The organism is Paraburkholderia sp. SOS3, from assembly GCF_001922345.1.
Lineage (GTDB): Bacteria > Pseudomonadota > Gammaproteobacteria > Burkholderiales > Burkholderiaceae > Paraburkholderia.
On the sequence record NZ_CP018811.1, the window covers coordinates 1,315,216 to 1,427,675 of the forward strand.

The 112,460-nt window shown below is 62.9% G+C and carries 109 protein-coding genes and 3 pseudogenes (2 of these 112 only partly in view); 63 read left to right on the top strand and 49 right to left on the bottom strand.

Going from position 1 to position 112,460, the window contains the following annotated elements; all coding sequences use genetic code 11:
* A protein-coding gene (locus tag BTO02_RS06040) for a LysR family transcriptional regulator (RefSeq protein WP_075158635.1) crosses the window boundary here: on the top strand, positions 1-626 show its 3' portion. 289 nt of this gene lie to the left of the window's left edge; only the last 626 of its 915 coding nucleotides appear in the window; the start codon falls outside the window, past its left edge; the stop codon is at positions 624-626.
* Positions 627-668: 42 nt separating this feature from the next.
* Here the strand turns inward: BTO02_RS06040 and BTO02_RS06045 are convergent, their stop codons facing one another.
* Positions 669-1,841, bottom strand: coding sequence for an alcohol dehydrogenase (locus tag BTO02_RS06045; protein ID WP_332262259.1), 1,173 nt, complete (start codon positions 1,839-1,841; stop codon positions 669-671).
* Positions 1,842-2,001: 160 nt separating this feature from the next.
* Between BTO02_RS06045 and BTO02_RS34145 the strand changes: the two genes are divergently transcribed.
* The gene (locus BTO02_RS34145) at positions 2,002-2,196 is read left to right on the top strand and encodes a hypothetical protein (RefSeq protein ID WP_156883758.1); all 195 of its coding nucleotides are present in this window, start codon (positions 2,002-2,004) and stop codon (positions 2,194-2,196) included.
* Positions 2,197-2,316: 120 nt separating this feature from the next.
* Here BTO02_RS34145 and BTO02_RS06050 read toward each other — a convergent pair whose 3' ends face one another.
* Positions 2,317-3,090 (bottom strand): SDR family NAD(P)-dependent oxidoreductase, encoded by a 774-nt coding sequence (locus BTO02_RS06050; protein ID WP_075156272.1) that lies wholly within the window; start codon positions 3,088-3,090, stop codon positions 2,317-2,319.
* Between the two features lie 45 nt (positions 3,091-3,135).
* Positions 3,136-4,389, bottom strand: a complete 1,254-nt coding sequence (locus BTO02_RS06055; RefSeq protein WP_075156273.1) for an ATP-grasp domain-containing protein — start codon at positions 4,387-4,389, stop codon at positions 3,136-3,138.
* A gap of 440 nt (positions 4,390-4,829) precedes the next feature.
* Between BTO02_RS06055 and BTO02_RS06065 the strand changes: the two genes are divergently transcribed.
* Entirely contained in the window at positions 4,830-6,023 is a 1,194-nt protein-coding gene (locus BTO02_RS06065) for an acyl-CoA dehydrogenase family protein (protein ID WP_075156275.1), read from the top strand.
* Here the strand turns inward: BTO02_RS06065 and BTO02_RS06070 are convergent.
* The 3 genes from BTO02_RS06070 to BTO02_RS06080 are packed head-to-tail and all read right to left on the bottom strand — an operon-like array spanning position 5,955 to position 10,257.
* Positions 5,955-7,520 (bottom strand): efflux transporter outer membrane subunit, encoded by a 1,566-nt coding sequence (locus tag BTO02_RS06070; protein WP_083615008.1) that lies wholly within the window; start codon positions 7,518-7,520, stop codon positions 5,955-5,957. The genes BTO02_RS06065 and BTO02_RS06070 overlap by 69 nt on opposite strands.
* 5 nt (positions 7,521-7,525) lie before the next feature.
* Positions 7,526-9,124: a DHA2 family efflux MFS transporter permease subunit gene (locus BTO02_RS06075; RefSeq protein ID WP_075156276.1), complete on the bottom strand. Its 1,599-nt coding sequence runs from the start codon at positions 9,122-9,124 to the stop codon at positions 7,526-7,528.
* Complete coding sequence (locus tag BTO02_RS06080; protein WP_156883759.1) at positions 9,121-10,257, bottom strand: HlyD family secretion protein; 1,137 nt, start codon at positions 10,255-10,257, stop codon at positions 9,121-9,123. Before BTO02_RS06080 ends, BTO02_RS06075 begins: the two co-directional genes overlap by 4 nt.
* Here BTO02_RS06080 and BTO02_RS06085 point away from each other — a divergent pair.
* Complete coding sequence (locus tag BTO02_RS06085; protein ID WP_198039265.1) at positions 10,202-10,447, top strand: hypothetical protein; 246 nt, start codon at positions 10,202-10,204, stop codon at positions 10,445-10,447. The genes BTO02_RS06080 and BTO02_RS06085 overlap by 56 nt on opposite strands.
* A 129-nt stretch (positions 10,448-10,576) precedes the next feature.
* Entirely contained in the window at positions 10,577-11,752 is a 1,176-nt protein-coding gene (locus BTO02_RS06090) for a GGDEF domain-containing protein (RefSeq protein WP_075156279.1), read from the top strand.
* Positions 11,753-11,768: 16 nt separating this feature from the next.
* Here the strand turns inward: BTO02_RS06090 and BTO02_RS35030 are convergent.
* Positions 11,769-12,579 (bottom strand): annotated as a pseudogene (locus BTO02_RS35030) (hypothetical protein).
* Between BTO02_RS35030 and BTO02_RS06100 the strand changes: the two are divergent.
* The 10 genes from BTO02_RS06100 (at position 12,515) to BTO02_RS06140 (ending at position 21,471) form a co-directional block, all read left to right on the top strand.
* Positions 12,515-13,015, top strand: coding sequence for an aldehyde dehydrogenase family protein (locus BTO02_RS06100; protein ID WP_269667999.1), 501 nt, complete (start codon positions 12,515-12,517; stop codon positions 13,013-13,015). The pseudogene BTO02_RS35030 and the gene BTO02_RS06100 overlap by 65 nt on opposite strands.
* Complete coding sequence (locus BTO02_RS35380; protein WP_269668000.1) at positions 12,958-13,104, top strand: aldehyde dehydrogenase family protein; 147 nt, start codon at positions 12,958-12,960, stop codon at positions 13,102-13,104. Before BTO02_RS06100 ends, BTO02_RS35380 begins: the two co-directional genes overlap by 58 nt.
* A gap of 169 nt (positions 13,105-13,273) precedes the next feature.
* Entirely contained in the window at positions 13,274-13,627 is a 354-nt protein-coding gene (locus BTO02_RS06105) for a DOPA 4,5-dioxygenase family protein (protein ID WP_075156280.1), read from the top strand.
* A gap of 304 nt (positions 13,628-13,931) precedes the next feature.
* The gene (locus BTO02_RS06110; RefSeq protein ID WP_075156281.1) at positions 13,932-14,525 is read left to right on the top strand and encodes a DUF1007 family protein; all 594 of its coding nucleotides are present in this window, start codon (positions 13,932-13,934) and stop codon (positions 14,523-14,525) included.
* A complete protein-coding gene (locus BTO02_RS06115; protein ID WP_075156282.1) occupies positions 14,519-15,679 on the top strand; it encodes a nickel/cobalt transporter in 1,161 nt (386 codons plus the stop codon). Before BTO02_RS06110 ends, BTO02_RS06115 begins: the two co-directional genes overlap by 7 nt.
* A 136-nt stretch (positions 15,680-15,815) precedes the next feature.
* Complete coding sequence (locus BTO02_RS06120; RefSeq protein WP_075156283.1) at positions 15,816-17,147, top strand: epoxide hydrolase family protein; 1,332 nt, start codon at positions 15,816-15,818, stop codon at positions 17,145-17,147.
* Between the two features lie 352 nt (positions 17,148-17,499).
* Entirely contained in the window at positions 17,500-18,255 is a 756-nt protein-coding gene (locus tag BTO02_RS06125; RefSeq protein ID WP_075156284.1) for an SDR family oxidoreductase, read from the top strand.
* A gap of 167 nt (positions 18,256-18,422) precedes the next feature.
* The gene (locus BTO02_RS06130) at positions 18,423-19,001 is read left to right on the top strand and encodes a YbhB/YbcL family Raf kinase inhibitor-like protein (RefSeq protein WP_075156285.1); all 579 of its coding nucleotides are present in this window, start codon (positions 18,423-18,425) and stop codon (positions 18,999-19,001) included.
* Between the two features lie 86 nt (positions 19,002-19,087).
* Positions 19,088-20,251: an N-methyl-L-tryptophan oxidase gene (gene solA, locus BTO02_RS06135; RefSeq protein ID WP_075156286.1), complete on the top strand. Its 1,164-nt coding sequence runs from the start codon at positions 19,088-19,090 to the stop codon at positions 20,249-20,251.
* Positions 20,252-20,463: 212 nt separating this feature from the next.
* Positions 20,464-21,471 carry a Gfo/Idh/MocA family protein gene (locus tag BTO02_RS06140; RefSeq protein ID WP_075156287.1) on the top strand — a complete coding sequence of 336 codons (1,008 nt, stop codon included), beginning with the start codon at positions 20,464-20,466 and terminating at the stop codon, positions 21,469-21,471.
* Positions 21,472-21,477: 6 nt separating this feature from the next.
* Here the strand turns inward: BTO02_RS06140 and BTO02_RS06145 are convergent, their stop codons facing one another.
* Positions 21,478-22,008, bottom strand: a complete 531-nt coding sequence (locus BTO02_RS06145) for a hypothetical protein (protein ID WP_075156288.1) — start codon at positions 22,006-22,008, stop codon at positions 21,478-21,480.
* 223 nt (positions 22,009-22,231) lie between these two features.
* Between BTO02_RS06145 and BTO02_RS06150 the strand changes: the two genes are divergently transcribed.
* A complete protein-coding gene (locus tag BTO02_RS06150; protein WP_075156289.1) occupies positions 22,232-22,999 on the top strand; it encodes a tetratricopeptide repeat protein in 768 nt (255 codons plus the stop codon).
* A gap of 38 nt (positions 23,000-23,037) precedes the next feature.
* On the opposite strand, the gene BTO02_RS06155 is transcribed toward BTO02_RS06150, so the two are convergent.
* The 3 genes from BTO02_RS06155 to BTO02_RS06165 form a co-directional block, all read right to left on the bottom strand.
* The gene (locus tag BTO02_RS06155) at positions 23,038-24,180 is read right to left on the bottom strand and encodes a PepSY-associated TM helix domain-containing protein (protein WP_075156290.1); all 1,143 of its coding nucleotides are present in this window, start codon (positions 24,178-24,180) and stop codon (positions 23,038-23,040) included.
* A 60-nt stretch (positions 24,181-24,240) separates the two neighbouring features.
* On the bottom strand, positions 24,241-26,376 hold the full coding sequence (locus BTO02_RS06160; protein ID WP_075156291.1) for a TonB-dependent receptor family protein: 2,136 nt from the start codon (positions 26,374-26,376) through the stop codon (positions 24,241-24,243).
* Between the two features lie 375 nt (positions 26,377-26,751).
* The gene (locus BTO02_RS06165) at positions 26,752-29,490 is read right to left on the bottom strand and encodes an MGH1-like glycoside hydrolase domain-containing protein (protein WP_075156292.1); all 2,739 of its coding nucleotides are present in this window, start codon (positions 29,488-29,490) and stop codon (positions 26,752-26,754) included.
* A 53-nt stretch (positions 29,491-29,543) separates the two neighbouring features.
* Between BTO02_RS06165 and BTO02_RS06170 the strand changes: the two genes are divergently transcribed.
* The 7 genes from BTO02_RS06170 to BTO02_RS06195 all read left to right on the top strand — a co-directional run bounded on the left by BTO02_RS06170 (position 29,544) and on the right by BTO02_RS06195 (position 34,433).
* On the top strand, positions 29,544-30,065 hold the full coding sequence (locus BTO02_RS06170; protein WP_156883761.1) for a hypothetical protein: 522 nt from the start codon (positions 29,544-29,546) through the stop codon (positions 30,063-30,065).
* A 26-nt stretch (positions 30,066-30,091) separates the two neighbouring features.
* Positions 30,092-30,478 carry an ester cyclase gene (locus tag BTO02_RS06175; protein WP_075156294.1) on the top strand — a complete coding sequence of 129 codons (387 nt, stop codon included), beginning with the start codon at positions 30,092-30,094 and terminating at the stop codon, positions 30,476-30,478.
* 123 nt (positions 30,479-30,601) lie between these two features.
* Positions 30,602-31,180, top strand: coding sequence for an NnrU family protein (locus tag BTO02_RS06180; protein ID WP_075156295.1), 579 nt, complete (start codon positions 30,602-30,604; stop codon positions 31,178-31,180).
* A gap of 15 nt (positions 31,181-31,195) precedes the next feature.
* Positions 31,196-32,173 (top strand): BMP family ABC transporter substrate-binding protein, encoded by a 978-nt coding sequence (locus BTO02_RS06185; protein ID WP_075156296.1) that lies wholly within the window; start codon positions 31,196-31,198, stop codon positions 32,171-32,173.
* Between the two features lie 30 nt (positions 32,174-32,203).
* Entirely contained in the window at positions 32,204-33,544 is a 1,341-nt protein-coding gene (locus BTO02_RS06190; protein WP_075156297.1) for a sensor histidine kinase, read from the top strand.
* Positions 33,545-33,740: 196 nt separating this feature from the next.
* The gene (locus BTO02_RS34720; protein ID WP_198039202.1) at positions 33,741-33,914 is read left to right on the top strand and encodes a hypothetical protein; all 174 of its coding nucleotides are present in this window, start codon (positions 33,741-33,743) and stop codon (positions 33,912-33,914) included.
* Positions 33,915-34,100: 186 nt separating this feature from the next.
* Positions 34,101-34,433 carry an H-NS family nucleoid-associated regulatory protein gene (locus tag BTO02_RS06195; protein ID WP_075156298.1) on the top strand — a complete coding sequence of 111 codons (333 nt, stop codon included), beginning with the start codon at positions 34,101-34,103 and terminating at the stop codon, positions 34,431-34,433.
* Positions 34,434-34,455: 22 nt separating this feature from the next.
* Here the strand turns inward: BTO02_RS06195 and BTO02_RS06200 are convergent, their stop codons facing one another.
* Positions 34,456-35,121 (bottom strand): chalcone isomerase family protein, encoded by a 666-nt coding sequence (locus BTO02_RS06200; protein WP_232243466.1) that lies wholly within the window; start codon positions 35,119-35,121, stop codon positions 34,456-34,458.
* A gap of 829 nt (positions 35,122-35,950) precedes the next feature.
* Here BTO02_RS06200 and BTO02_RS06205 point away from each other — a divergent pair.
* Positions 35,951-37,096 (top strand): porin, encoded by a 1,146-nt coding sequence (locus tag BTO02_RS06205; RefSeq protein ID WP_075156300.1) that lies wholly within the window; start codon positions 35,951-35,953, stop codon positions 37,094-37,096.
* A 62-nt stretch (positions 37,097-37,158) separates the two neighbouring features.
* On the opposite strand, the gene BTO02_RS06210 is transcribed toward BTO02_RS06205, so the two are convergent.
* Positions 37,159-38,949, bottom strand: coding sequence for an MOSC and FAD-binding oxidoreductase domain-containing protein (locus BTO02_RS06210; RefSeq protein ID WP_232243467.1), 1,791 nt, complete (start codon positions 38,947-38,949; stop codon positions 37,159-37,161).
* 34 nt (positions 38,950-38,983) lie between these two features.
* Positions 38,984-39,859, bottom strand: coding sequence for a DUF427 domain-containing protein (locus BTO02_RS06215; protein WP_075156301.1), 876 nt, complete (start codon positions 39,857-39,859; stop codon positions 38,984-38,986).
* A 298-nt stretch (positions 39,860-40,157) separates the two neighbouring features.
* Here BTO02_RS06215 and BTO02_RS06220 point away from each other — a divergent pair, with 298 nt between their 5' ends.
* From BTO02_RS06220 to BTO02_RS06240, 5 genes are all read left to right on the top strand, one after another.
* Complete coding sequence (locus BTO02_RS06220; RefSeq protein ID WP_075158637.1) at positions 40,158-40,805, top strand: DsbA family oxidoreductase; 648 nt, start codon at positions 40,158-40,160, stop codon at positions 40,803-40,805.
* 325 nt (positions 40,806-41,130) lie between these two features.
* Positions 41,131-42,213 (top strand): sugar ABC transporter substrate-binding protein, encoded by a 1,083-nt coding sequence (locus BTO02_RS06225; protein ID WP_075156302.1) that lies wholly within the window; start codon positions 41,131-41,133, stop codon positions 42,211-42,213.
* Positions 42,213-43,211: an ABC transporter permease gene (locus BTO02_RS06230; RefSeq protein WP_075156303.1), complete on the top strand. Its 999-nt coding sequence runs from the start codon at positions 42,213-42,215 to the stop codon at positions 43,209-43,211. Before BTO02_RS06225 ends, BTO02_RS06230 begins: the two co-directional genes overlap by 1 nt.
* A gap of 26 nt (positions 43,212-43,237) precedes the next feature.
* Complete coding sequence (locus tag BTO02_RS06235) at positions 43,238-44,023, top strand: ATP-binding cassette domain-containing protein (protein ID WP_156883883.1); 786 nt, start codon at positions 43,238-43,240, stop codon at positions 44,021-44,023.
* Between the two features lie 179 nt (positions 44,024-44,202).
* Positions 44,203-45,039: a hypothetical protein gene (locus BTO02_RS06240; RefSeq protein ID WP_075156304.1), complete on the top strand. Its 837-nt coding sequence runs from the start codon at positions 44,203-44,205 to the stop codon at positions 45,037-45,039.
* 38 nt (positions 45,040-45,077) lie between these two features.
* Here BTO02_RS06240 and BTO02_RS06245 read toward each other — a convergent pair whose 3' ends face one another.
* From BTO02_RS06245 to BTO02_RS06255, 3 genes are all read right to left on the bottom strand, one after another.
* A complete protein-coding gene (locus BTO02_RS06245; protein WP_075156305.1) occupies positions 45,078-46,226 on the bottom strand; it encodes a peptidyl-alpha-hydroxyglycine alpha-amidating lyase family protein in 1,149 nt (382 codons plus the stop codon).
* Between the two features lie 163 nt (positions 46,227-46,389).
* Positions 46,390-47,811, bottom strand: coding sequence for a sugar porter family MFS transporter (locus tag BTO02_RS06250; RefSeq protein ID WP_075156306.1), 1,422 nt, complete (start codon positions 47,809-47,811; stop codon positions 46,390-46,392).
* Between the two features lie 206 nt (positions 47,812-48,017).
* A complete protein-coding gene (locus BTO02_RS06255; RefSeq protein ID WP_075158639.1) occupies positions 48,018-49,505 on the bottom strand; it encodes a carbohydrate porin in 1,488 nt (495 codons plus the stop codon).
* A 986-nt stretch (positions 49,506-50,491) separates the two neighbouring features.
* Between BTO02_RS06255 and BTO02_RS34150 the strand changes: the two genes are divergently transcribed.
* The 4 genes from BTO02_RS34150 to BTO02_RS06270 all read left to right on the top strand — a co-directional run bounded on the left by BTO02_RS34150 (position 50,492) and on the right by BTO02_RS06270 (position 55,045).
* Positions 50,492-50,632, top strand: a complete 141-nt coding sequence (locus BTO02_RS34150) for a hypothetical protein (RefSeq protein ID WP_156883762.1) — start codon at positions 50,492-50,494, stop codon at positions 50,630-50,632.
* A gap of 185 nt (positions 50,633-50,817) precedes the next feature.
* Positions 50,818-52,578: an ABC transporter permease gene (locus tag BTO02_RS06260; protein WP_075156307.1), complete on the top strand. Its 1,761-nt coding sequence runs from the start codon at positions 50,818-50,820 to the stop codon at positions 52,576-52,578.
* Positions 52,579-52,590: 12 nt separating this feature from the next.
* A complete protein-coding gene (locus BTO02_RS06265) occupies positions 52,591-53,922 on the top strand; it encodes an ABC transporter ATP-binding protein (protein WP_156883763.1) in 1,332 nt (443 codons plus the stop codon).
* Positions 53,923-54,157: 235 nt separating this feature from the next.
* Positions 54,158-55,045, top strand: a complete 888-nt coding sequence (locus BTO02_RS06270) for a DMT family transporter (protein ID WP_075156308.1) — start codon at positions 54,158-54,160, stop codon at positions 55,043-55,045.
* Between the two features lie 43 nt (positions 55,046-55,088).
* Here BTO02_RS06270 and BTO02_RS06275 read toward each other — a convergent pair whose 3' ends face one another.
* Genes BTO02_RS06275 through BTO02_RS06285 form a run of 3 tightly spaced genes read right to left on the bottom strand, consistent with a single transcriptional unit; the run spans position 55,089 to position 57,300 of the window.
* The gene (locus tag BTO02_RS06275) at positions 55,089-55,790 is read right to left on the bottom strand and encodes a hypothetical protein (protein ID WP_075156309.1); all 702 of its coding nucleotides are present in this window, start codon (positions 55,788-55,790) and stop codon (positions 55,089-55,091) included.
* Positions 55,787-56,050 (bottom strand): hypothetical protein, encoded by a 264-nt coding sequence (locus tag BTO02_RS06280; protein ID WP_232243469.1) that lies wholly within the window; start codon positions 56,048-56,050, stop codon positions 55,787-55,789. The genes BTO02_RS06275 and BTO02_RS06280 overlap by 4 nt, the downstream gene beginning before the upstream one ends.
* Positions 56,047-57,300 carry an alkaline phosphatase family protein gene (locus BTO02_RS06285; RefSeq protein ID WP_075156310.1) on the bottom strand — a complete coding sequence of 418 codons (1,254 nt, stop codon included), beginning with the start codon at positions 57,298-57,300 and terminating at the stop codon, positions 56,047-56,049. Before BTO02_RS06285 ends, BTO02_RS06280 begins: the two co-directional genes overlap by 4 nt.
* Positions 57,301-57,463: 163 nt before the next feature.
* On the opposite strand from BTO02_RS06285, the gene cobF reads away from it, so the two are divergent.
* Entirely contained in the window at positions 57,464-58,243 is a 780-nt protein-coding gene (cobF, locus tag BTO02_RS06290; protein ID WP_075156311.1) for a precorrin-6A synthase (deacetylating), read from the top strand.
* Positions 58,244-58,336: 93 nt separating this feature from the next.
* Here the strand turns inward: cobF and eutA are convergent, their stop codons facing one another.
* The 5 genes from eutA to ehuA form a co-directional block, all read right to left on the bottom strand.
* Positions 58,337-59,107, bottom strand: a complete 771-nt coding sequence (gene eutA, locus BTO02_RS06295; RefSeq protein ID WP_075156312.1) for an ectoine utilization protein EutA — start codon at positions 59,105-59,107, stop codon at positions 58,337-58,339.
* Between the two features lie 4 nt (positions 59,108-59,111).
* Complete coding sequence (ehuD, locus tag BTO02_RS06300; RefSeq protein WP_075156313.1) at positions 59,112-59,771, bottom strand: ectoine/hydroxyectoine ABC transporter permease subunit EhuD; 660 nt, start codon at positions 59,769-59,771, stop codon at positions 59,112-59,114.
* Positions 59,772-59,774: 3 nt separating this feature from the next.
* Positions 59,775-60,434: an ectoine/hydroxyectoine ABC transporter permease subunit EhuC gene (gene ehuC, locus BTO02_RS06305; protein ID WP_075156314.1), complete on the bottom strand. Its 660-nt coding sequence runs from the start codon at positions 60,432-60,434 to the stop codon at positions 59,775-59,777.
* Positions 60,435-60,538: 104 nt separating this feature from the next.
* A complete protein-coding gene (ehuB, locus tag BTO02_RS06310; protein WP_075156315.1) occupies positions 60,539-61,396 on the bottom strand; it encodes an ectoine/hydroxyectoine ABC transporter substrate-binding protein EhuB in 858 nt (285 codons plus the stop codon).
* A gap of 50 nt (positions 61,397-61,446) precedes the next feature.
* Positions 61,447-62,268 carry an ectoine/hydroxyectoine ABC transporter ATP-binding protein EhuA gene (ehuA, locus tag BTO02_RS06315; RefSeq protein WP_075158642.1) on the bottom strand — a complete coding sequence of 274 codons (822 nt, stop codon included), beginning with the start codon at positions 62,266-62,268 and terminating at the stop codon, positions 61,447-61,449.
* 472 nt (positions 62,269-62,740) lie between these two features.
* Between ehuA and doeA the strand changes: the two genes are divergently transcribed.
* Both doeA and BTO02_RS06325 read left to right on the top strand, forming a co-directional pair.
* Entirely contained in the window at positions 62,741-63,970 is a 1,230-nt protein-coding gene (gene doeA / locus BTO02_RS06320) for an ectoine hydrolase DoeA (protein WP_075156316.1), read from the top strand.
* A 17-nt stretch (positions 63,971-63,987) separates the two neighbouring features.
* Complete coding sequence (locus BTO02_RS06325) at positions 63,988-65,079, top strand: alcohol dehydrogenase family protein (RefSeq protein ID WP_075156317.1); 1,092 nt, start codon at positions 63,988-63,990, stop codon at positions 65,077-65,079.
* 26 nt (positions 65,080-65,105) lie between these two features.
* Here the strand turns inward: BTO02_RS06325 and BTO02_RS06330 are convergent, their stop codons facing one another.
* On the bottom strand, positions 65,106-66,107 hold the full coding sequence (locus BTO02_RS06330; protein WP_075156318.1) for a hydroxyquinol 1,2-dioxygenase: 1,002 nt from the start codon (positions 66,105-66,107) through the stop codon (positions 65,106-65,108).
* A 135-nt stretch (positions 66,108-66,242) separates the two neighbouring features.
* The gene (locus tag BTO02_RS06335; RefSeq protein ID WP_075158643.1) at positions 66,243-66,737 is read right to left on the bottom strand and encodes a hydroxyquinol 1,2-dioxygenase; all 495 of its coding nucleotides are present in this window, start codon (positions 66,735-66,737) and stop codon (positions 66,243-66,245) included.
* A 26-nt stretch (positions 66,738-66,763) separates the two neighbouring features.
* On the opposite strand from BTO02_RS06335, the gene BTO02_RS34155 reads away from it, so the two are divergent.
* On the top strand, positions 66,764-66,979 hold the full coding sequence (locus tag BTO02_RS34155) for a hypothetical protein (RefSeq protein ID WP_156883764.1): 216 nt from the start codon (positions 66,764-66,766) through the stop codon (positions 66,977-66,979).
* A gap of 382 nt (positions 66,980-67,361) precedes the next feature.
* Positions 67,362-68,471 carry a porin gene (locus tag BTO02_RS06340; protein ID WP_075156319.1) on the top strand — a complete coding sequence of 370 codons (1,110 nt, stop codon included), beginning with the start codon at positions 67,362-67,364 and terminating at the stop codon, positions 68,469-68,471.
* A gap of 88 nt (positions 68,472-68,559) precedes the next feature.
* Here BTO02_RS06340 and BTO02_RS06345 read toward each other — a convergent pair.
* Positions 68,560-69,198 (bottom strand): annotated as a pseudogene (locus tag BTO02_RS06345) (NAD-dependent epimerase/dehydratase family protein); the annotation flags it as partial.
* A gap of 252 nt (positions 69,199-69,450) precedes the next feature.
* Between BTO02_RS06345 and BTO02_RS06350 the strand changes: the two are divergent.
* Together BTO02_RS06350 and BTO02_RS06355 are read left to right on the top strand one after the other, a co-directional pair.
* Positions 69,451-70,755, top strand: coding sequence for an MFS transporter (locus BTO02_RS06350; RefSeq protein WP_075156321.1), 1,305 nt, complete (start codon positions 69,451-69,453; stop codon positions 70,753-70,755).
* Positions 70,756-70,858: 103 nt separating this feature from the next.
* A complete protein-coding gene (locus BTO02_RS06355; protein ID WP_075156322.1) occupies positions 70,859-71,971 on the top strand; it encodes a malate/lactate/ureidoglycolate dehydrogenase in 1,113 nt (370 codons plus the stop codon).
* Here BTO02_RS06355 and BTO02_RS06360 read toward each other — a convergent pair.
* Positions 71,907-72,860: a LysR family transcriptional regulator gene (locus tag BTO02_RS06360; protein WP_083615009.1), complete on the bottom strand. Its 954-nt coding sequence runs from the start codon at positions 72,858-72,860 to the stop codon at positions 71,907-71,909. The two genes, BTO02_RS06355 and BTO02_RS06360, sit on opposite strands and share 65 nt — an antisense overlap.
* 89 nt (positions 72,861-72,949) lie before the next feature.
* Between BTO02_RS06360 and BTO02_RS06365 the strand changes: the two genes are divergently transcribed.
* From BTO02_RS06365 to BTO02_RS06375, 3 genes are all read left to right on the top strand, one after another.
* The gene (locus BTO02_RS06365; RefSeq protein WP_075156323.1) at positions 72,950-73,951 is read left to right on the top strand and encodes a nitrilase-related carbon-nitrogen hydrolase; all 1,002 of its coding nucleotides are present in this window, start codon (positions 72,950-72,952) and stop codon (positions 73,949-73,951) included.
* A gap of 127 nt (positions 73,952-74,078) precedes the next feature.
* The gene (locus BTO02_RS06370) at positions 74,079-74,354 is read left to right on the top strand and encodes a hypothetical protein (RefSeq protein WP_075156324.1); all 276 of its coding nucleotides are present in this window, start codon (positions 74,079-74,081) and stop codon (positions 74,352-74,354) included.
* Positions 74,355-74,396: 42 nt separating this feature from the next.
* On the top strand, positions 74,397-74,714 hold the full coding sequence (locus BTO02_RS06375) for a MarR family winged helix-turn-helix transcriptional regulator (RefSeq protein ID WP_332262263.1): 318 nt from the start codon (positions 74,397-74,399) through the stop codon (positions 74,712-74,714).
* A gap of 243 nt (positions 74,715-74,957) precedes the next feature.
* On the opposite strand, the gene BTO02_RS06380 is transcribed toward BTO02_RS06375, so the two are convergent.
* Positions 74,958-75,554 (bottom strand): DUF4865 family protein, encoded by a 597-nt coding sequence (locus BTO02_RS06380; protein WP_075156326.1) that lies wholly within the window; start codon positions 75,552-75,554, stop codon positions 74,958-74,960.
* 27 nt (positions 75,555-75,581) lie between these two features.
* Positions 75,582-75,971 carry a tautomerase family protein gene (locus tag BTO02_RS06385; RefSeq protein ID WP_075156327.1) on the bottom strand — a complete coding sequence of 130 codons (390 nt, stop codon included), beginning with the start codon at positions 75,969-75,971 and terminating at the stop codon, positions 75,582-75,584.
* Between the two features lie 235 nt (positions 75,972-76,206).
* Between BTO02_RS06385 and BTO02_RS06390 the strand changes: the two genes are divergently transcribed.
* Positions 76,207-77,109, top strand: a complete 903-nt coding sequence (locus BTO02_RS06390; protein WP_075156328.1) for a LysR substrate-binding domain-containing protein — start codon at positions 76,207-76,209, stop codon at positions 77,107-77,109.
* Positions 77,110-77,117: 8 nt separating this feature from the next.
* Here the strand turns inward: BTO02_RS06390 and BTO02_RS06395 are convergent, their stop codons facing one another.
* The gene (locus BTO02_RS06395) at positions 77,118-77,972 is read right to left on the bottom strand and encodes an NAD(P)H-dependent oxidoreductase (protein WP_075156329.1); all 855 of its coding nucleotides are present in this window, start codon (positions 77,970-77,972) and stop codon (positions 77,118-77,120) included.
* 104 nt (positions 77,973-78,076) lie between these two features.
* Here BTO02_RS06395 and BTO02_RS06400 point away from each other — a divergent pair, with 104 nt between their 5' ends.
* Positions 78,077-78,973 carry a LysR family transcriptional regulator gene (locus BTO02_RS06400; RefSeq protein WP_075156330.1) on the top strand — a complete coding sequence of 299 codons (897 nt, stop codon included), beginning with the start codon at positions 78,077-78,079 and terminating at the stop codon, positions 78,971-78,973.
* A 1-nt stretch (position 78,974) separates the two neighbouring features.
* Here the strand turns inward: BTO02_RS06400 and BTO02_RS06405 are convergent, their stop codons facing one another.
* From BTO02_RS06405 to BTO02_RS06420, 4 genes are all read right to left on the bottom strand, one after another.
* Complete coding sequence (locus BTO02_RS06405; protein WP_075156331.1) at positions 78,975-79,727, bottom strand: SDR family NAD(P)-dependent oxidoreductase; 753 nt, start codon at positions 79,725-79,727, stop codon at positions 78,975-78,977.
* A gap of 128 nt (positions 79,728-79,855) precedes the next feature.
* Positions 79,856-80,809: a histone deacetylase family protein gene (locus tag BTO02_RS06410; protein ID WP_075158644.1), complete on the bottom strand. Its 954-nt coding sequence runs from the start codon at positions 80,807-80,809 to the stop codon at positions 79,856-79,858.
* Positions 80,810-81,027: 218 nt separating this feature from the next.
* Positions 81,028-83,154: a protein-disulfide reductase DsbD family protein gene (locus BTO02_RS06415; protein WP_075156332.1), complete on the bottom strand. Its 2,127-nt coding sequence runs from the start codon at positions 83,152-83,154 to the stop codon at positions 81,028-81,030.
* Positions 83,155-83,191: 37 nt separating this feature from the next.
* Positions 83,192-83,896: a DUF1223 domain-containing protein gene (locus BTO02_RS06420; RefSeq protein WP_075156333.1), complete on the bottom strand. Its 705-nt coding sequence runs from the start codon at positions 83,894-83,896 to the stop codon at positions 83,192-83,194.
* A gap of 187 nt (positions 83,897-84,083) precedes the next feature.
* On the opposite strand from BTO02_RS06420, the gene BTO02_RS06425 reads away from it, so the two are divergent.
* On the top strand, positions 84,084-84,989 hold the full coding sequence (locus BTO02_RS06425) for a TauD/TfdA dioxygenase family protein (RefSeq protein WP_075156334.1): 906 nt from the start codon (positions 84,084-84,086) through the stop codon (positions 84,987-84,989).
* Between the two features lie 31 nt (positions 84,990-85,020).
* On the opposite strand, the gene BTO02_RS06430 is transcribed toward BTO02_RS06425, so the two are convergent.
* The 3 genes from BTO02_RS06430 to BTO02_RS06440 all read right to left on the bottom strand — a co-directional run bounded on the left by BTO02_RS06430 (position 85,021) and on the right by BTO02_RS06440 (position 88,629).
* Positions 85,021-85,656 (bottom strand): Vgb family protein, encoded by a 636-nt coding sequence (locus BTO02_RS06430; RefSeq protein ID WP_075158645.1) that lies wholly within the window; start codon positions 85,654-85,656, stop codon positions 85,021-85,023.
* Positions 85,657-85,811: 155 nt separating this feature from the next.
* The gene (locus BTO02_RS06435; RefSeq protein ID WP_083615011.1) at positions 85,812-87,074 is read right to left on the bottom strand and encodes an MFS transporter; all 1,263 of its coding nucleotides are present in this window, start codon (positions 87,072-87,074) and stop codon (positions 85,812-85,814) included.
* A 337-nt stretch (positions 87,075-87,411) separates the two neighbouring features.
* Positions 87,412-88,629, bottom strand: coding sequence for a helix-turn-helix domain-containing protein (locus tag BTO02_RS06440; protein ID WP_075156336.1), 1,218 nt, complete (start codon positions 88,627-88,629; stop codon positions 87,412-87,414).
* Positions 88,630-88,770: 141 nt separating this feature from the next.
* On the opposite strand from BTO02_RS06440, the gene BTO02_RS06445 reads away from it, so the two are divergent.
* Both BTO02_RS06445 and BTO02_RS06450 read left to right on the top strand, forming a co-directional pair.
* Positions 88,771-89,577, top strand: a complete 807-nt coding sequence (locus BTO02_RS06445; RefSeq protein WP_075156337.1) for a DUF899 domain-containing protein — start codon at positions 88,771-88,773, stop codon at positions 89,575-89,577.
* 3 nt (positions 89,578-89,580) lie between these two features.
* Positions 89,581-90,459, top strand: coding sequence for a DUF2182 domain-containing protein (locus BTO02_RS06450; protein WP_232243471.1), 879 nt, complete (start codon positions 89,581-89,583; stop codon positions 90,457-90,459).
* A gap of 94 nt (positions 90,460-90,553) precedes the next feature.
* Here the strand turns inward: BTO02_RS06450 and BTO02_RS06455 are convergent, their stop codons facing one another.
* Positions 90,554-90,955: a hypothetical protein gene (locus BTO02_RS06455; RefSeq protein ID WP_075156339.1), complete on the bottom strand. Its 402-nt coding sequence runs from the start codon at positions 90,953-90,955 to the stop codon at positions 90,554-90,556.
* 363 nt (positions 90,956-91,318) lie between these two features.
* Between BTO02_RS06455 and BTO02_RS06460 the strand changes: the two genes are divergently transcribed.
* Together BTO02_RS06460 and BTO02_RS35620 are read left to right on the top strand one after the other, a co-directional pair.
* The gene (locus tag BTO02_RS06460; RefSeq protein WP_075156340.1) at positions 91,319-91,936 is read left to right on the top strand and encodes a histidine phosphatase family protein; all 618 of its coding nucleotides are present in this window, start codon (positions 91,319-91,321) and stop codon (positions 91,934-91,936) included.
* Positions 91,937-92,546: 610 nt separating this feature from the next.
* Positions 92,547-92,957 (top strand): annotated as a pseudogene (locus BTO02_RS35620) (sterol desaturase family protein); the annotation flags it as partial.
* A gap of 288 nt (positions 92,958-93,245) precedes the next feature.
* On the opposite strand, the gene BTO02_RS06470 reads toward BTO02_RS35620, so the two are convergent.
* The 4 genes from BTO02_RS06470 to BTO02_RS06485 form a co-directional block, all read right to left on the bottom strand.
* A complete protein-coding gene (locus BTO02_RS06470) occupies positions 93,246-93,734 on the bottom strand; it encodes a cytochrome b (RefSeq protein ID WP_075158646.1) in 489 nt (162 codons plus the stop codon).
* Positions 93,735-93,847: 113 nt separating this feature from the next.
* Entirely contained in the window at positions 93,848-94,951 is a 1,104-nt protein-coding gene (locus BTO02_RS06475; protein ID WP_075156342.1) for a catalase family peroxidase, read from the bottom strand.
* 229 nt (positions 94,952-95,180) lie between these two features.
* Positions 95,181-95,399 (bottom strand): tautomerase family protein, encoded by a 219-nt coding sequence (locus BTO02_RS06480; protein WP_075156343.1) that lies wholly within the window; start codon positions 95,397-95,399, stop codon positions 95,181-95,183.
* Between the two features lie 71 nt (positions 95,400-95,470).
* Entirely contained in the window at positions 95,471-96,211 is a 741-nt protein-coding gene (locus tag BTO02_RS06485; protein ID WP_075156344.1) for an SDR family oxidoreductase, read from the bottom strand.
* A 206-nt stretch (positions 96,212-96,417) separates the two neighbouring features.
* On the opposite strand from BTO02_RS06485, the gene BTO02_RS06490 reads away from it, so the two are divergent.
* The 6 genes from BTO02_RS06490 to BTO02_RS06515 all read left to right on the top strand — a co-directional run bounded on the left by BTO02_RS06490 (position 96,418) and on the right by BTO02_RS06515 (position 101,575).
* Positions 96,418-97,323 carry a LysR family transcriptional regulator gene (locus BTO02_RS06490; RefSeq protein ID WP_075156345.1) on the top strand — a complete coding sequence of 302 codons (906 nt, stop codon included), beginning with the start codon at positions 96,418-96,420 and terminating at the stop codon, positions 97,321-97,323.
* Positions 97,324-97,449: 126 nt separating this feature from the next.
* Positions 97,450-98,403 (top strand): DMT family transporter, encoded by a 954-nt coding sequence (locus BTO02_RS06495; RefSeq protein ID WP_075156346.1) that lies wholly within the window; start codon positions 97,450-97,452, stop codon positions 98,401-98,403.
* Positions 98,404-98,513: 110 nt separating this feature from the next.
* On the top strand, positions 98,514-99,041 hold the full coding sequence (locus tag BTO02_RS06500; RefSeq protein ID WP_075156347.1) for a 2,4'-dihydroxyacetophenone dioxygenase family protein: 528 nt from the start codon (positions 98,514-98,516) through the stop codon (positions 99,039-99,041).
* A gap of 95 nt (positions 99,042-99,136) precedes the next feature.
* Positions 99,137-100,450 carry an MFS transporter gene (locus tag BTO02_RS06505; protein ID WP_075156348.1) on the top strand — a complete coding sequence of 438 codons (1,314 nt, stop codon included), beginning with the start codon at positions 99,137-99,139 and terminating at the stop codon, positions 100,448-100,450.
* Between the two features lie 10 nt (positions 100,451-100,460).
* Positions 100,461-101,210 carry an SDR family NAD(P)-dependent oxidoreductase gene (locus tag BTO02_RS06510; protein ID WP_075158647.1) on the top strand — a complete coding sequence of 250 codons (750 nt, stop codon included), beginning with the start codon at positions 100,461-100,463 and terminating at the stop codon, positions 101,208-101,210.
* 146 nt (positions 101,211-101,356) lie between these two features.
* Positions 101,357-101,575 (top strand): hypothetical protein, encoded by a 219-nt coding sequence (locus BTO02_RS06515; protein WP_075156349.1) that lies wholly within the window; start codon positions 101,357-101,359, stop codon positions 101,573-101,575.
* Between the two features lie 204 nt (positions 101,576-101,779).
* Here BTO02_RS06515 and BTO02_RS06520 read toward each other — a convergent pair whose 3' ends face one another.
* Together BTO02_RS06520 and BTO02_RS35385 are read right to left on the bottom strand one after the other, a co-directional pair.
* Positions 101,780-102,394, bottom strand: a complete 615-nt coding sequence (locus tag BTO02_RS06520) for an NIPSNAP family protein (RefSeq protein WP_075156350.1) — start codon at positions 102,392-102,394, stop codon at positions 101,780-101,782.
* A 25-nt stretch (positions 102,395-102,419) separates the two neighbouring features.
* Positions 102,420-102,542: a hypothetical protein gene (locus BTO02_RS35385; RefSeq protein WP_269668031.1), complete on the bottom strand. Its 123-nt coding sequence runs from the start codon at positions 102,540-102,542 to the stop codon at positions 102,420-102,422.
* A 239-nt stretch (positions 102,543-102,781) separates the two neighbouring features.
* Here BTO02_RS35385 and BTO02_RS06525 point away from each other — a divergent pair, with 239 nt between their 5' ends.
* The gene (locus BTO02_RS06525; protein WP_156883765.1) at positions 102,782-102,979 is read left to right on the top strand and encodes a hypothetical protein; all 198 of its coding nucleotides are present in this window, start codon (positions 102,782-102,784) and stop codon (positions 102,977-102,979) included.
* Positions 102,980-103,077: 98 nt separating this feature from the next.
* Here BTO02_RS06525 and BTO02_RS34160 read toward each other — a convergent pair whose 3' ends face one another.
* The 3 genes from BTO02_RS34160 to BTO02_RS06535 all read right to left on the bottom strand — a co-directional run bounded on the left by BTO02_RS34160 (position 103,078) and on the right by BTO02_RS06535 (position 104,496).
* The gene (locus BTO02_RS34160) at positions 103,078-103,224 is read right to left on the bottom strand and encodes a hypothetical protein (RefSeq protein WP_156883766.1); all 147 of its coding nucleotides are present in this window, start codon (positions 103,222-103,224) and stop codon (positions 103,078-103,080) included.
* Between the two features lie 69 nt (positions 103,225-103,293).
* Positions 103,294-103,719, bottom strand: a complete 426-nt coding sequence (locus BTO02_RS06530; protein ID WP_075156352.1) for an organic hydroperoxide resistance protein — start codon at positions 103,717-103,719, stop codon at positions 103,294-103,296.
* A 210-nt stretch (positions 103,720-103,929) separates the two neighbouring features.
* Positions 103,930-104,496 carry a TetR/AcrR family transcriptional regulator gene (locus BTO02_RS06535; RefSeq protein WP_075156353.1) on the bottom strand — a complete coding sequence of 189 codons (567 nt, stop codon included), beginning with the start codon at positions 104,494-104,496 and terminating at the stop codon, positions 103,930-103,932.
* Positions 104,497-105,044: 548 nt separating this feature from the next.
* On the opposite strand from BTO02_RS06535, the gene BTO02_RS06540 reads away from it, so the two are divergent.
* The 6 genes from BTO02_RS06540 to BTO02_RS06565 form a co-directional block, all read left to right on the top strand.
* Entirely contained in the window at positions 105,045-105,623 is a 579-nt protein-coding gene (locus BTO02_RS06540; protein WP_232243513.1) for a superoxide dismutase, read from the top strand.
* Between the two features lie 738 nt (positions 105,624-106,361).
* Positions 106,362-108,038 carry a methyl-accepting chemotaxis protein gene (locus BTO02_RS06545; protein ID WP_075156355.1) on the top strand — a complete coding sequence of 559 codons (1,677 nt, stop codon included), beginning with the start codon at positions 106,362-106,364 and terminating at the stop codon, positions 108,036-108,038.
* Between the two features lie 118 nt (positions 108,039-108,156).
* Positions 108,157-108,660 carry a chemotaxis protein CheW gene (locus BTO02_RS06550; protein ID WP_075156356.1) on the top strand — a complete coding sequence of 168 codons (504 nt, stop codon included), beginning with the start codon at positions 108,157-108,159 and terminating at the stop codon, positions 108,658-108,660.
* The gene (locus BTO02_RS06555; RefSeq protein ID WP_075156357.1) at positions 108,657-110,084 is read left to right on the top strand and encodes a CheR family methyltransferase; all 1,428 of its coding nucleotides are present in this window, start codon (positions 108,657-108,659) and stop codon (positions 110,082-110,084) included. Before BTO02_RS06550 ends, BTO02_RS06555 begins: the two co-directional genes overlap by 4 nt.
* Entirely contained in the window at positions 110,077-110,880 is an 804-nt protein-coding gene (locus BTO02_RS06560; protein ID WP_075156358.1) for a chemotaxis protein CheW, read from the top strand. Before BTO02_RS06555 ends, BTO02_RS06560 begins: the two co-directional genes overlap by 8 nt.
* On the top strand, positions 110,877-112,460 hold the 5' portion of the coding sequence (locus BTO02_RS06565; RefSeq protein ID WP_075156359.1) for a hybrid sensor histidine kinase/response regulator. 834 nt of this gene lie beyond the right edge of the window; 1,584 of the gene's 2,418 nt are visible here — the first part of the coding sequence; its start codon is at positions 110,877-110,879; the stop codon falls past the right edge of the window. Before BTO02_RS06560 ends, BTO02_RS06565 begins: the two co-directional genes overlap by 4 nt.

The window sequence follows — 112,460 nt, forward strand, 5'->3', positions numbered from 1 at the left end:
AGGGTCTCGTGCGAATCAGCGCCACTCCCGGTATCGTGCAAGGTTTCCTTGCCGCGCGGCTCTCCGAGCTTTCCGCACATTACCCGGGAGTCGATATCGAGCTCGCATCCGATGTCCGCATCGTGAGTCTCGAGCGTCGCGAGGCCGACATCGCATTGCGTCTTATCCGCCCGTCCGACGGAGATGTCATTGCCCGGCCGCTCGCCACGTTGGACTACGGCTTTTACGCGTCGGCACATTGGCGCCGGCTGCTCGAAGACGGACACGCCCCGGTGTTTGTCACCTTCGACGAAGCCAATTCCTATATTCCCGACGCGGCGTGGCTCGCACAAAACTTTCCCCGCGTGCGCCGTGCGTTTCGGGCAGACAGCCAGTCGATCCAGGCTGAGGCCGCAATCGCGGGGGCCGGCATTGCGATGCTGCCGCATTTCATCGGGCGTGCGCATGAACGGCTTTTCGCCGTCTCGCTCGGCCACATGCCCCCTTCGCGCGAGTTGTGGATGATCACACGTCAGCGGGACAACAAGAGCCGCCTGATCAGAACAGTGACCGAGTTTCTCACTAACCTGTTTCAGCAGGAACGCGAACTGTTCGCCCATCGCGTCGATCAGTTCGGCACGACCTGAACGCTCGGGCCGCCGCGGTTGCGCAACCCTGCGCAACCCTGCTTATCGCCCGGTGACCAGCACGATGCGAAAGCGCGCTTCATTGCGCATCATGCGCTGGTAAGCCTCGCTGGCACGTTCGAGCGGAAAGATCTCGCTCATCGCCTGTACGCCCTGCAGCGCACTGAAGCCGAGTGTGTCTTCACTGTCGATCGGATCTCCCGTCAACGAGCCGGTAATAGCGCGGCTGCCGCGAACGAGCGGCAGGGCGTGGACCTCGATCGGCGCACTTCCGCCAAGGCCTGCAATAATCATTTCTCCACGCGGCGCAAGGCCGTTGATCAGTGCCGACATCGCGCGATTATCGACGGCGGTTGCCAGGATGCCCATCGCGCCCCCCAGGTCTTGCAATGCGGCAGCCACGTCTTCAGAGGTGCTGTCGATGTAGTGATGCGCGCCGAGCTTGATTGCGATGTCGCGCTTGTCTATGCCGCGCGAAACGACGGCGACCCGGAAGCCCATGTGCGCAGCGTATTGAACCGCGAGATGCCCGAGACCGCCCACGCCCTCAATCGCGACCAGTTCGCCGGCGCGCGCCTTTGCATTGCGCAACGCGTTGAACGTCGTCAACCCGGCACATAGCAATGGCGCCGCGTCGGCCGACGACAGTTCATCGGGAATGGACACAAGCGCATTGGCTTTGGCGATCATCATTTCGGCATATCCGCCATCGACACTGATGCCGGTGATGTTTCGCGTCTCACAGCTGATCGTGTCGCCGCGGCGGCAATGCTGACATATTCCGCAGTGGCCGCCGAGGAAACCGACGCCCACGCGTTGTCCCGGCACCCACGGTTCGGCCTGCTCGCCGATCGCATCGATGGTGCCGACGACTTCGTGACCAGGCACACGCGGATACGCGATCCCCGGCAGATAGTTTCCTTCGACGGTCCACGAGTCGCTATGGCAAACGCCGCACGCTTCGACGCGGATGCGCACATGACCAGGCGGCGGTTCGATCAACGGTAGTTCGACCAGTTCGAGTTTGCCTGGGGACGTTGCCTGCACGGCACGGTACGTAGTTTTCATCTCGCGATCTCTCCTCGACGACACGCGACACGCGGCGGCCATGTCCGGCGTAGTCAGCCGTGATGGTGTAAGGGCGGCATTATCGGTCTGCCGATCGGGATGGCGAAACTCGCTAAAAGCGAACATCGGGTGTTCATGTATGCACATCGGGACCTGTCATTGCAGAGGAATAGATGGCGCGTGAAGCGCGTTTTATGAATATGAGCTCCACGAAGTCAGGATGAACCCGGTTCAGTCGACAGTCGTGATTGACTGAAATGCACGCACTTTTAATGCGTGAACATGGAGGATGGTTATGGAAGCTGTCATGAACCAATTCGACCTGTGGCCCGTTGCTTCGACCGGAGAACGGATCGACAAACCGCGCCATTTGCCTGAGCGCGGTGGCACGCATCAGCTTGTCGATGGTCTTCCGGCAAGACCGCGCGCACGGTGGGTGAAGGAAGCCGGACAGCTCAAGATGGTATGGACGGCGGACCAGGTTAGCCACCCGGATAGGTGACTTCCAAAGCGTAGGATCGCTGATGATCGCTTGCAGGCGATCGCGCCGCACGTGGGCAGGCCGCGCCTCGTAGTGCGCCGTCAACGCATACGAGGCGGGTGCCCGAAGCGGTATCCCTGATCAGGTCCGGTAAGCTGCGGCGCCGAAAGTTGCGCCCGACACGCCGCCGTCCACGGCCAGTTCCGCGCCATGCATGTAAGACGCGTCATCGGAAGCGAGAAACAATGCAGCGCGTGCGATCTCATCGGGGTGCGCCATCCGTCCCACCGGAATCATCCGATTCAGCGCCTTCGTTCTGGCCTCTATCGCCGCCTCGTCAAGTCCCTCCGTGGCAAACCCGGTTGCTGTGTAGCCAGGCGCCAGCACGTTGATGCGAATGTTCTGCGGAGCGAGTTCCGCTGACATGCTGCGCACCATCGCAAGTACCGCATGCTTGCTGGCCGGATAGGCGCCGCCGCCGGGCAGGAAGCCGGCCTTGCCCGCAATCGAGCCGTTCACCACGATGGCCGCTCCGGCGCTCATTAACGGCAGAGACGCCTGAATTGTCAGAAACACAGCGGTCACGTTGGTCAGCAGGATTTCGTCCAGGTCGCGCTTCGTCGTGTCGGCAATAGCTTTCCCGCGTGCAGTCCCCGCGTTGGCAAAGAGGATGTCGAGTTTGCCGTACGTGTCGGATAACTTGCCGAACAGCGCCTCCCGCTCCTCGCTCACATTAAGGTCCGCACGCACCGCGAGGGCGGAGTGGTTCAGTTCCACGACGGCGCGATCGAGCTTCTCCTGATTCCGGCCGGTGATGACCACTCTTGCTCCTTCCGCCAGAAACAGCTTCGCAGCAGCAAGGCCAATCCCTCCGTTTCCACCTGTTATCAGTGCAATTCTGTCCTTCAGCTTCATCGATCGTTCTCCTGGATAGTGGCGCTTCAAGTCGAGCCGTTCGCGTCAGTCAGTCATGTGATCAATGCTCCCGGCGCGATGGGCCGCGCAGAGCAGCATTTCATCGAACGCGCGAAAGATCCGTTGCATCTGCGCGTGCTTGTAGGGGAAGACTTCGCGGGAGTCCATGTCGTGCACGAGCATCGCTGTCGAGATTTCGAAAATGAGCAGCCGGCCGTCTGCTGACTCCGCGCAGTCGAGCCCGACGTACTCGAGTCCCGTGAGGCGGGCCACGCTCGAGAGCGCTGCGCGGTGCCGGGCGGCGAAGCCGTGCTCGAATGTCTCGATGAAACGTGCTTCTTCCTCGCGAAGTCGGCCATCGTTCGTCATCTCTTCGTATGGGTAATGCACCATCCAGTCTTTCGAGATGCCCATATGGCACGCGTAGGGAACGCCGTTCAGCAGCACGATCCGGTATTTCCTGTACAGCCCGTCAGAACTGCGATAGTCGATAAACGACGCGAGGTAAAAGGCTTTGTCGCCAACTTCGGCGAGATAGCTGCGCAATGCTTCGCGATCGCCGACGCGAGCCAGACTTCTGCCGGCGTGCGAATCCACGGGCCGTACGATGAGCGGAAAGTCTATTCCGGCAAGCGACCTGAAGTCGTCTTTCGACGCGAGCGCATCGATCAGCGACGCCTGATCGAGTCGAACGACCTCTGCCATGCAGACACCGGGTTCGCGGGCGAGCAGCCGTGTGGCTGCTTCGCGCATGGTCAGCCATACGTGGGCTGGCCGGTTCAGCACCGGGCGCGACGACGACGCGACGAGGCTGGCAATTTTCGCGAGCGCACCGCGATTGCTATCGAGAGCGCCGGCGGCTACCAGCACCATATCGTGTTCGGGAAGGCGATCTTCAGGCGTCCAGTCATCGACATAAAGCATGTCGACGTGCAGTGTCGAATCCTTGACGAGAAATTCGAACGGCGTGTTGGCAACGAGCCTGCCAGGCGCCTTCAACACGAGCACGCGTGCGCCCGATGCATGGCGAGCTTGTGTACGGAGTCGATAGAGTCGCTGAGAGAGAAGCGCAAGGCGCTGCACCGACAGCGCGGCATCGGGCTGGTCTTTCGATTCCAGCACGAGAGCAAGATCCAGTAGCGCGCGCGGATCGTCATGTACACGCGTGTATTCGATCAGCCACTGTCCAAGCTCAGTCAGGTCTACTCCGGTAAAGGCCTTCTCGAGCATGACGGCAACGCCAGCCATTTCGTATCCAGCCGTCGGCTCGACGGATGCCTCGTCTGGAGCGTCATACATGGCCGATCCCCTCGTCATGCAGCAGATAGAACCGGTGGACGAGCGACATACCGTCTGCTGCGCTTTGTACGGTCAGGTTTCTCATGTTCCTCTTTGGCGAACCAATGCAACGCAGAAAGCCCGCTGAATCAAACCTGCTTTGATCGATGAATTTCGACATCAGGACCTGCAGATCTTGCAATGCGCATCGTTTAAAGAAAACGATTGTTTCCTGCGGGTCGCTGTGCGAATTTGCCGATCTTGAGGCTCATTGAAATCCGAGGATATTTGTTCGTGATCCGGCCATTGATATTTTTGCGTCGGACAGTTTTGCGACCTCAATTTCGATCAGCGGATGCGCGGAAATATTCGATGTTTCGTTGCTTCGACGGTTTGATAATGACTGGTCGTTAAGGCGGTGACGGGCATTCGATGCCGCGTCCATAGCGGGACGTAATGCGATGACATATTCGATTGCGCAATTGCTTCACGATGAATCCGCTGTGGAGGCATTCATCGCTTCAGTCACATCCATCGAGCCGTTGATCCACGCGCACGCAAGCGATCTGCGGCACGGCCCTGATCTTCCCGGCCCGATTGCAAATGCGCTTGGCGAAGCGGGTCTGACATCGCTGTGGGTTCCCAAGTCGCTTGGCGGGCCCGAACTGTCGCCGGCCGGGCTGATTCGCGTGGTGGAGGCGCTCGCGCGTCTCGATGGATCGGTGGCATGGTGCGCCGGCGTGGCGGCGGCCGGCTCGAGGATTGCGGGACTCGTTCCGCGTCACGTATCGCGCAGCATTTTTTCGGCACATGGCTCGGTTGCCGGCAGCCTGATGCCTGGCGGCACGGCGCTGCGCGAAAGCGGAGGGTGGCGTGTCAGCGGGCGATGGCAGTGGGGCAGCTTCGTGCGCCATAGTCGAGCCGTTGTCGTGGCCTGTCGTGAACGGCACGAAGGCGCCGATATCTCGGAGAATGGTCCGACTGTGCTGAGGCTCGCCATCGTCCCCACATCGGATATCGCCATTCTCGACAACTGGCGTGCAGCCGGCCTGCGTGCGACCGGCAGTCACGACTACACGATCGACCGTGTGTTCGTGCCTGACGACTGGACGATCTCGTTGTCCGACTATTCAGCCGCGCCGCACGAGTCCGGCGCATTGTACGGACTACCTTTCGTGACCGTGCTCGGACTAGGCATCGCGGCGGTGCCGCTGGGCCTCGCTCGCGCGGCCATCGACTCGCTGTGCGAACTCGCGAAAGCAAAGATGGGCAATGGATCGCCGGGCCTGCTCGAAGACGAAGCCCATGTCCAGTCGGATATCGCGCGCGCCGAAGCCATGTTGCGCAGCGCACGCGCCTTTCTGCTCGATTCGGTCGACGACATGTGGAAAACCGCTGGGCGAAAAGGCGGCAATACGCTCCACGACCGCGCCTTGGTGAGGATGGCCTGCTGGCATACCGCCCAAACCGCGCGCGAGGTGGTGCAAGCAATGCATCTATTGGCCGGGGGCACCGCGGTGAGCGACAATTCCGCGTTTGCAGCTCAACTGCGGGACGTGCATACGGCATCGCAGCATATTTACTTCTCAATGCGCAATCTGGAAGCCGCGGGCCGTGTAATGCTCGGCATGAACGTCGGCACCGAACGTTTCTGACGGCAACATGGCGCGAGCGCCATGTTGCCGTGGCTGCGCTCGACCGCGGAAAACATCAGTCGGGCCGGACGCCGAAGCACTGGGCGACACATCGGCGGACATATCCCAACCGCCGCCTAACGATCGATACAACGCGACCGCGGCTCGCGCATGCATGCGTTTCGCCTCGTTCAGCGCTTCGGCGTCGACAAGATAGGCCTGCTGCGCATCGAGCACGTCGAGGAAACTCGATGCACCGGCTTTGTACAGTTGCGTCGACAGCTTCAATGCCTTGTCCGATGTGGTCAGTGCGCCGCCGAGCTGTTCTGCCTGCGCCGCGCCGCTGAAGAGGTCGCTGCGCGTGTCTTCGATTTCCTTTAGCGCGTCGAGCATCGTCTGGTTCAGCGCCAGCTGCGATTCACGCATGCGGCTCTCGCTCGCGTCGATATTCGCGGCGATGCGCCCGGCGTTGAAGATCGGGCTCGTCGCGCTCAGCGCGGCGCTAAACAGGTTATCGGTCAGCGTCGGTGTGTTGACCCACGACGCGGAAAGAAATCCGTCGCTCAGGTCGAATCGGAATTTCGGGTAGCGCTCGGAGCGTGCGAGCCCGACCTCTGCCGCACGCTGCTCGACTCTGGCGTAGGCGGTGCGCACGTCCGGGCGGCGCAGCAGCGCATCGGACGGCAGTGTCGACGGCACGCCTTGCGACGGCACCGGAATCGGACGCGCATCCGTCAGAACCAGCGGGCTCACGCTCTCGGGCGTGCGGCCCGACAACACCGCAATGAGGCTCAACTCGTGCTGGATGTCCGATTGAATGCGCGGCATGCGTGCCTGCAGAACCTGCAACTGGTTGCGCGCGCGGGCGACATCGAGCTGCGTCGACAGCCCGAAGCGCAGGCGGTCCTCGGTCAGCTTCAGCGCGCGGCTACGGATCTGCTCGTTGTCGGTGAGGATTTGCAGTTCCGATTGTGCCCATCGCAAGTCGATATAAGCGGTTGCGGTATTGGCGGCGAGCGCGAGCCGCAATTCGTTCAGCGCAAAGCGTCGGCCCGACACCTGGGCTTGCGATGCGAGCACCGCGAGACGTTGGCCCCCGAAGACGTCGAGATCCCAGCTGGCAGAGAGCCCAAAGCCGGCAGAGTCGACGTAGCCGAGCGGCGGCGGCGTGATCTGCCGCGCGTGCGCCGCGATCGCGGACGCATCGACTTCCGGCAACAGATCCGCATGGCGCACGGTCACCACGTCCTCGGCCTGCTTGACGCGTTCGACGGCTGCCTGCACGTCGAGATTGCCGTTCAGTACCGACCGCACGAGTTCGTGCAGGGTCGAGTCGCCGAACTGTGCCCACCACGTATCGGCGTTCACCGCGTCTTGCAGCGCGTCCATGTTCCACGCCGCAGGCGAAAGGGATGTTACGTTTTCCGTAAGATTCTCGTGGCTTGCAGGTTGGAGTGCGCACGCAGTTAGCATCAGCGCAGCGGCAATACAGGTGATCGATTCTATTGTCCGTTTCATGGCAGTTATTTGGTGGGCGTCCCCGGCGGCGCAGTCAGGCCGAAGGGCCGTGAAAACAGCAGTGCGAAAAGCGCGACGCCGAAGCACAACGTCACCGCAAGGAACGTATCGGAGTAGGTCAGGACCAGCGCCTCGCGCATGACCAGGGAATGGAGCATGGCCATCCCGCCCTGCGCGCTGTTCAACGTATCACCCGCCACGGCGCCCAGATGCGCCATCTGTCTTTCCATCGCGAGGTCGATACGCGGCCTGCCGGCCGTCACATGTTCGGCAAGCCGCTCATAATGCAGATTCAAACGGTCGTTCAACATCGTGCTGACCACCGCGATGCCGATTGCGCCGCCAAGATTACGCATCAGATTGAACAGGCCGCTGGCCGATTTCAACCGCGCGGGCGGCAAACTGCCGAGCGACATCATCACGATCGGCGAGATGCAGAACTGCTGGCCGAAGCCGCGCAGCATCTGCGGAATCAGCAGTTGCTGCCAGCCCCAGTCGTGCGTCACGGGCACGTACAGCGCGCTGCCGATGCCGAACAGCAGGAGTCCGAATACGAGGAGCCTGCGCAACGGCACGAAGCGCGCAAACCACGTGTACACGACGAGCCCGACCAGCTGTGCGGAACCGACCGACAGCATCGCGACGCCGATCTGCAACGAATCGAATCCGCGTACGCGCGAAAGGAACCCCGGCGTCAGGAACACCATGCAATAGATGCCGATGCCGATCACGAACGATTGCAGACTGCCGATGGCGAAGTTGCGTAATCCGAGCGCCCGCAAATCGACGATGGGCTCTTTGGCGGTGAATGCATGGACGAGAAACAGAAAACCCGAGATGCCCGCGATCCACGCGCAGGCGAGTATCGCGTCGTCACCGAACCAGTTCTTGCGTGGACCTTCCTCGAGCACGTATTCGAGGCAGCCGAGGAAGGCGGACATCAGCACGATGCCGAGATAATCGCCGCGCTTGAGCAGCGACAGGTCCGCTTCGTCCACATGCACGAACTTCGGCACAAGCACCGTGACGGCGATGCCGGGCACGAGGTTGATGAAGAACAGCCAGTGCCACGACCACTGATCGGTGAGCCAGCCGCCGATCACGGGTCCGATGGTCGGCGCGAGCGACGCGAGCGTGCTGACCGCCGTCGACGCGATCAGTCGCTGCTTGCCGGGTGGAAACAGCACGAACACCGTCGTGAACACCGTGGGGATCATCACGGCGCCGAGCGCGCCTTGCAGCGCGCGAAAGAGGATCATCGAATCGATGTCCCATGCGAGGCCGCAGACCATGCTGACCGCGGTAAAGCCCAGCGCCGAGGCGGCGAAGAGCCACCGCGTCGAGAATACGCGAGAGAGCCAGCCCGACATCGGAATCACGATGATCTCGGCGATCAGATAGGAGGTCTGCACCCACGAGAGCTCATCCTGACTCGCCGACAAGCCACCGCCGATGTCTTTTAAGGACGAAGCGACGATCTGGATATCGAGCGTCGCCATGAAGAAGCCGACGCACATCAACACGAACGCGAATACTTTGGCGCGAAGCGGCTGGTCGGCCGGGTTTAGCGTTGGGGCGGGCGCTGCCGCGATTGCCGTCGTCATTGCACATCATCCGTCGCCGTCGCGGTTTTTTCCGGCTCGCGCGAAGTCGGAGTACCGCTGCCGAGATGCACGCTTACGGTTGCCGACAAGCCCGGCCGCAGTACGTGATGCAGGTTCTTCGGCACGTCGAGCCAGATACGCACCGGCACCCGCTGCACGATCTTCGTGAAGTTGCCGGTTGCGTTTTCCGCGGGCAGGATGCTGAAGGTCGCGCCGGTGGCCGGGGCGAGGCTTTGCACGACGCCGGTAATCGGTTCGCTCGATGCGTCGAGCTTCACGTCGACCTTGTTGCCCGCCTGCATGTGCCGGAGCTGGTCTTCCTTGAAATTCGCATCGATCCAAAGACCGTGCTCGGGCACCACGGTCAACAGCGAGATGCCGACATTGGCGAGCATGCCGACGCGCGCCGTGCGGTTGCCGATGTAACCGTCTATGGGCGAGCGGATCGTCGTGTATTCCACATTCAGTTGCGCGACGCGCTGCGCGGCTTTTGCCGTCGCGACGCGCGCCTGCGCGTCGCCGATCTGCGCATCGACCACGGTAAGCTGACGCTGCGCGGCAACCAGCGACGCATTGCTGCGATCGACTGCGGCGCGCGCTTTCTGCAGGTCCGCATCGGCGCGCTCGACCACCTGATCCGATACGGCCTCGTCCTTCACGAGCGCGCGATAGCGATACTGGTCGGCCGCGCTGCGCGTGAGCTCGGCGCTCGATGCGTGGACGCCCGCCGCCTGCTCGTTGATCAGGGCGAGCTGCAGCGTGCGCTTCGCCTCGAGTTCGGTCACGGCGGCTTGCGCGCTCTGCACTTCGGCGTTCGCCTGTGCGAGCCGCGCGTCGTAGTCGCGCGAATCGATGCGGATCAGTACCTGATTCGCATGCACGAACTGGTTGTCCTTCACGAGCACGTCGGTCACGAAGCCGCTCACGCGCGGCGCCATCACGGTGACGTCGCCGCCGACATACGCATCGTCGGTGGTTTCGATAAGGCGGCCGACGAAGTACCAGTACGCGGCAGCGGCAAGTGCGACGGCGACGACGGAGAATATCGCAAGGGCCATCCAGGGAATGCGTCGCGCCTTGATCTGGCTGCCGGTGTCGCTGACCGGGGTGGCTGCTGATGAGGAAGAAGTCATGATGTGGTCTGTCGATCCCGTGATTGCTCATCCGGAAGAGGCCTGGCGGCGCACTGCCGGCGGCGCACGCTGGCGGCGCGCCTTAGCGCTCAATTGTGGTGACGTCGACCGTGTGAATAAATCCCCCAATCGCGAGCACTGGTTGATGAAATTTGCACAGCCGGCGCAGGGTGCCCTTCGGATCGAATGATTCGGATACGGAAGGAACGGGACGAGCGCGTCGACATGCACGCGCAAACGTTTCCTCGGGAAGAGCTTCCGATTCAGCGTAAAATGCACTCCCGCCGCGATGTTCCGGCGGAGTGCCGTTACGCCAGCGATGCATGTCGACCTAATTACTCTCTATCTTCTTGCGATCGGGACGCTACTCGCCAGCTCGGCGATGACGCTGTGGGAGCATCGCGCCCATTCGAAGCGCAGCACGGAGTTGAAGATACTGGCAGCGGCGTACGCAACGCTTGCGATTGGCTGCGCGGCTGCCCTGTATCGTCATGGCGTGCCAGGCGTCATAGGCTCCGCGCTTAGCAATCTCGTCATTTTTACCGGCTATCTGCTGATTCTCCATGGTGTCGCCTCGCTAAACGGCAGGCGATACGGCGTGGCTTCGCTGGGCCTCTTTGCCGTCAATGCGCTCGCATGGGTCATTGCGGGTACCCGATGGCAGGAGACGATGTGGGCCTACGCGAGCGCGTTGCCGATTGCCATCGCTTCAGGCATGACGGCTTATGAACTGTTGCGCAACGACGGTCGGAAACGCTTCCAGCCGCAGTACATCGCCGCGATGGTGGCCGGCGTTCATGCGGTCTTCTATGCCTTCAGGGCGTTTATCCTGCCGTGGCTTGCGCTCCGGTACGGCAAGGATGCGTTAATGGCGTCCAGCGTCGTCACGATGTACGAAGGCGTGCTGTATTCGGTCGTTCTCCCGATGACGCTGCTCAAGCTCGTGCGCGAGGAAGCGCATGGCCAACTGTTGCGGGAATCGCAAACGGACTATCTGACCGGTCTTGGCAATCGCCGATGGTTCTTCGAAGAGGGCGCGCGCGTGATCGACGATGCGGGCGCATCGCGGCCGGTTTCGCTGCTTGCGTTCGACCTCGACCACTTCAAGACGATCAACGACCAGTACGGTCATGAGACCGGGGACGCGGTACTCAGATCGTTCGCGGACGTGGTGCGCAGCGGCGTTGGATCCGACGCAATCGTCGCGCGCATTGGCGGCGAGGAATTCGTTGCATTGTTACCGGACCACGACAGCGGCGACGCGCACGTAGTGGGCGAGGCGGTGGTCAGGCGCTTCGCCGAGACGATTACGCAAGGTGCGAATCGGGTTGGCGTGCGCGCTACGGTCAGTATCGGGCTTGCGCAATTCGGGCGCGACGCTTCGACACTCGGCGATCTCTTGTCCGCTGCGGACCAGGCGCTGTATGGCGCCAAAGCGCGCGGGGGTAATCGGGTGGAGCTGGCGCAGACCGATGCGGGGTCGTCGGCTGCGTGAGCTTCACGCGACACCGTCAGACGTGATGCGGATCGTCTTCCTCGGGGTGGTGCGATGCGCCGCCGAAGGCGCCAATGCCGCCGGTGCCGCCGCTTGAAACCATACCCGCCGCGGCTCCGTTTCCACCGGCTTTGTCACCCCTGGCGCCGCCGCCTTCACGCGCTGCGTCCTTGCTGCCTCCTCCTTTTGCGGCCGCGGGCCGTGCCGGTCCCTGTCCGGGAATCTGCAAGCCCTGTGGCACGGCGTCGAGATCGAGCACCCCCCGGATGAAATCGCGTAGCGAGACGACTAACTGCGCTGTGTGAATGGGGCGGCCCTCAGTCATTTCCATTGCTGCTTTCGCCGCGAGGCGGACCTGTTCTTCAGTGCCTAGCAGGAGGATGTCGGCGAGCGCCGCTTCGACGGCGTCGCGGATTCGACGCGAACGGTCCGAGGCGCTCGCGTCGCTCGAGCGAGCGGCTTCGCTCGGTGTCGCATCGGTTTCGGCCCCGGGGGTCGTTGCCGGTGCGCTTGCGGTCGCGTCCGCTTTGGCAGTCTGAGCGTCGAGTTCCGCTTGCGCGGCGGCAGGTATCGCCATCGATGCCCGCTTCAAGTCGCGCAAATGGGTCGGGTCGACTGCGAGGTTGCCCGTGAACGAGCCGCCTAGCGTTTTGTAGGCCGCGAAGCGTGCGCAGCCGCTCGTTGATCTGCCGGTTCTCACGCTCGCGCCGCTGCTGCACCGTCTGCATGAGTAGCAGGCGAATGCCGACGCCAATCAGCGTAATGACCGCTAGCCCGACGAGGGTGGAGAGGAGGCCTTGCCAGGAGCTGAAGTCGAGGTTGCGCATAAGGCTCGTATGGACCTGGTCGTTACCGGACGGACATGGGGTTGATCGTCGAGCACGCAATGTATGGACCAGCCCGTGCGCTCGAAGGCTGCTCAGGCAGATTGCCGATGCCAGGGCGGTGGGCGCGACAATCGTCCGTGGCAAGCGTGTCGATCGCCCCGGGTTCTTCCTCGAGCCTACGATCGTGACGGACTTTGCGGTGAACAATCCGCTTCATCAGCAGGAAGCGTTCGCGCCGGTGTTGTCCTTCTATGTCGTGAACAGCGAGAAAGACGCAATCAGCCTGGCCAGTGCGACCCGATATCGCTTGGGGGCGCTCGTCGTCTCGGCCGATATCGACCCCACGCGCAGCATGTCGCGTCGCTTATCGAGGCCGGTATGGGGTACATCAATTCGTGCTTCGCCAATTCGCCGGGGCTGCCTTTTGGCGGCGTGAAGAATTCGGGCTTCGGGCGGGAATTGGCCGAGCACGGCATCGGCGAGTTCCTGAACCGTAAGCTGGTGCGCGTTGCCCACGCGGCCTGATATCGATCGGCAAGGCGACGGCGCCGGCTGCGCAGAGGCGTCAGGCGTCGTCGCGTTCGCTCCGACGAATTCGTATGTTGGGCGATGCATGCGTTGCAGCTGCGCGATAATGGCCGCGTGACGGTTGACGTTTTAAAGACCGTACCTGTCATCTCTTTTGGGCACAGCTATGTCTACGCGCAGCACGAACACGATCCAGAGCTGGCACGCGCATGTCTATTTCGATGCCGCAAGCCGCGACGCGGCGTGGGCATTGCGGCAAATTATCGAGCACGCACTCGGCGCGACCATCGAACTCGGGCGATTTCACGAGCGTCCAGTCGGACCTCATCCGCAGTGGTCGTATCAGATTGCATTCACGCCTGCTCATTTCGCCGAGATCGTCTCGTGGCTCACGCTGAACCATGGGGCGCTCGACGTATTCATCCATCCGAACACGGGCGATTCGTTGAGCGACCATCGCGATGGTGCGCTGTGGATCGGGCAGTCGTATGAGCTGAAGCTTGGCGTATTCAGCGGTTGATGTCTCGCCGGACACTACACGATGGCGAGCATCGATCTGCCTGCCTTCGCATAGATGCCCGGCTGCATACCGTTCGTTGATTCCATATCGGCGCCCGTGCGATTGCTGTCGCGGCGATCATACAAACACGATTCTTTCCCAGCAACACTAGTTGCTGATAGTGCAAACGTTTGCAATGACGATTTGAACGTCGTGCACTGAACTTTAACGAAACCGCACACCCGCCTTCCTGGTTTCTTCATGCCACGCCGGCTCATAGTCATGCGAAAATGCCGCGCCATCGACGAACCATCAAGCGAATGCGATGTGGAACCTGCGTGTCATCCGGCTGTTGCTGTCCGTTGCCGTGTTGCTCGTATCGGGCACGGCAAGCGCGCATCCGCACGTATGGATCCGCTATACCGCGCAAGTGCAAATGCAAGGTACGAGCGTGATTGCGATCGCTGAAGTCTGGCGCTTTTCGGAAGGTTTCCCCGTTCAACTGGTCGGCATCGATGCATTGCCCGATAACGGACCGCTCGACTCGAAGCAGACCGCCATCTTCCGCGAACAGGCATTTTCGTCGCTCGCGGGCACCCAATACTTCAGTCATCTTTTTGCCGACGGTGAAGCGCTAACGCTGGGCGATCCCATTGGCTTTCGCGTTTCGGTCGATCACGGCAAGCTCGTCTATACGTTCACATTGCCGCTCAGGAAGCCGATCGACGTCACGGCACGCAAAGTCTCGCTAGGCATCTGGGACGACTCGTTCTTCGTCGACTACGAACCCGATGGCGCGAATGCCGTGACGATCGGGGGGCATGCGGCGGCGACGTGTACCGCGAAGCCGTTTACCGATCACGCGCATCCGATTTTCAACGGCATCGTCTTGCCACAGGCGATCGCGCTCGCATGCTGACATTCAATCGATCGATGCTGCGTGTTCTGCTGGCGTTATGGATTGCCGCCGCTGCAGGCTTCGGCCCGATTGCGCCGGCAAACGCGGCTTCTTCGCGCGTCGATGTATTTGGCCGCCCTGTCGAGGCGGCGTCGGCGCCTGCGCATGCGGACCATGCACGCGCATCGGGTGCATCGGGTGCATCGGGTGCAACGAGCACATCGCGCCCAGCGGAGCCGGCAAGCGCGTTCGTATTGCCCGACTTCGTTCGCAAAGTGCTGGTCTCCTCGATCGTCTGGCAGGGCAGACTCAACGCGCGAATGGCCGATGCCACCGAAGCGTTGCGTCGCTCGTCCGCGCCCTTCACATGGCTCACATTGATCGGCCTTGCATTCGCCTATGGTGTCTTGCATGCGGTCGGACCGGGGCACGGCAAGCTCGTCGTCGGCACGTATCTCGGTTCGCGCAAAACGCGCGCCGTCGAAGCCGTTTTACTTGCCGTATGGACGGCGGCCGTGCAGGCGATGAGCGCGATCGTGCTGGTGTTCGGCGCCGCATGGTTTGCCAAAGAGGGGATGTCGAACGTGCTGTCGAACGCGGCTTCGCTCGATATCGCGAGTTGCGTGCTGCTTTGCGTGGCAGGCGGCTGGACGATCTACACCACGCTTGCGCAACGCGACTGCTGCGACGATATCGGGACGGTGAAGCTTGTGCCAGACGAGCGATCTATGGCGCAGCCTGCGTCGCGCGACGAACCGGCATATCTCGGTCGAAAGCTACAGCTTCATGCGCGAAGCTCCGCGCGTGTCAGCAGGTCCGCACGCTCGAAGCTTGCCACCCCATCGCAAATCCTCGCGACAGGATTCGCATCGGGCGTGCGGCCATGCGTCGGTTCGATCTTCGTTCTGATCGCGGCGATCGCCGCCCACACACCGTTTGTCGGGATCGCGGCAACCTTCGCGATCGGCGCCGGGGTCGCGCTGACGGTTACGGTATTCGGTCTCGGCGCGGTCGGCGCGAACCGGCTGATCAGCGCGCGTGGCATTCGCATTCGTTCGAAAATGAAAACGGCGCGGCGTGTATTTGCCATAATGGGCGCACTCGTTATCGTGCTATTCGGTGCCGTGCAGGCGGCGCTGATCCTCACGGGCTATCTCCAACCCGCCATCACGTAGCCTCGGTGTGTTTCTTACCCGCCAGGTACAAATGATGTTCTGCTGACTGTATTTACGCTCCTCGGCGTGCGCACGCACAATCACGCCATCTTCCGTGAACGAGTCCGGTTCGCGGATCACGCTAAAGGAGCTGGATATGTCTAACGATACTTTTCCCTCGGTCCCGTCCCGCCGTCGCTTTCTCGGTGTGGCGGCGGCAGCGGTCGCAGCAGGTACCTTGAGCACGCTCGCGTTTGCCGATACGAATCAGGCGATCGTCGAAGTTGCACAAGCGGAAGGCGGCGACAAAACCGCACTGCGTCGTCTGCGCGTGCACGCGCCGCAAGCTCAACTGACCGATTTGCGCAGACGCATCAAGGCGACGAAATGGCCTGAACGCGAAACGGTCACCGATGCATCGCAAGGCGTTCAGCTCGCGACCATGCAAAGCCTCGCGCGTTACTGGAGCACGGGTTACGACTGGCGCAAGGTCGAGGCGAGATTGAACGCGTTACCGCAATTCGTCACGCAGATCGACGGGCTCGACATCCATTTCATCCACGTGCGCTCGAAACACGAAAACGCGCTGCCGATGATCGTTACGCACGGCTGGCCCGGTTCGATCATCGAGCAGATGAAGATCATCGATCCGCTGACGAACCCGACCGCGCATGGCGGCAGTGCGTCGGACGCGTTCGATCTGGTGATCCCATCGCTGCCCGGCTACGGTTTTTCAGGCAAACCGGCGCAGACCGGCTGGGATCCGGCTCGCATTGCACGCGCGTGGGTTGCGCTGATGAAGCGTCTTGGCTATACGCGCTATGTCGCGCAGGGTGGCGATTGGGGCAATGCGGTGACCGAGCAGATGGCGCTTATCGCGCCGCCGGGTTTGCTCGCCATTCACACGAACATGCCCGCCACCGTGCCGGACAACATTGCGCAGGCGCTCAAATACGGCAACCCGCCGCCGGCCGGTCTTGCCCCCGACGAACAGCATGCGTTCGACCAGCTCGCGTACTTCTACAAGCACGGCCTTGGTTACGCGCAGGAAATGGCGAATCGGCCACAAACCTTGTATGGGATCGAAGATTCGCCGATCGGTCTTGCAGCGTGGATGATCGATCACGACGCAGCCAGTCAGGCACTGATTGCGCGTGTATTCGCAGGCCAGACAGAGGGTCTGTCGCGCGACGACATTCTCGACAACATTACACTGTACTGGTTGACGAATACGGGCGTTTCATCGGCGCGGCTGTATTGGGAAAACAGACTCGACTTCTTTGCGCCAAAGCATGTTGCCATTCCGGTTGCCGTCAGCGTGTTTCCCGATGAAATCTATGCGGCGCCGCGCAGCTGGACCGAAAATGCGTACCCGAGGCTGATTCACTATAACCGTCTCCCAAAAGGCGGACACTTTGCCGCCTGGGAACAGCCGGTGGAATTCACGGCTGAAGTTCGCGATAGCTTTCGTTCGTTCCGCGAGGCGTGAGCCGCGCTGTATTTGCGCCTCAATGGCATGAATGCGCGACCTCGTGCGTTGGGCCGCGCACGCGCTTCGATTCGGGGATTGGTGCATATGGCGCAACACCGCGAGCCTGTTTGCGCGTCTACTGCGCTAAAGGCCGCGTGCCTAAGATGCCGATGTGAAGCGTATTCATCGGGCGTTGCCGCCTGATTCGACTTCGCACATTCCATCCGAAGGCGATCATCGGCGCATCGCGCCCGTGGTTGCCTTCCCTCGGCTTGTATTTAGCGGTATTCGGCCTATGCTGAAGACCATCCGATGCACTGCAACCAGGGCCTGCAGTGAGAGGCTCAGTCTTCGATAAGAGAGGCTAAGCATGAAAATCGTCGTTATCGGCGGCACCGGGCTGATCGGCTCGAAGGTCGTCGCGATTCTGCGCGAAGGCGGTCATGAGGTTGTCGCGGCGTCACCGAGAAACGGTATCGATACGATCACGGGCGAAGGCCTGAAACAGGCGCTGGCCGGCGCACAAGTCGTGGTCGATCTTGCCAATTCGCCATCCTTTGAAGACAAGGCCGTGCTCGATTTCTTCGAGACGTCGGGCCGCAATCTGCTCGCGGCGGAGAGCGAGGCCGGCGTAAAGCACCACGTCGCGCTCTCGATCGTCGGCATCGAACGGACGCCCGAGAACGGCTATTTCCGGGCAAAGGTCGCGCAGGAGAAATTGATCGAGCGCTCGGGCATCCACTACACGATTGTCCGGTCGACCCAGTTCTTGGAGTTTCTCGGCGGTATCGCCGATAGCGCCATGGAAGGAGGCAAAGTCAGGGTTTCGCCAGGCCTGTTCCAGCCGATCGCATCGGACGACGTTGCCGCGATCGTTGCGGACGTGGCGGTGGCGCAGCCTGTAGATAGCATCGTCGATATCGGCGGCCCAGAACGTGCGCCGTTCAATGAAATCATCGCGCGGTATCTGAAAGCCGTAGGCGATCCGCGCGAAGTCGTGCGCGACCCCGACGCGCGTTATTTCGGTGGGCTCGTCGACGACCAATCGCTTGTGCCTTTAGGCGAAGCCCGCCTTGGAAAGATCGGCTTCGACGAGTGGCTCAGGCGTTCCCGCGCGAAAAACTGATAATCCTGTTCAAGGGTGTCGGTTTCGTTCGTCGTCGACACCTCTCGATTGCGAATCGCGTTGTTCGCAAGGCAACACGCCGATTCGACAAGCCGCCTTCCGCGGCGCTTCGTTGAAATCTATTGTGCCGATCGAGGCACACGTTTCTTTCTACGACGGAGCGAACCATGCGATCGGCGCACACGCTACAGAGCACAGTCTTTATCTCGTCAGTTCTCGCGATGACGATGACCTCGGGCGTCGCTCACGCCGAGCCATTCACGGTGAAGGTGGACAATCTCGATCACGGACGCTTCTCTAACGAGCAGGTGTACGGCGGATTCGGTTGCCACGGCGATAACGTGTCGCCGCCTATTTCGTGGAGTCGTCCTCCGGCGAACGCAAAGAGTATTGTCGTGACGATCTACGACCCCGATGCGCCGACGGGCGGCTTAGGCTGGACGCATTGGGAGGTCGTCAATATACCGGCGTCGCAATCGTCGCTCGAAAAGGGCGCGTCGGGCAATGCGGCGCTGCTGCCGATGGGCGCCGTCGAAACATTGACCGACTTCGGCGAATCGAAATACGGCGGACCATGCCCGCCTAAAGGAACGTCGCATCGATACATCGTGACCGTGTCGGCGCTCGACGTTCCGCATGTCGACGTCGGGAAGAAGTCGAGCCCGGCGCTCGTCGCCTATCAGATGCACGGGAAGGTGATCGCGCAGGCGCGGTACGTGGCGAAGTATCGCCGCGCAGCCAATTGACGGGACGGGGCTGGCACGCTATCGACAGCCTTGCGCGAATTGCGGACAATCGAACGACTTGACCGCACGACGCGCAAGAGGAATCCATGCAGAACACAAACACGGCACACCTCGCGTTCGACACCCTCATCGTCGGCGCAGGATCGATGGGCATCGCTGCGGGCTACTACCTAAGCAAAGCCGGAAACAGGGTGCTGATGATCGACGCCGGCAATCCGCCTCACGATACGGGCGCACATCATGGAAGCACACGCCTTATCCGTCATGCGTACGGGGAAGGCGTGGCTTACGTGCCGCTCGCATTGCACGCGCAGCAGCTTTGGCACGAGCTGGAACAGCAGGCGCGCACGGCCATCTTCGCGCGCACTGGTGTCACGAACATCGGCTTGGCCAGCGACCCGTTTCTGCAAAAGGTTCAGCAAAGTGCGACGCAGTACGGCTTGCATCTGGAAACGCACAGCGGCACCGAGGCGAGCAAACGCTGGCCGGCGTGGCAGCTTTCGGCTGCCCAAGTGGTGTGCTTCGAGCCCGATGCGGGCGTGCTGTTTTGCGAGCGTGCAATCAGCAGCTATCGCGAACTCGCAACTGCGCTCGGTGCAACGCTGCTACCAGACACGCGCGTCGCGCGCATCGACGTGCACGGTCAGAGCAGCGTCAGCGTCGTGACCGACAAAGGCGAGCGGTTCAGCGGACGTGATCTCGTCGTATGTGCCGGTAGGCGGACCCGTCAGTTGCTTGCGCCTTTAGGCGTCGATCTTCCCGTTACGCGCGTTCGCAAGTGCTTCGCGTGGTTTGAATCGGGGCACAAGGTGTTTACGCCCGACGTGTTTGCAGGCTTTATCGCCGAGTCGGCTGTGGGCCACTTCTATGGTTTCCCCGATCTGGACGGCAGCGGCCTGAAGATCGGCCGTCACGACGCAGGCCAACCGGTCTCCGCGGACGCGCCGCTCGCGCCGTTCGGTGACGAAGCATCGGATCTGGCCGACCTGCAGAGTTTCCTGCAATTGCATTTGCCGGCCGCGGGCAAGCTGCGCACCGGCAAAGTCTGCGAATACGACATGACACCCGATGCCGATTTCATTATCGACCGGATACCTGCTTGCCCCAATGTGCACGTTGCAACGGGCTTTTCAGGACATGGATTCAAATTCGCCAGCGCGATCGGCGAAGCATTGGCCGAAGGCATCCTGCACGGCGAGAGCCGCATCGATCTTTCGATGTTCTCATGCGAGCGCTTTAACGTGGGTTAACGCTTGAGCGGCGTCTGACGCAATGCATCGCCTCGATGCATCGTTCGCGCATTCAAGGCCTGCAGAATCGGCTGCAGGTTTCGCTCATAACGTGTCGAGTTCGGTGCCGACGTGCGGCGGTACTCCGTGTAGACTGGCTCCACTGGAGCGCGCGGTCCCGCGGTGCTCTCGTCCGATCCATTTTTCACATACGGAATTCGAAAGGGAACGTCATGGCAAAAGATGAGATTGTCTGGGGAGTCCTCGGCGCAGCGAATATCAACGACAAAGTCGTCGTGCCGATGCACAAGGCGCCTAAATGCCGCGTAAAAGGCATTGCGTCGCGCGATCCGCAGAAAGCGAAAAGCGCTGCGGCGAAATATGGTCTCGCCGTCGCGTATGACAGTTATGAGGCGCTCCTCGCCGACCCGGAAGTCGACGCAGTCTACATTCCGTTGCCCAATCACGTGCACGTCGAATGGACGATCAAGGCCGTCGAGGCGGGCAAGCATGTGCTGTGCGAAAAGCCGATCGGACTCGACGCGGCTCAAGCCGGGCGGCTGATCGCCGCTCGCGATAAAAGCGGGAAGTACATCCAGGAAGCGTTTATGGTTCGCACGCATCCACAATGGCTGAAAGTGCGCGCATTGATCGAAGAGGGCGTGATCGGCGAACTGCGAGCCATATCGGGTGGCTTCACTTACAGCAATACGAACCCGAACGACATTCGCAACCAGGCCGCCATCGGCGGCGGTGGCCTGCTCGATATCGGCTGTTACCCGATCACCACGTCTCGCTTCGTCATACGGCGTGAGCCGCGGCGCGTGGTGGCAATGCTCGAGCGCGACCCGAACTTCAAGACCGATCGTCTCGGCTCGGTGATGATGGATTTCGACGGCGTGCAGGCGAGCTTTTTCTATTCGACGCAAATCCACGGCTATCAGCGCATGCAGTTTCACGGCACGCAAGGGCGCATCGAAGTCGAAATCCCGTTCAACGCGCCGAACGACAGACCGACGCGCCTGCTAGTCAGCGAGTGCGCGAGCGATGGAACCGCGAACGAGCGTTGGCTCGAGATTCCGGTGTGCGATCAATATGGCGTGGCCGCCACGGTATTTGCAGAAGCGATCTTGAGCGGCGGCCAGCAGGCTATCCCGCTCGAAGACACACGCGCGAATATGCGTGTGATCGATGCGGTGTTCCGCTCGGCTCAAACGGGCGCATGGGAAAGCATCGCGTAAAGCGGTTTATCGCGGCTTCGCGTATCCGCTTTCTATCCAGTCCGAGGCGCTGCGCGTGGACAGCTTGAACGTCGGCGCGACGCGTATTCTGGCGAGCGATTCGCCCGACGCGTTTTCGGCCGCAAGCATCGCGTGCGGGTCGTCTTCGTCGGGTACGATGTCGAGCGTCACGCTGATGCGCTCGCTCGCCGTGTCGACCCACACCTGCTTGTGAAGTTGTGCGTGCAACTGTTGCTCGTGACGGCGCAGCACTTCCGATGCCGTCTTCACGAGCGTATTGAAGGCGGAGACATCGAGCGGCTTCGGGTTTTTTTTGTCGCGGCCCATCGTCCACGGGCCGACGAGCGCGGGCTCTGCTTCGCCTTCTTTCGTCATTTCGACGGCCCAGCCGTCGTCCTCTTCGTTCTTGATGACACGGCACGTCCATCCGTTATCGCGCCAGAGGCGGTCTTCGTGGACGACGTCATCCGTGCCGGCTGCGTCGTGCGTATCGTGCGTATCGTGCTTGTCTTGCGCGGAATCGGTGGCTGAGTTCATACGGATCAGGCGGTGGGCAATGATTGAATACGGCGGCGGGTCGTGCCAGTGCGAGCGGCTATTCTACGCGAGTAGCGATATTGCACGTCGCCGCGCGCATAGCGAGCCGGGCCGCAGCGTCTGTTATTCGCTGGCGGCATCGGAGCAACGCAGTAAAATGACGTTCGTCCCAAAACACGACGAGCCCGTTGCATGCTATAGCCGGCTCAAAAGTTGAACCTCTATGTCCTATTTCGGAATCGGTCTTCACGTCATTATCGCGATCGGCTTTGCGATCCACGCCGTCCACACACGGCAGAATATTTACTGGCTTTTTATTCTTTTCGCGTTTCCGCTGCTTGGCAGTGTCGTCTATTTCTTCGCCGTATGCCTGCCGGGTATGCGGCAGTCGCGCAGCGGCTATGCGGCGTCGCGGGCGATCTCGCAGCTGGTCGACCCCGATCGCGCATTGCGCGAGGCGCGCGCCGATTTCGATCGTGCGCCCACGGTGCAGCATAGAATGCGCCTCGGTGCGGCCTTGCTCGAAGCCGGGCGCGCCGGCGAAGCGCTCGAACAGTATCAGACGGCCGCCAACGGCCCGTTTGCCGACGATCCGGGACTATTGCTCGGCCTCGCGCAGGCGCAGTTCGCGGTGGGCCAGCCTTCGGCCGCGGACGAAACGCTGACGCGCCTGTTCAAGGCCAACCCGCAGGCGCGCAATCAAAGCGAGCCGGCTCTGCTTTACGCGCGCACGCTCGATGCGCTTGGCGCGCCCGGTACGCGTGCGGCTTACGAGGCGGCGCTCAAGTGCGCGAGCGACGCGGCGCCGCGGTGTCTGTTCGCTGACTGGCTCGTCAGGCAGGGCGATCAGGCGGACCGGGAAAGCGCGCGCAGCCTGTATGCCGATATCGTGCAGGACGCGAAATACTGGCCGCGTCACGCGAAAGATCACAATCGCGAATGGCTGCAGCGGGCGCAGTCCGCGTTGGCGTCGATGCCGGCGCGGGGCTGAGGGTGCAAAGCGGCTCAGCGGTGGCGGCGAGCCCAACGTCAACGCGCATCGCGTCCATCTTTTTGTCGCAATACGTTTCGCGCGCTACGCGTCTTGCGCCTGCGCCACCAAAGCCACCATCCGGTCACGGCCATCCCCGCGAGCGTGGCACCATTCACCATGACGACTGCCTCGAGCAGAGGTCCGCCGAGCACACCGGTATGCAGTGGATAAACGACTGCCACCGCGCGTGCGCCGACATCGAGCCTGTTCCATCGATGCGCCGCGAGAACCTCGCCCGTAACGGGATCTACCCAGATCAACGTGCGCCCGTTCGGATGCGGATCGTCGGGAAGATGCAGCCGCACGTGCACGGGTCGATCTGCTTTAGCGGGCACCTGGACGAGATAAACGCGGCCTTGCGGAAACGCCGCGCGCGCCGCATCGACGCTTGCATCGAGCGGAAGCCGCGCGCCAGGGGCGACGCGTGACGCTGAAGGCAGCGCGGGCGGGCGCATCGGCATTTCGCCGTTCAGCGTCGTGACAAAACCCCGCAGCGGCTGCCAGGCCATATACGCACCGGTCGCGATCGAAATCGCAATCAGCACGCCAAACGTCGCGCCGCTCACGCGATGCAAATCGAAGAGGCTGCGCACCAGCCCCCTGTGCAACTCGATGCGCCATCCGGACTGCACGCCGCGCGGCCACCACAAGATCAGACCTGTTACGAGCAACAGCAGATAACACAGCGCTACGATCGCAAGCACCGAGCGGCCGATGTCGTCCATGAACAGCGAACTGTGCAGCCTGAACAGAAAGTTGACGACGCCTTCGTTTTCGCCGCGCCGGCCGAGTTCGGTGCCGCTATACGGATCGAGATAAACGGTGCCGTTCCACGCACCGCGCACGATCACCGACAGGCTATCGTTCGCTTTGCGTGGCGGCAAAAACGACAAAACTGCTTTATTGCCGAACTCGGCGGCGAGCGCGGACCGTATCGCTTCGAGCGGTAAAGCCGCGCGACGTTGGACACCGGAACTATCGTGCAGCGCGACCTTGAACAGTTGCGGATGCAACTGTTCGTCGAGTGGCGGTGCGACGACAAGCAATGCGCCGGTCAGCCCCATCATGCCCAGCATCCAGCCGAGGCTTAGGGCGAAGCATCGGTGCATGCTGAGCCAAAGGTCACGCAGTCGCCGCATCACACATCCAGGGCGCAAACATATGAAGCGTTACCGTTTGATCGCGTTCCGCGTGCCGCATCAGTAAACGAAGTGGCCTTGCACATAAACCATCCGCGGCGCGCCGACCATACGCCCGGCGTTGCCGTCGACATTGCGCGTGTAATACCGCTTGTCGGCGACGTTATTGATGCCCACGGCGATGTCGCTACCTTTCCAGTTCGGAATCTTCCAGTCGGCCTGCAGGTCCCAGACGCGGAAACCCGGCACGCGTCCAATGCGTGCATCTGGCGTTTCGGCCACCGTATTGGCCGCGTCGGAATACTGCGAACTCTGGTGCGTCGTCGACACGTTGAAGGTCCACGCATTCAGGGTGTATCGCAAACCCATCGTATCGGTGATGCGCGAGTAGAACGGCACGTCCTTGCCCGCATTGACGCCCTGCAACTGAATGGCCTTCGTGTACGTGAAATTCGCGTAAGCATCGAGTCCGCGCAGCACGCTGTCTTCGTCGAACTGGTAGTCGATCGCCGTTTCGACGCCCTGGTGGCGCGTCTCGCCGACGTTCTGGAACAGCGGCGGCTGCGTGCCCGCAATCTGTTCGATCTGGTTGTCGAAGTGCAGGTTGAACGCGGTCACTTCCGCATGCAGATTGCGGCTCGACCAGCGCGCGCCGACTTCATAGGTTTTCGCTACTTCCGGCTGCAGCGGGTTCGTCGCCGATAGCGAATTAAGCTGCAGATTCTGCACTGGCCCGAACGACGTGTCGTAATCCGTGAATAGCGTCAGCGCCGGCGTCAGCAGATATGCGACGCTGATCGCCGGTAGCCCCCGGTTGTTATTGTTGTCGAAGGACCGATTGGTCGCGTCCTCGATACGCGACGATTCGATATGTTCGAACCGGATGCCCGGTGTGATGCGCCAGCGCTCGTAAGCAATGCGATCGTCGATATAAACAGCGCTCGCATCGGTCGAATTGTCGAACTTCGTGGTCGGTCCGTTCAGACCGGTTGCGATCGACTGGCTGAAGCTCGAATCGTCGCCGCGTTCGCGCACGTAGCGATAGCCGACCGTCACGTCATGGGTCGTCGGCCCGAGCCGGAAACGCTGCGTGAAGCGCGGCTCGATGCCGAACACCGAGTAATTGCGCGGCTGGTGTTGCAGTTGCGTGCTGGCCGAGTTGATCAGCACGCTGTTGCGGTAGCTCTCGTTGTAGAAGGTTCGGACTTCGAATTCCTGCGTTGACGAGATCGTGTTCAGATAGCCGATATCGAACGCTTTGCGGTCGCCTTGCCAGTAGTCGGTGGGCCGCGTGTTCTGGAACGGGTTCTGGTCGAATTGCGCGACAGTCAGTCCGCCCGGTGTGCGCGACTTCACGTCGTAGTATGAGAATTTGCCGTAGATCTCGGACGTCGGCGTCAGTTCGTAGCGGTACTTGAGCTGCAAGTCGTTGAACCAGTCGTTGCTGCCTTCGCGCCAGTCGCGGCCTTGCTGGCCCGAGTAGAGCAGCGCGACGCCGAGGCCGTTATCGAGTTGCGTGCCGAGGAACGTACTGTATTGCGTGTTGGCGCCGCCGCCTTCGGTGTAGACGTTCTCGCGCACCGAGGCATCGGCGGTCAAACCGGCTTTGTTCGGAATCGCGCGCGTCTCGAAGTTGATCACGCCGCCGACGTTTTGCGGACCATAGCGCACCGAGCCGCCGCTGCGCACGACATCGATCGATTCGATATTGCCCAGGCTCACCGGCGCAAACGACAGCTGCGGCTGGCCGTAAGGTGCAAATGCAAGCGGAATGCCGTCGAGCAGCACCGTCGAGCGCGGTGTATAGCGTCCGGTCAGGCCGCGCACGCCGATATTCAGCGAAATCGAACTGCCCGCCGTGCCGGAATTGTCGGTCGCCTGCACGCCCGGAATGCGCCGCATCACGTCGCCGATGCTGGTTGCGCCGCTCTGCTCGATCTCTTTCCTGTCAACGATGTCGCGCGCGCCCGCAAATGTTTTTACGCTGTTCTGCAGTCCGGAACCGAGCCAGTCGCCCGATATCGAGATCGGGTCGAGCACGGTCGATTTGTCGTCTTTGACGCGGGCGGCCTCTTCCTGCGAGGCGGTTTCGACCGCGAAGGCGCTGTCCGGCATCGAAAAAATCATGATGGCGGCGGCTGCCGCATAAGGAGTCAGTTTGCCGATCGGTGCACAGCGTAATCCTGCTAAAGCCATGATTTCCTGGGTTCCCTTCGCTCAGCGAATGCGGCCCGCGAGGCTCGCGGACTGTTACGGAATGTTTCAGTAAAAATTGAGACCGCATTCTAATTGCGAATCGTTGTCATTTGCAACTGTAAATATTCGAAGGCGAAATGATGGCTAGTGAAGCGAAACGAACGTCCGGCGTGCTCCGGCCGTCAACGCGGGTAGGCGGTTTGCAGCGTGCTGAGGCGAAGGGGCAGGATCGCGCTGCGGCGAGGTGGACGTGCTACGAGGGGATTGGGAAGAGAAGAGATCGAGACGAACGACCGTTCGTCTCGATCGCCGCCGCCGAGATTCAATTGAAGGCCAATGCGTTTATCGAATCTGGCATGGCGTCTGTGACGTGCCTTATGCCGCGCGCGCCGGCTCCGGGCCCGGTTGCGGTTTGCCGATCTGCCCCATCACCCGAAAGCGCTCGTTTTCGAGCGCAAATTGCGCGTCGATTCGGCCAAACAGATCGATCATGGGCGCGACGAGGCCTGTCCAGCCAGTCTGATGACTGGCGCCGAGTCCCGCGCCATTTTCACCATGAAAATATTCATAGAACAGAACGAGATCGCGCCAGTGCGGGTCGGTCTGGAATTTCCCGGTGCCGCCGTAAACGGGGCGGCGCCCATCGGCGTTACGCAGGAACGTGGACGTCAGGCGGCGAACGATTTCCTGAGCGACTTCGAACAGCGTCATTTGCCGTCCGGAGCCCGTCGGGCATTCGATCTTGAAGTCGTTGCCGTAGAAGCTATACAGGTTCATCAGCGCGCGCACGATCAGCAGATTGACCGGCATCCACACGGGTCCGCGCCAGTTCGAATTGCCGCCGAACATGCCTGTATTCGATTCGGCGGGCAGATAGTCGACCGTGTAGATGTGCCCGCCGACATCGATCGAATAGGGATGCTTCAAATGATGCCGGGACAGCGAGCGAATGCCGTGCGGCCCGAGGAATTCGTCCTCGTCTAGCATATAGCCAAGCACGCGCTCGAGTTTGCGCCTGTTGAGCACCGATAGAAGCCGACGCCCGTTGTAACCGATGAAACTGCCGTCAGTCGGTGCGACCTGTTCGATCAACTCGGGGTAGCGCGTGCGAAACTGCGCAATTAGTTCCATCAGCTTCGGATGGCGCGCCACCGACGGCGCTTCGAACACCGTCGATGCGCACAGCGGCAGCAAGCCGACCAGCGAGCGGATTTTGAGGCGCGTCGTGCGTCCATCGGGCAAGCGCAGCAGATCGTAAAAGAAGCCGTCATGCTCGTCCCACATCTCGTCCTGATGTGCGCCGCGTCGATCCATCGCATAGGTGATCCACATGAAATGCTGGATAAACTTGAACGCAATTTCTTCGTACATCGGATCGTGGTCGGTCAGGTTGATGGCCATCTCGAGCATGCACTGGCAGTAGAACGCCATCCATGCGGTGCCGTCGGCCTGCTCGAGCGATCCGCCATTCGGCAGCGGTGCGCTGCGATCGAACACGCCGATGTTGTCGAGACCCAGAAAGCCGCCGGCAAACACATTGCGGCCCATCGGATCCTTGCGATTGACCCACCAGTTGAAATTGAGCATCAGGCCTTGAAACGAGCGCTCGAGGAAGTGGGAATCGGCGCGTCCCAGCTCCTTTTCGTACTTGTATAGCCACAGCGTCGCGGCGGCGTGGACGGGCGGATTCACGTCGCCAAAGTTCCATTCGTATGCGGGAAGCTGGCCGTTCGGATGCACGTAGAGGCTGCGCAACATCATCAGCAACTGGTCCTTCGCAAAGTCGAAATCGACGAGCGCGAGCGCCACCGTATGGAATGCGAGGTCCCAGGCCGCATACCACGGGTATTCCCACTTGTCCGGCATCGAGATGATGTCGGCGTTCAGCATATGAAACCACTCCGCATTGCGCACATTGCCGCGCGTGCTGTCGAGCAACGGATGGCTACCATGTTCGCGCAGCCATAGCTCGAGATCGAAGTAGTAGTACTGCTTGCCCCACAGCATGCCCGCGAGCGCCTGGCGATGGACGCGCCGCTCGTCGTCGTTCAGTGCGACAGGCGTGATGTGTTCATAGAATTCGTTTGCCTCTGCAACGCGCATCTCGAACGTACCGTCGAAGCTGCCGAACGCATCGACGAGCCTCGATGCCGTCAGGCGCAAGCGGATGGTGGCGCTGCCGCCGGCGCAAACGTCGCACACGTACAGGGCTGCGGCCTTGGTGCCGGTTCTGTCGGGATTCACGGTGTCGTGCTGTGCCGAGACGACGTACGCATGGAATGCATCCTTCACGTAAGGCGACCGGTTCGGCTGGTTCCAGAGCCGTTGCGCATTGCTCTCGTTTTCGGTGAAAAGCAGTTCCGATGCGCCTTCGCAATGGAGCCAGTATTCGCCGAGCGTGTCGTGCGCGGCGTGAATCACGCCTGGTCCCGCTTCACGCAGCGACGGTTTGTCGTGGTCCTCGCCCCACGACCACGTATTGCGGAACCACAGTGTCGGCAGAATGTGCAATGGTGCGGCTTCCGGGCCGCGGTTATACGCGGTGATCCGGACGAGCACGTCTTCCGGCGTTTCCTTCGCGTACTCGACGAACACGTCGAAATAGCGGTCGTCGTCGAAGATGCCGGTGTCGAGCAGTTCGTACTCCATCTCGTCGCGTGAGCGGCGCTGGTTGGTCTCGACGAGGTCCCGATAGGGGTATTCGCGTTGCGGGTACTTGTACAGGTATTTCATGTACGAGTGCGTGGGGGTGCTGTCGACGTAGAAGTAATACTCCTTCACATCTTCGCCGTGATTGCCCTCGCTGTTCGTCAGGCCGAAGAGGCGTTCTTTCAGAATGGGGTCTCGCCCGTTCCATAACGCGAGTGCGAAGCACAGGCGCTGATGGTCGTCGCATAGTCCGCCGAGTCCGTCTTCGCCCCAACGGTAGGCGCGCGACCGCGCATGGTCATGTGTGAAGTAATTCCACGCGTCGCCGTTGTCGCTATAGTCTTCCCGGACCGTACCCCACTGACGTTCGCTCAGGTAGGGCCCCCACTTTTTCCACGGCACTTGCGCTTCGCGCGTTTCGTTCAGACGCGATTGCTCCACGACGTCGGCGATGACAGGGCACATGCGTTCCTCCGTAACGTCTGAATGAACTCGACCCGTGGCGATGCGACCGCGCGATGCCGGCGGTCGCCTTTGGTCTGCGATTCAAACAACGGCGATACATCGTATGGGGGCTGGTGGGCGTTCCAGTTGTCACGCATACGGCAAAGAGAGAACTCTGGCGGCGATCTCTAAACAATGTAGGTGCCGTCAGTGCGCATGGCAACCAGATGGTCGATGGACTGCATCGCGCACGCCAGCGTTTCGTTGGCCGTCAATGGTGCTTTTTGCCGGCGGACAAGGAAATCCCTGCGCCGCTGGCGCGCATTCCGTCTTGCGGCCGCGCTTCATATCATCAGGTCATGGCCGAGTTGCGCCCGCATATGAAGGACGTCGACTCGTTCGTTCAGCAGGTGATGCGCCAGCGCGGGTGCGGTTACCGTCTCTCGGCCGCCTGGTGCAACGGCCGTGTGATCGGCGCGCAACTGCTTTCCACTGCACGGGACTACGCACGGAAACAGGGCCGCCGCGAACGCGAATTGAATCGATGCGGCGAAGCAGCTTCCGCCCGCGGAAACAAGTCTGAAATGGGTCCATGATTGCGTCATGAGGAGGAGGGCCCACCATGACCGATATCGATCTCGCCGATGTTTACCGCCGCTACATCGCCTGTCTGAATACGCAGGACTGGCCGTCGCTCGCGCAATTCGTCGACAATGACGTGAAATACAATGGCCAGCAGATTGGTCTGTCGGGTTACCGGCAAATGCTGGAGCGTGACTTCCGCGACATTCCCGATCTGCAGTTCAAGATTGAATTGCTAGCCGTCGCGCCGCCGTTGGTGGCGAGCCGCCTGCTATTCGACTGCGCTCCCAAGGGCATGTTTCTCGGGTTGCCCGTTCAAGGGAAGAGGGTGAGTTTTAGCGAAAACGTGTTTTATGAGGTCCAGGCTGGAAAGATTGTGCGCGTATGGTCGATCATCGACAAAGCGGCAATCGAAGCGCAGCTATAACGGCCAGGCGGGCATGGAAGGCAACGCAGCGAACGGGCCGCCATAGGCGGGGCGTATTGGCAGAGCTGTCATCATGCGCGACAATCGCGGCGATTTGTCGGCATTAGACACTTGGAGCCTGCGATGACAGTTCTGATCCTGGGGTTGCTGATATTCCTTGGCGCGCATTCGGTGCGGATTTTCGCGGAAGGCTGGCGCGAGGCGCGCATCGCGCAGCTCGGCGAAAAGCGCTGGAAATCCGCGTATTCGATCGCATCCGTTATTGGACTCGTGCTCATCATCTGGGGCTACGCCATCGCGCGGCGTGAGCCTACTTTGCTCTGGTCGCCGCCGATATGGGCGCCGCACCTTGCCGCCTTGCTCACGCTTATCGCGTTCATCCTGTTTCCGGCTGCGCATATGCCGGGCAATCACTTCAAATCCATGCTCAAGCACCCGATGGTGATCGGCGTCGCATTATGGGCGTTCGCGCATCTGGTCGCAAACGGCACGCTAAACGCCGTCGTTCTGTTCGGCGCGTTTCTTGTCTGGGCGGTCGTCGATTTCGCGGCCGCGCGACGGCGGGATCGTTCCGCAGCAATCGACTATCCGAAGGGGGCGTTGTCGAGCGACCTCAAGGCCGTGGTGGCCGGCATCGTCGGATGGGTGATATTTGCGTTTTTTCTGCATGGGTGGTTGATCGGCGTCAAGCCGCTAGGCTAGCGCGGAGCGTGAGATATGGCTGCGGGCTACCCAAGGCGCATCGGCAATCCACGCGCGACGCATTGCGCATCGCGCCGGCGCTTGATGCATGCGCTGATCGGCCTGGCCGCGTTTGGCGCGACTGCGGCGATTGGCCACGCTGCGCGAGATGCCCGGAGCGCGCCGGAAGGCACCACCAGGCGCGCCGCGGCGCATCGCTTTAGCACAGTGCTTTTTATTCCGTTCGGCGACCATGATCTCGGCTTTAGCGAAGCCGCTTATCGTGGATACGTGGCGTTGCAGCGCGACGGCTATCGGATCGACGTCGTTCGCAACGCGGACAGCCTTGGAGAAAAGCGGATACTCGAGATCATCGGTACGCGCTACGCAGCGGGCGCGCGCGGTTTCATCCTGGCAGGCTCGGAACTGAGCGCCGCGACCACCACTGCCGCCGCGCGCTACCCCGACGCGTTTTTCGCCACGGTGGCCGGCTCGGCGCGTGGGCCGAACGTCGTCAATTATTGCGTCGACTGCCGGCCGCTCGGCGGCGCGCTCGCGGGCCAGGTCGCCGCGCGCGCCTCCATAACGAAAATCGTCGGCTTCGTGGGCGGCGTCGAGTCGGTCGACGGCGGCGAGGCAAATCGTTTCAGGCAAACCGTGCTCGATTCGGCACCCGACGCGAAAGTGCTGATCGACTGGACCGGCGACTGGAGCGACCGCAAGCGTACTCGCGAACTGACCGAGCAGCAGATTCGCGCGGGCGCCGACATCGTGGTCGCCGATGCGAACGACGCGGTCATCGCCACGGCTTCGCGTTGCGGGCGCGTGAAAGCGATCGGCTGGATGACGGACGCGTCGCACCGGTATCGTAACGTCGCAGCGAGCGTGATCGTCGACATGAGTGTCATTTTTCGACGCTTCGTCGACGCGGCCGCGACCGGGCGCTTCACAGGCGGCGACTATGTGGTCGAGGAATCGGACAACGTGTGGAAAATCGTCTGGCCGCGTCGCTAGCGGTCGATAAATTGAGCGGAGCCGTGCGGCATGAAATCGCTTAAAAACCGAATCATCGGAACATTGATCGTGCTGTTCGCGGCCGTCGGCGTGGTCGATGCGTGCCTGACTTACTGGCTGTCGATGCGGCATATCGACGAGCTGCTCGACGTGCATCTGCAAGGCGCGGCTGTGTGGCTCGCGGCCGGCAGGGTGGGCACGATCGGCACGAGCGGCCCGCCGCAGCATTCGATCGACGGTTTTGTCGGGCAGATCTGGGAAGCGGGGCGTGCCACACCGACCGACAATACGGATCCCGAAGTCATTTTCAATCGCAATGAGCCGGGCGGCTATTCGGTCGAACTCATCAACGGTCATCACTACCGCATCTATACCCTCAGAAAAGACGCCGACGGTCTGACCTACCAGGTTGGCCAACCCGTTTCGTATCGCGAGCAGACTGCGGAACGCGCGGCGATCGAAAGCCTCGCGCCGACCGTATGCCTGATCGTACTCGTATGGATTGCGATTCCGATTGTCGTCAATGCGGCGTTCGCTTCGCTCGGCCGCGCGAGTTCGGAGGCGGAAGCCGTGGGTATCAGCCATCTGACACCGCTCGATGTCTCGCATGTGCCCGACGAAGTGCGCCCGTTCGCCGATTCGATCAACCGGATGATCGGGCGCCTGCAGGTCGGCATCGACAGCGAAAAGCGCTTTATTGCCGATGCCGCGCACGAACTGCGCACGCCGATCGCCGCTTTGCAGCTACGCATCGACAACCTCGAAAATGCGTCCGACAAGACTGCTCGCGGCGAGCGTCTGCGCGAATTGCGCGAAGCGATCGTGCGCACGGCGACGATGATCCGGCAGCTACTGGAACTCGCGCGCGCGGATGCGCAACCCGATCCCGGCACGGCATCGGATCGGGTCGACGTGCGCCAGATGGTTCAGGCGCTCGTCGCGGACCTGCTGCCGGTTGCCGACTCGCGCTCGATCGATCTCGGCGTCAAGCGCTTCGAGCCTGCCTATGTGAAGGCGCATGCCGGGGAGTTGCGCATGGCGGTGCGCAATCTCGTCGAAAACGCGCTGCGCTACACGCCCGCCGGCGGAAGCGTGGACATCGACGTGTACGAAGATTGGTCGGGCGCCATCGTGCGCGTGACCGATACGGGCCCCGGCATTCCGGAGGACGCGCTTGGCCGCGTATTCGACCGCTTTTTCCGCTTGAACTCGGAAACGGTCGAAGGCAGCGGCCTCGGGCTATCGATCGTGAAGTCGGTCGTGGCGAAGCACGGCGGTTCCGTTTCGCTCGAGAACCGGCATGACGGCCACACCGGTCTGATCGCCACGCTCGTCTTGCCGGCGCACGCGTCGGCTGCGCTCGAGGCCTGAACGCACGAGCGCAGCTTTCACTGTTGACGGGACGCGTTCCCTGTATCGACATTGTTACGGCTCTGTGAAATCCTTATGAAAGCCGGGAGACGTTTCGCCGGTCACACCAGGTAACACGTGTAAGTGCAGGCGAAACCTGGCAAAGAGCGGGCAGCACTAGACTTGAACTGTCTATTTCAATTGGCGGGACAAGCCGATGACACGCCTCCTCATTGCTCTCACTCTAATCAGCGGCCTGTGCGGCTGCGTCGTTGCGCCGCCGGGTTACGGTTATGGCTATGCCGCGCCGGCTTACTACGGTTACGCCCCGGGCTATTACTACGGGCCGCCGGTCAGCGTCGGTATCAGCGGCAGGTTCCATATTCACTGATGCCGCGGTGCGTCAGGCCGTGGCGCGCATCGGTCTGGCGCATCGACTGATGTGCTTGCAGCAACAGTGTTTTCGGCGAACGCAACTCGACGCCGCGCTTGCGGATGGCGATACTTTCCCTACCGCACAAGCGCCTGACGATCACGGCGCAACAAGGCGATCAAAAGAAAACTGGAGGTAGCGAAAATGGACGAGCGTAAGCGTGAAAGCATGATTGCCTATCTGCGTCGCCGGATGGCCAAGGTGGGAATGAAGGCTGCGGACCTTGCGGCCGCGCTCAAGGAAGAACAATTGCGCCAGAAGTCGGTGCGCTATCGCAATGCGTTCGGCGACACATGGGACGGCAAAGGCGGCATGCCGCAATGGCTGCAGCAGGCGACGAGCGCCGGCCAATCGTTGCAGCACTTTGCCGTAATCGGATCGGAAAAGCCGGCGGCGACTGCGCAGCGTCGCTCCGGCGTTGATTGGAGCAAGGATCCGTTTGCAGGCACGCGGCTCGCGACGGCGCCGCGCGGCTGAGCGGCATGGCCGCTCGATATGTCTAGCTGCCGGTCTGGCCGTCGCCAAGCAGCTTTGCTCTAAGCGTTTTAGCGCGCGTTCCGGGATCGAACCAGATATTGAAGAACGCCCGCGCGAATTGGGGATCTTCGATCGTCGCGGTCGGCGCGCCATTCGCAAAGAAGCGCACGCCGGTGCCCGGCAGAAATACTCCGCATAACCAGTCGCCCGGTGCGACATCGACGAACGCCTTCAGCATGTCGTCGCGCCAGCGCGCCACGAGCGCATCGGGTAGCGGCGTCGGCGCGAGGCGCTTCATTTCGTTCAGCCCGAGGCTGGTCAGGCGTTCGCGCGTGGCGGACGTGGCGTAGGTCAATTGCAGCGCGAAACGGTTATCGAAGCTGACCGGCAGGCGCGCGCTCCACAGTTGCGCATCGTACAGATGCAGCCCGAGAAAGCGGTACTCGCCCGAGCCGGAGAATTGCGCGGCGGGTATTTCGGTGCGGCAGTCCTGAGCGGCCATGGCCGCGCCCGATGGCACGGCACACAGCCCTGCCACGCATGCGATCGCTGCGATGGCGAGCGCGATTTGCCGGCCGGCGGCGCGCGCCGCGCGCCGCGGCGCATCGGGCTGCATTGAAACGACGGCCTCCTGCGTGCCGCCGGCGACTGCAGGTACGCCGCCTGTGTGGTGAAAAGTCGGTTTCACTATTCCGGGGTTCCGTATCACCCGGCCGGGCGGGGGCCGTGACCGGCGCTCCGTTCGGCCGGCGTGCTCATTCGTCTGAAAGAAGCAGAAAGCCAAATGCAGAATATTAACCGGTAGTGCGCATGCGTCCGTATAGAAAAATAATGGCGCCGTGTATGTGCGCTGGCCCACCATCGCGAGGTGTTTCTTCCATTTCAGCCATCCTGCCTGATGAAGCGCACTTCCTGGCCACGCATCTTTCATTAATAGGGATCCGAAATTTATCGAATATTGTGTCGTTAAACCGATATGCGTGATCCGGTTTCCAACACAAGGCGTGACGGTGCGCACAGGCCACCGAAAGCACGCGTGTCTGCGGTAGTCGTCACCTACACTTTCATTTCGTTCGCAAGCTGCGCGCCGGCCTGTCGGAAAACAGAAAAGGAGACGGGCGATCAACAATGTCCATTCGTCGGACGCGCAGCGGTGGCCAACGAAGCGATGTTTCCGTTGAAAGCCAGCGCCAGCTCGAACTTGAACACCACAGACAAAGAAGCGTAACTACTTCAAGCAAATCAAGCCTCTGGCGCGCGACGGCAAGCGGATCGCGTTACGTCGCACCTGCTTACGGCGCGGGAGGCCAGCGGAACCGCCGGAACCCGCTCGCATCGCCTTGCTCTATGCCTGCGGTCAAGAAGCGCGTGACCTCGCCGCAATGTCGGAAGGTCGATGTTTTCAACGCGCCTATTGATCCTTGAAATCCCCCTACAGCCTGTTCAAGACATGTTGCGTCCGTCGAGCCGCACAGGACGCGCATGCCCTGACATTTCGTTTCGCGCTTGGAGACAAGATGAAGAAGATGACGGCGGCTCTCGCGTTGACCGGTGCATTTGCAGGTCACGCTTATGGCCAAAGCAGTGTCACGTTGTACGGCATCATCGATGAAGGAATCACCTATACGAATAACCAGGCGGGTCATAGCACCTGGCAGGAGACCGATGGCGCAATCAATACGAGCCGTTTTGGCTTGCGCGGCAACGAAGATCTCGGCGGCGGCCTTCAGGCTATCTTCCGGCTCGAGAACGGTTTCAGCGCCGCTAACGGCAACTTGCGTCAGGGTGGCCGGCTGTTCGGCCGGCAAGCGTTCGTCGGGCTCGCATCGTCGCAATTCGGCACGCTTACATTGGGGCGCCAATACGATAGCGTCGTCGATTATCTCGGCCCGCTTGCGTTGACGGGTACGCAATACGGCGGGACATTCTTTGCGCACCCGTTCGACAACGACAACCTCGACAACGACTTTCGCGTCAACAATTCGGTGAAGTATCAAAGCCCGAACTTCCGCGGGCTGCAGGCCGGCGCGCTCTATGGCTTTTCGAACGATGCAGGCGATTTCGCCAACAATCGCGCATACAGCTTTGGCGCATCGTATGCATTCAAAGGCGTGTCGGTCGCGGCGGCCTACCTGCAGATCAACCAGAATCTGACCAGCGCCGCCATCTCGAACACGAACGGCGCACTGAACGGCGATGCGACATTCTTTGCCGGCCGGCAAAGAATCTGGGGTGCCGGCGTGAAATATTCATTCGGCCCGTTCACGACCGACTTCGTCTATACGACGACGCTGCTCGACAACGCACTCGGCATATCAGCGGCGGAGTCGGGCGTATCCGGCGGCTTCGGGCTGAACGGCGGCAGCGCGCGCTTCAACAACTACGAGGTGAACGGACGCTATACGCTCGGCTCGCCGTGGACGATCGCCGTCGGTTATGTGCATACCGACGGCAGCATCGACGCTGCGCGTCCGCACTGGGATCAGGTCAATGTGCAGGCCGCGTATCTGCTCTCGGTCCGCACGCAGGTCTATGTGCAGACCGAGTACCAGCATATCGCGCAGGACGGCCTGCCGCTCGGCGCGATCATCAGCGGCTTGCCGGCAGCGTCGACGACGCCGAATCAGGTTGCCGTGACGCTAGGGCTGCGTCATACGTTCTGATCGGAAGGCCCGAGGCAGTCGCGAGCGGCGCAACGGTGGCTCGAGGGTCGCGTAAGCGCGGCCTAAAGGTCGATCACGACGTCGCCGACGGGTTGCGAGCAGCATATGAGCAGGTTGCCGTCGGCGGGCTTGTCGAGCGGCTCCGGCCCGTAAGCGACGTTCCCCGACACCAGTCCGCTCTCGCAGTTGTGGCATACGCCGGTTCGGCACGACCACCGGACCGGCACGTCGCACGCTTCGGCCAGTTCGAGAATGCTTGGATACACAGCCGCATTCCAGTGCGCGGCAATGCCGCTGCGCGCGAACGAAACCAAAACGCCGGTCTGCGCATCGTTTTCGGGCAGATGCGGCGCTCGCGCACGGGCGCCGACGATGCCCGGCGTCATCGATTCGCCGCCGTTGAAGGTTTCCGCATGAATTCGCCGGGCCGCAACGTTCATCGCGGCGAGTGCCTCTTTCATTTCCGCCATGAAGCGAGCCGGTCCGCATAGATAAAAATCCGCTTCGCGCTCGATGCCGGCTTGCTCCAGAACGGCGCGCGACAGCCGGCCCACTGCATCGAAATGCAGGCCGGGCTGGTCGCTCGCGTCGGGCTTGCTATAGCAGACGTAGCTCTGGCCATGCGCGAGCGCGCGAGACAGACGTTGTGCCTCGCCGGCAAATGCGTGGTGACGGCCATCGCGAGCGCCATGCAGCCACCACACGCGTCGCGCCGAGTTCTGCGCAGACAGCGCATGCAGCATCGCGAGCACCGGCGTTGCGCCGATGCCGGCGCTTATCAACACGACCGGACCCTCTCCGGGCTGCAGAACAAAGCTGCCGCGTGGCGCGCTCACATCGAGCCTCGCGCCGACACGCAGCTGACGATGCAGATACGTGCCGCCCGCGCCATCCGGTTCGAGCTTCACGCTAATGCGATAGCACTGCGTCGACAGCGCGCCCGACAGCGAGTAGCTGCGGAAAAACGGCGAACCGCCGTCGGGACGCGGCAAACGCAATACGACATATTGACCCGGCAGCGCCATCGGCAGCGGCTCGGCGTCGGTGCTTTCGAGCGTGATCGACAGCACGTCCGCCGACTCCTGATCGAGTGCGGCCACCTTCAGCGAGCGGAAGCCCGGCGCAACCGGATGCGAGGCGGCGGCCGGCGTGAGCCCGGCGTTACCGCCAGTCGAACCGCTCTTCGCGCCGTCCTTCTCACTGCTGGTCTGCTCGCGCAGCAGCGCATCGAAAGAGCCGCGCCAGCCTGGCGACAGCGCCTCGATCCGCAATGCGCGCTCGAGTCCGTCGCGCGGATGGTGCGAAGAATAGAGCAGGGCGTTGATCTCGGCGACCGTCATACGTTCGTCGGCCTCGCCGACCTTGACGATGGCGTCGCCCGCGCCGACATCGCCTTCCTGCAGCACACGAAGATAGAAACCCGGGCGCCCGCTCGACGTGAGCAACGCTGCCATGCGCGGTTCGTTGGTCCGGATACCGACGCGATAACAGGTTACACGCGGTTGCGTGACTTCGAACAACGCATCGCCGATCTGATAACGGTCGCCGATGCAGACGTCGGAATCGGGCAGCCCTTCGATCGTGAAGTTCTCGCCGAACTGCCCATACGTGAAGTCGCTGCGCTGGAGTTCTTGCTGCCAGTAGCGATACGATTCGATCTGATAGACGAACACGGCGCGCTGTTCGCCGCCGTGCCCCGCGGTATCGCCTTGACCGTCGCCGGCAAGATTGAGGCGGCTCGCGCGGCAGCGGCCCTGCACCGGATTCTTCCAGATGCCGGTGTATACCGTGCGGCCTTTCCAGTCGATATTGCGCGGCAATCCGACGTTGACCGATAGTAGTCGACTCATCATTCCTCTCCGCGACGTTACATGCGCACTGTTACCGCTATGCCGACGGCCGCTCGCGCAATTGCACTTCGTGCACCGTGAGTTCGCGATCGACGCCATGCGGAATGACCGTTTGTCCCGGCTCGAGATGCAGCGCTTTGCCGTCGAGAGTCACGGATACGATATCGGGCTCGAACGACACGTAGTTCGCGACCCGCCTCACTTCCGGATAAGTGTCCGGATACGTCCACGCGGCAAGACGCGCGTCGTCGATGTCGTAGTAGCTGCACACTCCCTTGTACGGACAGAACGTCTTCGTCTCCACGCCCGTCAGCGCGGACTCGTCGATATCGTCGCGCGGCACGTACCAGCGCGGCGCGAAGCCCGATTCGTAAAGCGCGAGCGGCCGCTTCGTATCGGCGATCACGCGGTCGCGATGACGAACCACGAGGTGCCGCGACGTTTCGCGAATGTCGATGCGGTGATACGGGTCCGCGGCGTGACCGACGATCCGTTCGTCTTCCTCATAGAACGCATCCATCATGCGCCACGCAAACGCGACGCGATGTTCGAGCACGCTAGCGTGTTCCGGCAAGGCCGTATGTTGCCACGCACCGCGCTGGGCGGTCTGTTCGCCCGCGTGCACCGCGAACCACGCGGTCGCGCCGAGATCCTGATGGCGCGTCGTGTGCTCGAGCCGCTCGAGCACCCCCGCAGCAATGTCGCGTTCCGGGAAATATGCAACCGGGTAGCGTGCAGGTTCGAAAAGCAGCACGACGTTTTCGCTATCGGCAATCCACTTGCCGCCGAAGTGCACGCGCATCCGGCGGCGCAGCGGCTCGGCGTAGAGCAGGCGCCTGGGCAGCGGGTCGGGCACGAGGAAGCGGCCGATCGCGCCAGCCGCGAGCGGGCCTTGTTGCCATGAGAGTCCCATTTCGGTTTCTCCTTGTTTATCGATCGATTGCGCATGGCGCCGGCTATCGCCCTATGCGAGCGGCGCATAACGTGTAACCGGTAAAATAGCGGAATGTGCCATGCGATGGCGTCATACTTCATATGAACCGCACGCGATCGGCAAACGACATGAATTCGAGTGTCGCCGAATTCGGCCGGTTGCGTAATGTGTGTATGCAGAGCAGATCTCTTCGAATCGCGTTAACCTGTTTCGCGATGGCCGCCTTTCGAACATGAACGGGCGGTGCCCGAAACCGGTTTTCTTTATCAGGAATACGATGACTCCGTTACGAATCGACTTCATCTCCGATATTGCGTGCCCATGGTGCGCGGTTGGCCTCGCGTCGCTGCAACGCGCGCTCGCCAACTTCGGCGAAGAGATTCACGCCGAGTGGGTGATGCACCCGTTCGAGTTGAATCCGAAGATGGGCCCCGAAGGCCAGGGCATTGTCGAATACCTGGGCAACAAGTACGGCCGTACGCCGGCGCAGATTGCCGAAACGCAGGCCGTGATACGCGAGCGCGGCGCGAGCGTCGGCTTTGCGTTTGGCGAACGTAAGTTCGTCTACAACACGTTCGATGCGCATCGGCTGCTGCAATGGGCAGGCGAAAAAGAGGGCAAGCAGGTCGCGCTCGAAGCGGCGCTGATGCAGGCCTATCACGGCAACGGCGACGACGTGAGCGACCATGACGTGCTGGTCGCTGCCGCGGAATCGGTCGGGCTCGACGCGCGTGAAGCGCGTCGCGTGCTGCAGAGCGACGACTATGCCGACGCGGTGCGCGCCGACGAGCAGGAAACGCATGCGATGGGCATTCACTCGGTGCCGGCGATCATCTTCAACCGGCGCTATCTCGTGTCCGGCGGGCAGCCGGTCGAAGCGTTCGAGCAGGCGCTGCGGCAAATCCTCGCCGAAGAAAAAGCCTAGCGGCGATGGTTTCGAGTGCCGGCAGCGCGAATCGATCGCGCGGCAGCGGACGGGGCATGAACCGCGCTCGCTGCATCGCCGGATTGTCGTGCGACATCGATCGGGGAGCTCATTCGACGTTGGGACGCTCGATATCCCAATAGTCGGACTACTTTAGGGTATACATTGATTATTCGGCCAGAGGCCGTGTTATAGGATTTTCCGCAGTTGTCAGGAGCACATGCATGCACGTGGTTTGTAAGGTGTATTGATGTCCGGCTCCGGCGCTGTTCTGGCCTGCGCCGTCATGCACAGCAAGTCAATAACTAAGAGACTGGAGGATGACATGGCCGGTAAGCCGGAACGCGATGGGGAAGAAGTGCAGGAAATGCGCCGTGGATTGCTGCAAGGCGCAGGCCTCGGTGCCGCGCTGGCGCTGTTAGGAGGCGCAATCACACCGGCGCAAGCAGCGGAAGGCGCGCCATTCCCGAGTCACAAGCGCTGGAAGATCGTGTTCGTCAATCACGTGACGACGAATCCGTTCTTCGTGCCGACGCAATATGGCATTCAGGACTCCACCGCTTTGCTCGGCATGGACTATCAGTGGACCGGCTCGGCCAATGCCGATATCGGCGAAATGGTGAACGCGGTCAACGCGGCCGTGGCGGCGAAGGCCGATGCGATCGCCGTGCCGATCGTCGATCCGAAGGCATTCGACAAGCCGATCCAGGCCGCGCTCGACGCGGGCATTCCGGTGTTCTCGTACAACGCCGATGCGCCGCAGGGATCGACGAATCCGCGTCTCGCGTATATCGGACAGGATCTCTATCTGTCCGGCTATCAGATGGGCGAGCGCATCGCGAATCTCGTCGATAGCGGTCTCGTGGCGCTGTTCATCGCTACGCCAGGCCAGCTCAATATCCAGCCGCGTCTGGACGGCGCCGTGGCGGCGATCAAGAAATCGGGCAAGAAGATCGACGTGCAGACCATCGCGACCGGTGCGACCGTCAACGAAGAGCTGTCGAAGATCAAATCGTTCTACCTCGGCCACCAGGACCTGAAGGGCATGTTCGCGGTCGACGCGGGCAGTACGCAGGGTGTCGCACAGGTGATGAAGGAGAGCAATCTGCCGTCCAAGGGCGTGCACGGCGGCGGCTTCGACCTGCTGCCGACCACGGTTCAGCTGATTCACGACGGCTTCCTCGACTTCACGATCGATCAGCAGCCCTACGTGCAGGGCTTCTATACCGTGGTCGAGGCATTCACGTATCTCGCGTCGGGCGGACTTGTCGGGCCGGCCAATATCAACACCGGCCTTAAGTTCGTGACGAAGGGTTCAGTCGATCCGTATCTGAACACGTCGACGCGTTACGAAGGCAAGAGCACGAAGCCGCAGATTGTCCCACACACGGGAGCGATCAAAGGGTGATGTCTTCGGTCGCGGATCAACATAAGGCTCGCCGGCGGCCGCGATTGCTATCGCGGTCGCTGATTCGTTCGAGCGAAGTGCGCATCTTCGTGGTCGCGCTGATTCTGTGCGCGTACTTCCAGTTCGCCAATCACGATTTTCTGCTGTCGAGCGCGAGCCTGCAGAACCTGTCGCAATACATTGCGCCGGTCGCGCTGATTGCGTTCGGTGAAATCATGCTGATGATCGGCGGCGAGATCGATCTGTCCGCCGGGATGGTGTTCGCGTTTGCGCCGTTCATCATGTATTTCGGTATCGAGGCGGGCTTTCCGGCCTGGCTCGCGATACTCGCAGGCCTCGCGGCCGCGGGTGTGGTCGGTTTCATCAACGGGGCGGTGACGGTCTATCTGCGCATTCCGTCGTTCGTCACGACACTCGGCACGCTGTTCTTCGTGAACGGCTTCACGCTGACGATTTCGCAGGGCACGCCGGTGCCCTCGCCGCAAAACACCTGGCTTGCGAACTTCATGGGCGAGTGGGGCTATAGCGAGATCATCTGGGCCGTCGCGCTGGCGGCAATCATGCATGTGCTGCTAAGACATACGCGTTGGGGCCTGCATACGGTGGCATCCGGCGCGAACCCGCTTGGCTCGAGCGAAGCGGGTATTCGTATCAGGCGGCTCAAGCTCGGCAACTTCGTGATTGCGGCGGTGCTCGCGGGCTTGACCGGCATCCTCGAATGCCATCGCATTGCGTCGATCGATCCGCAAGCCGGCGGCAATCAGATCATGTTCCTCGCGGTCGCCGCGGGGGTGATCGGCGGCACGCCGCTCGCGGGCGGCTCGGGCACGATCATCGGCGGGCTGATCGGCGCCGCGGTGCTTGGCATTCTTAGCGATGGGTTCACGCTGATCGGCATCAATGCATTCACGTTCAACATGATTCTCGGCGCAGCGATTCTTGCGGCGATGATCTTCAATATCCACGTGGTCCGCCTCGCGCGCAAAGGAGGCCCCTGATGTCCGACGTGCCAGGCATGCCCGGGATGCCGGTCGACACGCGCGACGAGGCGCCCGCCGAAGCGCTGCGCGGCGACGATATCGTCAAGCGGTTCGGCGCGGTAACCGCGCTCGATGGTGTTTCGTTGACGCTCAGGAAGGGCGAGATTCTCGGCATACTCGGCGATAACGGCGCGGGCAAATCGACGCTGATCAAGATCCTCACAGGGTTTCTTCAGCAGACGAGCGGCAAGCTGTTCCTCGACGGCGTCGAAACGATGCTGCGCTCGGTCGATCACGCGCGCTCGCTCGGTATCGAATGCGTGTATCAGGATCTCGCGCTCGCGAACTCGCTGAGCATTTATCACAACATGTTCCTGAACCGCGAGATCATTCATCGCGGTCCGATTCCGCTGCTCAACAACCGTGCAATGCGCAACCGGACCGCCGAATTTCTCGAAGAGATCGGCGTGCACGTGCCGTCCGTCGATTTGCCGGTCGAGCAACTCTCGGGCGGGCAACGGCAAGCGATTGCCGTTGCGCGGGCCGTTCATTCGAACGCGAAGATCCTGCTGCTCGATGAACCGCTCGCGGCGATGGGTGCACGCGAAGCCGGTTTGATCATCGATCTGATCCTGCGTTTGAAGGCGAAGGGCGATCTGTCGATCATTATGATCATGCACAACTACGCGCAGACGCTCGACATTGCCGATCGCGTGATGCTCATGCAGCGAGGCCGCGTCACCTATCAACGCGAAGCAGCGAACACATCGGTCGCCGAACTGATGGACATCGTACGGCGCGAATATCGCGCGATGCGCACCGCGTCCTGAGCGCGCGGAACGTTAATACCCCTTTATTTGCGGTTTATTTCCGCGATATTTTTCGTTTTTCTTCAGACCGGGTCGTCGGTACCGTGCGAATTTTTTTCCGCCGCGCGAAAGGGCGTGTTGGCGGAAGCGTCGGCTATCATGAAAGGATCGTTGGCAAGGCCGTCGTTGCAGGTACAGATATGACGAAAGTAGGTAAGACACTCATCGGCGTGCTGGTCGCAGTGGACCTGGCGTTCGTTTTTTACATCATGTCGCCGCAGATCGAGCACTCGGGCAGTAAAAGTGACGACTCCGCGGAAGCAGCAGCAAAAGGAGCCGAACTCGAAGCGGGCGTGATTGCGAATGCGAGCAATGGCGCGCAAGTCGCGTCGGGTTCGATCGCAGGCAGCGCATCCGGATCAGGCATGCCGGATTCGACTTCGGATGCGGGCCGCGTCGTGGCGCCGCCGCCCCCTTCGACATCGGATGGCGGGCGTGTTGCGATGGCGCCTGCGCCAAGCCCCGTCGCGGTGCCGAATGTGATGCTCGAGCGCAAATCCAGCTCCGCCGCGGTGGCGGCAATGGCTCCGGCGGCGTCGGTCCCGGTCGCTTCAGGCAATGCGAACGAGCAGCGCGTGGCCGTGCGTCGACAGCCGGTCAAAACCGTCGACGTGACGAATGTACGCAGGCCGGCCGATGAGAAACCGAATGTCGCTTCGCGTAGCGAGCGGTCCGCGGTTGAGGCGCGTTCGAGTGCATCGAATTCGGGCTCAAGCTCGGGCTCAAGCCCGGGCGCGGGTTCGAATGCGGTCGCCGCGGCCATGACGGAAGCGCTCGTCAGACAATCGGCAATGCTCGATCCCAATCTGCCGCCGCCCGATATGTCGAAGTCGGTTTCGATGCGCGATGTTCCCGAAACATCGTCGCGCGCGGGTGCGAATCCCGTGGCGGCCGCGATGACCGAACAGCTGGTGAGGGAGTCGACGAAATTCAACCCGCCCGCCCAGCATGCGCCGGCCCAGCCGGGCGCGCAGTGATCCCGTAGCGCATCTCGTCGCATGTAACACGTTGCTTGTCACGCATGCAGAATCAGCTTTTGCACGCGCCAGTTCAAAAGCTCGCCGACCCAAAGCACGTTTTCGGACGGACACGCCATCTCGTGTATCCAGCCGAACTGCTTGAGCTGCTTGCCCGATTCGCCAAGCACGCCGAGCAGTTGACCATCGAGCGTCAACTTGTAAATGCGGCCCGGCCACGCATCCGCGCTATAGAGCACCTGGTGCGGCCCCGGCGAGATGCAGATGGCCCATGGCGAACCCGGCGCGAAGGTGCCGGCCGCGACTTCCGCTTCGCTCGGAATATTGCCGATCGCGGGACGCGCGCCCGAAGGCACGGGCACATCGATCGTGAACTGGCGCAGAAAGTTGCCATCGGTGTCAAACACCTGAATGCGCCGGTTGCTGCGGTCCGCCACGTAGACGTGGTCGTTCCGATCGACCGCGATACTGTGCGGTGTATGAAACTGTCCCGGCCCCGTGCCGCGATCGCCCCATGATTTGAGCCAGTTGCCGTTGCTATCGACCTTGGCGACACGCGAGTTGATATAGCCGTCGCTGATGTATGTGTTGCCGGCCGAGTCCCATGCGACATCGGTCACCTGGCGAAAGCGCCCCGGTTCCGCAGGCAGAGGCGGATTCGGATGCTTGAGCGGCGCGGTCTCTTCATCGGAGGCTTCCTGCTTGCGGCCGAACACCATCGCGACGCGCCCTTCGGGCGTGAACTTGATGATCATGTCCGAGCCCTTGTCGGTCACCCAGATGTTGTCGTGCCGATCGATCTTGACCGTATGCGCAAACGACCACGCATAGAGGTTGTGGCCGATCTCGCGAACGAACTTGCCGTTCGGCGCGAATTCGAGCAACTGTGCGGCTGCGGCGCCATAGGCAGGGCCGGTGGAATTGCCGCGCGACAGCACGAATATGTGACCGCGCGAGTTGACGGCCACGCCCGAGCATTCGCCGAAGTAGATATCGTTCGGCAGCGTGACCGGATTGGGGACCGACTCGTACGAAATCGAAGGAACGGTCTGCGCGCTCGCAAGTCCCGGCGCGGCGGCGAGCGCGGCGGCGGCGGCGAGGAATTGCCGACGCGTGACAGGCGAACCGGGGCCGCGTTGAGAAGGATCGGTACAACACGGGCAGAACAGCGTGTGCTGCGCTCTCATCGAACGTCCCCTCGTCAATGGATGACCGCGACGATGGTTGCAACTTTCGTCGTACAGGTCAATCCTGTGTAACGAGAGATCGAGCGTATTTCCGGTTCGAGCGCCGCGCGAGCAGCGTGTGTTCACGCGTCGCGCATACGCACACGCATCGAACCCAGGCCGTTCAATCGACCTTTCCCAGATCGCGCAGCCGCTTGCCCGCCAGCAGATTCCGGCCAATGCGCTCGAGCGATACGCCGCGCGTCTCGGGCACATACAGGAACACGGCCACGCCGAACGCGACGTTCAGAATCGCATAGAGCAGGAACGTGTTCGATTCGCCAAGCGACGCGAGCAAACTGAGGAAGGTTGCGGCCACCACCATATTCGCGGCCCAGTTCACGAACGTCGACACGGCAATCCCGAAGTCGCGTCCTTGCTGCGGCTGGATTTCCGAACACAGGATCCACACGAGCGGCCCCGCCGACATCGCGAAACCCGCGATAAACAGCAGCAGCGAAGCGACGGCGATAACCTGTGCGAGTGTGCTCGTAATGCCGGCATGCAGAAGCAGGCCGAGCACACCCATTCCCGCGGCCATTACCGCACATCCGGCGTAGAGGATCGGCTTGCGGCCCCAGCGGTCGACCAGCGCGATCGCCCCGAACGTGGCGATCACATTGACGAGCCCGACGACGACCGTGGCCCACAACTGCTGTTCATGCGTCGCAAAACCGGCGAGACCGAAAATGCGCGGCGCGTAGTACATCACGACGTTGATGCCCGTAAGCTGCTGGAAAATCTGCAGCACCGCGCCGAGCGCAACCGAACGGCGGAAATTCGAGTTTGCGCGCAGCAGGCCCCAGCCCTGTTTCGGCTGCGCGTTCTGTTCGGTTACCTCGCGAATTTCGGCTTCGACGTCGGCTGGCGCGTCGTAGAGACGCTGCAGCACCGCTTGTGCTTCGCGCATGCGGCCGCGTGCCAGCAACCAGCGCGGGCTATCGGGCAGCGCGATCACACCGAGCAGGAAAATCACGGCGGGAATGGCGATCACGCCCAGCATCCAGCGCCAGTCCGCCACATACGAAAGGCCGATGTTCGACAGAAACGCCGCAAGAATGCCGGCTGTGATCATCAACTGATACGTCGAGATCATCGCGCCCCGGACTTGCCGCGGCGCGACTTCCGACAGGTACAGCGGCGCCGTGAACGACGCGACGCCGACCGCGAGGCCGAGCACCAGCCGCGCGGCGATCAGGTGCCCGGGGTTGCTCGCGAAGCCGGACCATAGCGAGCCGACCACGAACAGCAACGCGGCGAGCCCGAGCGCATAGCGGCGCCCGATATGCCATGCGAGCCAGCCGGCGCCGATCGCGCCGGTCGCGGCGCCGACCATCATCGAGCTGACGATCCATTCCTGCACGCGATCGTCGAGCATGAACTGCTTCGCGATAAAAGGCAGCGCGCCGGAGATGACGCCGATGTCGAGCCCGAACAACAGGCCGGCCAAGGCGGCCATCAGGCAGACGAAGACGCCATAGCGATTCGAACCCAATGAGGTAAGGACAGACGCTTTCGCGGCAGGAGGTTTGGCGATCGTGGTCATGTAGACGGCTCCGGTTGAGCGCATGGTCGCGGGAGCGGCGTCATCGGTTGCGTCGCGGCATCGACTATTGTCGTTTCGCCGGTATATCCGGCCCCCACTGCACCATGATCGAACATCGCAATGAGCGCAGACTTAGCTCAAGTGTGCAAGTTTGGCGAAATTGCACGATCGCGCAAGTCGCGCACTAGCATCCGGACCTCGTCAGTTCAGAACGTCAACGTCGTCCGCACGCCGAGCACGAACTCGTTGCCGATACGCTCCGACGGATTGTCCGGATTCGGAATGCCGCCCGACGGCCGGAAAAAATATTGCGCGTCACCCTGCAATTGCCACCATGGCGCGATCTGATAATCGTACGTCGCCTCGATCACGGTTTCCGCGCTGCGCGACGGAAAACCGGGCGTGGTTTGTGCGGTAGCGCTCGCGAGATCGCGCGCATGCGAACCGATTTGCGCATAGCCTACCGCGATGCCGGCGACATCGTTATCGCGCCCCTCGAACGGCGCTTTGAGCGTGACGCCGGCATTCATGCCGAAACTGACCAGATTGCGGTCGCCGGGCGCGCCCATGAGCCGCGCGAACACACCGACCGAGCGCGGGCCGCCGTTGCTGTCGCGCCAGACCATCTGATCGGCGACTGCGTAGACGCTCCAGTTGCCGTGATGGCTTTGAGGTATGCCGCTGCTGTCCGCACTTGCGAGCGACACGCCGTTGCTCGCGATACTCTGATCGTCGAACGATTGCGTGTCGTACCAGAAGCCGAGCTTCCACGTGCCGGGCAAGCCTGCGGATGGCGCGTCGGCCGCAGCGGCGGAATTGCCGGAACTGGCGGGCGGCGCATTGAACGCGTACTGGATCTCGCCGATGATCAGCGCGCCGTCGCGCAGGCTGAAGTTCGTGCCGTGCGCGTTGAACTGCTGCGGGTCGCCCGCGCCGTTGCCGGCAGGATTGCTGCCGAATACGCCGGCCAGTACGGTGACCTTGTCGCCCGGTGTCGCGCGCACGCGCACACCCGGCGATGCTAGCGGGTACGACGGGCCGCCGGCGGGCAAATCGACCGAGGGCAGCGCGGACCAGCCGAACGTCGCATTCATGAACGTGCTTGCGTATTCGCTCGTCATGAATTCCTGGTCGACGCTTTGCTCGCCGAGCTTGATATCGACACGGCCGCCCGCGAGCGACTGCTGGTACCAGAGTTCCCAAAGACGCGTCGACGCATCGGCCTCGATGCCGCTCGCGAACTGCAAGGCTTGCAGATTGCGCGTGCTCAGATTCGTGCCGTGAATCTGCAGGCCGGACACGTTGAACGTGCCGCCCGGCAGGCCGAACGCCTTTTGCGTATCGAGGCCGACGCTGAATTCCGTGAGCCCGTCGTACGCGCCGCCGCGCGCTGTACCGCCCGACAGGTTGTTCAGATACTCGCTTGTTTCCTGCAGGCCGAGGGTCACGCCGAAACGGTCGAGCCAGGGGCGCAGGCCGCCGATATCGCCGAACAGGGTCGCGCGGTTCCAGAGATCCGCGGGTGCACTATCCGGCGCCGCGGTTTGTACCGACGGCTGTGCCGGCGCGTGCGGCGCGGGGCTCGCGTCGTCGGACTGCGCGATGGCCTGCACGCTGCAGAACGCGAACGGTACCGCGAAGCCGAACGCGCGACCGCTTTTCAGCAGCCAGGCGCACGGTTTGCGCTTCTTCAAGCGTATGAGCGGCAACGACGACGGTATCGCGCGAGCCGTCGCCGGCGCGAGAGCGGAGCGCATCGCATTCGCGTAGTGCATCACAATCGGGCGAACGAACATAGACACCTCTGTCCAGCTTGTCCGGTGCGGACAGGCGACGTATCGGAACGCGGCCATTTCCGCGTGATGGGCATGCGCAACGGTCAGACAAGGTGAGCGCGCGGAACCACAGGCGGGCGGATTTTATTCACGGCCGCGCCAAAGCCGCAAGCAGAAATTTCATCACGGTGTTCGTTCAATACCACGCGACCGCTTGCGATGAAAAGTGGGTCGCTATGCTTCGCCATCGACCCTTAGGGATCGATTCGCCTGGGTGCCGTAAGCTTTGAAGGCTTGAGTGGTTTATCGGACATCCGTTCGCGGTTAAGGTTGACTCGGCAATGTCCGCCTGATTAAAATCCGCGAGTCTTCACAAAAGGGGCCGTCATTGGACTCCAGCAGTAGTCGATCTTCGAACAGTTTCGCTGTCTGAACGACAGAGCGTCCGCCCCCCAGCAGTTCCCGGCCGCCGTTCTGCCTTCAGGCAGGCGGTGCGCGTCTTGCAATATCTCCCGTGCACCCGTTGAGTCTTTCTGGACGCATCGTTCATGCGCCCGGATGACCGTGATTGCGAATTCGCGTTCGCAGTGTTGCCCGTTCGTGGGCGCGCTTTTCTCGGGCGCCCGTTGGCGGGCTGAATATTTACGTCCGCTTTATGCGGACGCCGTTAGCATAAAGCGGCGTCATGCACAGGCGTGTTGGCCCAATTTCATCGGTAAGGATGTCGAAATGCCAGACAGTGACAGTTACCCCATACGTCGATTCCATCGATTTAGCCCATTCACATTGCGCTTGTGTCTGGCCGAAGCCATCCGGTAGACGTTCACCTTAGCGAAGCGAGGTGTGCGTTTCTCCGCTGGAGCGTGCTTCGGCATATTGCGTCCACAGGACGCCTGGAGAACCTCATGAACTTCGCTCTTCTGTTGCCTCAATTGCCTGACATTCTCGCGTCGCACGACTCGTTCGATGCGATGCCCGCCGCGCGGCCGCGCGCGGTCCATCGGCTCGTCGATTTCTGGCGGCGCCTGAGATCGGGCGGTCGCTGACACGATCGCGTTCGTGTCCCGCGGGGCGCGACGCACATGCGGCGGTGCAGGTCTGATTCTTCAGGCCACCGTGCTGTCGCAAAAGCGGCGCTGCGTCCCGCTTCCGATGTGCGCTGAACCGCGCCGGGCGCGGTCAAACGTCGGGCGCATCTCCCGCATAAAAGACAGTTGTCCGGTGACGCACGATGAATTTCAAACTCCATTCGAACCCGCCGCTGCTGGCATCGGCCACGCGCATGCTGCCCAATCGCTGGGACTTTATCGCTTTCCCGCTGATTTTCTGCGCGATCGCGATGGCGGCAAGCGGCCTGCATCAGACGTGGGCGCCGATGACGACGCTGCAGGACCACGCGGTGTCGCTCGATCCCGCGAATCTGCCCGATTACGCGTTGCGAACCACGCTGCGCATGCTCGCGGCAATGGCCGCGTCGCTCGTGTTCACGCTCGTGTACGGCACGCTCGCGGCGAAAAGCCGCCGCGCCGAAAAAGTGCTCGTGCCGATTCTGGACATCCTGCAGTCGGTGCCGGTGCTCGGCTATATCTCGTTTACGGTCACCTTCTTTCTGGCGCTGTTTCCGGGCCGCGTGCTCGGCGCGGAGCTCGCGGCGATCTTCGCGATCTTCACGAGCCAGGCGTGGAACATGACGTTCAGCTTCTACCAGTCGCTGCGCACGGTGCCGCGCGACCTGGCCGAAGTGTCGCGCGGCTTTCATCTGACGGGCTGGCAGCGCTTCTGGAAGCTCGAGGTGCCGTTCTCGATGCCGGGACTCGTCTGGAACATGATGATGTCGATGTCGGGCGGCTGGTTTTTCGTGGTCGCCTCGGAAGCGATCACGGTCGGCAACCACACCCTCGTTTTGCCCGGTGTCGGTGCGTATCTCGCGCAGGCGATCGGGCAGAAGAACCTCGCGGCGGTCGGCTGGGCGATTGTCGCGATGACGGTCGTGATATTCGCGTACGACCAGTTTCTGTTCCGGCCGCTCGTCGCGTGGTCGGACAAGTTCCGCATGGAAACGACGCGCTCGAGCAGCGCGCCGCAATCGTGGCTGCTCGACCTGATCCGCAGCACGCGGCTCGTGCACCGGATGCTGCTGCCCGCAGGCGTGCTGCTGGCGAATGCGGCGCGCTGGCCGCTGCGCATGCCGCCGCCGTTGCTGCCGCGCGCTGCGATGGCGGCGAAGGGCTCGCGTGGCGACGCAAAGAAGATCGGCGACACGATCTGGTCGGTCGTCGTGTGCGCGGTTGCGGTGATCGCCGTGTATCGCGTCGTCGGTTTCGTGCGCACGGGCGTCACGGCGGGCGATGTCGGCCATGTGTTCGTGCTCGGCGCGCTGACGCTGTTGCGCGTGTTTTTGTTGATCGTGCTGTCGTCGCTGGTCTGGGTGCCGCTTGGCGTGCTGATCGGCCTGCGTCCGAGACTTGCCGAAAAGATCCAGCCGCTCGCGCAGTTTCTCGCCGCGTTTCCGGCGAACCTGCTGTTCCCGGTGTTCGTGATCGTCATCGTCCGTTGGCATCTGAACCCGGATGTCTGGCTCTCGCCGCTGCTCGTGCTCGGCACGCAGTGGTACATCCTGTTCAACGTGATTGCGGGCGCGAGCGCCTATCCGAACGACTACCGCGAGGCGGCGAGGAATTTTCATATTCGCGGCTGGCAATGGTGGCGCCGCGTCATGTTGCCCGGCATTGTCCCGTACTACATCACCGGTGCGATCACGGCATCGGGTGGCGCGTGGAATGCGAGCATCGTCGCCGAAGCCGTGCAATGGGGCGATACGAAGCTCGCTGCGCACGGGCTCGGCGCCTATATCGCGCAAACCACGGCGGACGGCGATTTTCCAAAGATCGTGCTCGGCATTGCCGTTATGTCGTTGTACGTGACGCTATTCAACCGCGCGCTCTGGCGCCCGCTCTATGCCTACGCCGAGTCCAGACTTCGGCTCGATTGAGGGAGGTTCGAAGTGAACGCTGAACTGCTATTGAATGATGCGGTCGACCATGCACCGCAAGCCGGCGTCGAAGTCTTGAGCGTCGACAACGCGCGCCACGGTTTCAACAAGATGCAGGGCGAACAGCTCGTGCTCGACGGTGTGAACCTGTCGCTGCGCGAAGGCGAGATCGTCGGTCTGCTGGGCCGCTCGGGTTCGGGCAAGTCGACGCTGTTGCGCATCATCGCGGGGCTCATCGAGCCGACCGACGGCGAAGTCACGTATATGGGCAAGCCGCTCGAGGGGCCGGCCGAGGGCGTCGCGATGGTGTTCCAGACGTTCGCGCTGTTTCCGTGGCTGACGGTGCTGCAGAACGTCGAGGCGGGGCTCGAGGCGCAGGGCGTGCCGGCGCGCGAACGGCGCGAGCGCGCGCTCGCGGCGATCGACCTGATCGGTCTGGACGGCTTCGAGAATGCGTATCCGCGCGAGCTGTCGGGCGGCATGCGCCAGCGCGTGGGGTTCGCGCGCGCGCTGGTGGTGGACCCGACGCTGCTGCTGATGGACGAGCCGTTCTCGGCGCTCGACGTGCTGACGGCCGAGACGCTGCGCACCGATCTGCTCGATCTGTGGACGCAGGGCCGCATGCCGATCAAGTCGGTGCTGATCGTCACGCACAACATCGAGGAAGCGGTGTTCATGTGCGACCGCATTCTGGTGCTGTCGTCGAACCCGGGGCGCGTGATTGCCGAGATCAAGGTGCCGTTCAAGCATCCGCGCAACCGTCTGGACCCGGCGTTCCGCAAGCTGGTGGACGACATCTACGCGAAGATGACCGCGCGCCAGACCGGCGAGACGACGCGCAAGGGGCTCGAGCTGCATAGCTGGCTGCCGCACGTATCGACGAACCTGATGGCGGGTCTGATCGAAACGCTGGCGGCCGCGCCGTATCACGGGCGCGCGGACATGCCGGAAATCGCGCGCTCGCTGCACCTCGAGGTGGACGACCTGTTTCCGATCGCCGAGGTGCTGCAGAACCTCGGTTTTGCCGACGTGCGCGAGGGCGACATCTTCCTCACGCCGCCGGCGCGCGTGTTCGCCGAGTTCGGCACGCAGGAGCGCAAGCTGATGTTCGCCGATCACCTGCTCAAGCACGTGCCGCTCGCGGCGCGGATCAAGAAGGTGCTCAACGAGCGGCCCGGTCACCGCGCGCCGCGCGTGCGCTTCGAGCAGGAGCTCGAAGATTTCCTCTCCGACAGCGCGGCCGAAGAGACGCTCGACGCGGTGATCAACTGGGGACGTTATGGCGAGATTTTTTCGTATAACGACCAGTCGGAAGTTTTCAGTCTCGACGACGTGGAATCGTGATCGGCCAAGCGCCGCGACGAGCCGTCGCGGCGCGGCTCGCGTTTGCCGCGCAATGGCGGCGCCTCGTGCCGGCATGTGAAAACGGCCGATCGCGGCAGCATCGAAATGATGCGATCACAGCAAGTGGCGGTCTGCTTGTGGCACCATCGCATCATCGCACCTTTGCTTCCTGATCGATCACCTACCAGCCGATACGACGAGCGGGAATAACGCGCAGCCGCGGCCTCAATCGAGCATGTCCAGCCCACACGCATCGTCACGTCTGTCAGGTTTTCTTTTTCTTCTCACCACTGCCATCGGCTGGGCCATCAACTGGCCCGCGATGAAAGTGCTGCTGCGCGAGTGGCCGCCGCTGTTCTCGCGCGGCGTTGCCGGGTGTGCGGCGGCCCTGCTGCTGTTCCTGCTCGCGACGCTGCGCGGCGAATCGATCCGCATTCCCTCTAAATGGTTGCCGCGACTGCTGCTGGCCGCCTGCACCAATGTGCTTGCATGGATGGGTCTATCGACGATGTCGATGGTCTGGCTGCCGGTCAACGAGGCGGCGTTGCTCGTCTACACGATGCCGTTGTGGTCGATGCTGTTCGCGTGGCCGATGTTGTCGCGCCGTCCGTCCGTGGGCGGGTTCTGCGCGCTCGCGCTCGGTCTGGCGGGCGTCGTCGTGCTGCTTGGCGGCCATGGCATTTCGGTCGACGCGGACCGGCTCGTGGGCATTGTCTGCGCGCTGCTAGCCGCCGTGCTGTTTGCGTTCGGCACGGTCGCGAATCGCGAGTCGATTCCGATGGGGCCGCTCGCGCTCGTCGCGTGGCAAGTCGTGATCGGTTGCGTGCCGATGGTGCTGTATGGGCTCGCGGTCGAACATCCGCGCTTCGCGGCATTGCATGCGGACGGCTGGGCGGTGATGGTTTATATGGCGCTCGTGCCGATGTGCGTCTGCTATATCGCGTGGTTCGAAACACTGCGCCGGTTGCCCGCGGAGATCGCGTCGATCGGCATGCTGCTCGTGCCGGTGCTCGGCATCGTCGCCGCGGCGCTGTCGATCGGCGAACCGCTCGGGTTGCGCACGGCGCTCGCGATGGTGCTGACGCTAAGCGGCGTTGCGCTCGCGTTGCGTCAGAAGCGTTGACGGGTTGCGTTGCATGAACCCGGCGCGTCGAGCGGCAGCCCGGTTATTGCCCGAGCGGGCGCGAGCTGCCGGCCGTCGCGAGCAGCGATACGGCCGCCGGGTCCGGCATGCCGTTCGCGTCGATCGCGCCGGCCGTGGCCAGTGCATCGAGATCGCTATCGACACCGGGCTGCCCGACCACGAACGGCGTCGTCAGAAACGCCGGCGCCGCGAGCGTGACGGCGTAACGCTGCTGCAGATTCGTCACGACGGCCGTTTGCGCGGCGAGCACGTTGTTCTGATTCGCAAGCGCCTGCTGGAATGTGCCGTTGGTCTGAAATCCCGCGATCAGGCCGCTTTCGTTCGTGCCGAGCTGGGCCGCGAGATAAACGAGCATCAGGTCGGTTTCGGGCGTCGTATTGAAGGTGCCGTTCGAATAAGCGACCGAATGCAGCGTCGTGCTGCCCGACGTGACGGTGATGATGCACGGCAGTGCCGCATTGAGGTCGAGGCGGTAGTTGCCGCCGCCATCCGACAGTGCGCTGCCCGAGCCCTGCGCGCAACTGGCGACGACGTTCGCGCTCGCCAGTGCGCGGCCGGTTGCCGCCGTGCCGGAAACCGATACGCCCGGCAGCGTATTCGAGCCCGTGCAGCCGTTGACGCCGACGCAGAAGCTGCCGCCGCATGACGCAAGCGTCACGGCCGCGGCCGCCGCGAGGCACGACGCGGCCCGCCTCGCGTGAGAAAAACGTAGGCTCGTATTCATGCCGGTCGGCTTCCGTGAGCGCGCCGCCGCTGCTGCCGGCGTTTCTCGCGTTCGCGCAGCAATCGCGGCATCATTTCTTCGATGTACTGCCTCGCTTCGCCGCGCGTGACGATCTTCGCGAAGCGCTCCCGTGCTTTGACCTCTCCCTCCATCGCGCGATGCGCTTTCCTCAGAACATGCAGGAAAATCATGAGCCGTGAGCCGTCGCGCACGGGTTCCGCGTCGCGCGGGTCCGCCATCGTGTTCGTGGTGCTGGTCATGATCCGATCCGTCCCGGGCAGTCGGTGCGGCAGGTGGTGGTGACGAGCGGCAGCAGGTCGTGCGCGTTGCCGTCGCGCGCGGTCAGCGGCGCGATGCCGAACAGGCGTTCGATCGTCGCGAGTATCGAACTGTGATCGTACACCGTGTGGTCCACGTGGCCTTTCGCCACCCACGGCGAGACGACGATCGCCGGCACGCGCACGCCGTACACGTCGAATGCGAAACCCGATGCGTTCAGTTTCGCCGACGCGCCGGCGCCGTCGTTCGGCGGCGGTGCGCTGCCCGGTTTGACGGAGTCGTATAAACCGCCGTGTTCGTCGTACACGATCACGAACAGGCTCTTGTCCCATAGCGGCGACTGGCGGATCGCGTTGTAGACGCGCGCGACGAGCTGGTCGCCGGCTTCGATGCTGTCCATCGGATGCTGCGACGTGCCGTTCTCGTAGGTCTCGCGGATGACGTCGCCGTAGCTCGGCTCGATCAGCGTGTAGCGGGCCGTATAGCCTTGCGCGAGATCGGATTCGAAGTGCGCGAGGTCGTCGACGTCGAAAAAGTCGATACCCTTTAGCGACGAAACTTGCGGCACGCGGCCCGACAGCGCGCCGGTCTGATCCTGATAGAGCTGCCAGCTGTCCTTGCCGAGCGCGTCAAAGATCGAATGATTCGGGTAAGTGAAGCCGTCGAAGGTTTCCCATTCGAGCAATTCGCCATTGGTCGGCGAGTGATCGAGGCCCGCCGACGATGCGCCATGCAGGAAAAACCGGTTCGGCCACGTCGGCCCCGGCATCGACGCGTGCCAGCCGTCGCAGAGCACGAACTCGGCCGCGAGCGTATAGAGTGCCGGCGCCTGCACGCGCGTGTCGACGGCGCGCATCACGTAACCGATATCGGCTTGCGGCGGGATCGGGCCCTCGGTTTGCGAAGTCGCGTAGTTCGCGGCGAAGCCCGAGTTGTCGATGGGCGGATACGGTTTCCCTTTTTCGAACTGTGCGCCGGCCCCGCAAAGCTGTTCGACGACATCGGCGAATTCGTGCCCGGGGTCGCTCGGCAGCTGCTCCGGTGCGCCGCCTTCGAACGCGTAAGTCACGCCTTCGTAGGTGTTGGAATTCGCGGAAGTGGCCGCAACGATGCCGGGAATACCCGATAGCGCGAACAGGTGATCGAAAGACCGGTTCTCGAGCATCAGCACAAAGATATGCTGGATCGGCGAGGGGGCTGGGGCGGATGCAAGTGTTGCGTCGGCACTCATGGGCGTTTTCCCGGTTGTTCGAGCGCGTGTCAGTGTACTGTCCGGTCAACCGTCGAGTAAAGCCGCCCGCTGCGCGTCGCGAATCGGGGTGGCCCAAGGTGTACCCTTTCGATATCGTTCGATATTGGCGTTGAGCCCTGGCGGAAAAAATCCTCAAAACATCATGAAAAAACTATTGATCATCGGCATTGGCGCCGGCAACCCCGAGTATGTGACCATGCAGGCGGTCAACGCGCTCAACGAAGTCGACGTTTTCTTCGTGATGGACAAGGGTGTCGCGAAGGAAAAGCTCATTGCGCTGCGTAAGGAAATTATCGAGCGCTATGTGAAGGATCGCAGCTATCGAATCGTCGAGGCGACGAACCCTGAGCGTCGTATCGGCGAAGGCGACTATGTGCGAACCGTCGAGGACCTGAACCGCGACAAGCAGCAGGTGTTCGAGCGCCTGATCGGCGAGGAACTCAAAGAAGGAGAATGCGGTGCGTTTCTCGTCTGGGGCGATCCGTCGCTGTACGACAGCACGATGCGCATCGTCGCCGCGATCTCGCAAAGCGGCCGGCATGCGTTCGAATACGACGTGATTCCGGGCATCAGCAGCGTTCAGGCGCTGGCCGCGAAGCACCGCGTCGCGCTCAATGCAATCGGCCGGCCGCTGCAGATCACGAACGGACGCACGCTAGCGCAAGGTTTTCCGGACGATGTCGATAGCGTCGTCGTGATGCTCGATGCGCAGAACGCATACAGGCAGGTCGCCGACGAAGACCTCGACATGTACTGGGGCGCGTATGTCGGTACCCCCGACGAGATCCTGATCGCGGGAAAACTGCGCGACGTGATGGACGAAATCGAGCGCACGCGTGCCGATGCACGGCAGCGGCATGGATGGATCATGGATACGTATATGTTGAAGCGGCGTGGCAGCGGCGCCGGCGACGAGAGCTGACGCACGCCGTCCGGTTCGCTGCGGCGTGCGCGCGGTCAGAGCGGTCAGTGCGGTCAGTGCGGGGCAGTGCGGGGCAGTGCAAGCGGTTCGAGTTCAGCGTGCGAGCGGCAGCGTCATGAGGCGGCCCAATTGCGGCCGCGCTTCGTTGTCGCCGCATAGACGCAGGCACATCCATGCAGTCGCAAGGTTGCTGCTGACCACGGGCTTGCCGATTTCCGTTTCGATGCGCGCCACGATGCTCGCGGCGCGCAGTGCCGTGCAGGAGATAAACAGCGCATCGGACTGCGTGGACGTCGCCTCCTTGCCGAACGCGACGAGTTCATCTTTGGCGATGCGCGCCATCTGCCGGTCGTCGGTCAGGCCGAGACAAGAAACCTTGTCGAGTTCGAAACCCTGCGCGGCGAAGTAGGCGGCCATCGGCTCCGTGGTCTCGACGGTGTAGGGCGTGAGCACGCTGATGCGGCGCGCGCCGGCTGTTTTCAATGCCGCGACGGCGGCCGCGGTGGGGGTCACGACATGCGCGTCAGGTTTCGCCGCGCGGATCGCGCCGCTGATCGCCGCGTCGCCGATCATCACGGACGCCGACGTGCACGAATACATCACGACGTCGAGCGGATCGTCGGGCAGAATCAGCGCCGCACCCTGTTCGAGTTCGCCTTGCATTGCACGCAGATTCTCCGGCGTAACGGGATTTGCGTAAGGAATCCGGTTCACATAGATGCCGATTTTCTCCGACGCGACGATGCGGGCGAAGTCCGGTTCGGTCGTATGGTCGGTCGCGAGAATCACGAGGCCGATCCGCTTTTCGTGGGTGCGCGTGTCGAGGCGCGGCGCCCGGGCGAGCTGCACGACGGAGGGTGTCATGTTCTTATTGGAGCGGTTGTGAGTATCTTTTTTCGAGCAGCCGCACACCGGTGATCGCTATCAGGCTGATCGCGAGAAACAGCGCACCGACCAGCGTCATGGGTTCGAGATAGCGGTAGTCGGTGTTCGCAATGATCTTCGCTTCGTTCATGAGCTCGAGCACGGTAATTGCGGAAAGCAGCGGCGTTTCCTTGAACATCGCGACCAGATAGTTCGCGAGCGCCGGCACCATCGGCGGCAGTGCCTGCGGCAGGATGATGTGCCGCCACATCTGCAGCGGCGCGAGATTGCACGCCTTGGCCGCTTCCCATTGCCCGCGCGGCACGTTCTCGATGCCCGTGCGATACACCTCGGCCGCGTAGGTCGCATAGTGAATACCGAGCGCGAGCACGCCGGCGGCAAGGGCCGGCATCTTCACGCCGATGTCGGGCAGCACGTAGAACACGAAGTAAAGCTGCACGAGCAGCGGCGTGCCGCGGATAAAGCTCACGGCCGCCGATGTGCCGCGCGACAGCGCGCGGTTCGGCGCGAGCCGCAGAACCGCGAACGCAAGGCCGGCGACCGCGGCGACGATCGAACCAAGCAGCGTGGCGAGCACGGTGATTTCGAGACCCTGCAACAGCGTCGGCAGAATCTGCTGTACGAAGCTCCAGTCCCATTCCATCGCTTACCTCCGCATGCCGTCGAGGCCGAAACTGACGCGCCGTTCGAGCCGGCGCATGCCGAACGTGATGAGCCACGACATCACGAAATAGAGCGCGAGGATCGTCGTGAACGGAATCAGCGTATTGCCCGTTTGCGAACGCACCACTTGCGCCTGAAACGTCATATCGCCGAGCGAGATCAGCGAGACGACAGCGGTGCCCTTCAGCAGCTCGATTGCGTTGTTGCCGAAGGTCGGAATCATCAGCGGCAGCGCTTGCGGCAGAATGACGTGGCGCATCGCCTGGTAGCGCGACAGATTGAGCGCGACACATGCTTGCCGCTGATCGCCGCTGACGGCCTGAACCGCGCCGCGTACGACTTCGGCTGCATAGGCGCCGACGTTCAGGCCGAGCGCGAGTACGCCGGCCTGCAGCGGCGTCACGTCGAAGCCGGCCATCGGCAGCACGAAGTAAGCCCAGAACAGCTGCACGAAAACGGATGTGCCGCGAAAGAATTCGATGTACGCGATCGCCAGTGCACGAACCGCGCTAAACCGCGACACGCGCGCGAGCCCCGCGACAAATGCCGCGACCAGCGCAAGCGCGATGCCGAGCACCGTGAGCTCGACGGTCATCTGCGCGCCTTTCGCGATCAGCAGCAGATATCCGGACCAGTGGTTCATGGGCGCAGCCCTTCGTAGAGTGCGGGTCCCGGCGGCACGTGACGCGTGTTACGTGGCCGCTGGAACCCGCGCATTGCCAGCGTCTGGCGACAGGTGCGCGCCGCTTATTGCTTCGCGGCGCACAGCTTCGCGCGCGTCGTCGACATCGCCGCCTTCGCGGAGAAGCCGTACGGCTCGACGATCTTCGCGAATTCGCCCGAGTCCTTGAGCTTCTTGAGTTCGACGTCGAACTGGTCGCGCAGCGCGGTGTCCTGCTTGCGGAACGCTACGCCGTCGCATTGCACGGGCGTATTCTGGATCGGCGCGAGTTCCTCGAGGTTCGGGTCGTTCGCCTTCGCAAGCAGCTGGCTGATCGACAGCCCCGGCAGCGCGAATGCATCGATGCGGCCGTCCTGCAGCATCTTCAGGCCGCTTTGCCCGTCCGGCACGATAATGAGTCGCTCGTTCGGCACATGCGCGGCCATGGCAAGCTTCTGCTCGGTCGTACCGCCTTCGACGCCGAGCACGGTCTTGCCGTCGGTCGCGATCTGCTCGTAGCTCCTGATCCCTTTCGGGTTGCCCTTTTTGATCGCGAAGGCTTCGACCGCGCACAGCACCGGCTCGGAGTACGCGACGGCCGCGCAGCGCTGTGGCGTCATGAAGAGGCCAGCGGCGATCGCATCGTGACGCCCGACCTGCAGGCCCGGAATCATCGCGCCGTATTCGGAAATCGAGGCGACGATATCGTTGACCCCGAGCTTTTTGAACACCGCACGCGCGACGTCGGGGCCCGCGCCTGTCACCTTGCCGTCGGGCGATACCGCGGTAAACGGCGGCTCGTTTGCGATTGCGATGCGTGCGAAGCCCTGCTTTTTCAGCTGGTCGAGCCTGGCGTCGTCGGCATGGGCGGCGCCTGCGGCGGACAGCGTCGACAGCAAGGCCGACAGCAGCGCCGTGGTCAGAAGTGCTTTGCGTTTGATCATTTTTTGTTCCCGTACGTGAGTGTATGACTGCAATACCAGTGCTCGTGAGTTCAGACGCGATGGCCGGCCGCCAGAATCTTGCGCAGAAACGACTGGGTCCGCTCATGCTTCGGATGACGGAAGATGTCGTCGGGTTTGCCTTCTTCGACGATGCGTCCTTTATCGAAGAACAGCACGCGGTCGGCGAACTCGTGTGCGAAGCCCATTTCATGCGTGACGAGCAGCATCGTCATATCGGTCTCGCGCGCGAGACGCTGCATCACGTTGAGCACTTCCTCGACGAGTTCAGGGTCGAGGGCCGACGTCACCTCGTCGAACAGCATGATCTTCGGCGCCAGTGCCAGCGCCCGCGCGATGGCGACGCGCTGCTTCTGGCCGCCCGACAGCTGCACCGGCCGCGCATCGGCCTTATCGGCGAGGCCCACCATATCGAGCAGTTCGCGCGCGCGTTTTTCCGCGTTCGCGCGGCTTTCGCCCTTGGTCAAGATCGGTGCGAGCGTGATGTTTTCGAGCACGCTCTTGTGCGGGAACAGATTGAAATGCTGAAAGACCATGCCCGTTTTCTGGCGCATCCGCTGCAGGTGTTTTTCGTCGGCCGGCTTTAGCGGCGCGCCGCGCGGGACGTCGTACAGCACGTCGCCGTCCACTTCGATGCGGCCTTCGTTGATCGTTTCGAGCGTCATCAGAATGCGCAGGATCGTCGTCTTGCCGGAACCCGACGGGCCGATCAACGCCAGCTTCTCGCCGGGCATCACATCGAGCGACAAACCGTCGAGTACCGTCAGCGCGCCATAGCGTTTCGTGACGCCGTCCATGCGGATCAGCGGCTTCGTCGCGCGGCACTCCCCGGTGGTCGCCTGTGTTGCCGGCATGCGCGCATGGCTGCGCTCGCTCGCGGCAGCCGCGGCCTGCGTGGCCGCATTCTTTTCAGCAGGCGCGGTGCGTGCCGCAGGCGTTCCCGTGGCACTGCGTGCCGGCTCCGCGGCGTGGCTTGCGCGTGGTAACCCGAGGGCTTGCTGGGTGCTCATCGGCAGATTCCCTTGTGGAGCGTGTCGGATCTGCCGCGGTCGCGACAGTCAATCCAGAATATCGAGCCAAATATTCCGTACGGATTGCTCTAGAACAATCTTTTTCGCCGCGACGCGAGATGTCGTCCTGCAGCACGCGAAAATTGCCAGGGAGTTCGAATAGGTGGCAGGCTCAGCGCGACGTTTGGACCTGTGGCGAGCGCGCGTAGTGGAGAACCCTAAGGCCGCCACGAATTGAACTAGCACAATTCGACGCTGTTTTTGCGGGCTTTAGACTGCGGCCAATCCACAACGAATAGCGCTCGAGGAGGGCAGAATGGCCACTGGAACGCAGCAGTCAGCCGGCGACGCAGGCCGGTTGATATCCGACGATCGCTTGCCGTTCGAGCGTTCCGAATACGACGTGCGAATCGCGAAGACGCGCCGCGCGATGCAGATGGCGGGCATCGAGCTGCTAATCGTCAGCGACCCGACCAACATGGCGTGGCTTACCGGCTACGACGGCTGGTCGTTCTACGTGCACCAGTGCGTGCTGCTCGCGCTCGAAGGCGAGCCCGTCTGGTTCGGCCGCGGTCAGGACGCAAACGGCGCGTTGCGCACGGTCTTCATGCGGCGCGAGAATATCGTCGGTTATCCCGATCATTATGTGCAGTCGACCGAGCGCCATCCGATGGACTACCTCGCGCGCGAAGTCATCGGCGCGCGTGGCTGGCAGGCAAAGCGTATCGGCGTCGAAATGGATAACTACTATTTCAGCGCCGCCGCGTACGGTTCGCTCGTGCAGAACCTGCCGAACGCGAAATGGCACGACGCAACAGGGCTCGTGAACTGGCAGCGCGCCGTGAAGTCGCCGCGTGAGATCGAATACATGCGTGTGGCTGCACGCATCGTCGAGAAGATGCATGCGCATATCGTCGAGAAGATCGAGCCGGGCATGCGCAAGAGCGATCTCGTCGCGGAGATCTATTCGACCGGCATCCGCGGCGTGGCAGGCCACGGCGGCGACTATCCGGCCATCGTGCCGCTGCTGCCGACGGGCGCCGACGCGGCCGCGCCGCATCTGACGTGGGACGACACGCCGTTTGCGAAAGACGCCGGCACGTTCTTCGAAATCGCAGGCTGCTTCAGGCGCTATCACTGCCCGCAGTCGCGCACCGTGTATCTGGGCAAGCCGCCGCGGCATTTCATCGAAGGCGAGCGTGCGGTCGTCGAAGGCATCGAGGCCGGGCTCGCCGTGGCGAAGCCGGGCAATACGTGCGAAGACATCGCCCACGCGTTCTTCGCGGTGCTGCGCAAGGCCGGCATCGAAAAGAACAGCCGCTGCGGCTACCCGATCGGCGCGAGCTATCCGCCGGACTGGGGCGAGCGCACGATGAGCCTGCGTCCCGGGGACAAGACGGTCCTCGAACCGGGCATGACGTTCCACTTCATGCCGGGGCTGTGGCTCGACGACTGGGGGCTCGAAATCACGGAAAGCATCCTGATTACCGATAGCGGCGTCGAGACGTTCTGCAATACGTCGCGCAAGCTGTTCGTGAAGCACTAGACAACAGGGAGGAGACCATGCTTCCGAAGACCATGAAAGCGATCGTGCTGACGGCGCACGGCGGGCTCGACAAGCTCGTCTATCGCGACGATGTGCCGGTCCCCGCATGCGCGGCCGGCGACGTGCTGATCGAAGTGACCGCATGCGGCCTGAACAACACGGACGTCTGGGTGCGCGAAGGCGCGTACGGCACCGACGACGATCCGAACGCAGTATCGACATGGCGACGCGGCCGGTCGACGCTGTCGTTCCCGCGCATTCAGGGCGCGGACATCGTGGGCCGCATCGTCGCGGTGGGCGGCGGCGTGGATCCGTCGCGTCTCGGCGAACGCGTGATGGTCGATGCGTCGATCTATAACCGCGACGACGAGAGCCTCGCCGATATCGACTATATCGGCCATGGCCGCGACGGCGGATATGCCGAGTACGCGGCCGTGCCTGCCGCGAACGCGCATCGCGTCGAGGTCGGCTTTTCGGATGCGGAACTCGCGACATTCTGGTGTGCGTATCACACGGGCGAGCAGATGCTCGAGCGCGCGGCGGTCGCGGCCGGCGATAACGTGCTGATTACCGGCGCATCGGGTGGCGTCGGTTCGGGCATCATCCAGCTTTGCCGTGCGCGCGGCGCCGTGCCGTATGCGGTCGTGGGGGCCGGCAAGGAAGACGCGGTGCGGCGTCTCGGCGCGCAAGGCGTGATGCTGCGCGACAGCAAGGATTTCATCGCGGACGTGAAGGCGATGATGGGCAACCAGCCGGTCGACGTGGTCGCGGATCTGGTCGGCGGTGCGATGTTTGCGCATCTGCTCAATGTGCTAAGGCCCGAAGGCCGTTACACGACAGCGGGCGCGATCGCGGGTCCGGTCGTGCAGCTCGATTTGCGCACGATGTACCTCAAGCATCTGCAATTGAACGGGTCGTCGCAGGGCACGCGTGCGTCCTTCAAACGCGTGCTCGACCATATCGAAAGCGGCAGGATCAAGCCGGTGCTCGCCGCGACCTATCCGTTGTCGCAGTTTCATGAAGCGCAGCGCCGCTTTATGTCGAAGTCGTTTGTCGGCAATATCGTGGTGATTCCCGATCGTCATTATTCGGCCGAGCGGGCGGCCTGACGGTTGCCTGCCGGCTCGCGCGAAAGTCAAAACCGGATCGGATGCGGCGGCAGTTCGCCGCATTCGTAGCGCTCGTGCAAGCCGGGCGTGACGTTCTCCCACACGAGCAGCATCGAGCGCTTCGGCGAATAGCCCTTGTGGCGAATATCGGCCGGCATGGCGGCAATGTCGCCCGGGTTCATCGTGATGCGGGCGCGCGGCTCACCGGTATTCTTGTCGGCGATGTCCCAGACAATCTGATCCGATAGCTGCAGGAACCATTCGACGCGGTCGTTGCCGTGGAAGACCGGCAGCATGAATTCCTCGGTGGTCGGGCAAAAAAGGCTATGCCCGCACACCGATGTCACCGACGGATTCCATGTGACATCGGAGCGCGAAAGATACCTGAACAGATTGAAGGCATGCAGTTGCCCTTCGAAGCCGGGCTGCGCGTGAATTTCCGGTTCGTCCTGCGCAATATCGGCGAACTGGCGATTGATCGGCAAGGCGTCGCGCAGCGGCGAATCGCCGGGCATGCCCGGCATGCGCGTCGTGCCGATCCGCCGGCGCTCGATGGCTGCGAGGTTGTCGCCGCGCTTCGTGCCGAACGCGGAGCCTGTTTCCTCTGGCGCGGCAAATGGGTCGAAGCCTTCGTTGACCCAATCGCGCAGGATGGCCTTGAAGGTGGCGAGGATCTGCGGCGTGCCGAAGCGCTGCGTGTGGTCGATGCGCGCGGTCCGATAGCTCGCGTTGTACGCGCCCGCAAACAGGTCGACGCTGCCGTAGTGGTTGCGCGTGCCGATCACGTCGTCGAAATTGACCCAGCCGTAGAAAAAGTCCCACGCGACGTCGCGCATCATCGCGCGCAAAAAGTCGTCGACGCGCATCTGATGGGTACGGCGCGCACCGTTCGCGTGCCACCCGATCGTGGCGAAGTACGCGTCGCGGCTGAACTCGAAATCGCCGAGCGTGAATGTGCGATAGCCGGTGGACGGGTCGGGCTCGCTCGAAACGACATCGACATTGGGCAAAGCGGGGTTGTTGCTCATCGTGAGCTCCGGAAAAGGTGCTGTATTGCGCGGGTGGGCGCTATATCGGGCGTAGCAAGCGCTGTTTGAGCGGGCCGCTGCGCTTGTCTGCCGCGTTGATTCGCCGCGTTGATCTGGGGCGGTACGTTCACGCGGTTATCGGATGCAGATCTCGGCCCACTTCTGCACCGAGTGCTGTCCGAGCATCGTCTGCAGTAGCAGCACGCCGTCGTTCGCGGCGACGAAGCGATAGGCCGCGCCGGCTGGCAGCAACGCCTGATGTCCGCGCCGCAGGCGCACGTAGCCCATCGATTGCCCTTGCGGTTCGTCATCGAAACGCACGCTGCCCTGCGTAGACGGTTCGACGAGCGGCGCTTTGACCGCTTTGACGAACTGTACGTCGACCGTGCCGTCGAGCACGATCGCGAACTCGTCATGTGCTGCGGCGAACCATGCGGATGTGCGATGCGCTCTGAGCACCTCGATCACGTAGTCGAGGTTGCGGCCGACGACGACCTTTTCGTACGGAAGCGCGCCGCTCGCGACTTCGAAGACATTGGACATCGCAAAGTGCGCCGCGCTGCCGTTGACGGTTTCGATCGTTCCTTTTTGATAATTGTCGAGACTGGCTAACCACGTCCGTTGTTGCATCGATTCGCTCTCCAGGAAATTCGGTGATGCGCGCATTTGACCAAACGTTTTTTGCGGACGGCATACGTGTCGGAACAGGCGGCACTGGAAACGAAGCCGGCGCCTGTCGAGTGAATGGCGAAGAATCAGGAAGAAATAACAATCTGCCATTTAATGAATCACCCATAACGGAGGTTGGTCGATTGCTTATTCGTGTGTTGCAGGAAATTGCATTTTTTTGGTATTCCTTTGCATTGGAATAATCTGTTTTCCTATATTTGCGGCATTCGTTTCCGGTGTGCGAATAACTGAATCAAACCGTCATGTGTCTCGTCCGTGGCCCCCGCCCGCCTGTCGTCGCGCGCGTTCAAAGCTCCCCGTTCGCTTGTCTGACACGTTTCCTGAAATCATGTAATTCATCTCGCATCGCGTCGGAAAATGTGTAGAATTCCCACTTGTTTTTAATCGAAGCCCGATTAATCGATCCGTGATTTCGCATTGCACGAAAATACCAATATGTGAATCGAAGGTTACAAATAACTTGTAATCCATATAGTTAAAGGAGCTGACCACTCTCAAGGTCGCATTTATGCGATGGCATTGGACTCGAAACGATCCATCAGCCTTCGCGTTCAGGAGACAACCATGAAAAAGAACGCGGCATTCGGCGTTCTCGCTTTGCTTCTCGCATCGGCTGCTCACGCGCAGTCTTCCGTCACGTTGTATGGCCGGATCGACTCCGGCATCGAGTATATGAACGGCGTGCCGGCCGGCTCAGGTCCCAACGGTGCCGCTAACCGCGAGTCGTCGCGGTTTCGCGCCGAGAGCGGCGACTGGGGCACGAGCCTGTGGGGCTTGAAGGGCTCAGAAGACTTGGGCAATGGTTATGCCGCGGTGTTTCACCTCGAAGGCGCGTTCAGCACGACGACCGGCGCGGGCAGCACCGACGGCCTCTTCGATCGCTACGCAACGGTCGGTATTGCAAGCGAGCGCTTCGGTACGCTGCTGCTCGGCCGCGAGCTGTTTATCTCGAACGGGGTATGGGACTTCGATCCGTTCGGGCAGTCGAACTGGTCGTCGGCGTCGCTCGTGCGTGGCCGCAACTGGCTGCATTCGAGCAACACGATCTCGTTCCAGACGCCGAAGTTCTCGGGCTTCGACGCATTCGGACAGTACGCGCTCTCGAATGCGACGAACTTCAACGGCAACGGTACGACGCCGCAAGGCCGCTGGGCGGGGCTGCAGCTGACCTATACGACGGCTCATGTGCAGGTGCGCGGCATCTACGACGAGATTCGCGATGCGCAAAACGGTCTGCTCGACGATCCGTTCACTGCGTCGCGCGAGTACACGGCGGCGGTCAACCTGTTCTTTGGGCCGTTCAAGATTCAAGGCGCGTATCAGGCAATCCGTACCTCCGGTGCGCCGGCCACCGCGGGCGTATCGCCGACCACGCTCGATCACGAATGGGGCGGCGTGACGTGGCAGATCTCGCCGGCGGCTGCGCTCATCGCAGCCGTGTATCACGTGAACGCGAACAAGGGCGCAGGCAACGCGACGCTTTATTCGGTCGGTGGCAGCTACAACCTGTCGAAGCGGACCCTGCTCGACTTCCAGGTCGCGACGGTGCAGAACAGCAGCACGGCGAACTTCGGCCTGAACGCGAACAATGCGGGCAATACGGTCGCAACGGATAACCCGCTCGTCGGACATAGCCAGTCGGGCGTGTACGCCGGCATCCAGCATTCGTTCTGAGTGCGGTTTGCGGCGTCGTGGCCAATCGCAAGCGAGGCCGTGGATATCCCGCGGCCTTGCATACGATCGAACGACGACAGTCGAACGGCTAAGCGGCTGATTCGAAGTATCCCGCCGCATCGATATCGTCGAGCAGACCCGGCTGCGTGGGCTGCCAGCCGAGTACCTCACGCGTGCGCTGGCTCGACGCGGCCGCATCGATCATGGCGAAGCACGCGAACCAGCCGAAATGCGCAGCGGCTGCTTCAGGCGCCAGTGCGACGACCGGCACACCGACGCCGCGTCCGATCGCTTGCGCGATCTCCCTGAACGCAATGCCCGGTTCGTCGATCGCGTGATATTTCGCGGCGGCTGCGCGCCGCTCTAGCGCGAGCCGGAACGCGCGCGCCGCATCGCGCCGATGCACGGCGGGCCAGCGATTGAGTCCGTCGCCGATATAAGCGGACACGCCTTTCTCGCGTGCCACACGGATCAGATGCGCAACGAAGCCACGATCGCCACGGCCGTGAACCGAAGGCGCGAGCCGCACCACCGACGCAAGCACGCCGCGCGCGGCAAGCGCCATCGCCGTTGCCTCGGACGAGCGCGGATACGCGTCGGACACCGGCACCGGGCCGTCATCCTCGGTTGCGACGCGTCCCTGTGCGAGCAGCGCAACGCCGGACGTGACGAGTAAGGGCCTTTGCGAGCCTTCGAGCACGCTGCCGATCGCTTCGATCGCCTGTCGTTACCTTCGGTTCGACGCGATACTTGTCATGCACGTCAAAAATTCGTATCGCGATGCAAGGGTGTGCCAGGGATTACCCGGTTGACCGCGTTGCAGCGGTCGTTTAATTTCGTTTGGCGCTGGACAAGGTCAAAGCCGATACACCCCAGGCGCAAACGGTTCAGGCGCGATGCATGCGGCCCGCATGTCGCGTGACCGATCGGCCCCGCATACGCGGCCGCCAGACGGCCGGGTTCAGGAGGAGACGACGCGATGAAGGAAAAGGCCCGCTGGCTGGTGATTTTCTTCTGCTTTCTGGCAATCGCGGTCAACTATATCGACCGCGCCAATCTCGCGGTCGCAGCGCCTCACATCATGAAGGAACTCGGCATCGGGCCGGCCGGCATGGGACTCTTGCTAAGCGGTTTTTTCTGGACCTATGCGGTCATGCAGTTGCCGTTCGGCTGGTTCATCGACCGCATCGGCGCGCGCATCGCGCTGCCGCTCGCGGTCGGATGGTGGTCGGTGTTTACGGCGGCGACGGCAGTGGCAAGCGGCTTTGCCGCGATGTTCGGCTGCCGCCTGATGCTCGGCGCCGGCGAGGCGGGCGCTTACCCGTCGTGTGCGAAACTCGTGAGCCAATGGTTTGCGCGCGACGAGCGGGCGCTTGCCACGAGCATTTACGACAGCGGCTCGCGCACGGGCTCCGCACTATCTCTGCCGATCGTTGCGGCAATCATCGCCGCCTGGGGATGGAAGGCATCGTTCGTGATAACCGGTGCGCTCGGCGCCGTGTGGATTCTCGGCTGGGTTGCGTTATATCGCGAGCCCGCTGCCAATGCCGTTTTCGAGCGACGCAAACCGGCTGCCGGAACCCACGCCGCGCAAGCCGGCGCTTCGTCTGCCGGGCCTGCGATCCGCTGGAGCACGCTGTTTCGCTACCGCACCGTGTGGGGCATGATGTTCGGCTTCTTCTGCCTGAACTTCGTTATCTATTTCTTTATCACGTGGTTCCCGAGCTATCTCGTCGAGGTGCGCGGCTTCTCGCTGAAGTCGCTCGGCACGCTCGGCACCTTGCCTGCAATCGCGTCGATTCCGGGCGGCTGGTTCGGCGGCTGGCTTTCCGATGCACTCGTGAAGCGCGGCTGGAGTGCAACCGCCGCGCGCAAGACCTGCATCGTGGGCGGCATGCTGCTCTCTTCGGTGATCACGCTGACCGCGGTCGTGCCGGGCATCTACGAGATGCTCGCGCTTTTCGCCGTCGCCTATGGCAGCCTCGCGGCCGCGGCGGCAAGCATCTGGTCGCTGCCCGCGGACGTTGCACCGACACCGCAACACGTCGCGTCGCTCGCGGGCATCCAGAACTTCGCATCGAATCTCGCCGGCATTGCGCTGACGACTTTCACGGGAATCATGCTGCAACTGACCAAAGGCTCGTTCACGATTCCGCTCGTGGTGGCCGGCGTATTCTGCGTGCTTGGTGCGGTGAACTACCTGTTTATCGTTGGCCGTGTGGAACCGCTGGATACGAAGCATGCCGACGCGATCGAGCAGGAAACGTACGCGCGCCATTCGTAAGGCAGCAAGCGAATAGCGCAGCAGCGCAGCAATACGCATTCACGCCACGTTATGTCATCGCGCAGGCTTTGCGCGTCACCCGTTCACCTCTGCGTTGTTGCCCATGTCAAAACATGAACCCGCGTCGTATTCCGAAGTGATCGTCGGCGTGGACGCGCTGCATGCGTTCGTCGTGTCGATCTGGCAGGCCGCCGGCAGCACGCCGCGCGAGGCCGCGCTCGTGGCCGACCATCTCGTCGAAGCGAGTCGTTGCGGCCACGACTCGCATGGCGTCGGCATGATTCCGCGCTATATCCGCGCATGCCGCGAAGGCGAGTTGAAGCTCAACGCGCACGCGCAGCTCGTGCGCGACGCCGGCGCCGTGCTGACGATGGAAGGCGGCCGCGGCTTTGGACAAGTCATCGCATTCGAAGCGATGGAACGCGGCATCGAGCGAGCGATGCAGATCGGCATCTGCGCGGTCGGTCTGCGCAATGCGCATCATATCGGGCGCATTGGGCATTGGGCCGAGCAATGCGCACGCGCGGGGCTCGTGTCGTTTCATTTCGTCAATGTCGCGGGCGATCCGCTCGTTGCGCCATTCGGCGGCATCGACCGCCGCTTCGGCACGAATCCATTCTGCGCGGCGTTTCCGCGCGCAGGGCGCGCGCCGCTCGTGCTCGACTTCGCGACGAGCGCGGTCGCGGCGGGCAAGGTGCGCGTCGCGTTCAACAAGGGCATCGAAACGCCCGCGGGCGCCTTGATCGATGTCGACGGCCGGCCAACGCGTGACCCGGGCGCGTTGTTCAGCGAAGGCCAGCATGGCGCGCTGCTCGCGTTCGGCGGTGCGGTGGCGGGACACAAGGGCTCGGGTCTCGCGGCAATGTGCGAAATTTTCGCGGGCGCGCTCAGCGGTGGCTTCACTTCGCGAACGGAAACGATCGTGGCGACCCATGCAATCGTCAACTGCATGTTGTCGGTGATCGTCGACCCGGCTGCATTCGACGCACCGAACAGGGACACCGAGGCGGATGCGTTTGTCGACTGGCTCAAAGCGACGCGGCGCGTCGAAGGTGTCGACGAAGTGCTGCTGCCCGGCGAACGCGAAGATGCGGTACGCCGCGAGCGCACCGCGCGGGGCATTCCGGTCGATCTGACGAGCTGGACGCAGATTATCGACGCGGCGCGCGCGGCGGGGATGACGGACGCCGCGATTGCGCAGTACGAGGCGCGTTGACCGTTTCGCCCGGTGTAGCGCGCGCAAGCTCGGCGCGCGCGAATTCGACGAAACGCCTGACCACCGCATTGTCGCGATCGCTTTGCCACGCAAGGCCGATCTGCCAGCGCGCGGAGGCGTCGCGCAACGGAATGATCCGCGCATCGCGCAACAGATATTGCGTGCGCGACGGCAGAAACGCCGCGCCGACACCGGCCGCCACCGCGGCGAGAATGGACTGGATGTCGTCCGCCTGCTGAACGATGTTCGGCACGAAATGATGCTCGCTGCACCACTGATCGATTTGCGCGGCGAGCCCCGGACCCTGGCGCCGCGATAGCGCAATCAAACCGAGTTCGTTCAGCGTTTGCAGATTCGCCGGCAGGCGCTTCCAGCGCACATGCTCGGGCACGGCAAGCGCGAGCGTTTCATCGATCACGCGAAACACGGATAGGCCGTGATCGGCGGGCAATCGCACAAAGCCAATTTCGAGTTGACCGGCGAGCAACCGTCGCGTCTGCTCCGCCGACGACAGATCGTGCAAGGTCACGCTGATATCCGGATGCCGCTGCCGGAACTCGGCAATCAGCCGCGGTGCGATGGTCAGCGTCGACAAACCCAGTCCGACACGCAGAAACCCGCGCTTGCCGCCGCTCGCTTCGCGTGCGCGCGCGAGCACGTCGTCGGCATCGCGAACCAGCATTTCGGCGTCGGCAAGGAAGGTTTCACCGAATACGGTCAGTTCGGCGCCATGCCTGCCGCGCTCGAACAATTTCGCACCGACGCTTTCTTCGAGCGCAGCGATCTGCTTGCTCAGCGCGGGCTGGCTCAGCGCAAGCGAATCGGCTGCGCGGCCGAAGTGCTTCATGCGAGCGACGGTGAGAAACGCGCGGAGCAGGCGAAGTTCCATTCCAAAAGGCGATCAGAGGCGTAAAAATATTCATTTTACTTATTGATAGCGTGGGAGTTCAATGGGTGCATTCCCAGTTGGAGTGCATCATGACGTCGCCTTCCAGTTCGACGCTGCGGATCGCCGCTATTTCGCTTGTTTCGCGTCGCGGCGAAGCGCGCGATAACGTGTCGCGGATCGTTGCCTTGCTCGAAGAGGCCGCGCGCGCGGGCATCGCGCTCGCGGTGTTTCCGGAGGCGTGTATTAGCGGCGTGAGAGCGGGTCGTGTGTCGGACGCTGCAGCCGATGTCGCGACGCCGAGGCTTGAAGAACTGCGCGCCGTCGCCGAACCGCTCGATGGTCCATCGATCAGCCTGGTCGCGCAGGCAGTCGAACGAACCGGCGTCGCGGCCGGCGTCGGATGGATCGAGCGCGGCGACGGGCGGCGCCTGTTCAATAGCTACGTCGTTTGCATGCCGGACGGCACGCGTCATTGTCATCGTAAGCTGCATGTGCACGGCGGCCGGCTTGGCAGTGGAAGCCGCTTTACGGTGTTCGATACGCACTGGGGCGTGCGCGTCGGCATTCTGATCGGCACCGATAACGAGCTCGTTGAAAACGCGCGCGTGACTGCGTTGATGGGCGCGACGTTATTGCTCGCGCCATATCGGTGCGAGCGCACAGGCCCCCGCGGCACGGTCGAAGTGCTTCGCCGCGCGCTGCCCGGGCGTGCACTCGATAACGGCACATTTATCGCAATGGCCGCTGGCCGCGACGACGCGTCCGGCGATGAAGCTGACGATGAAGCCCGCGGCCAGTGCGCGGCGATGATCGTCGACCCGCACGGCGACGTGCTGGCCGATTCGATCGATTGCCACGGCATTGCTTCGGCCAACCTGGACCTTGCACTTGCGAATGCGCGCGTCGTGCAGCTTTGGCGCGCGGCGCGGCGTCCCTCCTTGTACCGTCCGCTGACGGCAACCGGCTCGCACAACGACGATTTCGAGCCGTTGCCGGAGATCGGGCAGGCGACGGCGCGTGGCGCGGTCCCGATCAGCTTTGCCGTTGTACGCAGAGGCACGAAGCCGCCATCGTCGGGCGGTGCGCGCTGAATGCGTTCCGCGTTCCGCTGAGACGCGCACGACGAGCAGCGTTGAAAATTCGGGGGGCTTAGCATGGCGATCGTTGTGTACGCATCGAAGCGATTGTGGGGGCAACTGAAAAAAAGGGGAGCTCGCTGTGCGGCACAGACCGTACGCCGGCAAGCCGCAACGGACCGGCGCGATCATGGTGCAGTTCGCGCGAGTGGTGGTCGGGCGAGGGCATGGCGGGGCGCCCTACGATCTGAAGCAGCGCATCAGACGAAGCCGCCCTAAGAAACGCGTGCAGACCGACAAACTCGACGAAGCCGCGCTTGCATGGGCGCGCGAACGTCCGGACCTCGATCTGTGCCGGATGGGGCTGTTCATGTGCATCAAGCAGGCGCAATACATGCACGAGCGGCGCTTACGGTGATCTCCCAGTCGGTTTGCCGTCGATGTCGGCGAACTGCATGTACTGCTTGCGTTGCGCCGCGTCGGCGCACCGTACGCGATGCGGCCGACCGATCTGTTCCGGGCGCTGCTCGCCACGTCCGGCACCATGACCAAGCGCATCGATCGGCTCGAGCGGGCGAAGCTCGTCGCGCGCGTCGCCGACGCTGAAGACCTGCGTGCGTCGAACATCGTGCTCACCGCGGCGGGCGTCAAGGCGACCGATGCGGGAATGGAGCGGATCGCGGAGGGTCTCGGCGCATTGCGCGAGGCGATCGGCATGAGCGACGAAGAGTCCGGCGAGGCGGACGCTTACCTCGGGCGCATTCTGTCGGCGTTCTGATGGTCCGTGGCGGTTGACGGCGCAATGGCGCCGTCCGCAGTGTCCCGTTCGCAGAACGCTGTACGTCTTTGGTGAAGTATCTTCTCGGGAAGATACTTCCATCAGAGACCTCGCTAACGTTTGGGAAATCTTAATTCATCAGGTTCGAGGAAGCTGCGAACCGATGCGGATTTGCAGGCGCCGCGCACTTCAGTCGTCTTTCAGGCAGCGGTACGGCGTGGCGCCGCGCGAATATGCAGGCGTCTATGCGTGCAGCTCGGCAAATGCCGGAGCCGAGACGTGCAGCACCTCGTAACTGCGTGCGCGGTGCGAATGCGTAGGCAGCTGTCGTTGCGAAATCGCCCAGAAGTCGAATCGAACGAGTCTCCAGTTGGTCGGGTCGAGCCCGACTGCGCGCGCGAGCAGACCGGGAGTGCGTTCGACGGCATCGAGCGCGGCATCGGTTTCGCGCCTCGAGCGCTCGATGAGATCGGCATCGCCATGAAGCACTTCGTCTTCGCGCGTGAGCGCGACGATGGCGCGCGGATCCGTCAATCGCACCGAGCGCGCATACGCGAGGCCCGGCCATGCTTCGACGGGCGGCGTGCCGAACGATTGCTTGATGCCCGCAAATCCCGGGCCGGCCAGGAAGCCCCACATCGCGTCGATACGCGGCCATAGATATACGGGTGCGTACTGGTTGCTTTGCGCGCCGAACCGGCCACGCTCGCGAATCAGAAAGCATTTGAGGCCAAGCCCGTCTAACGTATCGAACGCGGGACCTTTGCTCGCGACGCGCTCGCGGATCGCCTGCATGTCGTAATCGGCGGGTAGCGTGATCGAGTATTGCATGATGAACATAGCGTCTCCTTTGAGTCCTGCCGTGGCTTACTCGTCCTTCACATATGACGCAAGGCCGTTGCCAAAGGACCAGTCGTCCCTGTGGTTCGGCGACAGCACCACCTGCACATCTTCAGGCCGCATGCCGGCGTTCGCCGAAAGCCGCGCGGCGAGCGCGCGATAGAGCGCCCGTTTGGTTGCGGTATCGCGCCATCGGCCCGCCGCGATGTGGATGAACACGAGGTCGTCGCTGCGCGCGACGCCCAGATAGTGCGCGTCGTAGATCATTTCCGCGGGCTCGCGCTGCTCGATGATCTGGAAGCGGTCGTCTGGATGCACGTTGTACGTATCGACGAGAGCCTGATGGACGGTGTCGGCGATCGCGCCCAACTGCGCCTGCGATCGGCCTTTCAGTAACGAAATACGGACGAGTGGCATGCCGGTCTCCGTTCGCGAACAGCAATAGGACTGCGCACGCAAACACCGAATGGATCGATTGCTGCGCATACAATGAAGGCGATGCCCGACGGCGGACGCGCACTGCCGGCAAGCGCACGCGAGGTTGCCGCGACTGCTTGCGGCGGCGCGCGCCTCGCCTTGCATCGAGAATACGGAACAACGCCGTTCACGAAAATCGCAAACTTTCAAACTGACCTATCGGAAATATCGAACTATGGCGGTCCGTACCAACCTCGATATGGATGTGCTGCGCACCTTCGTGCTTGGCTTCGAACTCGGCAGCTTCGCGCGGGCAGCGGACCGGCTGGGACGTTCGCAATCGGCCGTCAGCGCGCAATTGCACAAGCTCGAAGAGCAGATCGGCACGCCCCTCGTGCAGAAGTCGGGTCGCGGCCTTGCGCTGACGACAGCGGGGGAATCGCTGCTCAGCTATGCGAAGCGATTGCTCGAACTCAACGACGAAGCAGTGGAGACGATCCGCGGTGCGGATCTCGAAGGATGGGTGCGTCTTGGCTTGCCGCAGGATTTTGCCGATACGTTTCTGCCGTCGGTGCTCGGACGCTTTGCAAGGGCGCATCCGAAAGTGCGTGTCGAAGTGCAGGTCGACGCGAGTGCGCGGCTGATCGAAAAGACGCTCAGAGGCGATCTCGACGTGGCGCTCGCATGGGGCAACAGCAGCGGCACGCCGTACGCCGAGTGGGTCGCGAACCTGGCGATCGCATGGGTCGGGCTGCCCGACTCGGGCAACATCCGCGATGGCGGCGGCAGCGCCGGCGCCGATCCGCTGCCGCTCGTCGCCTTTGAGCCGCCGTGCTCGTTTCGCGCGGCCGGTATTGCCGCGCTTGACGAGGCGGGCATTGCGTGGCGGCTCGTCTTTACGAGCCCGAGCCTGTCGGGCCTTTGGGCCGCTGCCGAAGCGGGGCTCGGCATCACCGTGCGCACGACGATCGCGATGCCGCGCTCGCTCGCCGTGCTCGATCCGCTTGCAACGGGTTTGCCCGTGCTGCCGCCGATTCCGCTGTCGCTGCACCGCAAGGATCGGGAAGCGAGCCCGGTGGTGCGCCGCCTGACCGAAATCGTGCTGGACACGGTGCTCGAAGAGATCAACGCGGCCTGATCGCCGGCTTATTCAACCTGTTGCGCGATGTGTCCCGCGACCTGTTTGGCGACGCCATCGGCGGCGGTCCGGTCCGCTGCAACCGGCTCTTCCAGATGGGCGGCAAAACCGGCCTTACCCGGCGCGATATCGGCCTTTAACGTCAGCGCCGGAATGTCGTACGCGCCGCGATTTTGCGGACGATACGGAATCGGCTCGCGCGTGAAGAGCGTGTCGAGCCGCTCGCCGAGCGCGTCACGCACGATCGCGTACCGCGCGTCGTCGATCCGGCTCATGCGATAGGCGACGAACGGCGGCAGCACCGCGAAGCCCGGGTAATAGAGCATTCCGTGCTGGATCGGAAAGAGGATATCGTCGATCGGGCCGTTGATGCCGCGCGGCGCGTAGTGCGATTCCCATCCGCCGGTCGTGACGATCAGCATGGCCCGCTTGCCCGCGAACGTGCCTTCGCCATAGCGGTCACCCCAGTGCCGATCCGAATGCTCGCCTACGCCATAAGCAAAACCATGCGCATAGATGCGTTCGAACCATCCTTTCAGGATCGCCGGCATCGAAAACCACCACAGCGGAAACTGCAGCAGCACGGCGTCGGCCCAGCGCAGCTTGTCCTGCTCGCGCGCAACGTCTTCGCGTTGCAGACCGTTGGCGAATGCGTGGCCGGATTCGGTTGCCGGATTGAAGCGCGCATTCGCATCGCGCGACGGAAAGTCGTGCACGTCGAGCGTGGTCTTCCAGTTCATCGCGTACAGGTCCGACACCTGCACCGTGTGCCCGGCCTGTTCGAGACGCTGTACCGCGAAGTCGCGCAGCGACCCGTTCAGCGAGCGCGGTTCAGGATGGGCATAGACGATCAGAACGTTCATGGCGGAAATCTCCGTAGGTGAATGATCAATGCAGGCAGCGTAGGCTTCCGTCAGGTATATTTGAAATGAATTGTGCAAATTCCAGGTATCAGGAAAAGCAATACATGGAAAATATTCTGCGACGTCTCGACCTCAATCTGCTTGTCACGCTCGATGTGCTGCTTGCGGAGCACAACGTCACGCGCGCGGCGCAGCGTCTGAACTTTTCGCAGCCGTCGGTCAGCATTCATCTGGCGAAACTGCGGGAGATGTTCGGCGACCCGCTGTTATTGCCGGGCCCGCGCGGCATGCGGCCGACCGCGCGTGCCTTGTCGTTGCGCGAGCCATTGCGGCAGGCGCTCGACGCGCTCGAGCGCGCGATCGCGCCCGAGCATCCGTTCGATCCGGCCGAAGCCGACCGGACCTGGCGTGTCGGTGCGGCCGACTATGGGGAAATGACGATCGTGCTGCCCGCGCTCAATGCACTGCGCACCGCGGCGCCGCACACGCGGCTCGCGGTCATGCCGCTGATTCCGGGTCGCACGGCGAAGCAGGCGGAACAGGGCGACCTCGACCTTGCATTTCACACGACCGACGACGCGCCCTCCGAATTGCGCGCGCGCCCGCTATTCAAGGAGCAATACGTGCTGGTCGGCCGTGCGGGCCATCCGAAGCTCAAACGGCGGCCCACGCTCGCGCAGTTCTGCAAGCTCGAGCATGTGATCGTTTCGCCTGGCGGCGGCGCCTTTCGCGGCGTGACCGACGATGCGCTCGCCGCGGTCGGGCTCGAGCGTCGCGTCGTGCTATCGGTGCCGCATTTTCTGGTCGTGGAGTCGGTGCTGGCCGATAGCGATCTGGTCGCGATGCTGCCGTCGCGGCTCGTGCGCCACGTCGATCGGCTGCGCGCGTTCGCGCCGCCGATCGACGTGCCTGGCTACGAAATGACGATGCTCTGGCACGAGCGCTCGCATCGCGACCCGGCGCATCGATGGTTGCGCGAGCAGATCGCGGCGTCGGTATGAATCAGGTCAGCAGCTGTCCGCCGTCGACCACCAGCGATTGGCCCGTGATCCAGCCCGCGTAGGGGCTGGCGAGAAACAGCACCGCGTGGGCGATATCGTCGGGTGTGCCGAGGCGCCCGAATGGAATGTGGCGCAACGTGCCCTCGTAGAGCTTCGGATCGGTGGTCTTGCGTTGCTCCCATGAGCCGCCCGGGAATTCGACCGAACCCGGCGCGACTGCATTCACGCGAATGCGATCGGGGGCGAGCGCCAATGCGTGAGAAGCGGTGTAGTGCGCAACGGCCGCCTTGATCGCCGCATACGACGTGGTCCGCGTGCCCGGATGAAGCGCGGCGATCGAAGTCACGTTGACGATCGCGCCGCCCGACGATTGCCGCAGGAACGGCAGCGCGGCGTGTCCGGCCCGTACGGTGGCCATGAGGTCGACGTTGAAGCCTGCCTCCCAGCCGGCCTCGCTGTCGCCGCCGCCGAAACCCGACGCGTTGTTGATAAGGATGTCGATGCCGCCGAGCGCGTCACCTGCGGCCGCGATGTATCGGCTGATCTGCTCGGCGACCGCGAGATCGCACGTCGCCGTATGAACGGGATGGCCGTGCGTGCGCAATTCGGCATCGACGGCTTTCAGACTGTCGGGATTGCGCGCGCAAACGGATACGGCGGCGCCCGATTGCGCAAATGCAAGCGCAATACCGCGGCCAATTCCGCGCGACCCGCCTGCAACGACCACGCGCTTACCGTTGAAATCGAATCCCATGAAGGTGCCCCGTGACGGTGTTTGACGAATGCATGAGTATCGCCGCAATCGCCGAACCGTGTCGGGCACTGCTTGATGCATCGCCTCATGCATCGCCTGGTGCGCAGCTTCGCGCACCTCGGGCGGCATCAAGCGGGCGCGTAGGCCTCGTGGCCCATCAACGCGAGCACATGCGCGCGCGTGCCGTTCGCGAGGCCTTCCATGCTGTAGCCGCCCTCGAGGATCGACACGACGCGGCCTTCGCAGGTCGCGTCGGCAATTTTCACGAGTTCGCGCGTGACCCAATGGAAATCGTCGTCTTCGAGGCCCAGGCCGGCGAGCGGATCGAGCCGGTGCGCGTCGAAGCCCGCGGAAATGATGATGAGTTCGGGGTCGAAATCGCGCACGGCAGGCAGCATCGCGGCGGCGATACGCGCCCGGAAATTCGCCGAATCGCAGCCCGGCGGCAGCGGCACGTTGACGATGTTATGCGCGACGCCGGTCTCCGAGGCCGCGCCCGTGCCCGGATAGAGCGGCGACTGGTGGCTCGATGCATAGAACAGCTCGGGGCGATGGAAGAACGCGGCCTGCGTGCCGTTGCCGTGATGCACGTCGAAGTCGACGACGGCGACGCGCTCGAGCTTGTGCACTTCATACGCATACGCCGCTGCGATGGCCGCCTGATTGAAGATGCAAAAGCCCATCGCGCGCGACGGTTCCGCGTGGTGGCCGCACGGGCGCGTCGCACAGAACACATTGCGCGCGTCGCCGTTGAGCACGGCGTCGACGCCCGCACACGCGGCGCCGACGCAGCGCATCACCGCGTCCCACGAACCGGGCGACATCACCGTGTCGCCGGCGTCGAGCGGCACGTAGCCCTGTTTCGGCGCGATCTCGGCCACTTCATCGACGAAGTCGCGGCTGTGCACGAGCTCGACCTGCTCGATCGTGCCGAGCGGCGCTTCGCGCCACTCGAGCGCTTCGAACTCGGGTGAACGCAGCGTGCGCAGCACGGTTTTCAGGCGCTCCGGCGATTCAGGATGACCAGGGCCCGGTTGATGGTTCAGACAGGCGTCGTGCGTGTAGATGAGGGTAGGGGACATGGGGCTGATGTCCGGGCTTGCCGGCATCATCTCCTTTGCGTGGAAGAAGTTGCGCTGGGCTGCAGCGAAGGCGGGCGGCGCTTTCCGGCGAACCGGGTGCCGTATGACGCGCCGCCGGACGTGAATCTCACGAGTGTAGGGCGGCGCGCCGGTTCAAGAATAGTTAAACAAAGTTTGGCACGCTATAGGGATTTGTTTATGGTGCGCGCACGGTCAGCTCAGGTTCCGTCCGTCGCTCCCCGTGTGCGCGGCGTGCCGCCGCCGTCGTTGCTTGCGCCATCGAGCGCCTGGAACAGCGTCGCTGTTTGCAAGAGTTCGGGAAGCAGGTGCCCTTGAGGCTGCCGCGGCCCGTAGACGACATCGAGCGGAATGCCGAAACGGCCGAAGCTTTGCACATAGCCCGCGATCTGCGGGTTATAGCGGCTCCAGTCCGCGCGCATGCGCACGACGTTGTTGCTCGCGAGACGGCTGCGCACGGGCGCCGTATCGAGCACGGCGAGCTCATTGACCTTGCACGTCAGGCACCAGCTCGCGGTTACGTCCACCAATACCGTTTTACCGCTGGCGACGAGCGGGGCGATCGCATTCGGATCGAATGCCTGCCATTCGCCCGGCTTGTCGGTGCGCGCCGGCGCGATCGATACCGGCACGCTCGCAAGCGCGATCGTGCCGACGGCCAGCACGGCAGTCGCGATGCCCGACCAGCGGTTCGCACGTGCGCCCTGAGCGGCCGATACGAACCCGCGCAGGCCGAGCAGCCCCGTCAGCATGACCGCCACAATCGCGGCGATCGTTGCGCCTGCAACCTTCAGCAACGAGGCAAGCAGCCAGATCGAGGTACCGAGCAGCAGCAATCCCATGACCTGGCGCAGGCGCACCATCCACGCGCCGGGCCGCGGCAGCCATCTGGCGAGCGCGGGCACGACTGCGAGGACGATAAACGGCAGCGCCATGCCAATGCCGAGCGCGGCCAGCACGGCGACGATGTCGATCGGATTGCGGGCCAGCGCGAAGCCGACGACGGTGCCGACGAACGGTGCGGAGCAGGGCGTGGCGAGCAGCGTGGCCAGCATGCCGGAAACGAACGCTTCGACAAGCGGCGCGCGTTGCGCGTTGCCTGCGCCGAATCGCGCGAATACCTGCGGCAGACCGATCGGCAGCCAGTCGAAGAAGCTTGCCGCGAAGAGCGTCGTCATGACCGCCATGCCGGCGAGAAACCACGGCTGCTGGAACTGGATGCCCCAGCCGAGCGTCGCGCCGGCGAGCTTCAATGCCGAGAGCGCGGCGGCGAGCAGCAGGAACGAGACGACGATGCCCGATGCCGTTGCGAGCGCGACGCGCCGTGCGGCCGCGCGTTCGGCGCCGGCCGATTTCACGAGCGAAAACACCTTGATCGACAGCACGGGCAGCACGCAGGGCATGAAGTTCAGCACGAGGCCGCCAAGCAGCGCAAGCGCGAGGATCAGGGCGATGTTTTGCGTTCCGCCTGGCGGTGTCGAAGCGGACGGCCCCGCGAACGTCGCGGCACGCGCGCCATCGACGACCGTCAACTGCAGCGGTGCGTGAACGGTTGCCTGCGGGTCCGGGCGCGGCAGATCGACGTCGAGCTGTGCGCGATGTCCTTGATCGGACAGCTGCACGCGCGGTGCGGCGGGCAGACCTGCGCCTGCGCCTTCGACGAACAGATCGGGCGACTGGAACGCGGCGCCGGCGCTGCGCAGTTCGACCCTGAGGTGTTCACCGGTCTTCGTCGGTTCGAGGTCGTTGCGCACGACGCTGATGCCCGCTTGCGCCGCCGTTGCGGGCACGCTGCGTGCCGCGGCCGCAATGGCCGCTGCTTCGGCGGATGCGGCGCCGGTACCGGTACCGGCCGGTAACGTCAGGCTGAGTTCCGCATGTTCGGGAACGCAGACGTTCGAGCAGGTCGCGTAATCGATGGTCAGTGCAAGATGTGTCGGTTGGTCTGGATGGGCCAGCCGGATTTTTACCGGCAGGATGAAGTCGCCGGTGTAGACGCTGTTTTGCAGGCCGGCGATCACGAGCCGCGACGGCGCGGGCCAGGAGACCGTTGTGCCCGCAACGTTTTGCGAAGCGGACCAGTTGAAGATGGGCGCAATGCCGGCATCGCCGGGCGTGCGCCAGTAGCCGTGCCATCCGGCCGGATAGCGGAATTCGACGCCCGCATCGAGCGTATCGCCGTGCACGCTGTCGGTCGCGGTGACGATGCGCACGGCGGCGCGCTGATCGCCGGTCCAATCGGTAGCTGCGGCGCGGGCGGCAAGCGGCGCCGCGCCGGCGAGCGCGGCGAGCACGCATGCTGCGCCGATACGGGCGAATCGAAGCATTGCTCTCTCCTTCGTCGATGGCTTTCGGGGGCCTGCGTTACGGCTCGTTCGACACGCGTGCGGCGCCGACGATACGTCCGTCGGGCGCTTCGAGCAGCACCGCGGTTTTTTCCCCGGTGGGTGCGGCAGGCGTGAACGTGGCGGCCTTGCCCGACCATTGCCCGATCGGCTCGTAGGAGCGGACGATATTCGATTCCGTCAGCGTGCGGCCGCTGTTTTCGCCGCGCCCGACCGGCGTCACATGCTGCGGGTCGTAGCCGACGAGCACGACGCGTGCGTTGCCGACACCGCTGCCGACGCTGACGGTGATCGCGTTACCTTTGCGAACACCGGTTACCGTCGCAGCGGTCGATCCGGCGTCCTTGGCCTCGCGAAAGGCCACTTCCGCCGCCGAGCGGTCGGAGCCGACGAACCCGACCGTGCCGTCGACGACCATCTCGGGCGTATACGAGCCGTCACCGAAGCGGTGGGCGTAGGCCGCTTGCCGTTCGGTCGCGATGTCGAGTGAATACGGGTCTTTCCAGCCGAGGTTGTTCCAGTAAGTCACATGAAATGCGAGCGGCAGCAGATCGTCGCGTTTCTGGCTCAGATCGGACAGGAATGCGTCGGCGGGCGGGCACGACGAACAGCCTTCGGATGTGAACAGTTCGACGACGACGGGGCGCGGCGCGGGGGCCGAAGTCGCGGCGGCGGCCGGCAAGGCGGCAAGCAGGGCAAGGGATGCAAGCAGACGACGGTACATGATCGGACTCCAGGAAAAGGTTGCGTCATGTGTTGGTCGTCGTGCGGGCGTGGGAATGACAGGGTGGGGTGAAAAAGTTTGGGCCCCGCCTTATGACATTGACGTATAAACGTATCCCTTTTGCTTCGTTGACGCACAGCAACATGCGGCCGTAGATTCACGGTTTTCCTTCGACGGAACCTCTTTCGTGTCCACTCCCGCTTTTGCCGCGGAGTCTGCGAATCCATCCGCCCGGCTTCAGCAGGACTTCGACATCGTTGCGTTCGACGCGCCGCTCGGCGCCGAAGTGATCGGCCTCGATCTTTCGCAACCGCTTTCCGGCGACGACTTCGCGCGCATTCACCGTGCGCATCTCGACTATCACGTGCTCGTGTTCCGCGACCAGCGCATCACGCCCGACGAACACGTTGCGTTCAGCCGCCGCTTCGGCCCGCTGCAAAACCACGTGCTGCGCCAGTTTGCATTGCCCGGTCATCCCGAAGTGCTGATCGTGTCGAACATCGTCGAGAACGGCAAACCGATCGGGCTCGGCGATGCGGGCCACTTCTGGCATTCGGACCTGTCGTACAAGGAAAAGCCGAGCATGGGCTCGCTGCTGCATGCACAGGAGCTGCCGGCGCAAGGCGGCGATACGCTGTTCGCGAACATGCATGCGGCCTATGACACGCTGCCCGCGCATCTGCGCAAAGCGGTGGAAGGCTTGCGCGCCGAGCACACGTATCTCGCGCGCTATGCGGAACTGCAGGCGCGTAGCCCGTGGCGCCCGAACCTTACGCCTGAACAGATCGCCGAAGTGAAGCCGGTCGTGCATCCGGTGGTGCGCACGCACCCGGAGACGGGCCGCAAGGCGATTTTCGTCAGCGAGCACTTCACGACGCGCATCGTCGGCATGCCCGAAGACGAAAGCCGTGCGCTGCTCGACGAACTCTTTGCGCACAGCGTGCGGGCCGAGCATTTATATCGCCATCAATGGCGCGCGCACGATATCGTGTTCTGGGACAACCGCTCGCTGATGCATCTCGCGGCAGGCACGCCCGATCACCTGCGTCGCAAGATGTATCGAACGACGATCGAAGGCGACGTGCCGTTCTGATCGAGCCGGTGCGCTGAACCGCGGGCGGCGCTTACTTGCCGGGTTTGCGCACCGCCCGCACCTTGCCGCTCGCACCGCCTCCGCAGTAAAACAGATCGGCGCCGTTCGATTCGAGGCCCGACACACCGGTTCCCTGCGGCATCTCGAGTTTTTCGCGCACCTCGCCCGTTTGCGCATCGATATGCCGCAATTCACTTTCGTCGCCTTCCCAGGTGCCGTGCCATAGCTCGTCGCCGACCCATGTGACGCCTGTCACGAAGCGGTTCGATTCGATCGTGCGCAGAACCGCGCCCGTTTGCGGATCGATCTGATGGATCTTGCGTTCGCGATACACGCCGACCCACAGCGTGCCTTCGGCCCACGTGAGTCCCGAATCGCCGCCGTTGCCCGGCGCCGGTATCGTCGCGAGCACGCGGCCCGTTTGCGGATCGATCTTCTGGATGCGGCTGTCCGCGATCTGGAACAGGTGACGGCCGTCGAATGCGGTGCCCGCATCGGCGGCGACATCGATCGAACGCAGCGTATTGCCGCTCGCCGGATCGAATGCCTTGAGCGTTTCGCCGGCGGCGATCCAGACGCGTTTGCCGTCATAGCTGACGCCGTGCACCTTGTCGACCCCGGGGAAGGGACCGTATTCGTGAACCACTTCGGCGGGCGATCGTTTCATGGCGGGCTCCTCCTGTGTCGTGTGACCGGCGCGGATCGTCGATGCATGCATCGTAGCCGCCCGGCCGCACAGCAGGGGAGTAACAAGACCGTCGTGAATCGCGATTCGGCGCGCGGCTCAGGCGATTCGCGATTGCACGGTTTGCGCGCGGCGCCTCAAACGTCCCGCTTATGCACCCAGTAATTGAGTCCCGCACACAGCACGAGCAGGGTGCCGGTGACGAAGAACACCTGATGCAGGCCCACATGCGCGCCGATCTGTCCGCCGACGAGCGGACCGATCACCTGGCCGGAGAATTGCGCCGATTGCAGATAGCCGAGCGTCTTGCCCGAATGGCTTTCGTCGACGAGGTGCCGCACCATCTTCGCGATCGACGGCAACAGGCCCGCGATCGTCATGCCCATCAGGCCGCGCAGCAGCGCGAGTTGCCACCATTGTGTGACGAATGCCTGCGGCAGCATGACGAGGCCGGTTACGGCGAGGCAGCCGATGATCACGTTCCAGCTGCCGATGCGATCGGCGAGCGCGCCCAGACGCGGCGCGGTCAGCATGCTGCCGAACGCGGATGCCGCCATGATGATGCCGGCCATGCGCGCAAGATGTTCGTGCGGCACGCCGAGCTGGCCGACGTACACGGTGATGATCGGCTCGATCGACATATTCGCGAACAGCACCATCATCGCGGTGACGAGCAGCACGCCGATCATCGTCCGATGCGCGGCGGGGCGGTGCGCGTCGGCGCCGCTCGCGCGCGGCTTCGTATCGGCGTGGCGATCGAAGTCTTCGCGGACGAGGAAAATCGTCGCGGCGGCGGCGACCGCGATCATTGCGCCGCCGACGAAAAACGTGCCGCGAATGCCGACGAGGTCGGGCAGAAAGCCGCCGACGAGCGGCCCGATCAGATTGCCGGACAAGGCGCCCGTCGATAGCACGCCGAGCGCCCAGCCGGCGCGTTCGCGCGGCGCCTGCGTGCCGATCATCACGATCGATGCGGACGCGTAGCCGCCGACGAGCCCGGCGATGAGGCGCAGCGTGACGAGCTCGGCCACGCTATGTGCGACGCCGATCAGCGACATCACGACGGCCATGCCGATCGCGGCACGCACGAGCATCGGTTTGCGACCGAAGCGGTCCGCGAGACGCCCCCAGACCGGCGCGGTGATCGCGGTGCCGAAAAAGGTCGCGCCGAACGCCACGCCCGACCACTGGACGACCTCGGCCGGCGACTTCACGCCGAGCTGCGCGACGTAGAGCGGCAGAAACGGCAGCAGCATGGAGAGGCTCACCAGCGTGGTGAACGAGCCGAAGACGCAGACGGCGAGATTGCGCTTCCAGTACGACTGGTTGCGTACGACATAACTGGCGGGTTCGGGCTGCGCGACGGTTGCCTGCTTGATGGTGTTCACGGAAAGAGCCATTGGACCCTCATGTTGGTGTGCGACTTCCGACGGTTCGCAACGTGCGGCGACATCCGCCGTTTAATCACATCAATGAGTGCTTGTCACGCGCTTGCATCGCGTTCGACGCAATGACGACCAACGTAGGATAGGTGTAAACACGTATCTTAAAAAATGAATTGATGTGATTTTGAGTATCTCTATTTGAGATGACAAAGAATGCCGTCATGGCGGGGCGCGCACCTTCCTCTGCAGGCTGGAGCGGTGTGTGGAGCGGCTAGCTCATCTGACACGGCCCCAAGATCGCAAGGATCGCCAATCAGCCGAGGCAACAACGACCTGTCCGCTTCCAGCGGCACTACCCCTCCGCCAACACCGGCAACAACAACATCGCCGAAATCCCCGTCCCACCCGGCGTCATCCAGCGCCGCGCGCGTCCCTGCCCGAACCACTGCACCTTGCCTGCCTGCGCAAGCTGCTCGAGCGCGCGCTGCACGGTCCGTTGGCTCGCGCCAGACGCGAGCGCGAGCGCTGAACTCGACCACGATTCGCCGTCGGACAGAAACGCGAGCATCGCCGCGTGCTCCCCCTCGACTGGCTGCGCAAGCACTATCACCTCGCGCGACGCGCGCGGCGCCAGCACGAAGCCACGCTGCGTCGCCTGAATGCCGGCGAGCGCGCGTAGCATCGAGCGCAACCGTCCAAGTTCGACGCGCAGCCGTGCGCGATGCGTTTCGTCCGCGTGCTTTGTGCGAAAGGCGTGCGCAATGAGCACATCGCGTGGCACATCGGCGGGCCACGCTTGTGCAAGCGTGCGTGCAAGCGTGAACAGCACCGGCCGCCGCGCAAGGCGCACCGCTGTATTCGGATCGCGCACCACGTAACGGCACGCATCGACGACGAGCGCGGCCGAGTTCAGCACCGTTTCGACTTCGTCGAGTATCAGCAGCCTTTCTTCGCCGCGCGCGATCTGCCGCGCCGCGGGTGCCTCGAGCAGGCGCGTCGCGCTTTCGACTTCAGCGCTCAGCGCGGCAATGCCTGCTTCGCGCGCAGCGTGCCGGGCGCGCGCAAGCGCCGCGAGCGCCGGCTCGCTCTGCAGCCGCCGCATCGCAATGCCCGCGGCCACCAGTTCGTGCGCCGCACGGAGAGCCGGCGGCAAGGCGGCTGGAGCGAGCGCGCGAAGCGCTCGCTCCGCATCGTGCAGGCGCCCGATCAGCAGCAGCCGCCGCGCGGCCAGATATCTCCCATGCGCGGCATTCACGCGATCGCCGTGCGCATCGAGCGTCGCGCACGCCGCGTCGAGCGCTTTCGTCGGCCAGTGCAGATCGCGCGACGCGAGCGCGATCTCCGCCTCGGCCACCACGCAGCGCGCCCGCGCGACGGTTTCCCTCGCGCCGAATGCGCGTGCTGCGCTGCGCACAAGCACGCGTGCGCGCGCGAACTCGCCGAGCTGCGCCATCGCGATGCCGCGCAGCGCCAGCGCCGGCGCGTCGTCGCGCAACGCAACACGGTTGAGCGCGCCGAGCGGGTCGCCTGCGGCGAGCGCGCGCGCCGCCGACGTGATCAGCGAATCCATTTATGCGAATCCCGACACACTTGTCACTCCCTCCATCGCGGCTGCGCGCATTAGTCTGGCATCACGACATCGACACCGCACCGGTTCCGCTGTTTCGTTAGCCGAACATCTGTCGAAGGATACCTAAAGGAGGAACGCAAAATGACGACGCATGCAACCGGAACGCGCGATCAATGGCTCGCGGCCCGCCTCGAACTGCTCGAAGCGGAAAAGGAATACACGCGGCGCGGCGACGAACTTGCGCAGCGCCGACAGGCGCTGCCATGGGTGCGCATCGACAAGACTTACCGCTTCGACACCGATGAAGGAACCGTCACGCTGCCCGAGCTTTTCAAAGGGCGTTCGCAATTGATCGTGTATCACTTCATGTTTGGGCCCGACTACAAGGCGGGCTGTCCGTCCTGCTCGGCCGTCGCCGATGGCTTCGACGGCATCGCGGTCCATCTCGCGCATCACGACGTGATGCTGACCGCCGTGTCGCGCGCGCCGCTCGAGAAATTGCACGCCTACCGGCAGCGCATGGGCTGGTCGTTCCCATGGGCCTCGTCGCTCGATAGCGACTTCAACTTCGACTTCAACGTGTCGTTCACCGCGCAGCAGCAGCGCTTGGGAACGGTCGAGTACAACTACGAACGCGGCGGCCATGCGATGGACGTCACGCCGCCGCCCGCACCTGTCGCCGAATTCGCCGCGCGCTGCGGCACCGATGCGGCGACTTACTCGCTCGACCGGCCCGGCGTCAGCACTTTCGTGCTCGAGGATGGCGTGGTCTATCACGCGTACTCGACCTATGCGCGCGGCGTCGACGGCGTGTGGGGCATGTACCAGTGGCTCGACCGCGCGCCGAAAGGCCGCAACGAAACGGGCGTCTGGTGGCGCAGGCATGACGAATATGGCAAGCACGACACGCGCGATAAACATGGGGATCAGGGCAGAGCGGTGCGGTGAATCGTGAACGTTGTCCGCACAACCGATGTGGCTCCGCGTGAACAGCATGCCGCCGCTTCGGTTTCCACCTCTGCTTCGCGGCGCCTGTTCTTCGGTGTGTCTGCGTTGCTGTTTATCGCGAGCGCGGCGCTGACGGCGATCGTCTGCGTCTCGATGTCCGCGATGGGCGATATGCCGATGCCCGGCGGCTGGTCGATGTCGATGACATGGTCGCGGATGTGCGGGCAGACGTGGCCGCGTGCAGCCGCATCGTTTCTCGGCATGTGGATCGTGATGATGGCCGCGATGATGCTGCCCTCGCTTGCGCCGACGTTGTGGCGCTATCACGAGTCGGCCCTCCGTCCCGGACAGTCACGCGCGGGGCATTTGACCGCTTGCGCCGGCGCGGGCTACTTCGTTGTCTGGGTTGTGCTCGGGGCAGCCGTGTTTCCTCCCGGTGCTGCTCTTGCCGCGCTCGCCATGCAGTGGCCCGCGTTTGCGCGCAGCGTTCCGGTGATGACCGGCGCGCTTGTGCTGCTCGCCGGCATGCTGCAGCTCAGTTCGTGGAAGGCGCGTCATCTTGCGTGCGGTCGCGATCGGTTTGATTGCGTCGTGCAGCGCAGACATGCGTTAGCTGCCGCCCATGTCCATGCGTGGCGCGACGGATTGCGCCACGGTGTTCACTGCGCCTGCTGCTGCGCAGGCTTGACAGCGGCTCTTCTCGCCGTCGGCATGATGGACCTGCGCGCAATGGCGGCGGTCACGGCGGCAATTACCGCGGAACGGGTCGCACCAAACGGCGAGCGCGTCGCACGCGCGATCGGCGCGATTGTCGTGATGATCGGGCTATCGATGCTTGCGCGTGCGTTGGGAGTTGCTGCGGCCACGGCCTGGCCGCAGTAGCCTCTTCGCGTCTTTACGCCCTGCGCCGCGGCGGCACCCGACACCGCAACCGATGCCCGTCGCATCACACGCGCGTCGCGCGTCGCGTATCGCATCAATACCGCCACCATCCCGGTCCCCATGGGCCCCAATCCCACGCGGCCTGTTCGTTCATCTGCGCGGTCATCTGCTGCTCGCGCGCGAGGTTGGCCTCGAACTGCTGTTTGCGATACGTATTCCATGCGGTCTGGTCGCCGATATAAAGGCATCCGCACGCATACGGGTCCGCATAAAGGAACACGACCTTATCGCTCTGGATTTTCTGTACGACCTTATTGGGCGGCAAGGACTGCAATTCCTGCCGGCGTTCAGGCGTGTTGGCCGGAAGTATCGTGAAGCCCGCGGCCGCGAGCATGTCGTCCTTTGCGCTCGCGCGTTCCTGCGGCGACGCACACGCGGCAAGCAGCACGCCGCAACCTAGCACTGCAATGGTCGTTCTGATCGAATCCAGCCGCATGATGCTCTCCTTGCCGACGTGTTGAAACCTCGTTATTGGATGCTCAAGCGCAACGACACGCGCTCGTCCCGATTACCGGACGCATTGACATCGACGACCCGCTGCTTCTCCTGGGCCTCGCAGCGCTCGTAGACGTTATACCTTCCCGCGGGCGGTTTCACCAGCCTGTACGGCCCGCGCATATCGCCGAAGAGCGACTCGTTTCATATCCGCGCCAATGCCGGTCAGGCGTTCGCCGGCGTAGAGGCGGCGATCTTGCCGCTGACATAGAATCAAACACCGCGAGATTACCTCTTGAACCTGCTTGCACCGTTTTCCAGAGCGTACGGTGCGCAAACGAGCCATGAATCAGGGAGTCTGACGATGAACACCGCTGCTGAGCACGAACAGGAGTCGGGCGGTCGCCGCGAAATCTGGCTGATCCGTCACGGCGAAACGGAGTGGAGCCGCAACGGCAATCACACCGGGCGCACCGATATTCCGCTGACCGAACACGGGCGCGACCAGGCGCGCGCGCTCGCGCCGCTGCTTCTCGACATGCATTTCGATTCGGTGTGGTCGAGCCCGCGCGCACGCGCGCTTGACACCTGTCATCTCGCGGGGCTCGGCGAGCGCGTCCAGGTGGAACCGGACCTGCGCGAGTGGGACTACGGCATCTACGAAGGACGCACGACCAAAGAGATTCGCGAAAGCGTGCCCGACTGGACCGTCTGGCATTCGCCGATTCCGCAAGGCGAGAGCGCCGAACAGGTGCAGGCGCGCGCAAACGCGCTGATCGAACGCCTGCTGGCGATGCCGGGACGCACTGCGCTTTTTTCGCATTCGCATTTTCTGCGCTCGCTGGCTGGGTGCTGGGTGGCGAATTCAATCCGGTTCGGCGCGCATCTGTATCTGGACACGGCGTCGGTCAGCATTCTCGGTTTCGAGCGCGATATTCGCGCAATACGGCAGTGGAATCGGCTGCCGTCGTCGGTCGGCTGACACGGACCGACGTCTTTCTCTTTTCTTCCGCCTTTCGACCGCTCCGCACTTCCGGTACTTCCCGCGCCTCGATGCGATTACCGAGCCCATACCGCTGCCGCGGTCGCATAGATCGCGACGACGGCGCGGGCGGTCGCCGCCTGCCGGAAAACTTATGTCGCCGTATGTCATAGCGGCGACGCCCTATCCGCGAGAACGCCCCGGCGCTTGAGCGCCCGGAGTCATGACACACCTCGACATAGTTTGTCGATGGTTTTTAACCGCCTCGCTTTCTAAAGTGCCTGCGTGGGACGCGACGGTGCGCACGCAACGATTGAGCCAGCCGACGCGATTTTTCCCGGCCCTGAAACTGTTCGCTCTCTCTACGATCATGGCACCTACTCTCAAGCTCACCTATATCGTCCCGATGATCTTCGTCGGCATTTCGCTCGTCGAAGCGTTCGTGCTGAAATGGCGGCACCAACACCGCGGCGGCGAGCGGTTCGACTGGAACGAAATGCGACTGTCGCTGCTCGATATGGTCGGCCGAAAACTGATCGACCTTGTGCCGCTCTCGCTCGCGGCGCCGATGCTCGCATTCGCATGGCGTCACCGCGTCCATACGGTGGCGATGCATTCGGTACCGACGCTGCTGCTCGTATTTCTCGCGCAGGAATTCTGCTACTACTGGTACCACCGCACGGCGCACCGTGTACGTCTGATGTGGGCGACGCATGCGGTTCACCATTCGCCGAACCAGCTGACGCTCGCCACCGCCTATCGGCTTGGCTGGACGACGAATTTCTCCGGCATGGGCCTCTTCTTCATGCCGCTCGTCTGGCTCGGCGTCCAGCCGCATATCGCGATGTTCGTGCTGTCGATCAACCTCTGGTACCAGTTCTGGATTCACAATACGTGGACGCCGAAGCTCGGCTTGCTCGAATACGTGTTCAACACGCCGTCCGCGCACCGCGTGCATCATGCGTCGAATCTCGAGTATCTCGATGCGAACTACGGCGGTGTACTGATCATTTTCGACCGGCTGTTCGGCACATACGTGGCCGAGCGAAAAGACCTGCCGTGCCGCTATGGGCTCGTCACGCCGACCCGCACGAGCAACCCGCTCGTCGTCGAATTCGAACACTGGGCGACGCTCGCGCGCGACGTCGTATCGGCGAGAAATTCCGGCATTGCGCTGAACCATATCTTCCGGCCGCCGGGCTGGCTGCCCGACGGCAATGGCGAAACCACCGAAGATATGCGCCGCAGGGCAGCGGAGCAGGCGAAAAGCGAGGCGCGCGCACGAGCCGTCAGGCGCGGTACGGAGATCCTACGAATCGCCGCCGCCGGCCATGCTCTCGAACACGCCGTCGCGGCGAACCCACGCATGCATCAGCGCGGCGGCCATATGCCCCAGTATCAGCAGAAAGAACGCATAGCCAAGCAATCCGTGCGCACGACGCAGCTGACCGTAGACGACGATATCGTGCGGCAGGATCGGCGGCAGCTCGAAACCCTTCCACATGATGACCGGGTAACCGCCCGCGGACTGCATCGCCCAGCCGATCAGCGGCATCGCGATCATCAATGCATAGAGCACGTAGTGTGAGGCCTTTGCCACGACTGCCTGCAGCACCGGCAAATCGGCGGGCAGCGGCGGCGGCCGGTGCGTGAGCCGCACGCCAAGCCGGATCAGCGCGAGAATCAGAATCGCGATGCCGAGCGGCCGGTGCCATGCGAGCAATTGCGGGTAGCGCTCGCTGACGGTCGACACCATTCCGGCGCCGACATAGAGCATCGCCAGAATCAGGATCGCCATCAGCCAGTGCAGGATGCGCGCGGGCAGCACGAAGCGCTCGCCTTCGAAGCGGCGCACGGGAGCAGGCCTGGTGACAGGCGTCGAAGCCTGCTGCGAGACGTTGTTCGGCGAGTTCATTGTGCGGCCCCTCCGTTTTGCTGCAGTTCGAGCGTGATGGCATCGGGACGCGGACCTTCGGCCGCGCGCCGCCTGAACGAGGCCGAGTAGGCGGCCGAGCGCGCGGGCAGCAACGGATCTTCGGAACCGGCGACGCCCTTTGGCAGAATCAGCGGATCGTAGTTGTAGTCGCGGCAGTGGCCTTCTTCTTCCGTTGCGATCTGATCGAATACGAGGGTGCCCGCATCGATGCGCTGATGGTCCGGACTCCATTCGATCGTTGCGTTGTCGGTCTGGTCGCCGGGATTGGCCGGGATCAGGATCATGTGCCACTTCACCGGACCGTTGTGAACACGCTGCAGCAGATCGTTGAACAGGAAGTTCGGCCCGAGCGCGCCGGCCTTGCTCTTGTCGAGCGCCATGAACGGCTGCTCGGGTTCGAACTGCCAGCGCACATAGCGGATCGTTCCCGTGCCGGTCTTGAAGCGAAACGCATTGATGCTGTGATACGTGCCGTTCGCGAAGCTCGACGGCATCGGCGTCTTGCCCATGTAGTCGAGGAATCGCCGCGTTTCCGGATGCGTCGACAAAAACGCCTTCATCTTCTCCGGGTCGGGCTGATGCGTTTGCGGATCGGGCTTCGACGCAACCTGCAGCGCAATGAAGTCGGCCGGGTTCGATACGACGAAAATCGGCGTCTGGTCGAGCGCCATGCGCCATTCTTCGCCGTCGGGCAACTGGAAGCGCAAGCCGAGCCCGTGAAAGATCTGATCGGCGTCGTTGCTGGTCGGCACCGCGCTGCTGGTGTTGAAGCGGCCGATTACGGGCACCGAGCCCTGCGCGAACAGCGCGGCACTCGACAGCACCGTGCCCGCGCCGTTCGAGTCGAAGTGGCCGCTTACGCAGATGCCTTTCGCGTGTGCGCGTCTAAAGCCTGGGTAGATCCTGCCCGTGTTGAATTGAAGGATGTTGACGAGTGTTGCGCCGCTCGTGCGGTTTGGCGTGAGCCACCCGCCCGTCCATGCGAACAGCAGCAGCAGGACGACGACGATCAGCGCAATGGCGGCTAAAGCCGGTAGAGGATGAGGGTTAGGCTTGCGCGACGGACCTGGAGACGACATTGAGCGACCTCCGTGAGAGCGTATTGGGGGAAGGCAATCCGCCGGCGCAAGCGTGCACCAAACAGGCATCAGCAGGCACAAGCAGGGCAAGCAGCACCGGACTACTGGCCGTCGGACCTTCGGGCCGCCGGATGGAGCGCCAGTATGCTGCTTTCACATTTCTAGCATGTTCCGATAGCACGGCCAATTTTCTGTTTGTGCGGCAACGTGCGATTCTGGTCTGCCGCGTCTACTCCTTTCTCGCCGGCTTGCCCATTTTTGCGAGCGTCAGCGTTTGGTCGGCGCGGCCCCAGCCGCCATCGGCGACTTCCTCGACGAGCACCATCGAGTAAGGGCGGACCTGTTCGCCGAAGTATTCGACGAACATCGCGGTCGTGCGATGGATGATTTCTTCCTTGCGGGCGGCGTCGACAATACCTTCCGGGAATTTGAAATTGGCAAACGGCATGATGCTCTCCTTGGGTGGTGGTGCTGATGGAATAAGTACGACGCGTGAATAGGGCTACGGCGTGACCGTGCTCATGCGTAGCCGCCGTTCACGCGCACGACCTGCGCGTTGACCCAGGCGCCGTCGGGGCCTGCGAGAAACGATACGGCCGATGCGATCTCGTCGGGCTTGCCGATCCGTTCGAGCGGCGCGAGTTTCGCGAGGTGGTCGATCAGTTCCTTTGACTTGCCTTCGAGAAACAGGTCGGTGCCGACGGGGCCGGGTGCGATCGCATTGACGGTGATTGCGCGTCCGCGCAATTCGTTCGCAAGCACCGGCACCAGCGATTCGACGGCGGCCTTGCTCGCGATATAGGGCCCATAGCCGGGAAACGACTTCGCGATCACGCTCGAGGACAGCACGATGATCCGGCCGCCGTCGCCGAGCTGAGCGGCCGCCTGCGCCATTACGTTGAATGCGCCGCGCAGATTCGTCGCGATCGTCTTGTCCAGCATGTCGAGGTTATCGACCTCGATTCTCGCCATCGGCATGATGCCGGCGCTATTGACCACGACGTCGATGCGCCCGAACTCGTGCGTCGTCTGCCTGAAGAGGCGCGCGACGTCATGCGGATCGCCGACGTCGCCTTGTATGGCGATTGCCGTGCCGCCGACCGTCCGGATCGCGTGGACCGATTCTTCCGCCTTGTCGTGGTTGCTTGCGTAGTGGATTGCGATGATGAAGCCGTCCGCGGCGAGGCGCATTGCGATTGCCTGACCGATGCCACGTGAGCCGCCCGTGACGATCGCTACTTTTTGGTTGCCGTTGTCCATGCGTGTGCTCCTCGAATGATTGAGATGGCGTCTTGTCGAAGGGCATTGTTGTCATTTAACCAGTCGAGATAAATGGCTGACGATTGGCAATTGAATTCAATAAGACTCAATAAACTTGCCGGAAAGAACCGGATAAAATTCCATGAATGTGATAAATAGGCGTCTAACGAGCGCTTTCATTCCAAAGGACTGAATAAACACCGCCCATGGACCGACTCGACGCACTGCAGCTCTTTACCCGGATCGTCGAAGTGCAAAGCTTCAGCCGCGCCGCGGATATGCTCGACATTCCGCGCGCAACCGCCACCTATGCGATCAAGGAACTCGAGTCGCGGCTCGGCACGCGGCTGCTCGAGCGGACCACGCGGCAGGTGCGGCCGACGCTCGACGGCCAGGCGTTCTACGAGCGCTGCGTTCAGGTGCTCAGCGAACTCGACGACGCGGAAGCGTCGTTGCGCCATGTCGCATCGAACCCGCGCGGCGTATTGCGCGTCGATATGCATGGCACGCATGCGACGCGCATCGTGCTTGCGCGCATCGATGAATTCCGCAGCCGCTATCCGAATGTCGAACTTGTCGTCAGTAGCGGCGACCGCCTCGTCGATCTCGTGCGCGAGGGCGTCGACTGCGTGATCCGAGCGGGCAATCCGCGCGACTCGAGCCTCGTTGCACGGCGCCTCGCATCGATGCCGCAGCTCATCTGCGCGAGTCCCGACTATCTGGCCCGGCACGGTACGCCTGAGCATCCCGAAGAGCTTGCCGGGCACCAGGCGGTGCGCTTCTTTGCGAGTGGCGGCGGGTCCGACTATCCGCTCGAGCTGACCGTCGACGGCGCGCTTCGCGCGTATGCGATCGGCGGCTGGATGTCCGTCAACGACGCCGAGAACTATGTGGTCTGTGCGGTGCGCGGCTGCGGGCTGATTCAGGTGCCGCGTTTTCATGTCGAGGACGAACTGCGCGACGGACGTCTCGTCGAAGTGCTGGCGCGATGGACGAGCCGCGAAATGGTCGTGTCCGCGATGTATCCGTACCGGCGGCAACTGTCGCCGCGCGTGCGCGTGTTTGTCGACTGGCTTTGCGAACTGTACGCGCAGAAGTTCGGTTCGGTCTGAACGCTTGAGCTCGCTGCGCCGCATATCGCGTTACTTGTGCAGAAGCTTTATGCTTCGAGTCTGCTTGATAAGACAGCAGCGGACACAACAGACCCGGCGCAAACCGGCATACAGGCACCTGCAAGTATGAGAAAACCGATCGACGGATTCGCCGCAACAGTGATGGTCGTGCTGTGCCTCGCGTGGGGCCTGCAACAGGTCGCGATCAAGGCGGTCATTGCGGACGTTTCGCCGATGCTGCAGGTTGCGGTGCGTTGCGGCATCGCAGCGCTGCTCGTCTGGGTGTTCAGTCGCCTCGTTGCGCGCGAACGCTGGCTGCCTGGCATTGCGTTGCGCTCGGGCCTCGTGGCAGGCATCCTCTTTGCGCTCGAATTCCTGTTTATCGCCGAAGGACTGCGCCGCACGAATGCATCGCATATGGCGGTGCTGATCTATACCGCGCCGATGTTCGCGGCCGTCGGCCTGCATTTGCGGATTCCCGACGAACGCTTGACGTTGCTGCAATGGATTGGCATCGCGCTCGCATTCGCAGGCCTTGCGATCGCGTTTCTTGCGCCGGCGCTTGTCGCGTCGGTATTCGGCGGCGGCGACGCGAGTCCCGTAGCGCACGACTGGCTGCTCGGCGACTTCATCGGTCTATGCGCGGGTGCATCGTGGGGACTCACGACCGTGGTGATTCGAACCACCCGTTTGAGCGAGGCGCCGGCTGCGCAGACGCTGTTCTGGCAGCTCGCAGTCGCGTTCGTCCTGTTGCTGCCGTTCGCGTTCGCGACAGGCGATACGCACTTCCGCAGCACCGCCCTCGTATGGGGAAGCCTTGCATTCCAGTCCGTCGTCATCTCGTTCCTGAGCTACCTCACGTGGTTCTGGCTGTTGCGCAAGTACTTCGCCGCGAAGCTTGGCGTGCTGTCGTTCCTGACGCCGATCTTCGGCGTCGCGCTCGGCATCCTGCTGCTGCATGAGCACGTGTCGATCGCCTTCATGATCGGCTCGGTGTTCGTGCTGCTCGGACTGATCGTGGTGAACGGGCAAGCGTGGCTGCGCCAGGTGTTCATGCGCGATGCGCGTCGCGTAACTTGACACAGCGCGCGAACGGGTCAACCATCCATTCATAAGAAAGATAAAGGACACACCGCTCACAATCTGGACACCGCTGCGCAACATGTGCAGCGAACGATCAAGGAGACGCGATGCCGGCCCCCGCCAAAGACGCAGCCGCAATGACGCCTTATCAGCTTCCGAATCCGCGCGAAGCGTTGCGCGAAATCGTCGTCGATTCCGCTATTCCTCAGGATGAGCGTCTGTGGGTGCCGCAGGCCGAAAATGTCTGGTTCCGTCCACTGTGCCTCAATGTCTCGTCGGGCTACTGGATGAACCTGCTGCGCGTGCGCAAATCCGGCGTGCTGAGCCGCCATCGTCATCCGCAGGCGGTGCACGGTTTCGTGCTCAAAGGCCGCTGGCTTTATCTCGAACACGACTGGGTTGCCAACGAAGGCAGCTACGTATTCGAGCCGCCCGGCGAAACGCATACGCTTTATGTGCCTGAAGACGTCGAGGAGATGATCACGTATTTTCAGGTGAACGGCGTCATGTACTACTGCGATCCGCACGGCCATTACACGGGCTACGAGGACGTGTTCACGAAGCTCGACATGTGCCGTGCGCATTATCAGAAGGTCGGCCTCGGCGCGGATTATGTCGACCAGTTCATCCGCTGACCGCATGGCCCGCGACGCAAAGCCCGCGACGTGAGCTCCGACATGAGCGCATTACCCGCACAGACTCGCAAGAGCAATCAGGGGGAGACAAAGCAATGCAAGCAAAGACGCCGCGTCTTAGGCGCATTCAATGGATTGCCGTCACGTTTCTGACGCTCGCCGGCATCGTCAACTATCTCGATCGCAGCACGCTGTCCATTGCCAATCATTCGGTCAGCGGCGAACTGGGATTGAGCGCATCGCAAATGGGCCTGCTTTTGTCGGCATTTTCGTTTGCGTATGCGTTTTCGCAGTTACCGGTCGGTGCGCTGCTCGACCGTTTCGGCGCGCGGCTGATGCTCGGCCTCGGCATGTTCGTCTGGTCGTGCGCGCAACTGTGCGGCGGTCTCGTGCATACGCTACCGCAGTTTCTGGCGGCGCGTATCGCACTCGGCATCGGCGAGGCGCCGCAATTTCCGGCCGGTGCGAAAGTCGTCAGCGAATGGTATGCGCTGCGCGAACGGGGCCGGCCAACGGGCATTTTCACGACATCGTCGACCATTGGTCCTGCGCTGGCGCCGCCGATTCTCACGGTGCTGCTGCTCGGATTCGGCTGGCGCTGGATGTTCGTCGTGATGGGCGTGCTCGGCATCGCCGTCGCGATCGGCTGGTATCTGGTCTATCGGAACCGCGCCGAGGTCACGCTCGACTCGCATGAAGTGCGGCACCTGACAGAAGAGGAGCCGCTTGCACGCGCCGAGCGCAGGATGACCTTCGCCGAATGGCGCGGCCTGTTCGGCAAGGCGACCACCTGGGGCATGATCTTCGGCTTTATGGGCGTGATCTACATGGTATGGCTGTATCTGACATGGCTGCCCGCCTATCTCGAGCACGAGCGGCATCTGACGATCGCGAAGACCGGCTGGATCGTGTCGATTCCGTATCTGTTCGGCACACTCGGCATGCTGTCGAGCGGGTTTATCGCCGATGGTCTGATGGCGCGCGGTATGGCGCCGATGCGCAGCCGCAAGTGGCCGATCTGCACCGGGCTCATCGGCGCGGCTGCGTTTACCGTGCCCGCGGCCTATACGCCGAACCTCACGCTTGCGCTCGTCTACCTGTGCGCCGCGATGTACTTCGTCAATCTCGCGAGCGGCGCCGCGTGGGCGCTCGTTAGCGTGTCCGCGCCGCGGCATCTCGTTGCGTCGCTCGGCAGCATCCAGAACTTCGGCGGTTATTTCGGCGGGTCGTTTGCGCCATTCGTCACCGGCATCGTGGTCGATCGAACGCATTCGTTCGTCGATGCGTTTCTGATCAGCGCGGCCGTGTCGTTTGCGGCGGCGCTCGTTTATATGTTCGTGGTGCGCGTGCCGATTGCCGATACGGTCGAACATGATCCGGCAGCCGGTGCGCGGGTCACTCATTCGTGAAAACAGCATCATGAACGCAGCGTTTGCAACGACGTTTCTACCGGACCTGTTCGCGGGCAAGACGGTCGTCGTCACCGGCGGCACGCAGGGCATCGGGGCCGGAGTCGCGCGGCAGTTCGCGGCGCTCGGCGCGCGCGTGATCGCAGCCGCGCTCGCGCCGACCGATCGGCAGGGCGATGCGCTTGCCGCGGACGGCATCGAAACCGCCGCACTCGATGTGTCGTCGCGGCAGAACGTCGATGCGCTCTTCAATGCGATGGCGTCGCTCGACGTGCTCGTGAACTGCGCCGGCGTGATCCGGCGCGGCGACGAACTCGACCCGGACGTGTTCGCGCAGGTGCTCGACGTGAACCTGACCGGCACCATGCGTGCCTGCACCGCCGCCCGGCCGCTGTTGCGCGCAAGCGCGGGCGCAATCGTCAATACCGCTTCGATGCTCAGCTATTTCGGCGGCGGCCTCGTGCCGGGCTACAGCGCGAGCAAAGGCGGCGTCGCGCAATTGACGCGTTCGCTCGCGATTGCCTATGCGGCAGACCACATTCGTGTCAATGCGGTTGCGCCCGGCTGGATCGCCACGCCGCTCACGCAGACGCTGCAGGACGACGATACGCGCTCGCAGGCAATACTCGATCGCACGCCGCTCAAACGCTGGGGCACGCCTGACGATATCGGTCCGGTCGTCGCCTTTCTCTGTTCGCCGGCCGCGTCGTTCATCACGGGAACGGTGTTGCCGGTCGACGGCGGCTATCTTGCCGTCTAGCGTGCGATCCGTTATGCAAAACTCGTTGTGCGTGCATCTAATAACGTGCGCATGACCACACGCTTAAGCCTTCCTTAAGGTTGGGATTGCTAGCCTGCGTGAGTTGACCCGGGCGTGGAGGACACCCGGCAACTCACGGAGCGCCGATGAATCCAACGGATCAGATCATTGAAGGGGATATTGCTCATCTCGAGCAGGTAGTGCGGATGTTGTCCGTGGCGTACCGCGTCGACCTCGGCTATTGGGAGCGCCGTGTCGCAGCCTTAAGAGCGCAGGCCACAATGCGAAGCCATCTCGAACGCCTCGATCAGATCGCTATGCGCATCAGCAGGATTCGCAGCGGCATGCCGCCCGAAACGGACTGATCGCATTACGATCGCAGTGTGGTCCTGAGGTGATCAGGACACGCCATCGTTTCGCCTGAATCCACCCCCGTGCAATGCACGCACTCCGCTGCGCTTCCCGACGATAGCATGGCGGATGCATCAAAGCGCGTGCGTGAGAGCTTCGCCGTTCCGGAAGCGTTCGCCGGTGGAATGTGTGTTTCGTCGCACTGAGCGCGTGAGGCTTCAGCGCAGCGGCGACCATGGTTCAGGCAAGCAGATCGTCGATGTCGCATGCTCGATCTGCTCAGGTCCGCCCTCGGGCGGCCAGAGTCCTTCGGCATAGTGGCGCCGTCTTAAGGACATGCGTTCTTCGAGACTCGCGAATCCCCAGATGTGCGCAATGCGAGGCGGTCCGTCGAGCGCATACATATTGGCCACGAGGTGGGACGTGTAGGCGCGGGCCGGACCGATGGCGCGCTCCCACGCGGCCATGGTCGGCGCGATGCCTCCCGGCTTTAGCCAATAGCGGCGAATTTCGTAGAATTCGCCGAACGCCGCAGGCTCGATCCCGGGCAGAAACGGAAACATTGCATAGCTTTCCATGCTCAATTGGACATGGTCGTTTCTGATATCGAACGGCCATGTGCTTTTCAATGCGCGATCGCGTTCATGCTGCAATTGATGGGCGGCTTCGAATCCGCGCAAAACGACAATGCGCGACAGTTCGCCGATCTCCGTACGCCATGCGCCCAGCAGGCGGCCTGTTGCGTCGGCATTCGTTAGCCAGCGATGCGCGCCCGCGGACACGGTGTCTTGCTCCAGAAGCGAACACGATAGTGTTGCCAGCTCATACAGCATGTCACATCTCCGTTGGTGCATGGGTTCAATGGTAAGTCGTCTTTGACGACTGCAGCTTCGGGAACACGCCGCCTTTAAAGCGGAACCGACCTTGCGAGCCTTGCATCACGACCTGGTCGCCTTGCCAGAATACGCGCTCGACCGTCATGCGTTATCCGAGCGCTGCCCACGTGGAGGTACATGAAGCAGGTGGCTGCAAGTGCGGAAAGGAAGGGGCATTTCATGTTTTTTCTGCAGTTTGCGGAGTACATATAAACATTTTCCTGCATTCCGCGCTCCCGGACATGCGCACGTACGACACCGCCGGCCTGCGGCTCTAGTTCCGAATGGGTATGTCGCTAGGCCATGAGTCTCATATCGCGAAACCAATGAGCGATGGACCGGTCGATGGGCTCACCCTACGATGGTTGGGCTCATGCGTGCGACGTCTTGGTTACACGGATCGGCTTTGAAGACCTCGACGCGCTGGCGAAGCGCGATGGGATCAAAGACCCTGCGCTGATTGGCCAGATGAAGGCGGCGGTCGAGGAGATTGTCCGCAAGTCGGCAAGTGTGTACCAGCGACCTGTGGATAACGCGCATTAACGCGCCTTAAGGCACCTTGAGGTGCACTGGGGTGCAGTAAAGCTCGCTTGCGTCGGACGTCGCGAGCGGGGCGTTTGACGTTCGGTCTGTCTCGGGTCTTACACGGATCCCGCCGCGACAGCGGTATCGTATGCAGGCCCGGGCGCGAACTGCGATGCGCTGAGCGCCGCGGTTGCTGCGACGAGTGCAAGGGCGGCGAGACTAGCGCCGCCGACCAGCAGCGACGCGGTCAAGGTTCTTCTCATGATAGTGCTCCATTGCACATAGCGGGCGCATGCACCGCCAGCCGACGATGCATGCGTTAAAAGACCTGCTTAAACGAGCGTCAGCGTTACGTCGATATTGCCGCGCGTCGCGTTCGAATACGGACACACGACGTGCGCCTTGTCGATCAGTTGCTGGGCCGCAGCGCGATCCATGCCCGGCAACGAGATTTTCATCTCGACTTCAATGCCGAAACCATTCGGAATCTGACCGATACCGACGCTGCTATCGATCGATGCGTCGGCCGGCATCGAAATCTTGTCGCGCGCCGCGACGAACTTCATTGCGCCGATAAAGCATGCGCTGTAACCGGCCGCGAACAGCTGCTCCGGGTTTGCGCCGTCGCCGCCTGCGCCGCCCAGTTCGCGCGGTGTGGTCAGCTTGAAATCGAGCGTGCTGTTTTGCACCGTAGCACGGCCGTCGCGGCCGCCAGTAGCGTGGGCGTGAGCGCGGTACAGCACTTTTTCGATCGACATGATGAACTCCTGATGAACATTGAATGAAATGGAGCTGCTTGCGGGTTGGACCGAGGGCTCATCGATGCAACCCGCGGACTGGCCAAAGCCCGTTACAGCTTAATGCTTCGTGTTGTCCGACTCTCAATCTACTAGAAGATAGACAACGGGCGCTTCTAAAAAGCGGCGAACCGCTCGACCTGCGACTGCGTTGACTGCATAACACAGACACTACTTTGACACCTTCCACAAAGCTTCGACTTCCTCAAGCCGCGATTTTGTCTGAAACAACCGGCTCGACAGTACACTGCCCTGATAGGCGGCGAATAGCGTGCGCGCCGCGCTTTCAGGCTTGCCGTTGACGGCAAGCGTACGCTCCTTGATTCCCTGCGCGAGCACCTTCGCAAGCCAGCTTTCATTGGCCTTGAAGAATGCTTGCACAGCCGCGCGAATATTGTCCGGCAGCGATCCGATATCCGCGGCGAGCATGCCGCACAGACAGATCTGATCGCCGTCGCCGAGCGTGCGGCCAAACAGCTTCGTGTAACGCGCAAGCTTCGCATCGGCCGGCAACGACGCATCGACCGAACGAAGCAAGCCGAAAATCTCGTCGCTGTACTCGTTGACCGCTTCGAGCACGAGGTCTTCCTTCGACGGGAAGTAGTAGTGAATGCTCGACGTTTTCACTCCCACCAACTCGGACAGGTCGCGATAGCTGAACCCGTTGTAGCCATGCAGCATCATCAGCGTGATGGCGTGATCGAGAATCTGCTCGCGAACTGTTGCTGTCGTGTCCATGGCTCGTACTTTATCTACTACTAGATAGACAGTCAAGCGTTTCTTTTTAGTCGTCCCTTCTCGGCCAGTCGACGCGCGCATAGGCGCCGACGACCGGTCGTATGCGAACCGCACGCCGTTTGAATGACATCGACGTTCGCGGCGCAAATAGGTGCATTTGCGCCGCGCGCTTTCACATATTTGTCTTAAAACGGAAAGAGAGAGTGGGCGATCGATGCTTCCCTTGTTAGGGAATAACGCAGTTGAGTCGACCGTTTTAAGGAGCGGCCGCTGCATTTATTCGATCGGCGAAGCTTCGATCGAAAGCGGCGACGCTTGCATGCGAAGGCGTATTTCCACTCCCTACCTCTCTTTCTCAAGGCTAACTGATGACTGCCGCCTCCCTTGAACGACGCGAGTTTATTGCAAGAACAACGAAAGGTGCCGCCGGTGCGGTCGTGGCGAGTATCGCCGGTAGCGCCGCCGGCATTCTGCCCGTTGATGCACGAGCCGCGAGTTCTGCCGCTGTACCCGCTTACCTCGGCGCTTCGCCGCAGGAGCAGCCGCCGCTGCCGTTCGCGGAGAATGCGCTGGAACCGGTGATCTCGGCACGCACGATCGGCATTCACTATGGGAAGCACCACCGCGCGTATTTCGAGAACCTCTCGAAGCTCGTTCCCGGCACACCGTTCGCAGGCCAAACGCTCGAGACGATCATCGTCAAGACATACGGCGACACGCAGTACGAAGATATTTTCAATAATGCAGGGCAGGCCTGGAATCACAACTTCTACTGGAATTCGGTGAGCCCGGCGCAGACGCAGCCGAGCACAAAGCTGCAGGCCGCGATCACGCGCGACTTCGGCTCGCTCGACCATCTGCACGAGCAGCTGGTCAAGGTGTCCGCGTCGCAGTTCGGCAGCGGCTGGGGCTGGCTCGTCGTCGAAAACGGCAAGCTCTCGGTGGTGAAGACGAGCAACGCCAACGTGCCGTTCACCTCGGGCAAGGCGCCGCTGCTGACCGTCGACGTCTGGGAGCACGCGTATTACCTCGACTATCAGAATCGGCGGCCCGACTACCTGAAAGGGCTGACCGCGAAGCTGATCAACTGGACGTTCGCCTCGGCGAACTACGAGAAGGTGGCGTAAGCGGGTGCGATTGCCGCGTGCGAGTTTCGAGCGGTATCGAACCTCGCGCGCGGTGGGTGTGTTCGCTGCGGCCGCCTGTTGGCCTCCATCAAGCGCCATTCCGGTGTGGACAACCGTGCATCCCGTTCGACCGGCTGGACTAACTGGTTTTGAAAATACGCATGAAAATGCGCGCGTTATCCCCGGCCGATTTTTTAGAAAATTGCCGGGTATCACGTAGCCACAGAGAAAAATTTACTGCTTGTTCAAGCGTCGCATTTTGATTATCGGATGGCATCTCTTCCGAAGCAGCTTCGGAGCGTGCTCTCGAGCCCAAGGCGTGCGGCGCTCGCGCAACAATCGAATAATGGCAGAAATCAAAAAAAGAAAAATTCGACCGAATTGCGAATCCGCTTTACCTTCTTTCATTCCAATCTTTACCGCCTGATATCGACTGCGCATAAAGAGCGGGGCGTGTTGCCGAATGCCGGTTGTTATGATCGAAAACCCTTATTTTCTTTCAAAATGGCGACTGCAGTATTGTTATCGAAAAGGTCTGCTTTTACGGCTTCGAACGAAGACCCGAAAGCGGCGCGAACGCAGACTGGCAACCGGTGCGCACGGCGCAACAGCGCTCGAAACGTTTGCTGACAATCGTGCGTCATTGCTGGTACTGTTGCGCGTCGCATCGGCCCCACACCCGGGCCGCATGCGCGCCGGGGCATTCACGCATCCATCACTTTCTACGCAGACGGGACCATGAGTATCGCGACTTCACGCAGCGGCAACGCTTCACTGAGCGGCACGGCGTCGCTGGCCAGGTTTTCGCTAGGCAATCGCATCCTGCTCAGTTTTGGGGCGATTTTCCTGCTGATGCTGATCACCGCGATCATCTCCTATACGCGTGTGCGCGCGATCAATGACGAAGCCGACAAGCTCGAGCGTCAGTCGGTGCTCGGCCTCTTTCTCTCGACGTCGATACGCGCCGCGTCGAGCGAAAGTGTGACGACATTGCAGCGCGCGCTGTTCGTCGACGGCGATGAAGCCGCGTCGCGAAGCGATCTGGAGAGGGTCGCCGACTCGCTGAAGAGAATCGACAAGCTCGCCGCGCAGTATCCGCAAACGGTCGACGGCGCGGACGACACAGCGCGTTTCGACGAATTCCGCGCGGCCTATGCGGACGCGCTGCCGAAGTTCAACGAAGTATTGCGCATGGCGCAAGGTTCGCGGCCCGACGCGCAACGCGCGTTGCTTGCGATGAATCCCGCGTGGGACAAGGTTACGCGTGCAGCCAACGCAATGGTCGAGGAAGACAAGTCGCAGGCCGACGACTGGGCGCATCTGATCCGCCAGTCCGCGCAGGAAACCGAAATCACGCTCGCGGTCGCGCTCGGCATCGTGCTGCTCGTCGCGCTCGTCACCGGGTTTGCGTTGTATCGTGCGGTGACGGTGCCGATGGCGCGCGTGGTCGACGTGCTGGACGTGATGCGCACCGGCAACCTTGCGCAGCGGCTCGCGCTGCGTCGGCACGACGAATTCGGCACGCTCGAAAACGGCTTCAACCGGATGGCCGAGGAGTTGACGAGCCTCGTCGCACAGGCGCAGAAATCGTCGCTGCAGGTCACGACCTCGGTCGCCGAGATCGCGGCGACATCGAAGGAGCAGCAGGCCACCGCGGCGGAAACGGCGGCGACCACGACCGAAATCGGTGCGACGTCGCGCGAGATCGTGTCCACCTCGCGCGATCTGCTGCTGACCATGAACGAGGTTTCGCGCGTGGCCGAGCAATCGGCGACGCTCGCGGGCACGAGCCAGAACGGACTGTCGCGCATGGAAGACACGATGCGCAGCGTGATGGAGGCGGCCGGTTCGGTCAACGCGAAGCTTGCCGTGCTCAACGAAAAAGCCGTCAATATCAATCAGGTGGTGGCGACGATCACGAAGGTCGCGGACCAGACGAATCTGCTCTCGCTGAACGCGGCGATCGAAGCGGAGAAGGCCGGCGAATACGGCCGCGGCTTCGGCGTCGTCGCAACCGAAATCCGGCGCCTCGCGGACCAGACGGCGGTAGCGACCTACGATATCGAGCAGACCGTCAAGGAAATCCAGTCGGCCGTATCCGCAGGCGTGATGGGCATGGAAAAGTTCTCCGAGGAAGTGCGCCGCGGCATGCACGATGTGCAGCAGGTCGGCGGACAGCTGTCGCAGATCATTCAGGAGGTGCAGGCGCTTGCGCCGCGCTTCCAGGCGGTCAACGAAGGGATGCATACGCAGGCGAACGGAGCGGAGCAGATTACGCAGGCGCTGTCGCAGCTGTCGGAGGCCGCGCAGCAGACGGCCGAATCGCTGCGGCAATCGTCGCAGGCGATCGACGATCTGACGCTCGTCGCGAATCAGCTGCGCACGGGCGTATCCCGCTTCAAGATCGAAGCGTGATGGGCATCGGCGATGAGTGTCGCATGTAACCGGCTAGCACCGCTGATAACCGTTTCACCACCGCTTATGGACGTACGCACAGACGCACGCACAGACGCACGCAACCGGTTCGACGACGATGCTCTTCCTTCTGTTTAACCTCGATGGCGAGCGCTACGCGCTCGACGCCGCGCAGATCGTGGAGGTGCTCGCGCTGCAGCCGACGCGGCCGATTCCCGGCGCGCCGGCGTGGGTCGCGGGCGTCGCCGAACGGTACGGGGAGCCGTTGCCCGTGATCGACGTGCCGCGCCTCGCGCTTGGGCGCGACGCGCGGCGTTTGCTGTCGACGCGGCTGGTGGTCGTCAAGTATCGCGCGAGCGAGGCATCGTCGGAAACGCCGCATCTTCTGCTTGGATTGATCGTCGAAGGCGCCACGCAGACGCGCCGGCTCGCGCGCGAGCAGTTCGCCGACACCGGTGTCGCGACGCCGCACGCGCGCTGGCTCGGCCCCGTGGCCAACGACGGGCAAGGGTTCGTGCAATGGGTCGAGGTCCGGCACATGCTGACCGATGACGTGAAGGCCTTGCTGTTCCCGCAGGAATTGACCGTCCCCCATGCGCGCGCACAGGCGTCGACGTCATGAACGCGGAACCTCGCATCGATGCGCGCTTCGAAAGCTGGCTCCTGCACGAGACCGGTATCAGCGCGGCCACGCTCGGCGCGCATGCGTTCGAGCGTGCGGTGTGGGAGCGCGTGCGTGCGACGCAGGCCGTTGCAGCGTCGGGCGATCTCGAAACCTACTGGCAGTTGCTCAATGCATCGCGCGACGAGCGCCAGGCGCTCGTCGAACTGATCGTCGTGCCCGAGACATGGTTCTTCCGCGACCGTGAGGCATTCGTCGCGCTTGCGCGGCTGGCGAACGAGCGGCTCGTGCGCCAGCCGTCGCATGTGCTGCGCTTGCTGAGCGTACCCTGTTCGACCGGCGAAGAGCCGTATTCGATTGCGATGGCGCTGTTTGACGCCGGCATCGGGCCCGAGCGTTTTTCGATCGACGCGGTCGATATCAGCGAGCGTGCGCTCGATATCGCGCGCCGCGGTGTCTATGGGCGCAATTCGTTTCGCGGGCGGGCGCTCGAGTTTCGCGAGCGGCATTTCGCGATCGCCGGACCGGCAACGGCTTCCGGCGACGTCCGCTATGAATTGAGCGCGCGTGTGCACGATGCGGTGCGTTTTATCCACGCGAATCTGTTCGACGCGCCGTATCCGGCCGATGTTCGCTACGACTTTATTCTGTGCCGCAACGTGCTGATCTACTTCGAGCGCGATTCGCAGGATCGCGCGATTCGCCTGCTCGATGCGCGGCTTGCGCAGGACGGCATGTTGCTCGTTGGGCCGGCCGAGACGGGCCTGATGATGCGGCACGCGTTCAGTCCGGCGCGAATTCCGCTCGCGTTCGCGTTCACGCGCACGCCGGCCGACGACGCAAGGCCGCCAAGGCAAACGCCGCTCGCGCCGGCGATAGCGGTCGCGCCTGTCAAGCCTGTCTCGCCGGTCCCGACGACCCGGCCGATCCCGCCGATCGGGCCGGTACGGCAGCCGTTTGCGCCGCAGGTAGCCGCGGCGCGTGCGTCCCGAGGCACGCATGCCGATACCGCGCGTAACGCTTCCGCGGCGACCCAGGGGAGCACGAAGCGTGAAGCCTTGCTTGCCGAGGCTTCGCGTCTTGCCGACGAAGGGCGGCTCGATCAGGCCGAACGCGTTGCTAACCAGTGCATCAACATCCACGGACCCGATGCTTCCGTTTTCTATCTGCTCGGCCTGATCATGGACGCTCGCGGGCGCGGCGCCGATGCGGGCGACTATTACCGCAAGACGCTCTATCTGGAGCCTGGCCACTACGAGGCACTCACGCATCTTGCAGCCTTGCTCGAAATGACGGGCGACACGGCCGGCGCCGGGCGGCTGACGCGCCGCGCGGAGCGCGCGGCGCAAGCGCGTCGTGAATCGCCGGAACCGCACGCGGCATACAAGAACCGGACGAGCCGGACGCGAGGCTTCCATGACTGAACGCATCGAAGACCTCCCGGATATTGCATCGCGTGTCGACGACTGCTGGAATCGCATCGGCACGCGCGGCGATCAGTCGTGCCCGGCGCTCGCGGAATGGACACGTTGTCTCAACTGCCCGGTGTTCGAGCGGGCGGCGGCGCGATTGCTCGACCGGCCGGTGTCCGATGCGGTGGGAGGGCTTGCTGGCGTGCAACGTGTAGCGCGGCTGGCGCAGCCGGCCGGCGTGCCGGCCGAGGTGGCGACGGCGAGCGGCTCGGGCGACCTGGTCGCCGGGGCGTCCGCTCAGTCGTCCAAAACAGATTCGGTAGTCGTCTTCCGCGTCGCGGACGAATGGCTCGCCCTGCCTACCGAGGCACTCAAGCAGATCGAAGACCTGCGGCCGGTTCATTCGCTGCCGCATCGGCGCAACCGTGCCGTGCTCGGCCTCGTCAATGTACGCGGCGCATTGACGGTTGTCGTGTCGCTCGGCGAACTGCTGCGTCTTGATCGCACGGCCGGCGCGGCACTTGCTTCGCAGCCGGGCGCCGATGAAGCATCGACCTTGCGAGCGCCGCGCAGCGGCCGTTACGCACGAATGCTCGTGGTCGCGCACGACTGCGAGCCCGTCGTGTTTCCGGTCGACGAAGTGCACGGCGTCGTGCGTTATGCGGCCGGCGCACTGAAGCCCGTGCCCGACACGCTGACGCGCTCGAGCGCCGCACACACGGCCGGCGTGCTTGCGTGGCAAGGCAAGACGGTCGGCGTGCTCGATGCCGCGCGCGTATTCGCTTCACTGACACAGAGCCTCCAATGAGCAGTGACGACGATATGAGCCGCCAGTCGCTGCTCGCGCTCTTCAGCGAAGAAGCGCATTTGCAGACACGCGTGCTGTCCGATGGCCTGCTCACGCTTGAGCGCGCGCCGGCCGACGCAGCGGCGCTCGAAGCGTGCATGCGCGCCGCGCATTCGCTCAAGGGTGCCGCGCGCATCATCGGCTTGCAGGATGGCGTGGACGTCGCGAACGCCATGGAGGAATGCTTCGTCGCCGCGCAGCACGGCGTGCTCGCGCTGACGACCGTGCATATCGATGCGTTGCTGCGTGGCGTCGACCTGTTGCTGCGCGTGGCCGACGACAAGCCGTCGGTGCGCGCGGGCCGCGCGGAGATCGAGGCATGCGTCGCGCATCTGTCGGGTTTTGTCGGCGTTTCGACATCGACGGGCGCGCATGATGTACCGGTACGCACGAGCGGCGACGTGCCGCCCGCGGCGCAAGTCGAATCGCCCGATGCGCTGCTGGATGCTGCAATCGCACTGTTGCAGGCGCAAGCACAAGCCGAAGCGCAAGTGCAGGCGGAAGCGCAGATAGAAGCGCAGGTGGAAGCGGCCCCCGAGCCCCGCACGCCATCGCCCGCGCCTGTACCTTTACCTGTACCGACAACCGCGCCTGCACACGCTGGCGTCAATGCACAACGCGATCCCGACCGCATCCTGCGCGTGCGCGCGGACAACCTGGACCGGCTGCTGAGCCTGTCCGGCGAATCGCTCGTCGAATCGCGCTGGCTCAAGCCGTTCGCCGAATCGATGCTGCGCGTGAAGCGCACGCAGCGCGAAGCGGCACGCGCGCTCGATACGGTCTACGAATCGCTTGCGCAGGCGTTCGAGGGCCAACTCGACGCGCGCGCCAGCACCGCGCTCGACAGCGTGCGCGACGCGTTCGGCGCGATCCAGCAGCAGCTCGCGAGCCAGATCGACGAGCTCGACCGTTACGACCGCCGCAGCACGAACCTCGCGCAGCAACTGTACGACGAGGCGCTGCAATGCCGGATGCGCGCGTTCGGCGACGAGACGCATGTGTATCCGCGCATCGTGCGCGACCTCGCGCGATCGCTCGGCAAGCAGGTGCGATTCACGATTGTCGGCGAAGGCACGCAAGTCGATCGCGACATCCTCGACATGCTCGACGCACCGCTCGGCCATCTGCTCCGCAACGCACTCGATCACGGTATCGAGACGCCGGACGAGCGCGTCGCGCGCGGCAAGCCGGCCGAAGCGAGCCTGACGCTCGAAGCGCGTCACAGCGCGGGCAAGCTGCTGATCAGCGTCAGCGACGACGGGCGCGGCATCGATCTGGCCGACCTGCGCGCCGCGATCGTGCGCCGCCATCTCGCCGACGAGGCCACCGTCGCGCGTCTGTCCGAGCAGGAACTGCTCGAATTCCTGCTGCTGCCCGGCTTCTCGATGCGCGCGCAGGTGACCGACGTATCGGGGCGCGGCGTCGGCCTCGATGCGGTGCACGATATGGTCAAGACGGTGCGCGGCACCGTGCGCATCGTCAACGATCCGGGCAGCGGCATGCGCTTCGTGCTGCAATTGCCGCTTACGCTGTCGGTGATT

Excerpts from the sequence above, each read along its gene's own strand:
- BTO02_RS06045 (WP_332262259.1), bottom strand. The coding sequence starts at position 1,841 with ATGTGCATACATGAACACCCGATGTTCGCTTTTAGCGAGTTTCGCCAT.
- BTO02_RS34145 (WP_156883758.1), top strand. The coding sequence starts at position 2,002 with ATGAACCAATTCGACCTGTGGCCCGTTGCTTCGACCGGAGAACGGATC.
- BTO02_RS06050 (WP_075156272.1), bottom strand. The coding sequence starts at position 3,090 with ATGAAGCTGAAGGACAGAATTGCACTGATAACAGGTGGAAACGGAGGG.
- BTO02_RS06055 (WP_075156273.1), bottom strand. The coding sequence starts at position 4,389 with ATGTATGACGCTCCAGACGAGGCATCCGTCGAGCCGACGGCTGGATAC.
- BTO02_RS06065 (WP_075156275.1), top strand. The coding sequence starts at position 4,830 with ATGACATATTCGATTGCGCAATTGCTTCACGATGAATCCGCTGTGGAG.
- BTO02_RS06070 (WP_083615008.1), bottom strand. The coding sequence starts at position 7,520 with ATGAAACGGACAATAGAATCGATCACCTGTATTGCCGCTGCGCTGATG.
- BTO02_RS06075 (WP_075156276.1), bottom strand. The coding sequence starts at position 9,124 with ATGACGACGGCAATCGCGGCAGCGCCCGCCCCAACGCTAAACCCGGCC.
- BTO02_RS06080 (WP_156883759.1), bottom strand. The coding sequence starts at position 10,257 with ATGACTTCTTCCTCATCAGCAGCCACCCCGGTCAGCGACACCGGCAGC.
- BTO02_RS06090 (WP_075156279.1), top strand. The coding sequence starts at position 10,577 with ATGCATGTCGACCTAATTACTCTCTATCTTCTTGCGATCGGGACGCTA.
- BTO02_RS06100 (WP_269667999.1), top strand. The coding sequence starts at position 12,515 with ATGACCGCTAGCCCGACGAGGGTGGAGAGGAGGCCTTGCCAGGAGCTG.
- BTO02_RS35380 (WP_269668000.1), top strand. The coding sequence starts at position 12,958 with ATGGGGTACATCAATTCGTGCTTCGCCAATTCGCCGGGGCTGCCTTTT.
- BTO02_RS06105 (WP_075156280.1), top strand. The coding sequence starts at position 13,274 with ATGTCTACGCGCAGCACGAACACGATCCAGAGCTGGCACGCGCATGTC.
- BTO02_RS06110 (WP_075156281.1), top strand. The coding sequence starts at position 13,932 with ATGTGGAACCTGCGTGTCATCCGGCTGTTGCTGTCCGTTGCCGTGTTG.
- BTO02_RS06115 (WP_075156282.1), top strand. The coding sequence starts at position 14,519 with ATGCTGACATTCAATCGATCGATGCTGCGTGTTCTGCTGGCGTTATGG.
- BTO02_RS06120 (WP_075156283.1), top strand. The coding sequence starts at position 15,816 with ATGTCTAACGATACTTTTCCCTCGGTCCCGTCCCGCCGTCGCTTTCTC.
- BTO02_RS06125 (WP_075156284.1), top strand. The coding sequence starts at position 17,500 with ATGAAAATCGTCGTTATCGGCGGCACCGGGCTGATCGGCTCGAAGGTC.
- BTO02_RS06130 (WP_075156285.1), top strand. The coding sequence starts at position 18,423 with ATGCGATCGGCGCACACGCTACAGAGCACAGTCTTTATCTCGTCAGTT.
- solA (WP_075156286.1), top strand. The coding sequence starts at position 19,088 with ATGCAGAACACAAACACGGCACACCTCGCGTTCGACACCCTCATCGTC.
- BTO02_RS06140 (WP_075156287.1), top strand. The coding sequence starts at position 20,464 with ATGGCAAAAGATGAGATTGTCTGGGGAGTCCTCGGCGCAGCGAATATC.
- BTO02_RS06145 (WP_075156288.1), bottom strand. The coding sequence starts at position 22,008 with ATGAACTCAGCCACCGATTCCGCGCAAGACAAGCACGATACGCACGAT.
- BTO02_RS06150 (WP_075156289.1), top strand. The coding sequence starts at position 22,232 with ATGTCCTATTTCGGAATCGGTCTTCACGTCATTATCGCGATCGGCTTT.
- BTO02_RS06155 (WP_075156290.1), bottom strand. The coding sequence starts at position 24,180 with ATGCGGCGACTGCGTGACCTTTGGCTCAGCATGCACCGATGCTTCGCC.
- BTO02_RS06160 (WP_075156291.1), bottom strand. The coding sequence starts at position 26,376 with ATGGCTTTAGCAGGATTACGCTGTGCACCGATCGGCAAACTGACTCCT.
- BTO02_RS06165 (WP_075156292.1), bottom strand. The coding sequence starts at position 29,490 with ATGTGCCCTGTCATCGCCGACGTCGTGGAGCAATCGCGTCTGAACGAA.
- BTO02_RS06170 (WP_156883761.1), top strand. The coding sequence starts at position 29,544 with ATGCCGGCGGTCGCCTTTGGTCTGCGATTCAAACAACGGCGATACATC.
- BTO02_RS06175 (WP_075156294.1), top strand. The coding sequence starts at position 30,092 with ATGACCGATATCGATCTCGCCGATGTTTACCGCCGCTACATCGCCTGT.
- BTO02_RS06180 (WP_075156295.1), top strand. The coding sequence starts at position 30,602 with ATGACAGTTCTGATCCTGGGGTTGCTGATATTCCTTGGCGCGCATTCG.
- BTO02_RS06185 (WP_075156296.1), top strand. The coding sequence starts at position 31,196 with ATGGCTGCGGGCTACCCAAGGCGCATCGGCAATCCACGCGCGACGCAT.
- BTO02_RS06190 (WP_075156297.1), top strand. The coding sequence starts at position 32,204 with ATGAAATCGCTTAAAAACCGAATCATCGGAACATTGATCGTGCTGTTC.
- BTO02_RS34720 (WP_198039202.1), top strand. The coding sequence starts at position 33,741 with ATGACACGCCTCCTCATTGCTCTCACTCTAATCAGCGGCCTGTGCGGC.
- BTO02_RS06195 (WP_075156298.1), top strand. The coding sequence starts at position 34,101 with ATGGACGAGCGTAAGCGTGAAAGCATGATTGCCTATCTGCGTCGCCGG.
- BTO02_RS06205 (WP_075156300.1), top strand. The coding sequence starts at position 35,951 with ATGAAGAAGATGACGGCGGCTCTCGCGTTGACCGGTGCATTTGCAGGT.
- BTO02_RS06210 (WP_232243467.1), bottom strand. The coding sequence starts at position 38,949 with ATGATGAGTCGACTACTATCGGTCAACGTCGGATTGCCGCGCAATATC.
- BTO02_RS06215 (WP_075156301.1), bottom strand. The coding sequence starts at position 39,859 with ATGGGACTCTCATGGCAACAAGGCCCGCTCGCGGCTGGCGCGATCGGC.
- BTO02_RS06220 (WP_075158637.1), top strand. The coding sequence starts at position 40,158 with ATGACTCCGTTACGAATCGACTTCATCTCCGATATTGCGTGCCCATGG.
- BTO02_RS06225 (WP_075156302.1), top strand. The coding sequence starts at position 41,131 with ATGGCCGGTAAGCCGGAACGCGATGGGGAAGAAGTGCAGGAAATGCGC.
- BTO02_RS06230 (WP_075156303.1), top strand. The coding sequence starts at position 42,213 with ATGTCTTCGGTCGCGGATCAACATAAGGCTCGCCGGCGGCCGCGATTG.
- BTO02_RS06235 (WP_156883883.1), top strand. The coding sequence starts at position 43,238 with ATGCCGGTCGACACGCGCGACGAGGCGCCCGCCGAAGCGCTGCGCGGC.
- BTO02_RS06240 (WP_075156304.1), top strand. The coding sequence starts at position 44,203 with ATGACGAAAGTAGGTAAGACACTCATCGGCGTGCTGGTCGCAGTGGAC.
- BTO02_RS06245 (WP_075156305.1), bottom strand. The coding sequence starts at position 46,226 with ATGAGAGCGCAGCACACGCTGTTCTGCCCGTGTTGTACCGATCCTTCT.
- BTO02_RS06250 (WP_075156306.1), bottom strand. The coding sequence starts at position 47,811 with ATGACCACGATCGCCAAACCTCCTGCCGCGAAAGCGTCTGTCCTTACC.
- BTO02_RS34150 (WP_156883762.1), top strand. The coding sequence starts at position 50,492 with ATGAACTTCGCTCTTCTGTTGCCTCAATTGCCTGACATTCTCGCGTCG.
- BTO02_RS06260 (WP_075156307.1), top strand. The coding sequence starts at position 50,818 with ATGAATTTCAAACTCCATTCGAACCCGCCGCTGCTGGCATCGGCCACG.
- BTO02_RS06270 (WP_075156308.1), top strand. The coding sequence starts at position 54,158 with ATGTCCAGCCCACACGCATCGTCACGTCTGTCAGGTTTTCTTTTTCTT.
- BTO02_RS06275 (WP_075156309.1), bottom strand. The coding sequence starts at position 55,790 with ATGAATACGAGCCTACGTTTTTCTCACGCGAGGCGGGCCGCGTCGTGC.
- BTO02_RS06280 (WP_232243469.1), bottom strand. The coding sequence starts at position 56,050 with ATGACCAGCACCACGAACACGATGGCGGACCCGCGCGACGCGGAACCC.
- BTO02_RS06285 (WP_075156310.1), bottom strand. The coding sequence starts at position 57,300 with ATGAGTGCCGACGCAACACTTGCATCCGCCCCAGCCCCCTCGCCGATC.
- cobF (WP_075156311.1), top strand. The coding sequence starts at position 57,464 with ATGAAAAAACTATTGATCATCGGCATTGGCGCCGGCAACCCCGAGTAT.
- eutA (WP_075156312.1), bottom strand. The coding sequence starts at position 59,107 with ATGACACCCTCCGTCGTGCAGCTCGCCCGGGCGCCGCGCCTCGACACG.
- ehuD (WP_075156313.1), bottom strand. The coding sequence starts at position 59,771 with ATGGAATGGGACTGGAGCTTCGTACAGCAGATTCTGCCGACGCTGTTG.
- ehuC (WP_075156314.1), bottom strand. The coding sequence starts at position 60,434 with ATGAACCACTGGTCCGGATATCTGCTGCTGATCGCGAAAGGCGCGCAG.
- ehuB (WP_075156315.1), bottom strand. The coding sequence starts at position 61,396 with ATGATCAAACGCAAAGCACTTCTGACCACGGCGCTGCTGTCGGCCTTG.
- ehuA (WP_075158642.1), bottom strand. The coding sequence starts at position 62,268 with ATGCCGGCAACACAGGCGACCACCGGGGAGTGCCGCGCGACGAAGCCG.
- doeA (WP_075156316.1), top strand. The coding sequence starts at position 62,741 with ATGGCCACTGGAACGCAGCAGTCAGCCGGCGACGCAGGCCGGTTGATA.
- BTO02_RS06325 (WP_075156317.1), top strand. The coding sequence starts at position 63,988 with ATGCTTCCGAAGACCATGAAAGCGATCGTGCTGACGGCGCACGGCGGG.
- BTO02_RS06330 (WP_075156318.1), bottom strand. The coding sequence starts at position 66,107 with ATGAGCAACAACCCCGCTTTGCCCAATGTCGATGTCGTTTCGAGCGAG.
- BTO02_RS06335 (WP_075158643.1), bottom strand. The coding sequence starts at position 66,737 with ATGCAACAACGGACGTGGTTAGCCAGTCTCGACAATTATCAAAAAGGA.
- BTO02_RS34155 (WP_156883764.1), top strand. The coding sequence starts at position 66,764 with ATGCGCGCATTTGACCAAACGTTTTTTGCGGACGGCATACGTGTCGGA.
- BTO02_RS06340 (WP_075156319.1), top strand. The coding sequence starts at position 67,362 with ATGAAAAAGAACGCGGCATTCGGCGTTCTCGCTTTGCTTCTCGCATCG.
- BTO02_RS06350 (WP_075156321.1), top strand. The coding sequence starts at position 69,451 with ATGAAGGAAAAGGCCCGCTGGCTGGTGATTTTCTTCTGCTTTCTGGCA.
- BTO02_RS06355 (WP_075156322.1), top strand. The coding sequence starts at position 70,859 with ATGTCAAAACATGAACCCGCGTCGTATTCCGAAGTGATCGTCGGCGTG.
- BTO02_RS06360 (WP_083615009.1), bottom strand. The coding sequence starts at position 72,860 with ATGGAACTTCGCCTGCTCCGCGCGTTTCTCACCGTCGCTCGCATGAAG.
- BTO02_RS06365 (WP_075156323.1), top strand. The coding sequence starts at position 72,950 with ATGACGTCGCCTTCCAGTTCGACGCTGCGGATCGCCGCTATTTCGCTT.
- BTO02_RS06380 (WP_075156326.1), bottom strand. The coding sequence starts at position 75,554 with ATGTTCATCATGCAATACTCGATCACGCTACCCGCCGATTACGACATG.
- BTO02_RS06385 (WP_075156327.1), bottom strand. The coding sequence starts at position 75,971 with ATGCCACTCGTCCGTATTTCGTTACTGAAAGGCCGATCGCAGGCGCAG.
- BTO02_RS06390 (WP_075156328.1), top strand. The coding sequence starts at position 76,207 with ATGGCGGTCCGTACCAACCTCGATATGGATGTGCTGCGCACCTTCGTG.
- BTO02_RS06395 (WP_075156329.1), bottom strand. The coding sequence starts at position 77,972 with ATGAACGTTCTGATCGTCTATGCCCATCCTGAACCGCGCTCGCTGAAC.
- BTO02_RS06400 (WP_075156330.1), top strand. The coding sequence starts at position 78,077 with ATGGAAAATATTCTGCGACGTCTCGACCTCAATCTGCTTGTCACGCTC.
- BTO02_RS06405 (WP_075156331.1), bottom strand. The coding sequence starts at position 79,727 with ATGGGATTCGATTTCAACGGTAAGCGCGTGGTCGTTGCAGGCGGGTCG.
- BTO02_RS06410 (WP_075158644.1), bottom strand. The coding sequence starts at position 80,809 with ATGTCCCCTACCCTCATCTACACGCACGACGCCTGTCTGAACCATCAA.
- BTO02_RS06415 (WP_075156332.1), bottom strand. The coding sequence starts at position 83,154 with ATGCTTCGATTCGCCCGTATCGGCGCAGCATGCGTGCTCGCCGCGCTC.
- BTO02_RS06420 (WP_075156333.1), bottom strand. The coding sequence starts at position 83,896 with ATGTACCGTCGTCTGCTTGCATCCCTTGCCCTGCTTGCCGCCTTGCCG.
- BTO02_RS06430 (WP_075158645.1), bottom strand. The coding sequence starts at position 85,656 with ATGAAACGATCGCCCGCCGAAGTGGTTCACGAATACGGTCCCTTCCCC.
- BTO02_RS06435 (WP_083615011.1), bottom strand. The coding sequence starts at position 87,074 with ATGGCTCTTTCCGTGAACACCATCAAGCAGGCAACCGTCGCGCAGCCC.
- BTO02_RS06440 (WP_075156336.1), bottom strand. The coding sequence starts at position 88,629 with ATGGATTCGCTGATCACGTCGGCGGCGCGCGCGCTCGCCGCAGGCGAC.
- BTO02_RS06445 (WP_075156337.1), top strand. The coding sequence starts at position 88,771 with ATGACGACGCATGCAACCGGAACGCGCGATCAATGGCTCGCGGCCCGC.
- BTO02_RS06455 (WP_075156339.1), bottom strand. The coding sequence starts at position 90,955 with ATGCGGCTGGATTCGATCAGAACGACCATTGCAGTGCTAGGTTGCGGC.
- BTO02_RS06460 (WP_075156340.1), top strand. The coding sequence starts at position 91,319 with ATGAACACCGCTGCTGAGCACGAACAGGAGTCGGGCGGTCGCCGCGAA.
- BTO02_RS06470 (WP_075158646.1), bottom strand. The coding sequence starts at position 93,734 with ATGGCGATCCTGATTCTGGCGATGCTCTATGTCGGCGCCGGAATGGTG.
- BTO02_RS06475 (WP_075156342.1), bottom strand. The coding sequence starts at position 94,951 with ATGTCGTCTCCAGGTCCGTCGCGCAAGCCTAACCCTCATCCTCTACCG.
- BTO02_RS06480 (WP_075156343.1), bottom strand. The coding sequence starts at position 95,399 with ATGCCGTTTGCCAATTTCAAATTCCCGGAAGGTATTGTCGACGCCGCC.
- BTO02_RS06485 (WP_075156344.1), bottom strand. The coding sequence starts at position 96,211 with ATGGACAACGGCAACCAAAAAGTAGCGATCGTCACGGGCGGCTCACGT.
- BTO02_RS06490 (WP_075156345.1), top strand. The coding sequence starts at position 96,418 with ATGGACCGACTCGACGCACTGCAGCTCTTTACCCGGATCGTCGAAGTG.
- BTO02_RS06495 (WP_075156346.1), top strand. The coding sequence starts at position 97,450 with ATGAGAAAACCGATCGACGGATTCGCCGCAACAGTGATGGTCGTGCTG.
- BTO02_RS06500 (WP_075156347.1), top strand. The coding sequence starts at position 98,514 with ATGCCGGCCCCCGCCAAAGACGCAGCCGCAATGACGCCTTATCAGCTT.
- BTO02_RS06505 (WP_075156348.1), top strand. The coding sequence starts at position 99,137 with ATGCAAGCAAAGACGCCGCGTCTTAGGCGCATTCAATGGATTGCCGTC.
- BTO02_RS06510 (WP_075158647.1), top strand. The coding sequence starts at position 100,461 with ATGAACGCAGCGTTTGCAACGACGTTTCTACCGGACCTGTTCGCGGGC.
- BTO02_RS06515 (WP_075156349.1), top strand. The coding sequence starts at position 101,357 with ATGAATCCAACGGATCAGATCATTGAAGGGGATATTGCTCATCTCGAG.
- BTO02_RS06520 (WP_075156350.1), bottom strand. The coding sequence starts at position 102,394 with ATGCTGTATGAGCTGGCAACACTATCGTGTTCGCTTCTGGAGCAAGAC.
- BTO02_RS35385 (WP_269668031.1), bottom strand. The coding sequence starts at position 102,542 with ATGACGGTCGAGCGCGTATTCTGGCAAGGCGACCAGGTCGTGATGCAA.
- BTO02_RS06525 (WP_156883765.1), top strand. The coding sequence starts at position 102,782 with ATGGGCTCACCCTACGATGGTTGGGCTCATGCGTGCGACGTCTTGGTT.
- BTO02_RS34160 (WP_156883766.1), bottom strand. The coding sequence starts at position 103,224 with ATGAGAAGAACCTTGACCGCGTCGCTGCTGGTCGGCGGCGCTAGTCTC.
- BTO02_RS06530 (WP_075156352.1), bottom strand. The coding sequence starts at position 103,719 with ATGTCGATCGAAAAAGTGCTGTACCGCGCTCACGCCCACGCTACTGGC.
- BTO02_RS06535 (WP_075156353.1), bottom strand. The coding sequence starts at position 104,496 with ATGGACACGACAGCAACAGTTCGCGAGCAGATTCTCGATCACGCCATC.
- BTO02_RS06545 (WP_075156355.1), top strand. The coding sequence starts at position 106,362 with ATGAGTATCGCGACTTCACGCAGCGGCAACGCTTCACTGAGCGGCACG.
- BTO02_RS06550 (WP_075156356.1), top strand. The coding sequence starts at position 108,157 with ATGCTCTTCCTTCTGTTTAACCTCGATGGCGAGCGCTACGCGCTCGAC.
- BTO02_RS06555 (WP_075156357.1), top strand. The coding sequence starts at position 108,657 with ATGAACGCGGAACCTCGCATCGATGCGCGCTTCGAAAGCTGGCTCCTG.
- BTO02_RS06560 (WP_075156358.1), top strand. The coding sequence starts at position 110,077 with ATGACTGAACGCATCGAAGACCTCCCGGATATTGCATCGCGTGTCGAC.